The organism is Enterococcus aquimarinus (genome assembly GCF_001885765.1).
GTDB lineage: Bacteria > Bacillota > Bacilli > Lactobacillales > Enterococcaceae > Enterococcus_I > Enterococcus_I aquimarinus.
In genome coordinates this window covers 1-115,343 of record NZ_JXKD01000006.1, presented here as the reverse complement: position 1 = coordinate 115,343, position 115,343 = coordinate 1, and the positions used below count along the sequence as shown (strand labels likewise).

Genomic DNA, 115,343 nt, shown 5'->3' with positions numbered 1-115,343 from the left:
ATATGGGATTATCGGATGACGACTAGCAACAAATCAGCCGGGATTGTGTTGCAAGAGTATGATCCAATAAGCCAAACATTAATTGGGGAAGTCTACAAGATTTTTGATGGGACTGCTTTAGCTAAAACGGAAGCGCCCCATCTATATAAAAGAAATGGTTACTATTATTTAATCACGGCGGAAGGTGGGACTGGGGTGAATCATAGTGTCACCGTGTGTCGCGCGAAAAAGATTACCGGCCCTTATGAACTCGATCCAAACTATCCAATGTTGACGGCAAGCAATCTACCAGATTCACCTCTTCAATGTACCGGACATGGAAGTTTAGTCGAAGGGCTAAACGGTAAGTGGTACATGGCATATTTAACGACACGACCCCTTCAAGGGAAGGCCATTTTAGGACGCGAAACCGCGATTCAGGAAGTCATATGGACGTCCGATGGTTGGTTACGTTTAGCGAACGGCACCACAAAACCTGAAGCGGTTACATTAATCGAAACAACTAAAAAAATTGAACAACAAATTGATACTGCTTTTCACGATGATTTTAGTTCTAACATTTTGAATAAAGAATGGAATGCACGACGCATATTACCAAGTTCGAATTGGTGTGACGTAACGAGTCGCCCTGGTTATTTACGGCTTGTTTCAGGAGAATCTCCTCAATCATCTTTTGAAAATCATTTACTTGCGATTCGTCAAAAAGATTTTTCATTCGAAGCGACGACTCAACTTGAGTTTATGCCAAGAACATTTAATCAGATGGCGGGACTATTCTTGTATTTAAATGAAAGCAATTATTTATATGGCTATTTGACATTTGATGACGATCAAGGACGCGTCTTACGCATGATGCGTTGTCAAAATGGCGAACATACTTTGTTTTCGACAGTCGTCCTTCTCAGGGAGCAACCGCTCGATCTAAAAATCGTTGTCAAGGAAACAACAGGAAATTATTATTGGCGACAATCTCAAAATGAACCTTGGGCGAAATTAGGTGAAGAACAAGATTTACTCTTTTTAGCTGGAGGTTTTACGGGCAATTTTATTGGCATAGGAGTGCAAGATCTAGATTTAAAAGAAGGAATTCATGCCGACTTTGCTTTCTTTGATTATTCACCGATACATGGTTCAAACAAGGAATAAAAAGGGTCTTAAAAGCTTTAACAAATAAAAAATAAAGAGAATGAAAGGAAGAAAAAAATGAAAAACAAAAAAATCATGGGTGCATTATTGTTATCAGCGTTAGTATTAGGAGCTTGTGGAAATGGTGGGACAGACGGCTCTGCTACTGACAAAGGGGGTAATGAAGTAGCTGCATCCACGAAAGATACGATTTCATGGATGGCGATGCTTCACACAGCTGCTCCACCTTCAGGTGATGTTGAGAATAAATTGGAAGAATATACGGGCATGAACATTGATTTTAGCTGGGTACCAGATGCCTCAAAATCAGAACGAATTAATGCAGCGCTAGCATCCAATTCACTCACAGATATTGTGACGCTAGCGGATATCAAGAATACAACCGTTCGTAGCTCGCTTGCGTCAGGAATGTTCTGGGATGTGGAACCCTATTTGCAAGAATATCCGAACTTATCGAATATTTCAGAAGAACGACTCCAATCTTCTCGAATTAATGGCAAAATTTATGGCGTTCCTTTCCAAAAACCAATTGCTCGCTATGGGGTAGTGGTAAGAAAAGATTGGTTAGAAAATTTAGGGTTAGAAGTGCCTCATACAGTCGAAGACTTAGCGAAAGTAGCTCAAGCGTTCACAGAAAACGATCCTGACGGTAACGGCAAAGATGATACTGTTGGCTTTGTTGAACGTAATGAATCATTTAACGTTGGTTTCCGCTCGCTATCGGGTTATTTTGGAGCAGACAACTGGTTTACTGTAACAGAAGATGAACAAGTCCTGCCTTCCTTTATGCAAGAGGAATATAAAGAAGCGATGGAGTGGTTCCGTGACATTTATCAAAATGGTTGGATGAATTCAGATTTTGCGGTGATGGCTAAAAATGATCAAAAAGATTACATTATTCAAGGCAAAGGGGGGATTGTGATTACTGGGTTACAAGAAGCACGTAACTATGTCGATGGTGCCAAAGGAACGCCTCAAGAAGGCATGGAGTGGGAATTAATCAACGATATCACTTATGGCGATGTCGAGCGTCGGATTTTATCAGATACAAATGGCGGAATGGGTGGTTGGTTAGCCATTCCTAAAGACAAAGTGAAAACAGAAGAAGATTTGAGAGTCGTGCTTCAATTTATTAATGATTTGATGGATGAAGAACCGTATACCTTGATGACGCAAGGAATCGAAGATGTACACTATGAAATCAATGCAGATGGTGCATATGAAAAGATTGATGATACGAAATGGCAACAAGAAGTACAACCATTTTCTTCTTCTCGTCCATCTGAATTAGTGAAAACATTTAAATCGACTGACCCATTAGTCAACTTAGCGAATGAGAAAATCGCTGACAATGAAGCTTATGCGATCGTTGATCCGTCGCAACCATTAACGTCAGAAACGTACAATACCCAATGGTCAACATTAGTGGAAGGAATTAGTGATGCCTATTATAAATATATGATGGGTGAAATTGAAATGGATGGTTTTGATCAAGCGGTTGAGACATTTAAGAAAAATGGCGGACAAACGCTTATCGATGAATTCACGGCAAGTTACAAAGAAACAAAATAACGTCTTCTAATGAAGGTGAAAACAAGCAACGCGCGTTATGGGGTCGCTTGTTTTAGCTGAAATCGAGTTCACCGTTGATCGATACTCAAGTATTTTAAAAATAAAACAATCTAAAAAATCCGTTGGCCAAAAATTGGTTAACGGATTTTTAGATTATATGATGCTGAAATTAAAACAATCAGAGCTTTGCGATCAGTTCTTTGGCTACGCGGATGTCTTCATCTTTTGTTTGCTCCAAGACAATATAGCAGTAGGGTTTATACTGTTGAATAATCTTTAAAATGGCGGGATAATTAATCAGTCCTTTGCCTAATGAAGTGGGTACGATTTTTCCATCTTTAATCATAAAATCTTTTAAATGAAAAGCGCAAATTTTAGAACCATATTGTTGAAATGCTTCTTCCACGATGTCTACAATCGACTCATGAGTCTCAATCGTAATGAGGTTAGTCGGATCCAAAATAATGCCAAGATAATCTGAATCAACCGCTTCAAGTAGTTGTTTTGTTCTTTCAATAGAAGAAAGTGGATGATTCAAACCCGCTTCAATCCCAACTAAAGTTCGATGCCTTTCACCGGTTTTAACTAGTCTTTCTATAACTTTTACTAAATCAGCAAAAACCGTATCGCTGAAATTGTCTTCGGAATACCCTAAATTTGGGAGTACGGATCCAGTTTCGCTTGCCACCATCGAAGCCCCGAAAAAGTGCGCATCACGTAAATAGGTTTCAAATTTATGCAAAATTTCCTCTCGTTTAATAGGATCAGGATGAATTAAATTAGAGTAACAACTCAGTAACGCAATTTGGATATCATGTTTGGCAAATAAGTTTTTAAAGTAGGTTCCCATACCAGGATTAAGCGCGTTAGATGAAGAATCCAGTTGAGGAAAAGAAGCCCCTAAGGCAAATTGTAAGTTATGAATTCCAACGCTTTTCGTTTGTTGTGCTAAGTGCTCGGGAGTCGAAATATTCGACAAATCATGTCCGCGAATGACTAAATTATACATAATACTCTCCTTTTAGTTGATTTGATTAAATAACCGCTTACAATCAGTGTACCACAAATTCGTTGTAAGCGGTCTTATTTTAGTGAGGATGAACGAGAATTCGACTTGTTTAGTGGGGAATGATTTAAATAAAAAGGAGCAACGACTAAAAGAGATAGATTTTTCCAAAGATTTATGTTAGAATTTCCTATAAAATGATTTTGTTTTCCGAATAGGAAAGGAATAGTGAGATGGAAGATAAAAAACCATATGGCACGGTGTTGATTCGAGCCGCAAAAATTTTAGACTTTTTAGCATTACAAAGCCAAGGTGTCGGGCTTAAACGAATTGCAGAGGCGGTCGAAATGACGACGTCTACAACGTTAAAAATTTTAGATACCTTATTATTGATTGGCTATGTCAGTCGCAATGAACGCGAGAAAACGTATTTTTTAGGTCCTTCTTTAGTAAAATATAGTAGTCAATATTTTGAGCATTCGATTTTAAAAAATGTTGCCACACCCGAGTTAGAAAAGTTACAACTGAGTGTCGACGAAACCATTCATCTAGGAATCCCTAACGGTCAAGAATTAGTCTATTTGGATAAGTTAGAACCCAAAAAACAATCGATTTTCATGTCATCAAAAGTTGGGGTAAGCCGTCCACTATATAGTACAGCAATGGGGAAAATCTTTTTATCTTCTTATAATGATGAAATGCTAGACCAATATTTTTCGCGTGTTCCACTGACTGCTTATACAGAAAAAACGATTACGAACAAATTTTTACTCGAAAAAGAACTAGAAGAAATACGGCAAACAGCCGTCGCGTATGATGATGAAGAAATGGAAAAAGATTGTTTTTGTATTGCGATGCCGATTCGAGGGAAAGAAAACATTGAAGGAGCTTTTAGTGTGAGTATGCCTAAATTTCGAGGGACGCAAGAATATGTTGATCAAATAATTGAAAAAATGATTGAAGCGAAAAATCGTATCGAAGCTAAAATCCACCCTTAATAGGGTGGATTTATTTTTTTGTTAGAAAGGGCTTGCATTTTTTTTGCTACTCGTTATAATAAAAGTATAGAATTTCTTTTTTAGAAAAGATATTTCTTAATAGGAAATTAAAAGCGAGGTTATCAAAATGGAAATGGAAACAAGATATGGTAGTAGCCCATCAATGATTCGTCATTTTTCAACGGAAGAACTAAGAGAGGAATTTTTAGTTGAAGAACTATTTGTTCCGGGTAAAGTGTTATTAACATACACCCATAATGATCGCATGATTTTCGGTGGTGTCACACCAACAACGAAAAGTCTAGAGATTAAATTATCAAGTGAATTAGGTGTCGAGTATTTCTTAGAACGTCGCGAACTTGGTGTCATCAATATTGGGGGACCCGGTTCCATTGTCATTAATGGTAATGAAGAAACAATGAAGAAACAAGATGGTTATTATATTGGCAAAGAAACGAAACAAATTGAATTTAAATCGGATGATGCGAATAATCCGGCGAAGTTCTACTGTGTTTCTGTTCCAGCCCATAAAGTTTATCCAAATGTCAAAATTAGCATTGATGCCATTACGCCATTTGTGACGGGTGAGGCAAAAACGTTAAATCAACGTAAAATTTTCCAATATGTGCATCCGAATGTGTGCGAAAGTTGTCAGTTACAAATGGGGTACACTATTTTAGAAGAGGGTTCTGCTTGGAACACGATGCCTTGTCACACTCATGAACGCAGAATGGAAACATACCTTTACTTTGATATGGATCCAGATACACGCGTCTTCCACTTCATGGGTACACCAGATGAAACAAAACATTTAGTCATTGCGAATGAACAAGCCTGTATTTCACCAAGTTGGTCAATCCATACGGGTGTGGCAACATCAGACTACACGTTTATCTGGGCGATGTGTGGAGAAAATATCACCTATACAGACATGGATATGGTTGATATGAAAGATTTGAAATAGCTAAAAAGATCAACTAAAAATCTTTAAAACAGAAGAGGAGAAAGAATATGTCAAATTTTAGCATGGATTCATTTCGTTTAGACGGTAAAGTTGCGTTAGTCACGGGTGGCATTTATGGAATTGGTTTTGGAATTGCAACCGCTTTAGCAGAAGCAGGCGCAAAAATTGTTTATAACAGTTTAACGCAAGAAGCCATTGATGAAGCAAAGGCGGATTATGAAAAATTAGGCATCGATGCAAAAGGCTATGTCTTTGATATTACAGATGAAGAAGCGGTTGCTGCAGCGGTGAAACAAATCGAAGAAGAAGTTGGCGTCATTGATATTCTAGTGAATAACGCTGGTATTATCAAACGCATTCCAATGTTAGAGATGTCTGCCGAAGATTTCCGACAAGTCATTGATATTGATTTAACAGGACAATTTATCATGGCAAAAGCCGTATTACCAGGAATGATTGAAAAAGGACACGGTAAAATCATTAATATTTGTTCAATGATGAGTGAACTGGGTCGCGAAACCGTAAGTGCGTATGCAGCGGCTAAAGGTGGCTTGAAAATGTTAACGAAAAATATTTGTTCGGAGTTTGGCGAGCATAATATTCAATGTAACGGCATTGGCCCTGGCTACATCGCAACACCACAAACGGCACCTTTACGTGAAGAAGGCCATCCGTTTAATGATTTCATTATTGCCAAAACACCAGCTGCTCGTTGGGGAACAGTAGAAGATTTACAAGGCGCAGCAGTCTTCTTATCTTCAGAAGCTTCTGATTTTGTAAATGGCCATGTTTTATATGTTGATGGTGGCATTTTAGCTTACATTGGGAAACAACCATAAAAATTAGGTTGAATGAAGATTAATTTTCAGCTTTATGGAAAAAGGCTAGGATAAACGTCAATATTGAGTTTAATCCTAGACTTTTTTGATGATAGAAAACGATGGGATAGGGATAAATGAGATACAACGAATTGAACGATTCAGATAAATACATATTGTTATGTTGTTATTTTATATTTTTTGTAAACGGTTTTTATGCAATGGTTTTTGGAGCAATTATTCCGCTAATTAGCGCAGAATATCAATTAAGCGACACCGTCAGTGGCTTGCTCTTGTCGGGACATCAGTTAGGAAATTTAATTGCGGGATTAGTCGCGGGGATTTTACCTGTTTATTATGGTCGTAAACATTCGATTCTGTTTTTAAGCAGTTTTGTAATGCTTGGTTTTTTCCTCATGATTGTGACAGGTAATCCGATTTTACTGATTATGGCCTTTTTCTTCACCGGAATTAGTCGAGGGAGTATTTCTAATTTTAATAATAAAACCGTAAATGACATTTCACATAGCGATCCTGCAGCATCCAATTTATTGCACAGCACGTTTGCAATTGGGGCTTTAATCTCACCTTTTTTAGTCGTCGTAGCGACTCGAATCTTTGGTGATAGTGGTTGGAAGTGGACGGCGGGATTCATCATTGTATTAATCATGATTTCTCAAGTGTTGTTTAGCAAAATGGAAGTCAATGAACAAGTTGAAACCACTACACAAAAAATTAAAGACTATTCATTTTTTAAAGATCCATTATTTTTAAACACGATCGTCATTTTATTTTTTTACTTGTGTGCGGAATCCGTCATTACAGGATGGTTGGTAAAATATTTTATTGACTCGGATATCCTCCAAGTGACCCAAGCACAACTCATTTCATCTTTATTGTGGATAGCGATTTTACTAGGACGATTGTTCTGTGTTTTTTATGGGTACCGTTTTAAAAAAGGAAATCTGATTACAGGTATTAGCATCGGAATGACGATTTTTTATTTCTTGTTATTAATGAGTACGAATTTAAGCATGATCGTATTTTCTGTTATTGGTCTGGGGTTCACCATGGGAGGCGTTTACCCAACCGCAATGACCATTGCAGGTGTTTCGATAAAAAAATATCCAATGGCGATGGGCTGGTTATTAATCATCGGAGGTATCGGAGCGATTTTAATGCCGACAATTACAGGTGTTTTGTCGGAAAAAGTGAGCGTTTTTGCCGGATTTTCAGCAGTAATTGTAGCCATTATTGTCATGCTTATCGGGGTACTTTGGTATCGGTTAGTCAATGAAAAGAAAGAAGGAATAGTATGAAAAAAGTAAAAACATTAAACCAGTTGATAGAAAATGGTGTGGTAGCAGTGATTCGTGGACAATCGAAAGAACAAGGATTAGGGATTTGTAAAGCAAGTGTGGCGGGAGAATTAAAGGCATTAGAGGTCGCTTATACCACACCCAATGCCAGCGAACTGATTGCGGAATTAACGGAATATTATGCAGAAGATCCAACAGTTGTGATTGGAGCGGGTACCGTATTGGATCCAGTGACAGCCCGCTTGGCGATTGAAAATGGCGCGGATTTTATTGTGAGTCCGGCATTCGATGCAGAAGTTGCCACAATATGTAATTTATACCAAATTCCTTACATGCCTGGTTGTATGACGATTACTGAAATGACGACGGCTTTAAAAGCAGGGGTTGATATCATTAAAGTCTTTCCTGGAGATATTGTTGGATCTCGCTTTATCAAAGACGTTAAAGGACCACTGCCATACGTAAACTTAATGCCAACGGGTGGCGTGAATTTAGATAATATGGCTGAGTGGTTTGCGAATGGTGTGATTTCAGTAGGAATTGGGAGCGATTTAACGCGTGGTTTAACAGGAGATAATTATGAAGTCGTGACAAAAAATGCACAAACTTATATCGCAAAATTACGCGAAATTCGAGGTGAATAAATTGAGTAAAGTGTTAACCTTAGGAGAACTATTATTAAGATATTCAACGATTAAAGGGGAACAATTAAGTCATGCTGCAGCGCTAAATTTACACTATGGTGGAAGTGAAGCGAACGTAGCAATTGGTTTATCTGGTTTTGGTCATGACGTCACCTTAGTGTCAAAAATTCCTGACAATTCCTTTGGTCAAGGTTCACTTTATCAATTGAAGCGTTACGGAGTGAACACCAATCAGGTTCATTTTGGTGAAGGACGAATGGGCAGTTACTTTGTCGAAATCGGTGCTGGTCCGCGAGCGACATCGGTCGTGTATGATCGAAAGTCTTCCACTTTTTCACTTCTAGAAACCAATGAATGGGACTATAATCGTCTTTTTGAGGATGTTTCTTTGTTTCATGTTTCGGGTATCACACCGGCTCTATCACCGTTTTTAGCACAGTTGACGATTGATTTTGTCAAGGAAGCAAAAAAGCGTGGCGTTTTAGTCTCTTTTGATAGTAATTATCGTGGCAAATTATGGGGGTTACCAGAAGCTGCCAAAGTCTTTGCACAAATTTTACCGGATGTTGATTATTGTTCAATGGGAGCGCTTGACGCCGTGAATATTTTGGGGATTGAGGCTGCAAATAGAGAGCTATCTGAAGAAGAAGCACTCGCTTACTACTACCAAAAAATGCAAGAAAAATATCCGAATATTGAAGTTTTTTATTCGACACGTCGCGAGGTCGTTTCAAGTGATGAAAATTATCTCACAGGAACGTTATGGCTTAACGAAACATACTACACGTCAAAGAAATACCATATTCCTTATATCGTCGATCGAATTGGCGGAGGCGATGCCTTCTCAGCAGGGGTGTTGCACGGACTATTAGAAGGAAAAGACGCGCAAGAGATCATTGATTTTGCGACAGGAAATACAGTTTTAAAACATACAGTTGCAGGTGATGCGTTATCTTTAACTGAAAAAGAAGTGGAATTATTTGTTCAATCTGATTCCAGTAAAATTAATCGATAGGAGTAAGGACCTTGTTTTAAGAAGTGTCGTGTCTATGCCGATTTATGAACCTCAAGTAATTGAGAATGGTTCAAATAGGGAGCCTTATTAACTTTTTGTCGAAAAAAATGATTCCAACATAAATATACCTCTCCATGGGCTTCCGCAGTCCAAATCGCAGTATAGCGTGTAGAGAGGAGTAAATAAAAAGATAGTGAGCGACTCTAACAGACGGTAATATTGGTGAAGATAGCCGATAAGTGTGTTAGAGTTATTTATTTTAAAAATAACGTGAAGAGTAGCGCTTGTTAGATGGTACTAGAATGAATAGTTAGATAGAAAAAATAAGATCCACATCAATGGCTGTTATGCATCCAATCCTAAGTATGTTATCGCCAAAATTAAGCGCTTATCTCTGTCTTTTTATGGGTAGTATGATACAATAAATAAAAATTTAGAGGAGGCACTTTGTGGATAAAAAAAGAGTAGTCATTTATACGTTGTTATTTTTGGCAACATTCGCAATCGCAACACAAGGTTTTACGAAGACCGGTTTTGATGGATTGGTGGTTCCATTAATGTTCACCTATGCCTATTTTACGATAATCTTCCTTATTGCAACCGCTATTAAAAACAATTCAATTGTTGATATTGGTTGGGGGATGGGGTTCGTTGTTGGAAGTTGGCTGACGTTATTTGTCACTGAAAACCCGACGATTTTATCGTATGTCATTGTTGGTTTTATTACTGTCTGGGGTGTGAGACTCTCCGCCCGTTTATTGAGACGAAACTATGGAAAACCTGAAGATTTCAGATATGCACAGTGGCGAGAAGAGTGGGGCGATAAAGTCGTCATCATTGCTTTTTTCCGAGTGTTCATGGTGCAAGGAATTATTAACTTTGTCGTTGGGTCAGCTAGTTATACGGTCATCAAATACAACCAATTTAGTATTGGGTCAGATCATCAGTATTTGGTTTATCTCGCCTTATTGATCGCGTTTGTCGGCTTGTTTTTTGAAGTCGTTGGTGACGAACAATTAAGACGACATATCGCGAAAGGATCGCGTACGCTGTTACAAACAGGCTTGTGGTCGATTACACGTCATCCTAATTATTTTGGCGAAATCTTAATTTGGATTGGATTATACGCAAGTGGTATTACGTTGATTTTCACGAATTCTGTTAACCCGTTTTATTATCTACTGTTAATTATATCGCCTGTGTTAATGACGACGGTGTTAATAAAAGTCTCTACACCACTACTCGAGAAAAACATGGAAAAATATGCTTCATGGGAAGAATATACGAAGAGAGTTCCAATGCTTTTCCCTTGGGCTAAAAAATAAACAGTATTGTATGTTTTTTGATAATGTTGATGAAAATGTGTGTGGGGGATAAGTCATTTATCCCTCACATAATTTTAATTTCTATATTTGTACAAAAAAGTGTCGATAGGAAATTTCCTGTCGGCACTTTTTTATCTTGAGATAAGTAGAAACACCATTGCTTAAAGTACGATTATCAGCTGTTTTGGAATAACTCGTCTATTTTAAAGAGCTCAAAAATGGTTATTTATTTTTCTTAAACGGTATTTATCTATTGATTAGTTTATTGAAGAGGAACGCATCGATGATATATCGCTATTTCGTTATCAGTGAAAATGAGTAGTTTTTATCAACTTTTAACACGTTATTTGAGTCATTTTAAGGTTATGGATGCTATTTGATAAACAATCAACTATTTTAGTAAAAGATACAATAGTGATTTTTTGATAAAATTCAGTCTTCACCTTTGTCTGTTTTCGACATTGTAAGTGCTTACAGAAGAAATTAGAATAGGGATTAATAAGGGGATGAAAAAGCTGCAGTTTCTAGAAATACCTTGTTATTTAGGAATCGAAGAGGAAATAGCTACACACCATTAACCTAATTAAAGGAGGAAAGAAAATTATGGAAGTACTCGTGTTGATTCCATTGCTTGTTATATTAGTTGTGATGGTAAAGAAACACCACATGTTGATAGCTGGTTTAGCTGGTGGAGTTGTAGCGATGATTATTGGTGGAGTTGGTTTAGAAGCTGCTACTTCAATCGTATCTGCTGCTATACCTGGGATGGTAAGTATTATAACGCCTGCTATTTATTCTACTACAGCACTTGTTGTTGCAAAAGCTGGTGGATTTGAAGCTTTAATGAGATTGAGTCGGAAAATTGTGGGAGATAAAGAATATATTATTGCTGCTTTAATTGTTTTGATTCAATCCCTAGCAACCTATGCTGCTGGTTTGGGAGCAGGTAATACCATGGTAACAGGTCCATTAGCATTTGCAATTTTAGGTGCCCATCCTGCAGTTATTGCGGGTATGTCATTAGGCACTGCTGCATCTTTCATGACATCTCCATCTGGAGCCGATGCGGCTGCAATATCTGAGATTTCTGGGATACCTATTGCGGACTATAGTAGCGCGATGCTCGTTCCAACGATTATTATTTGGATTTTGGCAATGTTAATAGCTATTATCGGAGTTTATCGTAGCGGAAGTCTGTTAGCTGGAAAAGAAGAAATTGTAAAAGAAGAACTTTCTATGAAGAGATTACTGGTGCTCTCAATTCCACCGATTTATTTCTTGATTGTAGTAGTGGCTGGAAAGCAATTGAATGGTTTATTTAATGGATACAATGTATTTTCACCTATCTTTAATATGATCAGCACATTGTTCTTAACAGCATTGATAGCAAGAATAAAAATAGATGATATTGCTAAGGACTTAGTAGATAATTCAGCATTTATCCTGACCAAGCTGTTTTCTATTGGAATATTTTTAGGATTCATTAATATCTTAGCAGAGATTGGCACATTTGCATATATTGCTGGATTCATTGAATTAGCACCGTCATTTGTAGTTGTACCAGTCGCTATTTTAATTACATTCTTAGTAGCAATTCCGGCTGGAGGTTACAGCGTAGGAGTTTCTGCCTTGATTATGCCATTATTGGTGGCATCAAATTTAAGTGTTATGCAGTTAGGATTAGCGGCGATTGCGGTAGGCCTAGGAACTCAAATTAGTCCGGCTCAGATTAATGTCGCATCGTTATCTTCGTCATTCCAAGTGGATATGGAAGATATTATAAAAATAAATATTCCATATATACTGGGTGCATTAGCGTTATTATGTGTTGTAGGTTTCTTTGTATAAAAAAACAAAATTATTAGGAGGAAATAACATGCAAAAAGTAGAAGTATTTCGTATAGCAACGGGTTCACCTGATGACATCTCTGGATTGAAAGCGTTAATAGACAATCAAACCATTATTCCTGAAGAAATTATCGCGGTCCTTGGTAAAACAGAAGGAAATGGTTGTGTAAATGACTTTACACGGGGATTTGCTACTCAATCTTTAGCCTATTATCTAGCAAATGAATTACAAATTGATTTAGATGAAGTTCACAAAAAAATTGCCTTTATCATGTCTGGTGGTACAGAGGGGGTAATGTCTCCGCACTTAACTGTATTTATTCGCAAAGAAGTTGAGGCTCCTAAAGCTTCAGAAAAACGTTTAGCTGCAGGTATCGCTTTTACTCATCCATTCAAACCTGAAGAGATTGGTCGCATGGAACAAGTGCTTGAAGTAGCAGAAGCTGTTCGTCAAGCAATGAAAGATGCGAAAATTGAAAAACCAGAAGACGTGCATTTTGTTCAAATCAAATGTCCATTATTGACGGCAGATCGAATTGAAGAAGCTGCGCATAGAGGAAAAGACGTAGCCGTTCATGATACTTACAAATCAATGGGATTCTCTCGTGGAGCTTCTGCTTTAGGTGTAGCGATTGCATTAGGAGAAGTTTCTGAAGCAGATGTTACAAATGAAGCGATTTGTACAGATTGGAATCTGTATTCAACAGTTGCTTCTACATCAGCGGGTGTAGAAATCATGCACGATGAAATTATTTTGATTGGAAACTCAACGGAATCAGCAAGCGATTTAGTGATTGGACATTCAGTCATGAAAGATGCAATCGATATCGATTCTGTTAAAGATGCAATGAAGGGAGCAGGACTTCAATTTGATGAGTATCCTTCAAAAGAAGAGGTCAGCAAAGTAGTCAACGTTTTAGCTAAAGCGGAAGCTGCTACAACAGGAACGTGTCGTGGAAGACGTACAATTATGTTAGATGACTCTGATATCAACCATACACGTCACGCTCGTGCAGTGGTTAATGCTGCAATTTCTACCTTAACAAGAGATCCAATGGTTTACGTATCAGGCGGAGCAGAACACCAAGGACCAGATGGTGGAGGCCCAGTAGCCGTTATTGCAAAAGTCTAATAAAAAAGAGGTCGTTAAATTGAAAGTGAGAGCTAGTCGCTGATTGAAGAGACATCACAAAAGAAGGGGAGGATTCTGATGAGCCGAATAGTCGTGGCTTTAGGAGGAAACGTTTTGGGTACTACTCCTAATGAGCAAGTCATTAAAGCAAGGAAAGCTATTATTCCCGTAGTTGATTTGATAGAGCTAGGTCATGACGTTGTTCTGGCTCATGGCGGCGGTCCACAGATTAAAGCTATATACGATGCCCTTACTGCCTATGCAAAGTTAAATAACTGGAATGAAGAAGTATTGTTAGCTGATTGTATTGCCTTGATTCAAGGTGGGATTGGGTATCATCTTCAAAGTTGTTTAGCAAAGGAATTACAACGACGAAATATCGACAAACACGTCCTTACCGTCTTAAATCAAGTAGTCGTGGATCGCGAGGATCCAGCCTTCTTAACTAAAACAAAAACAATCGGTACTTATGAACAAAATGACGTTCAAAAAGAGAATACTATTCTTAATGAACAAGAAAACCTGATAAATGAAATGGTTGTTGCTTCCCCCAAGCCTCTGTACTTAGTTGAAAAAGAACTTATCCGTTCCTTACTAGAGAATGGGTCCGTTGTTATAGCAGGCGGAGGTGGGGGGATCCCTGTTTTTAAAGATAAGGGCTATTACGTTTCAGCTGACGCTATCATTGATAAAGACGCTGCTAGTTGCTTATTAGCTGATGCGGTCGATGCAGACTACTTGTTTATCTTGACACGTATTTCAAAAGTTGCCCTTTACTATGGGACCTCGAAACAAACAAATTTGAGTACGATGTCTATTCAAGAGGCAGAAGACTGGATGAATCAAGGTCAATTTAAAGAAGGAAGTATGTTGCCTAAGATACAAGCCTCTATTCAATTTGTTAAAGGTAAAACCGGACGCAAAGCAATTATTACGTCATTGGAAAAGTCTCGAGAAGCTATATTGGGAAAAGAAGGAACCATTATTTATGATGCATCTGTGTAATGTTATGTAAAATGATAAACTCTTTTTTGAAAAGGAGTAGATTTAAATGAAAGATAATCAAAGCGGCATAGACTTACTCTACGGACCAGAAGAACGTCCTCAATCAATAATTGATATTATTTTGTACTCCTTACAATGGGTATTTATTATGTTTTATCCAGTAGTGTGGGGATATGCCATTGTAGGAGTAAATATCGATTTTAGTGAGAATGAGCTTTCTGCTTACATGGCACGTGTGGTACTGATGATTGGAGTATCCACGCTTGTACAAGTTTTATCTGGTCACAAACTATCTATGGTTTCAGGGCCAAGTGTTATTCCATCGCTTGCAATTGTGTCTGCTTTTTCAGCTGGTGGTAAGGAGTATGCGTTGCATTCTTTTAATGCGTATATTATTGCGGGACTAATTGTAGCGATATTAGGTGCATTTGGGATAATCAGTAAAATTAGTACTGTTTGGACACCTTTAGTTCAGGGTGCAATGCTTTTAATGATCGGATTAACAACGAGTGTTACGGGTATGAATATGATAGCATCCGATGGCGCTTCTTGGCCATATTACGTGGGACTTTTTTTAGCACTGCTATGCGGATGGTTGTCTATAAAAGGGAAAGGACTGTTGAGTACAATCCCTGTAATGATCACAATCCTATTAGGTTATTTCGCTTTTATAGTAGGCGGTGAATTCAACTGGAATTTAGTAGACAGTATGCCGGTATTTTCAGTACCACAGATTTTTCCATATGGATTAACATTCCCGCCCATAGATTTAATTTTCGTGATGGTAATTATCAATTTATTTAGTGCAATTAATCTATATGGAAATATGCGTGGTTTTACTGGTCTTCTAGGTACCTCTCTTTCGAATAAAGATGAGAAACGTTCCTTAGTAGTTTTTGGGTTAATAGATGGAGTATTGACAGGAATAATGGGAGTACCTAGTTATGTAGCGTTGGGTGAAAATATGGGTTTTTTACTACTAACAAAAATAGCTTCTAAATTTTTATTAGTGATTGCAAGTATGGTGTTTATTATTTTAAGCTTTTTCGGAAAAGTCGGTGGCTTTATGGCTGCGATGCCCGAAGAAGTTGCAGGCGCAGTTTTACTAGGAGTGGCATCTACATTGATTGGGATTGGAATCAATTCGGTAAAAGAAGGCCCAACCTTTGAGGCACGGGAAATTTTTATTGTTGGATTTGCAATTTTTTTCTCATTAGGTACGCTAACGTTGCCTAATGAATTCTTTGAAGAATTCCCACGTTTAATCGCTACTTTACTAAACAATCCGGTTATCTTAGTAATTCTACTAGTCATTATTTTAGAACAAATATTATTCCGCACAGAAGCGAAGAAAGATTCTTTATAGGAGGAATATAATATGGAAAAAAATACTGAAAAAAAGAATCGTAGCTATGAATCATACTTAACAAAAAATAGAGAAAACTATTTAAATAGAATCCAGCAAGATTATGAAGTGTTTCAAGAAACAAAAACGTTCAATTATCCTTCATGGTTGTACGGAGAACCCAAAGGGAAGTTATTCAAAGTAGAAGTGGAAGATAGTCCAAGTTTTGGTGATACAGCTTATTTGGAATTTGATTCAGGTCGAACAGCCTTTCTCATTATTGATATGCAAACAGATTTTTGTGGAGAGCAAGGTTATGTTAATGTGATGGGCTATAATCTTTCATTGACTGCAGCTCCTATTAAGCCTATTAAAAAAATGTTAGATGCAGTTCGTGAGACAGATATCACGGTTATTTACACGCGTGAAGGTCATGAACCTGACTTGTCCGATGCTCCTTATAATAAAGTATTGCGATCTAAAATTATTGGAAATGGTGTTGGTATTGGAGAAGAACCAGAGGGTGGATTAGGTCGCTTACTAGTGAGAGGCGAGGAAAACTGGGACATTATCGATGAGTTATATCCAGAGCCAGGCGATTTTGTCGTGGATAAAGCAGGAAAAGGTGCCTTTGGATCTAGTAATATTCATATGGTGTTAAAAAATCTAGGAATCACACATTTGATAATTGCAGGTATAACCACAGATGTATGTGTTCACACTATTATGCGAGAAGCTAATGACTTCGGTTATTGGTGTATGATGCTGAAAGATAGCGTTGGAGCTACCGACTACGGTAATCATTTAGCGGCAATCAAGTCTGTTAAAATGCAAGGCGGGGTATTCGGGAATGTATCGGATTCTGATAAAGTGATTGAAGCTCTAAAAGATGCTCAAATAAAATAAATTATGAATAAAAAAGAGACAGAACTGAAATGAATTCAGCTCTGTCTCTTTTTTTGTTCGGAGCAGCACTAGTCCTCTGATTGGCGACTCGCTTCAATCCAGAGATAGATGTGATAAGCAACCGTTACATCAGCAATTCTTAATTCCTTGCGGATATCAATCCCCAAGTCTTTCAAACGATTCACGCGATATCGTAAGGTATTATAGTGTATAAACAACTTTACAGCAGCTTCTTTTAGATTGAATCCAGTTTGAATCAATACATAGAGCGTTTCTAATAACTGGCTGTTATGTTCTTTGTCATGTTGTATGACTTCGCCAAGAATACTATCAACAAATTTTTCTAAAATATCTTGATTTTTGATTTCTCTTAAAACGCTGTAGATTAGATTATCTTCAATATGACTAATAAAAGAATTTGTTTCTAATTTTCGTCCGATACGTAGACTAGTTTGAGCTTCTCCGTATGCTTGTGGAATGTTTTTTGTATCTAAAATTGGACTGGATATTCCGATACCCACGTCATACTCAGGGCTTAATATTTCTAAGATGAATTGCCCGATTTCTTTCATCTTTTTTTTGCTATCATCTATGAAAGCAGAATTGACAAAGATAACCAGCGAATCATCTAAGAAGGTTAGCATAATTTTATTTGGAGAAGTGAATAATTTTCTACTAATAAGTTTTTGAATAGTGCTTTGAGTAATAAGCTCTTCATAGGTAGCACGGACTAAAGAAGCATTGGAACTATAAACTTTTAGAACAAGTAAAATCTGTGGAAATTCTAATTCCCAACCGTAAAGTTTCGCTGTATGTAGGGCATCCATTTGTGAGATCTCAGTTCCTTGCAAAAGATCACGAACAAATGAATCTTGGAAGTTGCGTTCTTTTTCAGCAACTGCATAATTTTTATAAAATGCTGTAGCCAATAGCAATGATGCTTCTTCTACAACCATCATGAGATTCTTATTTGTACTTTCAGGTTGTAAAAGAATTAAATAACCAAAAATTCGCTTGCTTGCTTCAATTGAATGAACGAGTAAATCATGAGGTAAGTAACTATTTTCATCTATCTCAATCGAGACTAAGGAATTCCCATGGTAAGGAAGTTCAGTCTGAACTTCTATTTTACTTTCTTTCAGCGTTGGGGAAGTCGCGAGAATATTGTAGGTACTATCTAGTAGAATCACAGGTGCTTGAATCAATCTTGAAAACTCATTTACAAGACTATCGATATCATGTCCTTTTAAAAACAACTTCATTAATTGATAGTGAACAGAATTAAGAAAAGAAATCTGATTGATATGCTCATCCAAAGAAATACTCATAATATCCATGGCAAGTGAGGATAAGTTATCACTTCCGTGTAATTCTATCAAAGGAAAGTTTAATTCTTGCGCTTGAGTAATCATTTTTTCAGGAATCTTATCTATATACCGCCCAACTTTAATACATAAACCTGTAGCATCAGATTGTAACAGACGAGGAATCAACTCATCTATTGCTTTTTTATCGCTGTTGATAGGATACAGCGTCGTTAAAATAAAACTTTTTGCCTCAAGAAAAGGGAAAATATCTGGCACTTCCATTAGAGTCGCTTTTCTCACTTCATTGTCCAAACTCTTTTCCCCAGCTAATAATAGCGCATGTTCAAAGCCGTCCAGAGACAAAACATCTTTTATAGTGATTGCCATAGTATATCTCCTTTAAAAATACGAGTGTGTCTAGTTTGATCCAATATCTCACTCTTTTTTAACCGTTTGCAACATCATAACATATATCTTCTAGCAAAAATACCTTACTCAAATTATTGTAAAAAACAAATATAAGATGATTGAGGCTATTTTCTTCCTATCATTTATTCCGAGCGATAGACTGAATTATGGCGTCGAGATTTTAGTAATTTTATGATAAGCAAAATTATTTTTTATGTCACATTTTGACAATGATAATTTTTTTTTCGCGTGTTAATATGACATTAAATAATAAATAAAGCGCTATCAATTGCTTTTTTTCAATGAAACGTAAGAAGATAGCGTGTGTATTATGGTGCATAAGATTGTCAAATAACACTAATTGTTAGAGTGTAAATTAAAAGAGAAAATACCTGCTACTTTAACAAAATATAGACAGAATAGAGAAGTTTGGAGGTGAAAATTAGAGAACGTTATGGACATACAGATAAAGAAAATGGACCGTCAGCTATGCGAACAGTTCCGCATCCTGAAAGAGGAAAACAGTCATGGAAGAATCGTCAATAAATTTGATAAGGTCATCAACATAGAATTTTCTTGTCCGCATCAGTTGATAGCCATAGCAGTTGATAACGTGGTTTCTTCTCCCTGTATGTTAAAGACAAAGGATAGAATTTCTTTTATGCAATTACACGATTCATCGTATATAGGAGATGCTGTGTTCTTTAATCAAGAGGAATCTTTTCGAATAGGGATGTCTACAGTGTATTACGAGAACGCTTCAACATGGTATTACCCGTTGCAATTCATATATTTAAGTCTTGGTGAGATGCGTAAGAAAGATTATTTATTACTAGCTTATTTGAAAGAACATGGAAAACCTGGTGGAGTCCTAGAGGCTTATTTAAAGCATAGAAACGTTCAAGGAAATAGTTCTCCGCAATCTATTTATAATCAGCATTACATTCAATTATTCACGCAACTCGATAAGGAGTTAACCGTAGAAAATCTATTACGATTTATTGGTTTAGGTATAGGTCTGACCCCATCTGGAGATGATTTTGTAACAGGTCTATTAGCGGTACTACATTGCTACGGAATGGGAAATGAGGATATAAAAAAACTACTCACACAATTCAAAGCAGTGGAGTTTACAAATAGAACCACAGTGGTGAGTTATTTTATGATAAAAAATATGTTGGAAAGCAATATCAATCAGGCGTTATACGACTATCTGATTCGTTGTGGATCAGCTCAAGAGGTGCTCAAAATCGGATCTACGTCAGGTACTGATATGTTGTCTGGAGTAAGTTTCGGATTAAGTTATTTACTAAAAAGAAAAGAGGGAAATGTTTATGGAAATTAAAGTGATTATTGAAAAAAATGCTTACCACGATTCCGTTACACTAATGTCTTTATCGGGGAAAGTTTTGCAACAAGAGGGCGTTGTCGAGGCAGTCGTGTCGATGGCTACAGCTATGAACAAAGAATTGTTAGAAAATGTAGGAATGAGTACGGAAGAGGTACAAAATGCAACTGAAAATGATTTGATTATTGCGGTCAAATCTAAAAGTGAAGTTGAATTGGAACAAGCGCTAAACTACATTAATGAACAATTGAGTTCTAAAAAATCATCTAACAATAAACAAGGGATCCAAAGTGTGACGACCTTTAAAGGTGCCCTGAGTGCGTTACCTGAGGCGAATATGGCAGTAATTTCAGTTCCTGGAGAATACGCAGCTAGAGAAGCTAAGCAAGCGTTGAATAATGGATTGAATGTCATGTTGTTTAGTGACAACGTATCTATCGAAGATGAGAGAGAACTGAAATTACTGGGTGCTGAGAAGAAATTACTTGTTATGGGTCCAGATTGTGGAACAGCGATGATTAATCAGACGGGGCTTTGCTTTGCAAATGACGTGAGAAAAGGAGCGATTGGGCTAGTTGCTGCTTCGGGAACCGGATTGCAAGAAGTAGCAGTTCAGATTAACCGCTTAGGCTATGGAATCACACATGCAATTGGAACAGGGGGTAGAGATTTACATGAAAAAATAGGCGGAATCATGATGTTAGAGGGATTAGAACTGTTGAATGAAGATGAAGACACGAAAGTCATTACACTTATTTCGAAGCCGCCAGCGAAATCAATTCAAGAGAAAATCTTAAATAAAGTTAGAGAAATATCAAAACCAGTAGTAGTTTGTTTCTTAGATGGGGATAAAGAAGCGATCGAACAGTCAGGTGCTATTTTTGCACCGACACTGATTGAAGGCGCTCGGCAATCTATTCTAGCTCTTGATGAAAACGCTATTTTTGATGTAGGATTACGTGCGGATGAAAAAGATTGGGTTGCTCAAAAGATCAAACAATTATCTGATTCTCAAAAGTACTTAAAAGGATTATTTTGTGGAGGAACTTTAACTGCTGAAGCATTATCTTTATTGAGAGAAGAAATTGACGGTTTAAAGAGTAATGTAGCAAAATTACAACATGAAAAATTAGAAGATGTTAGTGCTAGCGATACTCATATTCTATTAGATACGGGAGATGATGTGTTTACGAAAGGCAAGCCACACCCAATGATTGAACCGAATTTGAGAAATGAACGGATTATAAAAGAAGCAAAAAATGAAAATACGGCAGTTTTATTGCTGGATTTTGAAATTGGATATGGCTCTCACGAAGATCCTGTCGGTGAGTCATTTGAAACGCTGAAGGAAGCACAAAAAATTGCTGAAGAAAATGGTCGTTCACTCCCAATCGTAGCGTACATTTGTGGTACTGATACCGATAAGCAAGGATTGACAGAGCAAGAAAATAAACTAAGAGAACTTGGTATATTTGTTGCTGAAAGTAATGAGAAGGCAAGTAAAATAGCAGGAATGATTGCAAAAAGGGAGGTTGTTTAAATGGCGAACAGTAAAAATATTTTAAATGAAAAATTACGTGTAATTAATATTGGGACATCAAAATTCAAAGATGACCTAGATTTGCAACAAGTCGAATCGGTTCAATACGATTGGAGACCACCCGCAGGAGGAAATGCTCAGGTGATTGAAGCTTTGGATTCCTTAAAAAACATCAATAAAATTGAAGCAGCAAATCAAGAAGTAATAAAAATTATCAAAGAGGCTCATCCATTCTTGATAGATATCGATCAAGCCATCAATGTGATTCCAAACATGCATAAGAAACTTATTCTACATGCGGGTCCACCAATCAATTGGGAAAGAATGGCTGGTCCGGTAAAAGGTGCAATTGCAGGAGCGCTAATGTATGAAGGATTGGCATCTAATGAGAAAGAAGCCGAAGAATTAGCATCATCAGGAGAAATTGAATTTGCCCCTGCCCACCACTATAATGCGGTAGGTCCTATGGCTGGAATCATTTCTGCATCAATGCCCGTTCATATTGTTGAAAATCGGATACACGGGAATAAAACGTTCTGTACAGTCAATGAGGGTCTAGGAAAAGTACTTCGTTTTGGAGCGAACTCCCAAGAAGTATTGGATCGCTTAAGCTGGATCGAGAAAACTTTTGCTCCTGCACTTAAGAAAGCTTTGGCTCTTACAGATGGGATAGATTTGAAATCTATTACATCTCAAGCACTCCATATGGGAGATGAATGTCACAATAGAAATAAGGCAGCTACAAGTCTATTTTATCGCGAAATTAGCGATTATTTCTTACAAACAGATTTAACGAAAGAAGAAGTCAGAGATGTTACTCGTTTCATTCGTGAAAATGATCATTACTTCTTGAACTTATCTATGCCTGCGAGTAAATCTGCATTGGATGCTGCACAAGGTGTGAAATATTCTACCGTAGTGACCACGATGGCTCGAAACGGCGTAGAATTCGGAATTCGCATAAGTGGCTTGGGTAATGAGAAATGGTTTACCGCACCTGCGAACTATATCAAAGGAATGTTTTTCCCAGGATATACTCAAGAAGATGCAGCGCCTGATCTGGGAGATAGCACGATTACAGAAACAATGGGCATTGGGGGATTTGCGATGGCTGCTTCACCTGCAATTGTTCAGTTTGTTGGTGGGGATGTAGAAGATGCGATACACTATAGTGAGCAAATGTATGAAATAACAGTAGGTGAAAATAGTAATTATTCTATTCCTAACTTGAACTTTAGAGGTGGCGCTTATGGGATTGATATTCTTAAAGTTATCGATACAAATATTTTACCCGTAATCAATACGGGAATGGCTCATAAAGAAGCAGGTATAGGACAAATCGGTGCGGGGATTGTTCATCCACCATTTGAGTGTTTTGAGAAAGCATTCATTGCGTTTATGGAAACATATAAGGAGGAAATTAGATGAGTAAGGTTATGATAGCGCTTGGCGGAAATGCTTTGGGAAACAACGCTATAGAACAAAAGGAATTAGTAAAAAATGCAGCGGTCGCTATTGTAGATATGATTGAACAAGGGCATGAAGTAGTTTTATCTCATGGAAATGGGCCGCAAGTCGGAGCAATTAACTTGGCATTTAATGAATATAGCAAAGTTAAAGGAGACGAAATTTATAGTATGCCATTTCCAGAATCTGGCGCGATGAGTCAAGGATATATCGGCTATCATTTTCAAAACGCACTAAGAACAGAATTATTGAACCGTGGCATTCTAAAATCAGTGGTTTCTTTAGTAACACAAGTAGTGGTTGATAAAGAAGATCCAGCTTTTCAAAATCCATCGAAACCAATCGGTCCATTTTATACAAAAGAAGATGCAAATAAATTAATAGAAAATTCAGGTGATACTTATATTGAAGATTCAGGAAGAGGTTATAGAAAAGTGATACCTTCACCTGAGCCGGTAAAAGTGATAGAAGCAGACTTGATGAAACAAATGGTTGATAACGGACATATTATTATTGGAGCAGGAGGTGGCGGGATACCGGTTATTGAAGAGGGAAATGAATTAGTCGGGATTGAAGCTGTGATTGACAAAGATAAAGCGAGTGAGAAGTTGGCAGAAGAGTTAGATCTCGATGTATTCTTTATCTTAACAGCCGTTGATAGAGTTGCAATCAATTTTGGAAAACCGAATCAGGTAGAATTGGAAGATATTAGCGTATCACAAGCCAAAGAATACATAGCTGAAGGTCATTTTCCACCGGGAAGTATGCTTCCTAAAGTAGAAGCAGCAATAAAATTTGTGGAATCTAAACCTGGGCGCCAGGCAATCATTTCGTCACTCGAAAAAGCGAAAGAAGCTATTTTAGGTAATACCGGTACAGTAATCCATAACTAGCATCTATACGATAGTTTAAGAAAAAATCATTAACACTTTAGATACCATCATTATCTAAACTCGACTTTCATTAACAGTAAGGGTTTGGATATGGAACTGAATATTTTTATGCTAATAGAGATTTCCTTTCTAATTGTAGTGTTAGTCAACTAACATCTTTTAGATTGGAACTCTTTTTTTGTTGCCCTTTTCCCGAAAAAATGGCTTGAAGAAACCTAAGAGGGAAGGTATGATGAAGCTGGTTCAAAAAGTATTTGAAATTAGCGATAAATCCTTGATTTGCGAGCTTAGGATGTAGAGGTGCGAAGGGATTTATCACAATCAAAGTGAGGTCACGATGGAGAAAAAGTTGCATTATCAATATGTGATGTTGCAGTGTAGTTTTTATGCGATGTCCGCCTGTTTTATTGGTTATATGGTACCTGTTTTACAAACACAAGGATTTAATCATACGCAAATTGGTTTTTTCTTGGCGCTACGAGCGTTATTTAGTGTCATTTTTCAACCGATTATTGCCAATGTGATGGACAAATTTAAGTCTGTGATTTCTTTTAATCAATTGATTGCGGTGATGATCATCATTAGTATGATGATGACTGGGATTCAAATTTTAAATCCGGGATTTTTTGGAATGACGTTCATTTTTATGATGTATGGCATTGTGACTTATGGGATGGTTTCATTTATCGATGCGATGTCGACGTTATATTTTTATAAAGGTCAGAAAATTAACTATCCGGTGGCACGGGGGGCGGGTTCATTGAGCTATGCGATTAGCGCGCTTTTGATAGGCTTGTTTGTCGCTCCGGAACGGATTTTAGTGGCGCAATTTTTCTTATTTTTTCCGTTGCTCTTTTTTATTTTGAAAATAGATCGTGTGAAAGGGGCCGATGCCACGCATCATGAATCCGAAAATCAGTCTTTTTCTTATCCTGCATTATTGCGTGCGTTTCCTTTTTTCAAATTATTTTTAATCGCGATTATTTTTTCGTTTATTGGAAAAGAATTAAGTTCGAGTTTTTTAATTGATGTGTATCGTTCGTTAGGTGGGAATAACCGTGATTACGGCTTGGGAACTTTTTTACTGGCTGCGAGTGAAATCCCTGCCGCGATTATTTTTACGCGTCTAGCGGATCGCTTAGGGATTTACCGATTAATGTTATTATCGTTTTTCTTTGCATTTTTACGGATTTTCTTGATTATGTTAGCACCGAATCTGTTGCTTTTAAATATCGCACAAATGATGCAAATGCTTGGGAATGGCTTGTTTTGGGCCGGGAATATTCAATTTATCCGGACGATTCTTCCTGCGAAAGATGCGGTGAAGGCGCAAGCCGCCGTTGGAGTTTGTTACTTAGGAATTGGTAGTGGTGTCGGTAGTTTACTGAGTGGTGTGATTTTGGAAGCGACTAATTTAACGACGCTTTTAGCGACTGCGAGTTTCTTTTCATTAATCGGCTTTTTCATTTTATTATCAGGTCAGAAATATGAACGGTCTGCAGATTCACTAGGGCAGAACCATTCGCTATAGCAAGAAGTGAGTGGACATGAAAGAGCGATGTTGTTAGCGTGAATTGTCTTTTATTTCATTAAGATTGTCTGTTAGAAGCGAACTTTTATTTGTGAGTTGACACTTTTTCATGTATGATTACGAAGGAAGATCAAGCGAATATTGTCAAGAGAAAGACAGACGAATCCTCATCCTTTTTGGAACGAAGGGCTGTAAAGTAGGGCGTGCTTTCTCATGTATAAAACAATTAATGATTCATTCTAATAATGGTAGTGTCAGTGTTACGGAATAAGAGGAGTGTATGAAATGAATCCACAAGAGAAAAAAGAAAAAATGCTCGAGTTAATTAAAAAGAAACAAAGTGGCGGCCGGTCAAAAGACATGGAAGCACCAAAAAATGATCGTAAGAATATGCGTAAGGGTCCAAAGATTTACAATAAATAAGTCATAAAAAAGACAGTTTCTCCCATCAGAGAAATTGTCTTTTTTTATGGAAACTGTGGCTGTCGCCTAACACCTCTAAATGGTTATCCACAACATTTAATGTGGATAAGTAAAGACGTTTTAGGATCGTACTTCAAAAAGAGTGTCTTTTGGTAAAGGAAAGTCTCAATCAGTTGTGTTATTTGACAAAGATTTTTATACTTGAGGAGGAAACACAAATTACATAAGTAGGAATGAGAAGGGAAGTGGCAGAGATGATTGATGAAAAAAATGAAATCCGTGAAAAACAATTGTTAATGAATAATTTTCCGGAATTAGCCAGTAATCCAGCGTTGTTAACGCCTAAATTGGAGGAAATGATGATGCTTGAAGATGCGATGAAGCGATTGATTGATTTTTGTGGGGATGATTCTGATCGAGAAGGCGTACGCGAGACTCCGTACCGTTTTTTGAAAGCGTTTTTAGAATATACTCAAGGTTATCGAGAAGATCCAAAGGCGCATTTGCACAAAATTTTTGATGTTCCATATCAAGAGTTGGTGTTAGTCAAAGAGATTGAATTTTATTCGATGTGTGAACATCATTTCGCGCCTTTTTTTGGTGTGGTGCATGTGGGGTATATCCCTAATGAAAAAGTGACGGGACTCTCGAAAATCGCCCGGATGGTAGAAGGTTATGCACGCCGTTTTCAAGTCCAAGAACGTCTGACAATGCAAATAGCGGAAGCGTTAGAGGAGATTCTTGAACCGATTGGGACAATGGTGGTCGTAGAAGCTAAACATACGTGTATGTGTAGTCGTGGGGTCAAAAACACGAGTGCCATGACGACGACGTCAGCTGTCAGAGGGATTTTTGCTGAAAAAGCGGAGGCGCGTGCAGAATTTTTAACCCTTATTAAAGGCTAAGCGTGTTTTAAATCAGGAAAAAAGGGGTTGGAATCATGAAAAATAGAGTCGCATTGGTGACGGGTAGTGCGAAAGGGTTAGGAAAGATGAGTGCAATTGAACTGGCGAAAAAAGGCATCAATCTGGTGATTAATTACGTCCACAGTCAAAAAGAAGCGGAAGAAACAGCGGCGTTTATTACTAAAACATATGGTGTTAAAGTACTTGTTCTTCAAGGCGATATGGCGAATAGGTTAGATGTACAGCGAGTCACGACCGAAAGTATCGCCAAGATGGGCAGTATCGATATTCTGGTGCATAATGCCGGTCCTTTTATTCGAGAAAAGAAAACGATCAGTGAGTATACCATCGTGGAGTGGCAACAGATGATTGATGGAAATTTGAATAGTTTTTTCTATTTATTAAAAGCCCTACTACCCGTGATGCAAGCCCAGCGCTGGGGTAGGATTGTCATGCTCGGTTTTGATCGAGTTGGTCAGACGCCTGCTTGGAAGTATCGTGGCGCTTATGCTGCGGCTAAAACGGGGAGTGCCTCATTGATTCGAACGCTTGCTTTAGAAGAGTCCGACAATGGGATCACAGTCAATATGGTTTGTCCGGGTGATATTACGAGCCAGTGGAAAGAAATGACGATAGAGGCTGCCCGAATGGTGGCTGATCCCCAGATGCGTCCGGAAGTGGGAGAAGATATTGCGCGAACAGTGGCCTTTTTATGTGAGGATAATGCCGATAAAATTTCGGGTGCAATCATTGAGGTGACCGGTGGCAAAGACGTATTAGCAAAACGAAACCAAGAATGACACGGTGGGATAAAAAGGCCGATGTTTTACTCCATAACAAATTTTGTTTTCTGCTGAAAGACTCCTCACCGGTCAAAATATCCGCTATAATAAAAAGGTATTGAGTAAAGGAGTGTTTTAATGGAGAACTTATTAGAATTAACAAAAAGCTTAACCACAATCCCTTCACCTACAGGTTACACGACTGAAATTATGTCGTTTTTAGAAGAGGAATTAGGAAAAATAGGGTATGATACGCAACAAAATCGTAAAGGCAGCTTAATTGTGACCGTTCCGGGTCAAAATACGGAACAACAACGCTTTATTACGGCGCACGTGGATACATTAGGCGCGATTGTTCGAGCGATTAAACCTGACGGACGACTTAAAATGGATTTGATTGGTGGATTTAAATACAATGCGATTGAAGGCGAATATTGTACCGTTCATACGCAAGCAGGCAAAGAAATTACTGGTACGATTTTAATGCATCAAACGAGTGTTCATGTCTATCAAGACGCAGGGACAGCGGAACGAAATCAAAGCAATATGGAGATTCGCTTGGACGAGAAAGTGACCAATGCCGAAGAAACACAAGCGTTAGGAATTGAAGTGGGCGATTTTATTAGTTTTGATCCCCGTACTGAAATCACACCGAGTGGTTTTATTAAGTCGCGTCATTTAGATGACAAAGTGAGTGCCGCAATTTTAGTCGCATTTTTACAAAAAATCAAAGAAGAAAACATTGAATTACCGTATACGACTTGCTTCTTATTTTCAAATAATGAAGAGATTGGGTATGGCGGCAATTCAAACATTGATCCGCGTGTCGTTGAATACGTAGCGGTGGATATGGGTGCGATGGGTGATGACCAACAAACCGATGAATACACGGTTTCTATTTGTGTCAAAGATGGAACGGGACCATATCATTTAGGGTTACGTAATCATTTTGTGGCGTTATGTAAAGCGCACGATATTCCTTATAAATTAGATATTTATCCGTTTTATGGCAGTGATGCTTCTGCGGCGATGCGTGCAGGAGCAGATGTGAAACATGGACTAATTGGTGCCGGAATTGAAGCAAGTCACGCTTACGAGCGGACCCATCGTGATTCGATTGAAGCGACGTATCGTTTAGTGGAGACTTATTTACTAAGTCCAATGGGATAGAAGAATAGCTCAAAAAAGGTTGTGACCCACGAGCGTCACAACCTTTTATTCTATTAAATTGTGGGTAAATAAAATAAAAAGCGGAAGGAGTTTTCCACAGTGGATAACTTTAAGGAAAAGATACTGACAATAAAAGAGCTTCAATTGAGCCAATTATTTTTATCGCATGCGAAGATTGTGAAAATAAATGAATGGTTTTCGTCTGATTTGACGAACTTTTCACCAATTACGATTCGTTCCTTTTCGTGGAGTGAAAAACCAGTCCTCATCGACGGCCATACACGAGCCTTTGTTGCGGCACAAAAGGGCGTTCGAGCTTTGCCAGTGATCATAGAGGAGGACATCATCTCTGACGAATTAGAAAATCTGTATCACCAATGCGTGGATTGGTGTCAAGTGGCACAACTACACGAGATTCTTGATTTATCTGACAAAATTGTGTCGCAAGCAGAATATGAAGATTGTTGGATTGGTCGTTGTGAGACATTTTTGGCGAAGCAAGACAAATCGCAGAAACCTCTCAGTGATCCAACTATTTGAGGGGGTAATAAGGGATAAAAGGCTGCTCTAGCCAAAATGATCCGTCATGCGAGTCATGAAAAGAGCCCCTTTTTTTAATGATTCCTCCAGTTTATCAGAATAAGATCATTTTTCATTCCACTCGCAAGTACGTTAATATCCTGAAGTCAAGTCGACCTCGTTACGGGCTAGCGTTCCTGTTTGAAGGTAGCTCGTGAGATTGGCTTCGTAAATCGTCATGATTTTTTGTTGGAAGTGCCGCACTAGTCCTGCAATATGCGGCGTAATCATCACATTTTCCATCGTCCATAACGGACTGGTTTCTTCAAGTGGTTCGGTCTCGAACACATCGAGACCGACAAAAGAAAGTTGTTTTTCTTCGAGTGCTCGAATGATTGCCGCGGTGTCGACACTTGCGCCACGCCCAACGTTAATAAACTGCGCACCAGGTTTGACCTGTGAAAAAAAGGCGTCGTTATAAAAATGATGCGTTTCATTGGTTAACGGCAAGATATTCACGACAATATCAAATTTATTGAGATGAGTGCATAAGTCGCTTTGACGATAAACGGTAGCGAAATGCTCGAGTTGTCGTCCACTACGATTGACCCCGGAAACCTCCACGCCCAGTGCAGTTGCGATACTTGCAAGTTGCTGCCCAATCTTTCCGGCACCGATAATGACCATTTTTTTCCCGTTTAATTCATCATAGGTAATTTCTGTATGCGGTAACCACTGTTTGGCTGTTTGCGCACGAATCGCTGTTTGAATCCCTCGATAACGTGCTAAAAGCATCCCGATAACCGATTCGGCAATCGGAATTGCGTGAATCCCACTCATATTACTCAGTAAAATCCCTTTTTCTCTTAACGTTACAAGGTCGAGATAATCAACGCCAGCACTATTGGCTTGGATCCATCGCAAGTGACTCTTTTCTAAAGCTAAAATGTCTTTGCCAATTTCCGGATCCCACCCTAGCATCATTTCCACAAACGGCAACTCTGACGTGGTTGGTGGATTTTCTTGTGTGCGAAATTCATAGTTCGGCGCTAGTTGGTGTAATGTTTCTTGATGACGGGCGTCTAGTTCTTGAACAAGATAAATGATTTTCGATTCCATAATAGAAGCTCCTTTACGATGTGATACTTTCAGTGTAACAAAGATTCGTAAAAGTAGAAACGAATGGAGTGTGGTAAAATACGAAATAGGCGTCATTTAGAAATTGACAACCAATCAAATCATCTTTGAAATGCGAACAGTAGCGATTGTTACGATCAATCGTTACCTCGTCAATCGAAGCGAAAGTATAAAGGAGAGAAAAGAAGCATGTCATTATTGTTGTCACCAGTTAATTTAGCGAAATTGTCTTTAAACAATCGGGTAGTCATGCCACCGATGTGTATGTATGAAGTCCATGAAAAAGATGGCGAAATCACGCCGTTTCACGTTGCGCATTATGGCGCGCGTGCGATTGGGAAAGTCGGACTGATTATCATTGAAGCAACCGCCGTAACACCCGATGGTCGCTTAACCGATCAAGATTTGGGACTATGGAACGACACTCAAGCACAAAAACTACAGGAATTAGTGGATAGTCTTCATTTTTTAGGGAGCAAGGTTGGGATTCAGTTAAATCATGGTGGACGAAAAGCCAAAGATGCGATTTATCCATTAGCCCCGAGTGCCATTACATTTAGTGCAGCGTATCAAACACCACATGTGAGATGACGCTTGATGAGATTCGGCAAGTGCAACAAGCCTTTATTGAGGCAACTAAACGTGCCGTAACAGCGGGCGTTGATATGATTGAATTACATGGGGCACATGGCTATTTAATCAATCAATTTTTATCTCCTCAAACGAATCAACGGACGGACGAATATGGTGGGAGTTTAGAAAATCGGTATCGTTTTGTGAAAGAAATCATTGCGGAGATTCGTCAGTTTTACCAAGGTTCCCTCTGGATTCGGTTGTCCTTAACGGATTATGCTCCCGATGATGAACAAAATAGTCTCGAAGAATGGCAAGTAATTGGGCGATGGTTGGAAGCAGATGGGATCGATTGTCTCGACATCTCAACCGGTGGTGTCCTTGATCGTACGCCTAATATCCCGGTTTATCCCGGTTATCAAGTACCCTATGCTGTTGCCTTGAAACAAGCCGTGACGGTTCCGGTCGTTGCCGTAGGGCTACTGGATAATCCGGGCTTGTGTGAATCATTATTACAGACTGGACAAGTTGATTTAGTCGCGATTGGGCGAGGCTTAATCCGAAATGCAAATTGGTTAGCCGACGCTGCAACGGACCTACACGATCAGGAGTTTGAAGTCTTTAATGGATCGTATGCGAGAGGGAAAAAATAATGAGTGTTAATGAAACGCGTCATTAGAGGATGATTGTCTCGTTAATCAATTAAATGAGAATACCATGATAAAAATAAGTGCTTTTTTTAAATCTAAGATCTAATCAAGTCTTTAAAATCAATCATTTGCTTTTTTTTTGATTGTATTTCATCTCCAAAGATTGTAAAATGATGAGAATTAAATGAAAAGAGCAGGTGGACAATGCGATGGCAAACGATTTAGTTTTACAAACAGATTTTGGTTTAGGGGACGGTGCGGTTAGTGCGATGTATGGCGTGGCGAGAATGGTCAGCGGGGAAATTAAAATTAGTGATTTAACGCATGAAATTCCGCCTTACGATATTTGGGTAGCGTCTTATCGTTTATACCAAACGGTTAAATATTGGCCAGCAGGGACCGTTTTTGTCTCAGTCGTTGATCCTGGTGTGGGAAGTACACGTCGGAGTATCGTCTGCAAAACAACATCCGGCCATTATATTATTACGCCGGACAACGGCACATTAACGCATATACAGCATTATGATGGGATTGAGGAGATTCGTGAAATTGATGAAATCACCAGTCGTTTACCGCATTCGGAAGAAAGCCACACGTTTCATGGACGGGATATTTACGCTTATAATGGCGCCCGTTTAGCAAGTGGTGAAATTACCTTTGAAGAATTAGGCGACGTGACAGCCTTAAATAGTGTCGAATTATTGACGATAGACGAAGCAAAAATTGAAAATAATCGCTTAACCGGTAGTATTGACGTGCTTGACGTTCGTTTTGGTTCACTATGGACGAATATTCCATTAGCATTTTTCAAACAAACGAATATTACACATGGCGATTTATTACAAGTAACGATTTATCATAAAGGGAAAAAAGTGTATCAAAATTTACTTCAATTTGCGAAGTCATTTGCGGATGTGAACATTGGAGAACCGTTGGTGTATGTCAATTCTTTAGTCAATATTGGCATTGCCGTCAACCAAGATTCGTTTTCTGATTTGTATCATATTGGCACGGGGATTGACTGGAAATTAGAATTACGCAAAGCGAAGAAAATTATTTTTGAGGAGGAAACAGAATGAAAAAAGAACTTTCAGTTAAAACAATTGTTGCCATTGGGATTGGGTCGGCAGTTTTTGTCATTTTAGGCCGTTTTGCAGTGATTCCTATTTTTACGAATACCAACCTTGAAACATCGTATCCGTTCTTGGCGTTAATGTCAGTCGTTTACGGACCGGTTGCAGGAGCTTTAATCGGTTTGATTGGTCACACGTTAAAAGACTTTACAACCTATGGGAGTGCGTGGTGGAGTTGGATTGTCTGTTCTGGGATTATAGGCTTGATTTATGGCTTCGCAGGACGTAAAATTAATTTACGACAAGGTGTTTTTGATAAAAAAGACATGATCACGTTTAATGTCTATCAAGTGATTGGCAATGCCATAGTTTGGGGATTAATTGCCCCAACGTTAGACGTATTAATCTATAGCGAACCCGTAAATAAAGTCTATACGCAAGGTCTTATTTCTGCGAGTTTAAATATTGTCGCAGTGGGAATTATTGGCACATTATTAATGAAGGCTTATGCTGCAACACAAATTAAGCAAGGTAGCTTAAAAAAAGATTAGGTAGATGAAAATAGCCGAGTGAACGGACTCGGCTTTTTGTCTGTTCTTGTGAAAGTGAGACTCAAAAATGAAGGAGAAAACGATGAGAAAAGCAATAATTAGTTTTGAAAACTTTACCTTTCAGTATCATAGTCAATCTGAACCCACGCTAAAAAATGTGAATATGACGATTTATGAAGGGGAGAAAATCTTAATCGTTGGACCTTCAGGTAGTGGGAAATCAACTTTTGCCAATTGTATCAATGGCTTAATTCCAAATCAATATGAAGGTACCATCACGGGTGAGGTCGTCATTGACGGCAAAAATCTGGCACAACACTCGCTATTTGATCTCTCCTTTAGTACGAGTACGGTCCTCCAAGATACCGACAGTCAATTTATAGGCTTAACCGTGGCAGAAGACATCGCCTTTGTGCTCGAAAATGATACGGTTGCTCAAGAAGAAATGAAGCAACAAGTCGCGCGATGGGCAGAAGTGGTGGATGTGAACCAGCATTTGGATAAACGTCCGCAAGATTTATCAGGTGGTCAAAAGCAGCGGGTATCGATGGCGGGAGTCTTGATTAATGAAGCGCCTATTCTATTATTTGATGAGCCGTTAGCCAATCTTGATCCGGCGGCGGGTAAAGAAGCGATTCATTTAATTGATCGCATTCATAATGAAGGCGATACGACGGTTGTGATTATTGAGCACCGCTTAGAAGATGTTTTAGAATGCCCCGTTGATCGGATTATCGTATTTAACGAAGGCGAAATTATTGCCGATCAACATCCTGACGTGTTACTCAAAACGAATCTTTTAACGGAAAGTGGGATTCGCGAACCGTTATATATTACCGCGATGAAAGCGGCAAATGTTGATTTAGCAACAGTTTCTGAGATTGCAAATCTCTATCACGTACAAGGTCCTGGCTTAAAAGACGTCTTGAAAAGCTGGCAAGGTATCACACAAGAGTCTAAGAAAAAAGAAAAAAAGACGCCTCTTTTAACGTTAACGGACGTGACGTATCAATATCGTAAACAAGATCCTTTTGTTCTAGACCACTTAAGTACGACGATTCATCAAGGGGAGAAAATTAGTATTGTCGGTCGCAATGGTGCAGGGAAATCGACGTTATTTAAAGCGATTTGTGGCTTTATTTCGGCACAAGGGAAGATGACGTGGCAAGGGAAGGACTTAACGAGCGATTCGATTAAAGAACGCGCAGACAAAATTGGCTACGTCTTACAAAATCCGAATCAGATGATTTCGCAAAAAATGATTTTTGATGAAGTGGCACTCGGGTTGCGACTCAGAGGCGTTGCTCCGGCAAATATTCAGACACGAGTCGAAAAAGTGTTACATGTTTGTGGCTTGTATCCATTTCGTCATTGGCCCATTTCAGCCTTAAGTTACGGGCAAAAGAAGCGTGTAACGATTGCGTCAATTTTAGTTTTAGAACCAGAGATGTTGATTCTGGATGAACCAACGGCGGGGCAAGATTATCGCCATTATACCGAAATGATGGTGTTTTTAGATGAGCTCAATCGTCTTGGAAAAACAATTGTGATGATTACCCACGATATGCACTTGATGTTAGAATATAGTGAGCGTACCTTAGTCATCAACGACGGAAAAATTTTAGCAGATGGCGCGCCGATTGACATCTTGACGTCACCTCCACTCGTCAAAGAAGCGGCGCTCAAAGAAACAACGTTGTTCACCTTTGCGACACGTCTTGGTTTAACCGATCCAATTGGTTTTACCCAACGCTTCATTGCATTTGAGGAAGGGGGAAGAGTCCGATGAAGGAGCATCAAACATTAGGGTACCATCCAGGAAAGACGAGGATTCACAATCTGAATCCAACTGCCAAATTGATTTTCTTGTTAGTGGTTTCCATCGCATGTATGACGACGTATGATACCCGTTTCTTACTATTCGTGAGTTTATTTTCCGTGGGATTATTTCCCCTAGCCCATATCAAATGGCATCAAGTTTCGTTTGTGATTAAGTTTATTGCGATTTTCTCTTTGTTGAATCTAGTCACGGTCTATCTTTTTGAACCGGAGTATGGGGTGAAACTTTATGGGACGCGGCATCTTATTTTTGAAGGTATTGGGCGTTTTACTTTAACGCAAGAGCAAGTCTTTTATTTAGTGAACTTAGTGTTAAAATATTTTTGCACGATTCCGTTAGCGCTCGTATTTCTACTGACGACAAATCCCAGTTCTTTTGCTTCTAGTTTAAACAAAATTGGTGTCAGCTATAAAATTAGTTACGCTGTATCGTTGGCCTTGCGCTACATTCCTGATATTCAAGAAGAATTTTTTACGATTTCACAAGCGCAACAAGCAAGAGGGTTTGAAATGTCGAAAAAAGGCAAGTTCTTACAACGAGTCAAAGGGACCGCGCAAATCGTTGTTCCGTTGATTTTTTCTAGTTTAGACCGGATTGAAAGTATTAGTACGGCGATGGAACTTCGTCGCTTTGGTCAAAAAAAGACGCGTACGTGGTATGTTGGACAACCATTTAAGGTAAAAGATAGTGTCTTAGTAGTCGGTGCTTTGCTGTTGTTGCTAATCACATTATGGCTCTTCCAAGTGAATGGTGGCAGATTTTACAATCCATTTCTCTAAAAGTAAAACGATAAAAGAAACCGTTTCGTCATTTGGTTTTCTTTTATCGTTTTTTGGTGAGTTCAATTTATTGACGGATAAATCAAATTGATTTATAGTATAATAGTTATCTCGAAATCGAGGGAATAAGCAAGTGTCTCGTGGGAGATAGTTGTTTATCGTCTCTTACACTAAAAAAAATGCGAGTGTTGTTTCTCATAACGCACTCAATACATATGGAGGAGTATATTTAACATGTCAGAAGCAATCAAATTATTCGAAAATCGTCGTTCAATCTATGCAATTGGAAATGAGTTACCAATCTCAGAGGAAGAAGTGACCGCATTAATTAAAGCGGCAGTCAAAGCAAGCCCTTCTTCTTTTAATTCTCAAACGTCTCGTGTCGTGATTTTAATGGACGATGCACATCAAAAATTATGGAATATCGTTGAAAAAACATTAGAACCACTAACACCGGCAGAAGCTTTCCCGAATACACAAGCGAAATTAGCGAGCTTTGCAGCAGGTAAAGGTACGATCTTATTCTTTGAAGATATGGACGTTGTTCGTTCTTTACAAGAACAATTTGCTCTTTATGCAGAAAACTTCCCAATTTGGTCTGATCAATCAACAGGAATCGCGCAACATGCTGTCTGGGTTGCTTTAGCAGAAGCCAATATTGGTGCGAACTTACAACATTACAATCCAATCATTGATGAAGAAGTTGCTGCAACTTGGAACATCCCTGCTAATTGGAAATTAACAGGTCAAATGCCGTTTGGTTCGATTGAAGCTCCAGCTGCACCAAAAGATTTCATGGACGATGCTGATCGTTTTATGGTTATTAAATAATAATTATTACAATTGAAGCTATCGGATGAGAAATGATCCGATAGCTTTTTTTATATTTAAAAAAGAAATAATGCTTGACAAGCAAAACACTTTTCGTTAAAGTATCGTTAAGTTCATATGAAACGTTGATGAGAAGAGTAGCGATGGCATTTGTTAAAAGAGACCTCCGACTGGTGAAAAAGAGGAACAAATAAAATGGTGAAGATGAACTCAGAGTTTTCGATCAGGTTAACGCTTGATTGACGGGTGTGACCGTTATCTCACCAGGTTTTATGGAATAGAACTGTAGAGGTGTTACTTGTAAAAGTAGCATAAATTTGGGTGGTAACACGGAATTCTCCGTCCCTTTGTCGATATTTATATTGGCAAAGGGGCGGTTTTTTTATTTTAAGAAAAAATGGATGATTCAAGGAGGAAGAAAAAATGGCAGAAGTAGAAAGTTTTACACTCGATCACACAAAGGTGAAAGCACCTTATGTTCGATTAATCGCACAGGAGCAAGGGGTTAAAGGCGATGTTATTGCAAATTATGATCTTCGTTTCTTACAACCGAATGAAAAAGAATTACCAACCGGTGTCGTTCATACCTTTGAACACTTACTAGCGGATTTACTCCGTGACCGAATTGAGGGCATTATTGATATTTCTCCTTTTGGTTGCCGGACAGGTTTCCACTTAATTACCTGGGGTGTGCCAAGTTCGAAGGAAGTCGCAGAAGCTTTGACCGAAGTCTTAACGATTATTGCCTATGAGACGAAATTCGAAGATATCCAAGGTGTCAGCATCGAAAGTTGTGGGAATTACCGAGATCATTCTTTATTTGGCGCCAAAGAGTATGCCAAAATTATTTTAGCAGAAGGAATTAGTGAAGATGCGTTTGAGCGTCGTGTGGTGAAATAAATGGTGTTTCCGTCATTGAACAAACAAGTGGTCCTTGTTATCGGAACAAAACAAGGGATTGGGGCAGCAGTCGTGGAGACTTTTTTGAAGGAAGAGGCAATCGTCATTGCTGCGGACATTGGTTATGTCGCACAGGAATTGACGCAACTTTCGCCCAATCACTACCAAATTCATGTCAATATCGCAAAAGAATCACAACTAATTGGTCTGGTTAACCAATTAGAAGAACAACAATTGATTCCAGATGTCTTTGTAGCAGTCGCAGGGATTTCTACGATGGCTTTTTTGACGGAAAGTGCCACGCAAGATTATGACAAAGTCCAAGAAGTCAATGCACGAGGCGTTTATCTTAGTTGTAAATATATTGTGCGACTCATGCAGAAACATCAAAAGTCAGGCCGGGTCATTTTAATTGCGTCTCAAGCGGGGAAAAATGGCTATCGTGGCATGTCGGCTTATGTGGCTTCCAAGCATGCAGTCTTAGGACTGACGAAAACGTTAGCAATTGAAGTAGCGAATCAAGGAATCTTAGTCAATGCGGTTTGTCCAGGAATTATCGAAACGCCGATGAAGCACCGAGAACGCATCGATGGTGGGTTACTACGTGGAATGACCAAAGAGGAAGTCTTGGCCGAAGATCAAAGCCAAGTGCCACTTGGTCGAACAGGAAATCCACAAGACGTCGCCAATGTGGTGTTGTTTTTGGCCAGTCCGTTGGCGAGTTATATGACAGGACAAGCGCTAAATGTCACAGGTGGCATGACGATGCACTAAGAAAAGCGTTTGACGGCATCAAGCGAAAAAAAATGTATTTGTTGGGGAGTTTGAACGAAAAAAGGAGAATGTTAAATGAATAAACGATTGGGAAGTATCTTACTATTAGCAAGTGTCTTAGCATTAAGTGCGTGTGGATCGGATTCACAAGCTGCGACACCTCAAAGTACAGAAAGTACGCAAGCAACGTCCTCAGAGCCAATTGTCGTGGGTTCGGTCGGTTCCGATGCTGAAATTTGGCAATTTATTGCCGACTCCGAAGCCGCGAAAAAAGCGGGCGTCACGATTGAAGTCAAAGAAATTACGGGCGGTCCGATTACCAATACGGCAACGGTTGATGGTGATGTGGATGCGAATGCTTTTCAATCGATTGGTTATTTAGAAAGCTTTAATGCTGAAAGCCCAGAAAAACTCGTGCCGATTGCGGCAACATATGTCGAACCATTAGGGATTTATTCTGAAAAGTTTCAATCGATTGATGACATTACCGAAGGTGCAACCGTAGCGCTAGCCGATAATCCTTCCAATACGACGCGGGGGTTACGTTTACTTGAAACAGCCGGGTTAATTAAACTAAAAGACGATTTTGATGATGGGATTGGCACACCGGATGATGTGATTGAAAATCCTAAAAATCTCCAATTCACGCTGATTGATGATTTGACCGGACCTCGTATTTTACCCGATGTCGATTTAGTCCTCATCAGTAACACCATTGCTTTAGAAGGTGGGTTGAACGTTTTGACGGATTCTATTTTCCACGAAGAAGCAGATACGGCTTTACGGGCAACAGTCAATATCATTGTGGTGAAAGAAGAGCGCGCCGAAGAGGAAGAATTACAAGTATTAGGCGAGTTATACCATGATCCAGAAGTCCAAGCCTTCATTGAAGAAAAGTTTGATGGGACAAAAGTTCAGGTTCAAATACCAATTGAAGAAATTTGGGGGAATTAATGTGAAAATCGCAATTGTTGCGGCCATGGCAGAAGAATTAGCGCCTTTTCGTGAAGTGTTTTCCAGTACAATCCTTTGGGAGAAAGGGAAAACGAAGATTGAGGCCGTCAACCCACAACTCTTTTTAGTTCAATCTGGAATCGGAAAAGCCAATGCAGCGGCTACCAGTGCTTGGCTGTGTGAGAAAGTCCAACCAGACTTAATGATTAATACGGGATCGACCGGTTCCTTTCGCAAAGATTTTGCGTTAGGCGATGTTGTTTATACGAATCAATTTATTTATAGTGATGTCGATGCGACCGGATTTGACTACGCTTTTGGGCAAGTTCCACAAATGCCAGCTGGCTATCCAGTGGCTCCGAAATGGTTACAAGTCATTGAAACTGTCCTAGCACAAGCGACAATTCCTGCTCATCAAGGATTGATTGTCACAGCCGACTCTTTCATGAGTGATCAAACGTCAGTAGCCGCAATTCGTCAAAAATTCCCAGAAATTATCGCGTCTGATATGGAAAGTGCCGCGATTGCGCAAATCGCTCACTTTTATGACATTCCAGTGATTAATTTACGGGGGATTTCTGACCATGTCGGAGAAAAGGCACCGGATACGTTTACTGATACCCTCGATTTAGCGGCTACTCAAGCTTTTAAAGCGGTAAAAGCGCTGATTGATTATTATCAAATCGCCTAATAAAAAGACCACTTCGCATTCGCTGAGTGGTCTTATCGCTTGTTTCACGTGAAACACTAAATTAGTGTGGTAAATCAGTCAGATACCGTTCATTTCCTTGGAAAACAACGAGTTGATTCACGTCAAATTTGCGTAGTAATTGGCTCATTTCTGGGAAAAGCAAACGATAATCTTGCGCGACATGGGCATCGGAACCAAGTGTAAACAGTTTTCCACCCAAACTTTGATAGAGCGGGATCGCATATTCATAAAGTGGGGCATTTCGATAACGTCCAAAACTTTTTGCATTTACTTCAAAAGCGAGTTCACGCTGAATGACGAGTTCAAAAATTTGACGTAACGTCGCTTCAAAATGTTCTTCGAGTTCTTGCGCCGAAAAATCAAAGCGTCGTAGACCATATTCAAAATGAGTCAAGATATGACCATCTGGGAACGATTTCAATACTTGCAACATTTGATCAAAATACATCGTCGCGACTTTAAATTTATCCATCGTTAACACTTGATCATCCATATAATCAAAACGACCATTTTGATGAATACTAACTAATTTTAAATCATACGGATGCGTTGCTAAATAGTCCATAATCATGCTTTCTTGGCCGGGTACAACGCCGATTTCGATGCCTTTTAAGATGGTAGTCGCTGTTTGTGGTTGTAGCTGATTGATTTTTTCACTCAACTGGTGATAGTTGGGAATATCATCTTTAAAGCCCGTTCCGGCATTCGCTAAATCAAAATGATCTGTCGCCACCAAAAAAGTTGGCCGATGCTCTAAATAATGTTCAAATGTTTCTTCGGAATCAAATGATAAAAAGGTATGCAGATGTTGATCATAATAGTTCATAGAAACCCTCCTTTACATAAGAATAGCATAATCTAAATCGAAGCCAAAGTGATAAAATTAAGATAACGGTTTCAATAAATGTGGAAATAGCCTTTTAAGTTCGTACTGGAAGGATTATACTAGAAGAAAGTCTATGAAAGAGGTGGCAGCATGTATCAAGCAAACAGTAAACGTTATGAAGAAATGTCGTACCGTTCGGTTGGGAAATCCGGCTTAAAGTTACCAAGTGTCTCGTTAGGATTGTGGCATAATTTTGGCGATGTAGACCCGTTATCGAATCAAAAAGACTTGATTTTTAAGGCGTTTGATTCAGGCATTACGCATTTTGATTTAGCCAATAACTATGGTCCTCCAGCAGGTTCTGCAGAGCGAAACTTTGGTCGGATTTTGAAAGAAGAGCTCGCGTCTTATCGTGATGAGATGATTATCTCATCAAAAGCGGGTTACTATATGTGGCCAGGACCTTATGGCGAATGGGGATCAAAGAAAAGTATTGTTGCCAGTTGCGACCAGAGTTTAACGCGCCTAGGACTTGATTATGTGGATATCTTTTACCATCATCGACCAGATCCAAATACTCCTTTAGAAGAAACTGCCCATGCGCTTGATTTATTAGTTAGACAAGGAAAAGCCCTATATATCGGCATTTCTAATTATTCAGCCGCGACGACTTTAGCGATGACGCGTCTTCTAAAAGAACAAAAAACCCCTTTTATTATTCATCAACAAAAATTTAATTTATTAGAAAGAACACCGGAAGAGGCTTTATTTATGGTACTCGAAAAAGAAGGCATTGGTGCGATTACTTTTTCACCATTAGCACAAGGACTATTAACCGATCGTTATTTAAATGGGATTCCAGAAGATTCTCGTGCGGCGAGTATCAATAGTCCCTTCTTATCTGAAGAGAAAGTGGCGGATACCTTAGCTACCGTTCGCGGATTAAATGAGCTGGCACTTGAGAGAGGCCAAACGTTAGCCGAGATGGCACTGGCGTGGAACTTACGTCATGACGTTGTAAGTAGTGTATTGATTGGGGCGTCCAAAGTTTCTCAATTAGAGAAGAATTTGAACGCGTTGAAACAGGTCACTTTTTCACCAGAAGAATTGCAAAAAATCGATCAATTAACCTTAAATTAAGAGAAAGTAGGGAAGATTATTTTTAGCATAAAATTAGTCGAAACGATTGAAGAGACACAGATTGTGGATCAATTAGTAAAAGAAATATGGCCAGAAACGTATCTTTCCATTATTGGGGAAGACCAAGTACGGTACATGTTAGCAACCTTTCAGTCGTTAAAAAATATTCAAGAAGATATCCAAAATGGCGATCGCTATTTTATTTTATATGAAAATCAAACACCGATAGGCTATACCGCCTATCGTGAAGAACCCAAAAGTTTATATATCAGCAAATTATACTTAAAACAATCCACTCGTGGAAAAGGGTATGCTTCTCAAGTCTTTCAATGGTTTGAGACATTAGCAGCTGGGAAAACATTAAGACTTAATGTCAACAAAGCCAATACACGCGCGATTGCGGTTTATGAGCATCGTGGGTTTAAACAAGTCGCTGCATGTAAAAATCCGATTGGGCAAGGGTATATAATGGATGATTATGTTTATGAAAAAGACTTGTGTTAATGAGGGTGACAGAATTTACGGGTTTGAAAAAACAGAGAAAATGTAGGTGGAAAAAATGATTGTAACGGTGACGATGAATCCCTCTTTAGACATGGCATATTCAGTCTCACATCTCGTTTTAGATGACGTTAATCGTGTGCCACAAGTTGAAAAGACTGCAGGTGGTAAAGGTTTGAATGTGACACGAGTCTTACATCAAATGAACGCGCAAGTATTAGCTACTGGATTAATCGGTGGCAATATCGGGAAGTATATTACGGATCAGCTCGATGATGCCAATATTTCCCATGCGTTTTATCCAATTGCCAGTGAAACGAGAAATTCGATTGCGATTTTACATGATGACGGTAAGCAAACCGAATTACTGGAAGCTGGACCAGAAATTACAGCGCAAGAAGCTGCATCTTTTTTAGCGCAATTCGAAAAAATCATAAAAGATGCAGATGTTTTGACGCTATCTGGAAGTTTACCTAAAGGGTTAGCCAGTGATTTTTACCAACAACTCATTCAAAAGAGTAATGGGATTCCGACACTGTTAGACACATCCGGACAAAGTCTAACTGATTGTCTTTCAGGAATGGTTAAACCATTTTTAATCAAACCTAATTTAAGTGAAATCCAGGCACTAATTGGTCGTTCACTAACGGTGTCAGATTTGAGATCGGTATTATCAGAGGAACAATTTGCTGGAATTGAATGGATTGTGGTCTCCCTAGGTAGTCAAGGAGCAATCGCTAAACATCATGATATGTTTTATCGCGTCACCATTCCTAAAATCGAAACGATTAACCCTGTTGGATCGGGCGATGCCACGATTGCAGGACTTGCGTATGGGATACAACAAAAACTCGATGACATTTCGATCTTAAAAACAGGTATGACAGCTGGGATGTTAAACGCGCAAGAACGAAAAACGGGCTGGATTAATTACGCTAATTTTAAGGAACTATTTAATCAAATCAACGTCGAAAGATATTAAATAAGAGGGAATAAGTATAGATACTGAATGTAAATCGGTGGAATAATACTTGTTCTCTTATTTTTAAACAAATAAAAAAGAAAGCGCTGTTTTTAATTAGAACAATAGTGTGATGACAGGAGGACAAAAAAATTGAAAAAAATAATTAATGAAGCGGGTAACGTGTTAGAAGAAATGCTGCAAGGTTTTACCACCGTCAATCAAATGTTAATTAAAAGGATTCCTGAAACATCGGTCATTGTCAGTCGAAAAATACCGAATCAAGTTGGACTGGTTAGTGGAGGAGGGAGTGGACATGAGCCTGCCCATGCTGGATTTGTAGGTGATGGGATGCTTCAAGCGGCAGTTTGTGGGCAAATTTTTACATCGCCAACACCTGATCAAATTTTAGAGGGAATTAAAGCAGTCGATAGCGGTCAGGGAGTCTTGTTGATTGTCAAAAATTATGCTGGCGACATTATGAATTTTGAAATGGCCAAAGAAATTGCGGAAATGGAAGAAATCGCTGTCGAAATGGTAGTCGTAGATGATGACATCGCCGTCGAAGATAGTACGTATACTCAAGGGAAACGTGGCGTGGCGGGGACAATTTTGGTTCATAAAATTCTAGGGGCTGCAGCGCGCGAAGGAAAATCACTAAGCGAGTTAGTGGTGCTAGCAGAGGAACTCATTCCAACGATTCATACGATTGGTGTGGCTTTGAGCGGTGCTACAGTTCCAGAAGTTGGGAAACCTGGCTTTTTACTTGAGGAAGATGAGTTGGAATTTGGCGTGGGTATCCACGGAGAACCGGGTTACAGCAAACAAAAAATGCTCACTTCAAACGAAATTGTTGAAGAGATGCTGACGCGATTAGAAGCGGTCACTCCTCTGACAAAAGGCAAACAATATGCAGTCTTAGTTAATGGATTAGGCAGTACGCCTTTAATGGAACAATATGTCTTCTTCAATGATGTTGCCACTCAATTAGGGGCAAAAGAAGTCGAAATAGTATTTTCAAAAGTAGGAGACTTGATGACGGCTATTGATATGGCGGGCGTTTCGTTGACGTTATTAGAAATCAAATCTGCGGACTGGTTAGACTATTTAAATCAACCCGTCACGACAGTCGCTTGGTAAGGAGGAAAAATATGTTTACAACAGAGAATCTGACAAAAAGTTTTTATCTTTTTCACGAGAAAATCGAGCAACAAAAAAATCAATTAAGTGAACTCGATCAAGCAATCGGAGATGGTGATCATGGGAATAATATGTCTCGCGGGATGACGGCAGTGATTCAAGGCATTGAAGAAAAGCAGCCAGAAACGGTTCCGGAATTGTTCAAAGTTGCGGCCATGAATTTAATTAGTAAAGTAGGCGGTGCGTCGGGTCCGTTATACGGTACGGCGATGTTACAAATGTCCAAAGCGTCACAGACAACAGAGGATACCTGTCAAATTCTCACAGAAGGTCTAGCGGGCATTAAAAATCGGGGCAAGAGTAGCGAAGACGAAAAAACGATGATTGACTTATGGTTTCCAGCAATTGAAAAAATGCAACAAGGAAAATTAACGAAGGAAGACTTAGTGGCATTTGTGGAACGAACGAAAGACATGGAAGCGAAAAAAGGCAGAGCTTCTTATTTAGGGGAGCGTTCGATTGGACATATTGATCCAGGTGCAGCTTCTAGTCAATTGTTATTTGAATCGTTTATGGAAGCGGGTGTATTTGATGAGTAGAGGGATTATGATTGTTTCCCATATCCACGAGATTGGGATTGGGGTCAAACGTCTCATGGAAGAAGCCGCGAAGGATGTTCCGATTGCCGTAGCTGCAGGATTAGAAGATGGCGAAGTCGGGACGTCGTTTGATGCGATTTTAGAAGCAATTGAAGCGTTACCTGCAGAAACAATCTATGCTTTTTATGATTTAGGAAGTGCCAAGATGAACTTAGAAATGGCCAGTGAAATGAGTGAAAAGACGATACACATTTTCGATACAGCTTTGGTGGAGAGCGCGTATACTGCCGCAACCCTCCTTCAAATAGACGCAGAAGAATCGGTTATTTTAGAACAACTAATCGCCCTTAAAATTAAATAAAAATAGGATTTTCGCAAATAAATACATCAAATAGATAGGAGAATGACGATGAGAAAAGCATTTATCGCACCGACGAAATACGTGCAAGGGGAAGATGAGTTACTAAATTTAGGTTATTTCGTTAAAACGTTTGGGAAAAAAGCACTATTAATTGCCAATCAAGAAGACGTCAATCGCGTCCGAGAAAAATTAGAAAAAACAGCTGAAACCTTTGGTATTGAATTTATTGAAACGAATTTCCACGGGGAAGCGTCACGCGTCGAAGCGAAAAGACTACAAGAGTTAGCGAAAAAAGAGCAGTGTGAATGTGTGATTGGTTTAGGTGGTGGAAAAGCGATTGATACGTCAAAAGTCGTTGCGGAAGGGAAAAATTTAATTATCGTACCAACGATTGTCGCGACAGATGCGCCAACGAGTCATTCGGCAGTCTTATATACCGAAGAGGGTGAATTTGATGATTATGCCTACTTTATGCAAAGTCCTTCGGTGGTCTTGATTGATACGACGATTATTGCGCAAGCACCTACCCGCTTTTTAGTTTCAGGAATGGGCGATGCCTTGTCGACTTATTTTGAAGCACGTGCCACAACTAGAGCGTATGCGAATGTGAATGCCGGTTTACCATGCGGCGCGCGAGAAGGCGTTTGTCCACCCGCAAAAAGTACCAATACGGCCTTAGCACTTGCAAAATTATGTTATGAAACGCTATTAGAAGATGGGTTAAAAGCCAAAGAAGCATCCGATTTAAATGTCGTAACGCCTGCCTTAGAAAATATTATTGAAGCCAATATTTTACTATCCGGTCTGGGATTTGAAAGTGGTGGCTTAGCGGCGGTGCATGCGATTCATGATGGTTTGACCGTTTTACACGAGGCGCATGGCGCAACGCATGGTGAGAAAGTAGCCTTTAGTGTGATCTGCCAATTAGTACTTGAAAATGCGCCTACACAAGAATTAGAAGAGGTCTTAACTTTTGCTAATTCGATTGGCTTACCGGTTTGTTTAGAGGATTTAGGCGTCAAACACATCACGGATGAACAATTAACGAGCGTCGCAGAAAAAGCGTGTATTCCAGAAGAGTCCATCCATTCCATGCCATTTCCAATTGATGTAGCTAGTGTGAAATCAGCTATCATGGTGGCTGATGCGATTGGTCGCAAGAGCAAAATGGCGTAAGCACAATATCAAGATGGTTCTTTTTTTCGATACAATAAAAGAGCCATGTGAATCATAAAAGCTTAGAAAGAGGTATTTATTCCTTTTTTTCTAAGCTTTTTTTGCGAGAGATCTTTTATAAAGGCAATAGGTGTCCTATACTGGAAGAAACAATTGTGAAATCGGAGGAGTCCATGAAAAAAGAAATCAATGTTGTGGGTGCGATTATTATCAAAGACGAAAAAATTTTATGTGCTCAACGAGGGAATACCAAAGCACTCGCCTCCTTATGGGAATTTCCGGGTGGGAAAATAGAAGAGGGTGAAACGCCACGCGAAGCTTTAGAGCGTGAACTCGTTGAGGAGTTACGAATCAAAGTTGCGGTCGCGAAAACGTATTTTGAACAGACGTCTTATGAATATGATTTTGGGCAAGTGAACTTAACGACATTTCTTTGTACGTTAACAAATGGCACGCCACAGTTAACAGAACATACGGCTATTCAGTGGCTAAAGCCTTCTGAACTTGCTTCGCTCGAGTGGGCACCGGCAGATATTCCGGCCGTGGAAAAGCTAATGAAACAGATGAGTCAGGATGTGAAGCGATGAATGTCATGGAAAGAGCATTACAAAAAGCATTTATGAATCGTTCTTTACGAGGCTCTAAATATGATCCCCAAATTATCATCAATCAACCTGAGAAAAAAGAATACTTCTTAAATGTGTTACAAAATGAGTTAGATACTTGTCAAGAATTTTTCTTTTCCATTGCTTTTGTGACGCAAGGGGGATTGAATGCGCTAAAAACGCATCTTGCGGATCTAGACCGTCAAGGGGTTAAAGGACGGTTAATTACCTCAACCTATTTGAATTTTAACCATCCAGATGTTTTTACGTCATTATTAGCGATTCCGAATTTAGAAGTACGGATTTCCGGGAAACCTGGTTTTCATGCAAAGGGTTACCTATTTACGCAAGAAGATTATCAGTCATTTATTATAGGCAGTTCAAACTTAACGATGAATGCCTTAAAAGTAAATTATGAGTGGAATGTCCGCCTGACTTCGTATGATCACGGGGAGATGATTCATCAAATTCGTGAAAATATGAAAAATGAGTGGGCTGAGGCTGAGCCATTAACACCAGACTGGATCATGAATTATGCTCAGACGTATCAACCGATGCTGTTTACGCATGAAGATCTGATACTTAAAAATGATTTAAGTCCCTACATCACCCCGAACAAGATGCAACAAGCGGCGTTAAAAAAATTAAGCGAGTTACGTGTTTCAGGGGAGAAAAAAGGCTTAATCATTTCAGCTACTGGAACGGGAAAAACCTATCTCGGTGCGTTTGATGTGTTACAAGCAAAACCTAAGCGCATGCTGTTTGTGGTTCATCGGGAACAAATATTGAACAGTGCGATGGCTTCTTTTCAAAAGGTAATGGGTGGTGCGGCGTCTGATTACGGGGTGTTATCTGGAAACAAAAAAGAAACAGAGGCAAAGTACCTTTTTGCGACGATCCAAACAATCTCTAAAGAAGCGCATCATGAACGATTTGCAAAAGATTATTTTGACTATATATTAGTGGATGAAGTCCATAAAGCCGGTGCACAAAGCTATTTGAAACTCTTAAACTATTTTGAACCTGCTTTTTTATTGGGAATGACAGCGACGCCTGAACGGACAGATGGGTATAATATTTTTGGTTTATTTGATTACAATATTGCTTATGAAATTCGTTTGCAAGAGGCACTGGAAGAAGATTTTTTGTGTCCTTTTCATTATTTTGGTGTCACCGATTATGAGACAGCGCAAGGTGTGATTTCAGAAACAAGTGAATTGCAGGCATTAGTGACGCACGAACGTCTCCATTTTCTACTAGAAAAAATTCGCTATTATGGCTGTTCGCATAATGAACCAAGAGGTCTTGTTTTTTGTAGTCGCAAAGAAGAAGCCAAAACACTCGCAGGCTTATTTTTACGTGAAGGCATTCCAGCAGCGTATTTAACGGGAGAACACTCGGTAGAGGAGCGAGAGCGCGTAATCGCACAGTTAGAACGAGGCGAAATCAATTACATTTTTACGGTGGATATTTTTAATGAAGGAATCGATATTCCGAAAATTAATCAAGTTATTTTATTACGCAATACAGAATCGAGTATTATTTTTATTCAACAACTCGGGCGTGGGTTACGAAAAGATCCGTCGAAAGAATTTGTAACGATTATCGATTTTATTGGCAACTATAAAAATAATTATATGATTCCAATGTCTTTGTCTGGTGACATTACGCGTAATAAAAATAATTTACGGCAAAAAACGTTTGAGACGAATTATATTAGTGGCGTCTCATCGATTAATTTCGAATCGATTGCGAAAGAACGAATCTTTCAATCGATTGATCGGGCGAAGATGGATTCGATGGTCGAACTTAGGAGGATTTATCAAGAAGTCAAAAATCGTCTCAATCGTACTCCTTATCTGTTTGATTTCCAAGAGCAAGGCGTCCTCGATCCACTTGTATTAGCCAATAAATTCGAACATTATCATGAATTTCTGACAAAGATAAAAGAAACCGAGAGTGAATTAACTAAGAATGAAGGACAATTGCTTAAGTTTTTTGGGCGGGAGTTATTGCCGGGATATCGTCAGCATGAATTACTGCTCATTCATCAAATGATTCATGGAAAAGTGAATTTTACGCACGAAGAATTAGTGGAATTATTTACGGGGTATGATTTAGCGTATGACCAGGCAACCATTGACTCGGTCTTTGCAACATTGAGTCTTAGCTTTTATGTCGGTGGACAACGTAAGAGTTATGACGGTGGTGCATTCCTAACCCAAGAAGGGGAAATCCTGACAATCACTAATGGATTGCGTCAAGCACTAAATAATCCTTACTTTGTCGAGTTACTAAAAGATAGTCTGGCAGTCGCTTTTGAAAAATCAAAAGCATATAGAACCGATATGCCGCTCACCCGGTATAAAAAATATCGTCGTCGAGATACCATTCGTCTATTAAACTGGAAAGAACAAATGGTCGATCAAAATATTGGCGGCTATACTTATAAAGATGGGCAATTCGTTGTGTTTGTAACGTTAAAAAAAGACGAAGATTTCAAAGGCGCGTTAATGGCGTATGAAGATGAACTTTTGGATGCCCAGACCTTGCATTATTTTACGAAATCACCTCGGACCATTCACTCGCCCGAAGTCAAAATTTTACAAAATCCAATCGATTGGAATATCTATGTCTTTGCACAAAAATCCAATGATGAGGGGACGGATTTTTATTATTTAGGGGAAGTACGTCCCGTGATAGAAACGATTAAACAAGTCGAAAAACCGACAAAAGATGGCAAAAAACAAAGTGTCGTCCAAATGAACTTAAGTTTTACGGAGCCAATTGATCATCGATTGTTCCAATATTTAAGCTCGACAGAAGATTAAGTAGATAGCGAGAAAAATAGGTGGTTGTCAAAAAAGACAATGACCTATTTTTTTGGAAGGAAAAGAAAAATATCGATGATTGAACGTCGATAGGATGATTAGAAGTCCCCTGATTTACAAAGACATAAAAGATGTTTCTATTCAAAAAATAAATCATTGCGTTTTTGACTCAAATTGAGTATGATTTGCAAGGAAATTCTTTTGGAAAGTAGGGATACATGAAGTGAAACGATTAGGTATTTTTTTTGGAGGCATTACACTGTTATTGGCGGTGTTATTTGGGACGCGACTGTGGATTCAACAAGCACAGGCGACGAGTAGTAGTGAAGAGGCAGCAGGAGACACAAAACAAACCCTTACGATTTTTAATTGGGGCGAATATATTGATCCGGAGTTAATTGCAAAATTTGAACAAGAATCGGGCTATCATGTCATCTATAGCACCTTTGATTCAAATGAAGGAATGGAAACGAAAATTAAACAAGGTGGCACGTCGTATGATTTGGTTTTTCCAAGTGAGTCGATTATTCCCAGAATGTTGGAAAATGAGTTATTGATTCCTTTAGATCATCAGAAGATTGAAGGGATGGAACAGCTTTCGTCGTTTTTAATGAACCAATCGTTTGATCCGAATAATCAGTATTCCTTGCCTTATTTTTGGGGAACGTTGGGACTAATGGTCAATACGGAACAAGTAGACGTAAAAGATGTTCAACGGTGGGATGATTTATGGCACCCGCGTTTTAAAAATAAACTCTTAGTGATTGATGGTTCGCGTGAAACCATGGGGATTAGTATGCAGTCGATGGGAATTTCTTTGAATGAAAAAAATCGAGAAAAAGTCGAGGCAACCATTGAGAAATTAGATACATTGCGGCCAAATGTTCAAGCGGTTTTAACAGATGAAATAAAAACCTTAATGATTCAAGGAGATGCGCCAATTGGTCTGGGTTATTCCGGGGATGCCGCTTATGTGATGGCTGAAAATCCTGCGATTAAGTATGTCGTCCCAGAAGACGGGGGTGTGATTTGGACGGATAATTTTGCGATTCCTCGAACCGTGAAAAATCTGGACGGTGCCTATGCCTTTATCAATTTTATGTTACGAACTGAAAATGCGAAGCAAAATGCGGAATACGTTGGCTATGCCACACCGCATGAAGGGGCAAAGGCCTTACTTCCGAAAGAACTCACAGAAGATGAGGTTTTTTATCCAAGTGAAACCGCGTTAGCGCAAATGGAACATTACGAATACTTAGGTCAAGAAACGCTGGAACTGTATAACGATTTATTCTTAGAATGGAAGATGGGGTTGTAGAACATGATTTTAATTTCGCAAGCGATTTTTGATACGCAAATGAAAACAACTTTTGCAGGCTATCTCCAAATCCAAGATGACAAAATTGTCGCAATCGGTCCGCTTTCAGCGCTTCCTGTTGACGAGGAAGTGCTTGATTACGGGGAGCAAATGATCATACCGAGTTTCATTGACTGTCATGTTCATTTCTTCTTATCCGCGCTTCTCGAAAGTGGAAAAATTACCCATCTCCAAGGAGACAGCGAAGAAATGTTTGCCCAGCAAGTCGTGGATTTACCAACGATTCATGGTTGGAAAATAGGGATTGGTTGGTTTGGAAGTGACTTTGGGCAGATGGTCTATCCGACGAAGGCCTCACTTGATCGTTATTGTCGTGAGACGCCGGTATTGTTAATCGCAGGAGACGCCCATAGCATTTGGTTAAATTCATCGGCGCTTGAGGCTTTAGGCATAACGCCCGATAATCTTCCACAAGGTATGAGCGGAGAAGCGATCATGGAAGACGGTCAGTTAACGGGTTGTTTTTTAGAAGCCGTGGCAATTCATTATTTGGCTCATATTTTAAACGTCTATCAAGATGAAGCACCTGAAGCTTATATTCACTATATGCATCGTCTAAATGCGCTAGGAATTACGACGGTGGGCGATGTGGCCTTAACTGGAGAAAGTTGGGATGATCTCGTCTATCCTAACATTTATCAAGAAGTCGAAGATGCAGCGACCGTTCGCGCGGTGTTTTATCCAGCGATGCGCTCCGATATTACTGCTCTGCACGAAATCGAAAAAACGTATCATTCAGAGAAAGTTCAGATGGGTGGCGTGAAGCAATTTTTTGATGGGGTCACGAGTACGCATACCGCATTTTTAAAAGAAAGCTATGAAACGCCGTATTATGAAGGCGATATTGGGGCTCCTTTGATTCCGATTGAACAGATGCGAACCTTGATACTATCAGCCAATCAACAAGGGTGGCCGATGCGCATCCATACGATTGGGGATCAGGCGATTCATCAAGCGTTAGGTTATTTTAAGGAAAGCCAGCAGCGCTACCCGTTACCACCAGGCAAATTTAATACGCTTGAGCATTTAGAAGTGATGGATTCTAAAGATCTATCCGCTATCAATCAGGAACAACTTGTTCTTTCGGTCCAACCGAGCCATTTACTTGTCGGTTACGACACCTTAGATGAAGAGGTTGGTAGCGAGCGTGCGAAAGGAATGTTCCCTTTCCGCTCATTCTTAGATTACGGTGGCAAACTTGCCTTTGGAACGGATACGCCCGTTGTTGTAGGTGTCACACCCCTAGAATCGATTTATTATGCGGTCGCCCGAAGAGAAAAAAGTGGGGTGCCAGTAGAACGCTTAATGCCAACAGAAGTGCTACCGATTGCTGAAGCATTGTATGCTCATACGAAAGGCGCGGCCCAAGCGTTGAGTCGTCAAGATATCGGAGAGCTTCGTGTTGGGCTAAAAGCCGATCTTTGCGTCTTGTCACAAAATATTTTAGAATGCTCGGAAGAAGAGATTCTTAAAACACAAGTCCGTGCCACGATGATGGACGGGGAATTTGTTTATCAGAGATAAGAAAATAACGAACCCGATTATCTGTTTCAGTAAAACAGATAACCGGGTTTTTGTATGAAAAATGAACGGTCTCACAAAATACCTTGTATCCTTTTAAGATACCCGTTATACTTTTGAAATAGTATATACCAATAAAATAAGTGTCAAAGTAATTTATAAAAATGAAAGCGATTTATATTAATGAATTTTGAACACCAATTAAATAATAAAGTGAGGGAAAACAATGCAATTTGAAATCAAAGAGGCATTTTATTTTGATGGGAAAGCGGAGAAGATTATCTCAGGAGCCATCCACTACTACCGAGTAACACCCGGAAAATGGGCGCAAAGCTTGCATAATTTAAAAGCGATGGGCGCCAATACAGTCGAAACATACGTGCCGTGGAATTTGCATGAACCAAAACCAGGCGTATTTCATTTTGAGGGGATTGCTAATTTACCAAAATTTATCGAGATGGCCAGTGAAATGGGACTAGCCGTTATCTTACGTCCATCACCTTATATTTGTGCCGAGTGGGACTTTGGGGGGCTCCCTGCGTGGTTACTGACTTCGTGTTCGCGTGTTCGAAGCCAAGATCCCGCATATCTAGCGGCAGTCGATCGTTATTACAAAGAGTTAATCCCTCGAATTGCACCATATCAATGCACACGTGGTGGGAATGTCATTATGATTCAAGTCGAAAATGAATACGGTTCTTATGCCAGTGATCAAGAGTATTTACGTCTCAACCGGGAAATCTTAATCAAGTATGGGATAGAAGTTCCGTTATTCACGTCCGATGGGGGATGGGATCCCTTATTAGAAGCAGGGTCGATGATGGCTGAGGATGTACTTCCGACGGCCAATTTTGGTTCTGGAGCGCAATCGAATTTTGCCGCGTTGGCTCGTATAATGGAAAAGTACAATCAAAAGAAACCGCTGATGTGTATGGAGTTTTGGGATGGTTGGTTTAGCAATTGGGGAGAACCGGTGATTCGTCGTGATCCGGCAGAAACAGCTACGGCTTTACGAGAAATTCTAGAACTCGGTAGTGTAAATTTCTATATGTTCCATGGAGGGACTAATTTTGCCTTTTGGAATGGGGCAAATGAATCACGAGAAGATGGCTACAAGCCGCAAGTCACTTCTTATGACTACGATGCACCGTTAAATGAATACGGGAATCCCACCGAGAAGTATTACGCCTTTCGTGAAGTCATTCAGGATTTCTATCCAGACAAAATCTTCCCCGAACCAATTATTTCCAAAACGACCTCTTATGGCGCAATTGATTGTCAACGTAAAGTATCGTTATTTGAAACAGTAGCGACCGTGGCGACTTCGGAAGTGCATGATGTCACGAAACCGATGGAAGCACTCGGGCAAAATCATGGTTATATTCTCTATGAAACGACGCAACCATTGATTGCAGGGGATTATCACTTTGAAATTGTCGAGGCCAATGATCGCGTCCAAGTCTTTCATAACAACCAGCTTATCACGACTCAGATGAACGAGGAAATTGGCGAGCGCTTTATGATTCCAAATCTTGCTACTACAGACCAAATTCGCGTGCTGGTGGAAAATCAAGGACGGACGAACTACGGGTTGTATTTAACCTCTGCGCGCCAATCAAAAGGGATTCGTGGTGGGATTCGACAAGAAAACTTCTTTTTACCACAAATCAACCATTACTCCCTGCCGCTAGAAACGGATACAGGCATTGATTTTTCAAAAGAATGGCACGAGAAGACGCCGGCGTTTTATCAATTTGAATGGGAAATAACAGAAGAACCGCAAGATACATTTTTAGATATGCGTGACTTAGGTAAGGGCTGTATCTTTGTAAATGGCTTCAATGTTGGACGATACTGGGAGATTGGCCCGTATTATACGTTATACATTCCTTACGATTTATTACAAAAAGGAAAAAATGTCATCACTGTTTTTGAAACAGAAGGGGGCGAAGTAACATCCTTAACCTTTGTGGCAGAACCGAAAATCATGGGGGAGTTATAACGAATACGTATTTATTTTTCAACTAAGATAAGGTATGATGACAAAAATAAGGTTAGGAAGGAGTACGCGATGATTATTAATCCAACAAAGAAAACACAACCACTTTTTTCAGCGATTCCAAAGGTTCAAGATACTCGTCAGGCTAAAGCCTTTTCGTTAACGAATCCCTTCTTTTCTTGGCATGCGAACTACTTTAATGTCAATCGAAAAAAAATCTTAGTCTTAGTCAATGATTTGACGCTTACACCCGTCGTCATATATGATGTGAATGCGAAAAATAAAGCGATGTTAGCCGAAGCGATTGTTGCAGGTATTCAAGCGGCATTCAAACTTGGAGGGATCTCGGAGGATGAGATTCAGCGTTATCTGGCACTTGCAGGCGAAATAGAAGTTAATGGTGGATTCAACCGGCAAGTAACCAGTGTCACGACGATGTTTGTCCAAATGGCTACGGTAGTGCCGATTGATGTCAGCCAACGGATTCAAAAACCACTGATGAAATGGTTGGCAGAGATCCCTGTCCAAAGTTTACCACTCCGTTTTTCAGATTTAGCCTTAAAAGAAGCTTTTAGCCAACCATTAGTATGTTTGCCAGTGGATGAAAGTCTCTTACCTGAGCCTAAGAAAAAAGAAGAAATTCAAGTGGAGGTGACTTGGCAGCCTTTTTCTACTTGGAAGAAATATGAAAAAGAAGAAGACTGGTTTACTGGATATGAAGATATTAGCCAGCAAGTTATCGAAAATAATGAACAAGTGCTAGAAGCTTTTAGTCACTATTTGAGCGACGGTCTAGGGCTAAGTAAAAAGGTTGTTCAGCGCCATCGCTCGAATGCGGCCTTTTATATGAACGGATTTCTTGTCTATTCCAGCATTCGCACGGTGGTGACGGATTTAAGAGATGCGAATGCGTTTATCAGTGATTTTTGTCCGCTTAAAATTTTAGGCGTCAGTGAAGCAGAAATCAAACGGATGGGCGCCTCGCTTAAGAAGTTATATGAATTTTTAGCAGTAGCGAAGGTCATCAGTCCAAAAGAGTTAAAAGAAGTAAAAGAAGAAATCACGCATGGCGTAGAATTTGGTGTCTTTAGTTTAGAATTAAAAGAAGATTTTTCGGATTTTTGGTAACATCACAAAAAATCGTATTCGTTCCTAGAAAGTCTCTGGGTAAACGAGTACGATTTTTTCATCAAAAGGAATGGTCGGATGTGTCAGATGCATTAGGATTAAACTAAAAGAAAGTGAGTGAACAAGATGAAGGAGAGTGTTTTGCTAGTCTTTGGTGTTGTGATCACGATGATTGGGTTGTGGTTTGCTTGGTGGAAGGATGAGTGACGAATGCAAGAATTTTTATGAAAACGTTGACAAAAAGAAAGAGATGCCCTATATTATATGTACGTACAACTTGGAGGTTTAATAAAAATGAAACCAAAATACATACAACTAGCAGACAAGTTGCGGTTGGAAATTGAAGAGATGACCTATAAGGAAGGGGAGTTAATCCCTTCGGAAAATACATTACAAGAAACCTATGGATTTAGTCGACATACGGTTCGACAAGCGATTGGTGTCTTAGTGAATGAAGGACTGCTTCGAACGGAAAAAGGTTCTGGAACGTATGTTGCGAAAAAAGAAATAGCGGTACCTGCTCGCAAAAAAACAATCGGTGTCATTATGACGTATTTATCTGATTATATTTTCCCGTCGATTATTCGGGGGATTGAAAAAGAGCTGAGTGCACAAGGTTATGCGTTATTGCTCGGAACGACAAATAACAATCATGAAAAGGAACGAGAATGCCTCCAACAAATGATGGAGCAAGAAGTAGATGGTTTAATCATTGAACCAACAAAAAGTAATCAATATAATCCGAATCTATCCTACTATGTTGACTTAAAAGAAAAAGGGATTCCTTATCTCATGATTAATGCTTTATACGAGGAACTTGACGTCCAACATATTTGTGTCGATGATACCCAATCAGGTTATTTAGCAACCAATCATTTGATTGAAAAAGGACATCAGCAATTACTGTTAGTTACTAAAATTGATGATTTACAAGGTAAGTACCGAATGAAAGGATTTATCCGTGCAATTGAAGAGGCGAAATTACAATTTCGTCCAGCAGATATTGTGACGTATACGACTGAAACGAAGGAGAGTGTTATCGAAGGACTACTCGTTTGTTTAGCACAAGGAAATACGGATATAACGGGTATCGTTGCGTACAATGATGAAATTGCGAGTCATTTAATCAAAGGACTTTCCGAAAAAGGTTTGTCCATTCCGAATGATATTTCGATTATCGGAAATGATGATTCCAATCTTCGGATTACAGGAAACATCACACTAACGACACTCTCACACCCGAAAGAGGCAATGGGTGAGTTGGCAGCAACATACATTCTGAAGGATATTCAACATGAAGCTATCACCAATTATTATTTCAAACCAGTCTTAATAGAAGGACAATCTGTTCGTGCATTATAAAAAGGAGGAATCATCATAGTGATTGAAATGAAGCAGGCTATTCAAGATGGAAAGACGAGTTTAGGGATTGAGTTAGGATCGACACGCATTAAAGCTGTATTGATTGATCCGTATTTTCAAACAATTGCAACAGGTAGTTTTGAATGGGAAAACCAATTGATTGAGGGTATTTGGACGTATTCATTAGAGACGGTTTGGGAAGGACTACAAGCAAGTTATCGCCAGATGTCACAGGAAGTCATGCAAAAATTTGGGATTCCATTAGAGAAAATTGGCTCAATTGGAATTTCAGCGATGATGCATGGTTATTTAGCTTTCGATGAGGAAGATGAATTACTGGTTCCTTTTCGAACATGGCGCAATGCGATTACAGGTGAGGCGGAAGAAAAATTAACGGACTTGTTTGCTTATAATATTCCGCAACGCTGGAGTATCGCCCATTTATATCAGGCAATTTTAAATCAAGAAGAACACGTGGCAAGGATTTCCTTTTTTACAACCTTAGCGGGCTACATTCATTGGAAATTAACGGGTGAAAAAGTCTTAGGTGTTGGGGATGCCTCAGGGATGTTCCCAATTGATATTACGAAGAAAATATATGATGAAACCATGATTACTCAGTTCAATCAGATTATTCAAAAGAATCAGTTCTCTTGGAAACTGCAAGATCTTTTACCGAACATATTACTTGCAGGAGAAAATGCGGGATGCTTAACGGAAGAAGGCGTCAAATTACTCGACCCTTCTGGAACTTTGAAAGCAGGCGTCCCGTTATGCCCTCCTGAAGGCGATGCCGGAACGGGAATGGTCGCAACTAATAGTGTCGCACCTCAGACAGGGAACGTTTCTGCGGGAACCTCTGCTTTTGCCATGATTGTTTTAGAAAAAGAGTTAAGCCAAGTGTATCCCGAAATTGATTTAGTGACGACGCCTTCAGGTGATTTAGTCGCGATGGTTCATACGAATAACTGTACGTCAGAGATTAATTCTTGGATGAAGCTTTTTAAAGAAGTGGCGGATCTAACGGGATCATCGATGACGATGGATGAATTATTTAGTCAATTATTTAACCATTCATTGAAAGCGGATACTGATGGAGGTGGATTATTATCTTACGGATACCACTCTGGAGAGAATATTACAAAAATGTCAGAAGGACGGCCGCTGTTTGTCCGTTCACCAGAGAGTTCGTTTACGCTTGCGAACTTCATCAGAATGCACTTGTACAGTGCATTTGGCGCGATGAAAATTGGCATGGAAATCTTAGAAAAAGAAGCGGTACAGATTAATCGGATTGTGGGCCATGGTGGTATCTTTAAAACACCGGAAGTCGGTCAAACAATCTTATCGGCAGTGATGGATGCGCCGGTAACTGTAATGGAAACAGCGGGTGAGGGAGGTGCTTGGGGAATTGCCATTTTAGCAAGTTACCTCATTCGAGAAGCTCAGGATGAAACACTCGATTCGTTTTTAGAAAACCATGTATTTGTCGCAACAAAAGGCGTGACGTTAACAGCGAAAGAAGAAGAGGTGCTTGGTTTCAAGAAATTCATGGCACGTTATGAAGCTGGTTTAGCGATTGAAGCTGCCGCAATTGAGTATTTTAACTAATTAGAAAGAAGGAGATCATTTGTTAGAAAAACTAAAAGAAGAAGTGTTTCAAGCAAATTTGGAATTGCCACGCCAAGGATTAATTAAGTATACATGGGGAAATGTCTCCGCGATTGATCGGGAGTCAAATCTATTTGTCATCAAGCCTAGTGGGGTAGATTATCAAGTTATGCGCGCCCAAGATATGGTCGTCTGTGATCTAGATGGAAATGTCGTAGAAGGCGAATTGAATCCCTCATCGGATATGCCCACTCATGCTGTTTTGTATAAAAACTTCTTAACGATTGGCGGTATTGTCCATACTCATTCGACTTGGGCGACCATTTGGGCTCAAGCAGGACTAGATGTACCAGCGATGGGAACAACCCATGCGGATACTTTTTATGGTGCCGTTCCTTGTACACGCTTTTTGAAGCAAGAAGAAATTGATCGTGGCTACGAAGAAGAAACAGGTAAATTGATTGTCGCAACTTTTGAAGAGAGAGGGCTAAAACCGTTAGAAGTACCAGGCGTCTTATTGCACGGACACGCACCCTTTACCTGGGGAAAAGATGCTGATTCAGCGGTAATGAATGCTGTTGTACTGGAAGAAGTCGCAAAAATGAACTTATTTACCCGCCAACTAAATAGTTTTGCTGAAGAATTACCTCAAGCGATTTTAGATAAACATTATTTACGTAAACATGGTGAAAATGCCTATTATGGCCAAAAATAAATGTGATAGAGGAGAAAAAATATGTTAGAAATCGGTAAAAAAGAATTTTGGTTTGTTGTTGGGTCACAACATTTGTATGGAGAAGAAGCGTTGGCTGAAGTAAAAAACCACGCGCAAGAAATGGTCGATAGCTTGAATGGTAGTGGGAAGTTATCCTACCCAATTGTGTTACAAGAAGAACTGGCTGTTTCGGCAGATAAGATTACGCAGATTATGAAAGAAGCCAATTACCGCGATGAAGTAGCGGGAGTGATTACTTGGATGCATACTTTCTCACCAGCAAAAATGTGGATTCGTGGAACGAAATTACTACAAAAACCATTATTGCATTTAGCGACACAATACAATGAAAAAATTCCATGGGCAACGATTGATATGGATTTCATGAATTTGAATCAGGCAGCACACGGAGACCGAGAATATGGCTTTATTAACGCTCGCTTGAATAAGCAAAATAAAGTCGTCGTTGGGTATTGGGAAAATGAGGCTGTTCAAACACAAATCTCTGCTTGGATGGATGTAGCAGTGGGGTATACAGAAAGTTTTAACATCAAAGTCGCTCGTTTAGGAGATAATATGCGCCACGTCGCAGTTACTGAAGGCGACAAAGTGGAAGCACAAATTCAATTTGGTTGGGTAGTTGATTATTACGGGATTGGGGATTTAGTAAAAGTCATTGACGCCGTAGATGAGGACGAAGTAAACGCACTATTTGAGGAGTATCAAACGTTATACGATTTTGATTATGGAGATTATGAACAAGCAAGTTGGGAAAAACACGTGAAAGTGCAAGCGCGTCAAGAAATTGGGATTCGTCGTTTCTTAGAAGCAGGCGGTTACACAGCCTTTACGTCGAATTTTGAAGATTTATATGGTATGGACCAACTTCCAGGACTCGCGGTGCAACGTTTAATGGCAGAAGGGTACGGTTTTGCTGGGGAAGGTGATTGGAAAACAGCTGCGATTGATCGCATGATGAAAATTATGGCGAAAAATCAAAATACTGGTTTTATGGAAGACTACACGTATGAATTAACGCCAGGGAAAGAAGCGATTTTACAGTCACATATGTTAGAAGTTGATCCAAGTTTAGCCGCGAATAAACCTAAAATTGTTGTTTCACCACTTTCCATTGGGGACAAAGCAGATCCAGCTCGTTTAGTATTTGATGGCAAAGCAGGGACTGGCGTTGTTGTATCGATGGCTGATTTTGGAACCAATTATAAATTATTAATTAATGAAGTGGAGGCATTTGAACCAGAGGAAGAAGCTCCGAAATTACCAGTTGCGCGTGTCATGTGGACGCCAAAACCAGATTTCCATCAAGGCGTGAAGTCTTGGATTGAAACAGGCGGTGGACATCATACTGTTCTATCCTTGAATTTAACAGTAGATCAAATTGAAACATGGGCAAAATTAGTTAATTTAGAATATGTAACTATTAAGTAAACAGCTAAACAGCCGAGCGAAAGGATGCTTGGCTGTTTTTTTAAAAAAGCGGGAGGTTTTTGTAATGAAGAAAGAACTATTTGGTGTCACGACCGGTGGAAAAACGGTCTATCTGTATACGTTTGAAAATAAAAATGGCATGAAAATGACCGTTAGTGATTTTGGTGCAGTCCTAACCCACTTATGGGTACCTGGTAAAGATGGTCAATTAGTAGACGTCGTATTAGGTTATGATCAATTAGCACAGTATGAGAATAATAACAATGTTTACTTTGGTGCGACGATTGGACGAAATGCCAACCGTATCGATCAAGGGAAGTTTGAAATCGATGGACAAGTCTATCAGGTCGATCAAAATGAAGGAGAGAATCAATTGCATGGGGGCTTTTCAGGCTATCATACTCGTCCTTGGTTAGTGAAAGAAGTCGATGAATTGAATCAGAAAATCGTCTTTTTACTCTTTAGTCCGGACGGCGATCAAGGATTTCCTGGAAACTTATCTCTGGAAGTCAGTTATCAGTTGACGGATTTAAACGAACTAATTATTTCTTATACAGGAGAATCTGATAAGAAAACAGTCTTTAATCCGACCAACCATACTTATTTTAATTTGAATGGCCATGCGAATGGGACAATTTTAGAGCATTTGCTACAATTAGATTGTTCTTATTACACGCCAGTAAAAGACTCAAAATCAATTCCAACAGGAGAAGTTCTTCCTGTGGCAAATACGCCAATGGATTTCAAACAATCCAAGAAAATTGGAAGAGATATCAATCAAATAGCTGAGCAATTACAATTGACGGGCGGTTATGATCACAATTACGTCCTTGATGAGACGAAACAGGAAACAGAAGCCTTCGTTCATTTAATCGGCGATCAAACGGGAATTTCACTAAAAGGGTATACGAACCTTCCGGGAGTACAATTATATACAGGTAATTTTATTGAGCAAGAAGCGGGCAAAAATGGTGTGAACTATCAAAAATATAGTGGTCTTTGCTTAGAAACACAATTTTTTCCTGATGCAGTTAATCAAGTCAATTTTAAATCACCTTATATAGAAGAAAATGTGCAAACTGTTTATGAGACAAGCTATTGCTTTGACGCTTAAATAAATAAAAAGTAGCGCTAAAGACTCTCTCTTCTAGCGCTACTTTTTTGTTGATGTTAACTATAGTAAGATTTGATTTTGATATCTTGATCGTAGTTTCCAAACTGTCTACCAAAAAGGGTACATCCACCAATGTTTTCGGCATCGTCTTTTACTTCGATTTTCAGCGTCCATAAATCCGCATTTGTTTTATTTAAATCATCGATTGTAAATTCGGACATCGGTTCCCCGTCCATATATGTCCCATGATGCATAATACGAATCGTTTTTAATAGACCGTATTGATTTTGATTATCCGGATACCAATCCGGTGTGAATTTCCCTCTTATATCCGCGAAATCTCCAGGACTTGTCCAGGTACCAACTTCTAATCCGTTCAGATAAAAAGAAATATCAGAGGGCCAATTATCATTCGCGAATGGAAACTCAGATGAAATCTCTAAAGAAATTTCCATCATTTCTAATGTTTCCGATTCCGTTAAAAAGTTTGGTGTTTGATATTCGACAAAACCTTTAGTGAACCAGAGAATCTGAGCGTTCATACGATCTGAATCCATGAAATACTTTGGTTCATCAACTTTTCCAATGAAATTTTGGGCAGTAGCCAGTCCACAAGTGGGTTCCACTGAAAATTTAGTATAGTGACCAATCGGGATCGTACTCTCTTTCGTGTCAAAAGCATTAAATATTTTTTCAGGGAAGTTGATTTCGATTTTATCTACTCTAAGACTCGAAATTCTTTGTTGACCAACTTTTTCAGTTTTAATAATATTCGCTTTTTCTAGTTTAGAAATATGCATCGTTGTAATAGGACTACTCAAACCTAATGCAGCCGCCAGTTCTTTTACATTCATTTTATTTTTAGAAAGGAGTTGAATAATTTTAATTCTAACGGAACTAGCTAGTGCTTCATACACAGGAAGTGCTTCATCGTTAATATGTAATTGCATATAATCACCTTCTTATTCATTTGATAAATCAATATTAACATAAACATTAATGTTGTGCTAGTAAAATTTATCAAGTTACCAAAGATTAACCATATTGCTAATATATTCTATATTAAATTCAAAAATAATTAACCATAGTATTATTGACAACGCTTCCTAAAGGTAATATAATTAACACATAAACATAAGGAGGTCGCTATGAAATCTAAGTTGATTATTGAAAATGTTAGTCGAATTTCGGAAGTTGATCCAAGGTTGTATGGTTCTTTTGTTGAACACATGGGAAGAGCGGTTTATGGTGGGATTTATCAACCTAATCACCCTACGGCTAATGAAGCAGGATTTCGTCAAGATGTGATGAAACTTGTAAAAGAGCTAAATGTACCACTTGTTCGCTATCCTGGAGGGAACTTTTTATCGGGCTATAATTGGGAAGATGGCATTGGACCAGTAGAGAAACGTCCCAAAAAACTTGATTTAGCTTGGCGGACAATTGAACCAAACGAAGTTGGCCTACACGAATTTGCCAAGTGGGCGGAAGAAACACAAACCGAAATCAACATGGCTGTGAATCTAGGAACGAGAGGAATTGATGCAGCGAGGAATTTAGTGGAGTATTGTAACTTTGAAGGTGGGACTTATTGGAGTGACTTGCGGAAAGAAAATGGACAAGAAAAGCCTTTTGAGATTAAAACATGGTGTTTAGGCAATGAAATGGATGGTCCATGGCAAATTGGTCATAAAACAGCGGATGAATATGGTCGTTTAGCAGAAGAAACAGCCAAAGCGATGAAACTAGTCGATGAATCGATTGAATTAGTTCTATGTGGAAGTTCTCATAGTCATATGCCGACGTTTGGTGATTGGGAATTAACGGTACTGGATCATGCCTATGAACAAATTGATTACTTATCGTTACATCAATATTATGGCAATCATAAGAACGATTTAAAATACTATTTAGCACGATCCCTTGATATGGACGAATTTATTAATGGTGTTGTGGCGATATGTGACGCAATTAAAGCAAAAAAACATAGTAAAAAAACCATCAATTTGTCTTTTGATGAATGGAATATTTGGTACCACTCCAATGAACAAGATCAAAAAATAAAGCCATGGCAAATTGCGCCACCTTTATTGGAAGATGTGTATAATTTTGAAGATGCACTTTTGCTAGGTTGTTTATTAATTACCTTACTAAAACATGCTGACCGTGTGAAAATCGCTTGTTTAGCCCAATTAGTAAATGTGATTGCTCCGATCATGACGGATGAAAAAGGGGAAGCGTGGAAGCAGACGATTTTTTATCCCTTTGCTCAAGTATCCAATTATGGTAGAGGACAAGTTCTTCGACCTATTATTGAATCCGAAACATATGCAACAGAAGATTTTGAACAGGTTCCATACTTAGAAAGTATCTCTGTCATTAACGAAGAAGCGAGCGAATTAGTTATCTTTGCTGTTAATCGTGGAGAAGAAGAAATGGATTTTACTATTCAAACAAATGGGATAGACATCACAGGAATTACGGAGTTTTCTGAACTTTCAGGTTTTGATATTAAGCAAGAAAATACTCAAGGGAATCAATCTGTCTCACCAAAACAGTCAAATGCCTATGAACTAAATGGACAACAATTACTCGTTAAATTGACACCGCTATCATGGAATATGATCCGATGTACGATAAAAAATTAGGAGTGTGTAAAAAATGAAATTAAGAAAAATAGTTGGTTTAAGTACAGTAGCGCTATTTGCAAGTCTAACATTAGCTGGTTGTGGTGAGAAAGAAGATCCAAATACGATTGTTTTTTGGAATCCTCTAACGGGGGATGATGGCGCATATATGGATAATATGGTAAAGGAATATAATGCAACAGAACCAGAATATCCAGTAAAATCAGTCATTACTTCTGATATGTACACTAAAATTTATACGGTAATGAGTTCGAAAAAAGATGTACCTGACTTGACACTCATCCATGCCGACCGTGTACCTGGCTTTGTGAAATCAGATATGTTAGAACCGATTGAAGAAGTGATTTCAGCAAAACCTGAAATTAATGCCGATAATTACTTGCCTCAAGCATGGTCAGCAGGAACAGTTGATGGAACGCAATACACGGTTCCTCTAGATATCCATTCTAGCGCAATGTATTATAACATCGATTTATTAGAAAAATACGATGCGATGAGTATGTTAGACGATGATGTTGTTACTTTTGATGAGATGTTATCTTTAAAAGGAAAGCTAGATGAAGGAGACTTCGTAGTAAATAATGCGTTACTTTCGTGGACGATTCTAGCTCAAATTATTAATTTGGGTGGCGATATTCAATCTAATGGTGAACCAACTGTCAATACACCTGAGATGAAACAAGCCTTAAGCTCACTGAAGGAAGTGGCAGATCAAGGATTAATGACACCAAATGGAGAAGATGGTTATTTAATGTTCCAATCGGGTAATGTATTGTTCTCAACTGATGGTACTTGGTCTTCTACAGCGCATGCTGGTGTAGACGGATTAAATTTTGGTGTAACAAATATTTATTCAAATACACCAGATGTTTTTACGAATCGTGCATCTTCTCATTTATTCTCTATGTTAAATAACGAAGAACGAACAGATGAAAAAGAAGCGGGTATTGCTGATTTCTTAGAATATATTCGTCAAAATTCAATTGAGTGGGCAAAAGCTGGACAAATTGTTGCAAGTACAGAGGTTGTTGAGAGTCCGGAATTCCAAGAGTTTAAACAATCATTCTTTACATCAAGTGAAGAACAAATCGAATCTTTACATATCTTTACATACGAGTATTACCCATATGTCGAAGAAGCAATCAACACCTATTGTTTTGATATCGTATATGGTGAATTAGATATGGATGAAGGATTAGCAACAATGCAAAAATTTGTCGAAGATAAGATTGCTGAAAATCAATAAGAGTGACTAAATAACCAGATAAGTGCCGCATATTATGATTCGTGCGGCACTATAGGGGGGGAAAACATGACAAAAAAATTGAAATTAGGTCCATTAATGTATATAGGTCCACATCTACTGCTGTTTATGACATTTATCACTGTACCAACTATCTATGGGATTTATGCTTCATTTACAAAATGGAATCTTGTGAATGAACCCCAATGGGTAGGATTAGATAATTACAAAACATTATTGTTTGATAAATCATCGACATTTTATTTTCAATTTCATAATGGCCTAAAGAATACGCTGATCTATGTCTTAATTGTTGTTCCACTAATTATTATTATTCCGCTATTAATCGCAGTTGCGCTTGAAAATAAGAAAGTCCGCTTTAAAAACGTCTTTCAAGGAATTTTATATGTCCCAGGTTTGATTTCTATTTCAGCAGCAGCGTTGATTTGGTCTTTACTATTTCATTCGAAGTTAGGAATACCGAATAATCTATTTGGTCTAGATATATCGTGGGCTGCGCAACAACCCTATGCATGGATGCTGATTGTGATCATTAGTATCTGGGGTGGTGTTGGTGGGAATATGATTATTTATCGTGCGGCAATTGCTGGTATTTCAGCTGACCTCTATGAATCTGCTGAAATAGACGGTGCAAGTTCGTCAAAAAAATTCTTTTATATTACGCTCCCGTCGATTCGCTTTCCTTTAATTTATACTTTAGTGATGTCAACAGCAGGTGCATTTAATGTATTCGCTCAACCACTCATGATGACCAAAGGTGGTCCAAAACAAAGCACGCATGTTTTAATGATGTATATTAGAACCTTAGCTTTCGGAAGTGGGGAATCTATTGCCGGTATGGCTTCAGCGATGGCCGTATTATTAGGTTTAGTTATATTGGTCATTTCTGCAGCACAGTATTATTTAATGAACAAAAATGCAAATTAGGAGGAAAATATATGTCTAAAGAAAGTACGATCTCTAAATGGATTGCATATGTTTTTCTAATAATTTTATGCCTCATATGGACAATCCCGCTATTTTTTGGTTTTATGACCTCGTTTCGTTCTCAGACAGAAATCGTTTCTGCAGGATTTCGAATGCTACCAGTTGATTGGATATTAGAAAATTATATTGCTATTTTGAATAATACTTCGACAGCTCCAATAATGAGATGGTTATGGAATTCTCTATTTATTGCAACTACGCACACATTTTTAGTCGTCATTGTTGTATCTGTCACAGCATATGGTTATTCTAGAATGAAATTTAAACACCGTGATACACTGTTTTTTATCTTAATGGGAATTTCAATGTTTCCAGGGGTTGTGAATTTAATCCCATCTTACAAAATTATTGAGTCTTTTGGTTGGGTAAATTCACCACTTGCAATGATTATTCCTGGCTTAGCAGGTATGGGAAACATCTTTTTAGTTCGACAATTTATGAAAGGAATCCCAAAAGAGTTTGACGAGTCAGCTCGTATTGATGGGGCAAGTGATTTTGTCATTTATTCAAGAATTATTGTACCGATGATTAAGCCTGTCTTGATTGTAGCAGCACTCTTTTCCTTTACAGGATCATGGAATGATTTTTTATGGCCTGTAATTGTGTACAGTGATGTCGAAAAAATGCCTATCACGGCAGGATTGTTATTATTACAAGATATTTACGGTAACTATCGTATGATTGGTCAATTAATGGGATCTGCCTTTCTTGCAATTATTCCAACGATGCTACTCTTTTTATTTGCTCAAAAGTATTTTGTGCAATCGATGAATTTAAACTCGGGTGTGAAAGGATAAATTGATATGAAACGTAGAATCGAACGCATCACCTTATTTTTGGCTGCACTGTGGAATATCATTACAGCTACATTAACGATTGTTGGCTATTCTAATTGGTTTAAAAATGAAGGGATTACTGCTTTCGAAGAAGCCAATCAAGTCAATTATATTTCGACAAGTTTACTCGATAGTTTGATAAACATTATTATGGTTTATGGCCTATTAATTTTAACGATGGGTATTATAAATTTATTTATTACGAAACAACTAGAAAGAGAAAGGTATAATAAAAAAACATTTATTTGGTTGTTGATTTGTTTGTTGATCCAATTTTTATCGTTTGATGTAATTGGAGTATTACTTTATATTGTAACAATTACTTTATATAGCGCCCGTAATCGAGCTTACAAAGTAGCAACAAATTAAGAAAAGAGGATATGGAACATGAAATATAATAATCCAATTATGACAGAAAGAGCAGATCCTTGGATCTATAAGCATACAGATGGATACTATTACTTTACAGCTTCGGTACCTGGCTATCAAAGTATCGAGCTTAGACGTGCAAAAACTATTAATGAATTAAAAGACGGAGAACTACTAACAGTTTGGCAAGCACATGATAAAGGTGAATTGAGTAGTTTAATTTGGGCACCAGAAATTCATTATATTCGCGGGAAATGGTATATTTATTTTTCGGCGAGTAATCATGAAAATGAACGGAATCAAAGGAATCATCACCGTATGTTCGTTCTCGAGAATAGTCATGAAAATCCAATGAATGATGATTGGGTAGAAAAAGGTCAAGTCAAAACTTTATTTGAAAGTTTTAGTTTAGATGCAACGGTTTTTGAACACAAAGGAGAACTTTTTTATGTTTGGGCGCAACAAGATCCGCGAATCCAAGGGAACTCTAATTTATATCTTGCTAGAATGAAAAATCCTTGGACGTTGGAAAATAAACAAATCCTATTATCTATTCCTGAGTATGATTGGGAAAAAATTGGATTTGAAGTGAATGAAGCGCCGGCTGTCATTATTCGCAATAACAAAGTCTTTATTACGTATTCCGGCAGTGCGACCGACGAAAACTATGCGATTGGGTTGCTTTGGGCTGATGCAGACGCAGACTTATTAAATGGCTTCTCATGGCACAAGTCAAAAGAGCCGGTCTTTGTGAGTTCAGAAAAAAATCAACAATACGGTCCAGGACATAATTCGTTTACTGTGAGTGAAGATGGCACAACAGATTTAATTGTCTATCATGCGCGCCCTGAAAAAAATAAAGTGGGCGATCCACTTGATAATCCTAATCGTCATGCACGTATTCAAGCATTTGAATGGGATGAGAATGGGTTTCCAGTATTCGGTGAACCAGTAGCAAACTAAGCGACTCATGAATAGGAGAGATCAATGATAAAATTTCGTATCATGTTTCTTTTACCCGTATTATTGTTGTTATCTAGCTGTCAAGAAACAATAGAATCCAAAGATTGGGATACCATTGAAATGCCTCGCGTTTCTGTTCACGATCCTTCTATTACTTCGGTGACAGAAGATGGGGAAGAAGTATTTTATATTTTTGGAAGTCATTTAGCTCAAGCGAAATCAAAAGATTTGGTGAATTGGGAAGTTCCCTTTCAAACAGAATATGAAGATCTCGATAATAATATTATTTTGGGGGACATTGATAAAAATTTAAGAGAAGCTTTTGAATGGGCGGGTAAAGATGATGCTGATTCCGCTGGCGGTTATTCTATCTGGGCGCCAGATGTAATCTGGAATCCCAATTATAAATGGAAAAATGGTGATAAGGGCGCCTATATGTATTATTACAGTGCTACTTCGACTTGGCGCCGTTCTAATATTGGGTTTGCCGTATCTAAAACAATTGAAGGACCTTATACGTATCAAGATACCGTTGTCTATTCTGGTTTTACGCAAGTAGATTCCACAGATGGTAGTGATCGGAATACACATTATAAAAATACCCATTTAAAAAAATTAATTTCAACGGGTGTGATTGATGAATTCAGTTCTAATTGGGTTTTAAATAGTGGGACCGAATACAATACGGATTATGCACCCAATGCAATTGATCCGACGTTGTTTTATGATGAAAATGAGAAACTTTGGATGGTTTACGGTTCTTGGTCAGGTGGGATGTATATCTTACCGATTGATGAAAAGACGGGTATCCCAATGTATCCAGGTGTCGATAGTGAAAATCAAGGATTGATTGTCGACCGTTATTTTGGTACAAAATTAATTGGTGGCTATCACCAATCTGGAGAAGGCCCTTATATTGTATACGACAAAGAAACACAATCTTATTATTTATTCGTTACTTATGGTCAACTACATTCCAGTGGTGGCTATAACATGCGCTTATTCAAATCAGATAACCCAGATGGTCCGTATGTCGATATGAAAAATCAGGTCCCGGTATTTAGTAGTACGGATCAAAACAGTCAATATGGTGTCAAAATAATGGGGAATTATCAATTTTCAAATATGAATAAAGCATATAAATCGAGTGGTCACAACTCCGCAATCATCACGGAAGATGGGCAATGGATGTTAGTTTATCATACGCGATTTACCGGTGGAGAGTCCCATGAAGTACGCGTGCATCCAATGATGATGAATCGTAATGGATGGCCGACTACTTTACCTTTTGAGTATGTAAATAATGAGTATTTCGTCAGTGAGGTAGGAGATAAAGATATCATTGGAAGTTACGAATTTATCAATCACGGGACCACAAATGATCCGAAAGTACTCCCGTTATCGACTGTTGAATTAAGAGCAGATAAAACCATTACGGGAGATGTCAGTGGAACGTGGGATAAAGAGGCACAATCTTCCTTTATTTCATTCGTGATAGAAGATGTTCATTACGAAGGGATAATCGTCATGCAACAAGATGAAACGAAAGAACAAACGAAAAAAATTGTCTTCTCAGCGATTGGTGATAATAATCAAACGATTTGGGGAGTAAAGAAATGAGGAAAAAAATGAATATTCAAGTGTTAAATAACAAAAATGGTCCCACAATTAGTAAATACATTTACGGGCATTTTGCCGAGCATTTGGGACGTTGTATCTATGAAGGTTTATACGTCGGGGAAGAATCGAGTATTCCGAATGTAAATGGGATGCGAATCGATGTCGTAGAAGCGCTAAAAAATATTGATATCCCTGTTTTACGTTGGCCAGGAGGATGCTTCGCTGATGAATATCATTGGAAAGATGGCATTGGTCCAAAAGAAAATCGTAAAAAAATTGTAAATACTCACTGGGGTGGTGTCACAGAGAACAATCACTTTGGGACGCATGAATTTTTCGAGCTTACGAAACAATTAGGTTGTGAAGCCTATATTAATGGAAATGTTGGAAGTGGTACGGTTCAGGAGATGCAAGAATGGGTCGAGTATATGACAATGGATGGCGAATCCCCGATGTCTGCGTTACGAAAAGCTAACGGCCGTGAAGACTCTTGGAAAGTGAAATTTTTTGGTGTCGGCAATGAATCATGGGGTTGTGGAGGAAACATGCGTCCTGAGTACTATGCAGACTTATATCGTCGTTATCAGACATATGTCCGTCAATATGGCTCGGATAGAATCTATAAAATTGCGTGTGGTCCTAACATCGATGATTACCATTGGATGGAGGAAGTGATGAAGATTGCCGGTCCATGGATGGATGGAATCAGCTTGCATCATTATGCCTTAACAGGTGCCTGGGAAGATAAGGGCCCTGCATTGAACTTTAAAGAAGAACATTGGTGGAGTTTAATTTCGAGTGCTTATAAAATGGACGAACTGATTGCTAAACATTCAACGATTATGGATAAATACGATCCTGAGAAGCGAGTAGGTTTAATCGTAGATGAGTGGGGATCTTGGTTAGCAGTTGAGCCGGGAACAAATCCAGGATTTTTATATCAACAAAATACGATTCGTGATGCGATGGTAGCAGCGATTACGCTGAATATCTTCCATAAACATGCCGAACGCGTTTATATGGCGAATATTGCACAAACAGTAAATGTACTCCAATCAATGATACTGACAGAAGGCGAAAAAATGGTGAAAACGCCGAGTTATTACGTTTTTGAATTATACAAAAAACATCAAGACGGTGAATTGATTGATAGTTATGGAGATAAGAATGATACGGTTTCGTATACTGTTTCTAAAAAAGAGAATCAATTAACCATCTCGATTTGTAATTATTCGTTGACTTCTTCAGAAGATTTGACCTTTACTTTAGATGCTGTACCTCAATTTCAAGAAGCAAATTATATTGCGGGTGAGAAAATGGATGATCATAATGATTTTGATCAAGCAGAAAGAATTCGCTTACTTGCATTCACAAATTATGAAATCAAAGAAAATAAAGTGAACATGACAGTGCCAGCGATGTCTGTGACAACATTAACTTTAGAAATCTAAATTTTAATACTTCTCAATGGAGATTCAATTGATACATGAGTCAATTGAATCTCCATTTTTATTTGTGCTTTGTCAAATCAAGTGCTATCGTTACTATCCGCAAATTTTATTTTGACACTGATCTAGGTTATTTAACTATTATGAAAGATCATTTTCTTTTGAATAAAATGATGAATAGATAGTGTTCATACTTGCTAATGTCAATTTACTACGATAAAAATAGGCGCTTTTTATCCAAGTCACGCTCTAGTTATCAGGAAGATATATGCCAGAAGATAAATCTATATTAATGATTGGAGACAGTCTATATACTTTTAACGATAATATTTTTGTGTATAGGATTATTATAGAAGTATTGCTAAGAAGCATTAATTTCTCAAACTTTTAATATTAACATTTATGTTAATATTAAAAGTTATAGTGCCTTATAAATTAGCAATAATATTGTTGACAGCGCTTTATTTAAAGTGTAATATTTATTTAAAGAGAATAGTTAAGCGTTTTTATTTATTATTAATTAACAACACGATAAATGATGTAGGGGGATTATTTATGAAAAATAGCAAAGAAGAAAAACTTCTGCAATTTTTATGTATGTTTTTTTTAACATTCTGTTTATTTTACTATGGAAATGTAAATGGTTATGCGGATGATACGCAAGTAGAGAATTATAAATCTTTTAGCGAGAAGAATAAAGAAGCCAACTATTTCGATGGAGAGAAATTGACCATTAAAAGTGAGATGGTGATCACCCCAGGAACCAAAAAATTAATTTCAGTGAATGTTCCCTCAGCAGGATTGTATTTTTTAGGCTTTCATTACTCGATTCAAACAGAAAGTATACTACCGACTCAAGTAGAGCTAAAAATAAACGGGAAATCACAGTACCAAGAAATGAAGAACTTACAATTTAAGAATACATGGATTCCTGAAGAAATATTGAGTACCGATAGATATGGAAATGAAATGTCTCCTGAGGTAGATCCATTAAATGAAACTCAATTTACTTATTTATCAGACATCAATGGCTATAGCGATTTCCCTTTAGCAGTTTGGTTTGAACAGGGCAGTAATGAATTGGAATTATCAAGTATTGAAGGTGAGCTGAGCTTAGAGTCGATTGAATTAAGTGCAAAAAATGATATCAACCGATTGAATTTATCAAAAGATCTTACAGAAGACCCCACTGGAAACCATCAAATTACGGTAGAAGGCGAAAAAAATGTAACGCAAAATTCATCTTCCATACGACCAAATGGTGCATTCGATGATTATCTAACACCGTATGATTCTCGTAAAAGAGTAATGAATTTTTTGGATGGTATGTCATTTTCGAATATCGGCGATCAAGTAACATATGAGGTAGACATTCCAGAAGATGGGTATTATTATATCGCTTTGAATTATCGGCAAGATACAAAAATCGATTTCCCAGTATTTTTAAATATTGAAGTAAACGATGAAATTCCATCTGAAAGCTTTTTATCACAACCTATTCCGTATACCTCTTCTTTTTCATCCTATACATTCAAAAAGAAAGAAACAGATCAAAATGTTGCAATTTATTTAGAAAAAGGGACACAGAAATTAAGTTTAGAAATCACTACAAGTCCAACAGGTGAAATATTAAGTAGAATTGCAGAAATAATTAAAGAACTACAGTCATTATCCTTGAGTATTGATAATTTACTAGGAAGTAGCGTGGACAAGAATAGAGATATTAATCTAGAAGAATATCTTCCAGGAACAATGAGTCAATTAGAATCCTGGATAATCGAATTAGAGGATTTTGAAAAACAAATCCAAGCACTTGCTCAAGTTGATAAAACGCCAGGTGCATTTACACAAATCGTAACGGTCAGAAAGCAACTAGAATCGCTATTAAATGATCCACGGAGACTAGCGAATAGAACAAATGAATTGTCAAAAGATAGTGGATCAGCAGCAGCGAATTTAGCTACACTCTTACAAGAGTCAAATCGAAATAATTTATCAATCGATCAAATCATATTTTATCAAGATAGTCTGACACTTAAGAAACCTAATGTTTTTTTGAAAGCGATTAATTCTGTTAGAAGATTTACAAATTCTTTTAACGAGCAAGCATATGCTGTTAACGTTGAAAAGGAAGATGAGAGCGTTCAAGTTTGGGTGAACCGACCTCGCCAATATGTCGAGTTAATGCAGAGAATGATTGATCAAGATTTTACAGAAAAAACAGGCATAAAAGTAGATTTATCGATTATGCCGGATGCGAATAAGTTAATTTTATCAAATGCCTCAGGTAATGCGCCAGATGTTGCACTAGGTGTGAATTATGCGATGCCATTTGACATGGGAATACGAGATGCACTAGTTGATTTATCTGATTTTGAAGGATTCGATGAATTAATTGAACAATATCCTTCGAAATTATTAACACCTTCAACCATTGGTGAGAAAGTTTATGCAATTCCAGAAACAATGAATTTTTATGTCCTGTTTTATCGATCGGATATTTTAGAATCGCTCAATTTAGAAGTTCCAGACACGATGAATGAATTAATTGAAATGTTACCTGCTTTGAACCAACGAGGAATGAGTGCCTTTTATCCTACTGCTACATTAGGAACATCATTTAAAATATTCCCTTGGACGATGCCGATTGTTTATCAAAATGATGGTGAATTCTATACAGATGATATTCTCAAATCAGGAGTGAATCAGGATAATACAGTTGAGGGATTACGACAATTAACGAATCTATTTACAATATATAATATGCCAAAAGATGTTCCTAGTTTTTATCAACAATTCAGAGATGGCTCGACCCCAATTGGAATTGCCGATTTTGGGAATTATAATTTAATTTTAAATGCAGCACCTGAAATAAGTAATGTTTGGGATATTGCTTTGATGCCAGGATATGAAAATCAAGAGGGTACAGTTGAAAGATGGTCATCCGGAGGTGCAGAGAGTTCGATTATGTTTGAAAGCTCAGAGAATAAAGAAAATTCATGGGAATTTATGAATTGGTGGCTTCAAAGTGATACTCAAAAAGATTTTGGAACGGGACTACAGACTGTTTATGGCAAGGAATATATGTGGAATACAGCTAACTTAGAAGCGTTTCAAGATCTACCGTGGCCGACAACAGATAAGGATGTTATTTTACAGCAATCACAATGGATTAACGAGGTTCCTAGAGTTTTAGGAACATACATGGTAGAACGCGAAATAAGCAATGTCTATAATTCTGTTGTAGTAGATGGCAAAAATTTGAGAAAAGCAATCGACTTATCTACCAAACGGATTAATCGTGAAACACTCAGAAAATTAGAAGAATTTGGATATTATTACGATGGTGAATTAATTCAGCAATATCCAATGCCTGTAGAAAGAAAGGAACAGGAGTAATTTGAAAAATAACAGTAAACGAACACCTTATTTATTTTTATTACCCTATGCTTTGATTTTCTTAGTATTTATCATTATTCCTGTAGTAATTGCGATTGGTTTATCATTTACAAACTTCAATACAATCCAACGACCGGAATTTGTAGGGTTCTTAAACTATATTAACTTGTTGACGCAAGATGAAATATTTATGCAGTATGTCTTGCCGAATACGATTGCTTTCGCAGTTATTGTGGGTCCAGGGGGATATATCTTAGGATTCCTCTTAGCTTGGGTATTAGCACAGTTACCAAAAATTCCACGAACTATTTTAGCACTGATTTTCTATTCCCCGTCAATGACATCGGGAGTTGCTATGACAGTTGTTTGGAGAATATTATTTAGTGGAAATTCGTCCGGATATATTAATAGTATCTTGATGCGATGGGGGATTATCGATACACCCATTATTTGGACAGTTGACTCGAATCTAATATTGCCAATTATGATTTTAATTGGTCTATGGGGAAGTATGGGAGTTGGATTTTTAGCAATGATGGCAGGTGTTTTAAATGGCGATGAAGAACTTTATGAAGCAGCAGCAATTGATGGTGTAACAAATCGATTTCAAGAATTAATTTACATTACGATTCCATCGATGAAACCTCAAATGTTATTTGGTGCTGTTATGGCGATTGTAAACGCTTTTTCTAACGGGTTAATCGGTACACAATTAACAGGTGCAAATCCCGTTACTAGTTCCTATGCCGGACAGTTAATTGTTAACCATATTGATGATTACGGATTTTTAAGGTATGAAATGGGCTATGCCGCAGCGATATCAGTTGTTTTATTATTGATGATTTATGTGTTTTCAATATTTGCTAAAAAATTATTTGCATAGAAAGGAGCACTATAGTGTCTGTTAGAAGAAGTGGAATCAATCCAAAAAAATTTGAAAAGAGTCAAATTAAATTTTATATTATTTTAGCTCCTTTTATTGCATTTATGTTATTGCCTATTATTTTTATTTTTAATCATGCTTTTAAACCAATGGAAGAATTATTTGCCTTTCCTCCTAGATTCTTTGTTCAGCGTCCAAGTTTGGAAAACTTTAATAACTTGTTCAAAGCAGCGGAACTATCCAATATTCCGCTTTCTAGATATATATTCAATTCCGTTATAGTGACGGCTGTTGTGGTAGTTGTGTCCGTGTTTATCTCAGCGTTAGCTGCTTTTGCCCTTTCTAAAATGGATTTTAAAGGGAAATATGTAGGAATGGAAATTAACAATGCGGCATTAATGTTTGTTCCGACAGCTGTGATGATTCCTCGTTATTTAGTTATTAACTTTATGAACTTAGAAAATAATTATTTAGGACATATGTTACCACTTATTGCGATGCCAGTCGGATTATTCTTAATTAAACAATTTATTGATCAAATTCCAACAGAACTGATTGAAGCAGCAGTGGTGGATGGGGCCTCCCAATTTACGATTTTTATAAAAATAATTTTACCTTTGACAAAGCCTGCAATCGCAACGGCAGCATTACTTATTTTTCAGGCAGTCTGGAATAATATTGAAACGTCACAATTATTTATGACGACTGATTCCCTGAGAACATTAGCGTTTTATTTAAACACATTTGCCTCTCAAACCAATAACGTAGTCGGGCAGGGAATTGCCGCAGCAGCTTCTCTCATTATGTTTTTACCAAATCTAATTTTATTTATTATTTTACAAAGTAGTGTAATGAATACAATGTCTCATTCAGGTCTGAAATAGGGGGGATAAAGTGAAAGTTCATAAAATATACCAACAAATTATTCCATCACTCGTATTATTCTTCTTCTTACTTGGAAATACCGTCGAGACTGTCGCTGATGATGTGTTTAAAACGTTTACTGAAAATGGTTATAGCGAGATGGTACAAACACAAGATGCCTATTTAGCTAAGAATACAATCTCTGTTTTTGATGGACAAACTTTTAATAAGCCGATGGATATGAAGTTTGGTATCCACGATGAAATCTATGTCGCAGATTCTGGGAATAACAGGATCGTTGTTTTGACAAAAGAGGGAGAGTTAATTCGTATTATAAAAAATGAATTATTTGCTCACCCAACAGGTATTTATATTAACGATCAGGGACATTTATATGTTGCAGATGATGCTGCGAATAAAGTTTTTGTTTTAGATGAAAAGGATGAAGTTATTCATATATTTGAGAAACCTAATGTCCTCTCTTTTGGGGAGAAAGCACCATTTTCTCCGACGAAAGTAACCGTTGATAGCAGAGGAAATGCGTATGTGTTATCTAGAGGAAACAACAACGGATTAATTATTTTGAATAAGGATGTAGAAGGTGAATTTCTTGGTTATTTTGCACCTAATGCAACTTCTAACAGTCTTCTGACGACATTTCGAAAAATGATTTTTTCAGAAGAACAATTAGATAAGATGTTAGGAACGACTCCTGATAGTGCAACAAATTTGAATATCGATAGTCAAGGACTTATCTATACAATTACGCCTAATGAAAAATCCAAAAATGTTATTAAAAAGCTAAATATGGGTGGAATCAATCTTTTAAAAGGAAACTATGTTTATTTTCCAAGTAGTCTAGCAATTGGCGAAATTGATAATATTTTTACAATTGGAGAAGATGGTTATATTTATGAATACACCAGTGAAGGCGAATTTCTTTTCATGTTTGGTGGTAAGGATGACGGGAAGCAAAGAAGAGGATTGATTGGAAAAGGATCGGGAATTCTAGTTGATAGTGATGGTTCAGTCTATACATTAGACGAAAAGAAGAATGAAATTCAAACTTTCATTCCTACTCAATTTTCTCAAACATTACATGAAGCATTGGCTTTATATCAAAAAGGTCGTTATGAGGAAAGTAAAGAACCATGGTCAGAAGTGTTAAGAATGAATTCCCAATTTGATTTTGCAAGTTTAGGATTAGGACAAGCCTATTTTAAAGAAGAGAATTACTCACAAGCGATGGTTACTTTTAGAGATGCTAAAGACAAGGTGGGTTATTCAGACTCTTTTTGGGAAATTCGAAATATTTGGATTCGAAACAATGTAATTAAAATTCTTGCCATAGTACTTATTCTTGTAATGATAGTATATTTATTTAAAATATTTGGCCATCGATTTAAATGGACACGTATAGTCTCTAACCAATGGAATAAGTTATTATCCTTTCGTTTGGTCCAGCAAATTCGATTTTTAAAATACTATATGTTACATCCTCTCGATGGCGCTTATGGTATTAAAAAAGAATTTAAAACGAGTAATTTATCAACGGCTATCACTGCCATTATTGCGCTATTCATCTTGATTATGAATAAATATTTTACAGGTTTTATTTTTAGTACGGTGCGAGAGGGTACCTATACTTTATTTGCAGATATCATCTTTGCAGTTGTGATTTTTTCTGCAGTAATCATCTCAACGTATCTCATTTGTACAATAACAGATGGTTCTGCATCATTCAAATTTCTCTTTCATGGCTTTATCTACAGTTTGGCACCATATTTGTTAATCAAGCCTTTTGTAATCTTTGCAAGTAATATTTTAACTTTAAATGAAGTGTTTTTATTAACATTTACGAATGCAATTATCTATGTATGGATGGCGGTATTGTTCTTTTTAACAATTAAAGAGTTAAATGAATTTACTGTTTTCCAAACAATGAGGACCATTTTCTTAAGTGTGTTTGCCTTATTTATTGCATCTTTAGCGTTATTTATTTTGTACTCATTATTCCAACAATTGTTCTCATTCTCAACATCACTATACGGAGAGGTGGTACATCGCATTGAAAATCAATAAATTTATACGCAAAAACTTCCGCTTACTAGTGTATGTGTTGTTAGTCACTTCTGTTACTATTTATTTGTTTTTTTCAACAAGTGGAAGTAGTCAAAAAAATATAACAAAACCAAATAGTAATATGATAACTGAAGAATTGGTGGATCCAGGTGAGGAGACAGAAGAAACAGACAATACGTTAGAAAATCCAGAAGAAATTGTAGAAGCGCCTGTATATGACGTGACAGCTGATCAAGATGAAACTGAAAATCGAATGGCCATAATCGCAGGAAATCCAACTGAAATTGAGGATCATTCAATAGTTGCTGAAAATTCAGATTATCAACTTTTCTTGAAAGAAAGTAATTTATCAATCATTATTCGAGAAAAAAAAACAGGAGCAGTGATGTATTCTACTGTTAAAAATCCAATTAAGAGTAACGAGAAATGGCGTAATTTTGTAACTTCAGGAGTAGTGGTGGAATACTTAGTCGGAACGAATATTGTTTATAGTCAAGCCGACATGAATAGTCCTCAAGTTAGTAAGAAAATCACGCCACAACCAGATGGTTTTGATGCGGCGATTTCTTTTGACGAACTAGGAATTCAATTGCTTTTAAAAGTGAAAATAAATGAACACGGTTTGCAAGTCGAAGTTCCAGCCGAATCAATTAAAGAAGACAATGCTCAGTTTAAAATTGGAAACATGTACTTGTATCCTTTCTTAGGATACTCAAAAGTAGATGAAGAAGAAGGATATATGCTGATTCCTGATGGATCGGGAGCATTGATTTCGTTAGAAGATCACCACGGACAGTTTAACCAACCTTATTCCGAACCTGTCTATGGCACGAATTATGGTATTGACGATCCTTATGTTTTATCGTTAAAAAATGAGCAGGTAACAACGAGTCAGCCCAATATGGTCACAGCTCCTATATTTGGAATGATCCATTCAGAAAAGAAATTCGGCTTTATCGGGATTATTCAAGATGGTGATTATAATGCTCGTATTGAAGCCTATCCTAATGGCGCGATTTTACCGTATAACTGGATTACCTCTAAGTTTACATATCGTCAATTTTTTAATCAGTCTACAAGTAAGGATAGCGGCACGATGGTTGTCCAACAAAAAGAGAGAAATCAATTTGATGCAAAGATTCAATATAATTTTGTAACAGGAGAGGACGCTGATTACGTAGGATTAGCCAAACGCTATCGAGATTATTTGCTAGAGAATAAAATGATCACGAAAAGTGTCAATGATCAAGAATTTAAAATCAAGCTCGATTTTCTAGGTGCAGAAGTTAAGCAAGGAATGATTTCAGATGAAACGATTGCAATGACCCCATTTGATGATGTTGACTATATTCTAGAAGAATTAACAAGGAATGATGTCGAGAATATTAATGCTGTGTTAAAAGGTTGGCAATCAAAGGGAATATACGGCGGATATGCTCAAAATCAATACAATGCAGAAAAATCATTGGGTGGTAATGAACGTCTCAATCAATTGCTTGAAAAATATCATTCGAAGATACCAATTTATTTATACGATGATGCCTTACGATTTAATCCTGCTACGCAAAATGGAACGTGGTTTAATATCGTAACAAAATTAAATAAAAGAACACTAGTAGAAGAAGTTTATGGGAGTCATTTTGCTAATTTTAACTTCTTACAGCCTCAAGAATCATCTGATTTATTAATGAAACGACTCAGTAGTCAATCGATTAGTGGTTATCCGGGTATTTTACTAGATGGTATAACCAATCATTTATTTTCTTATTATGCAAAGGGGATTGAATACGGTAGAGCATCTACGTTGAACGACTATGAAAAATTAATAGAGGGAATCTCTGAAGACAACAAGTTAATGATGAGTACTCCGATCCAACCTCTATGGCAATATGCGACTAGTTTTGTTGATACGCCAATGTCATCATCTAGTTACGTTTTTGAAAAAGAGGCAGTACCGTTCTTCTCAATTGCATTACGAGGAATTGTAACTAGATACTCCGAATATGGTAATTTTAGTGCGAATAAATCTGATTTTAAGCTTCAATTAATAGAGCAAGGAGTAAATCCAGCCTTTTTATTAACGATGCAAAATCCAAGTGAGTTAAAAAATACGAATTCATCCAACGTTTATAGTTCTCAATTTGACGATTATAAAGAAGAAATCATTGCTTTATATCAAGAGTTATCACAAGTAAACCAAGAGATTGGCGATACAGTCATTGAAGAATATTCAAAAATGAATAATCAAGTCTCCGTTTATTTTGAAAATGGGAAAAAATTGTTATTGAATTATGGTGATGAAATGGAAACTGTGGAGAACGTAGCAATACCTCCTCATTCTTATAAGGTGGTGCAAGAATGAAAAGAAGAAAAAATTTAAAAAATCGTAAGGCGAAATATGGGCTGTTTTTCATCCTTCCATGGCTCATTGGATTTATTATTTTCGTTATATGGCCATTAATTCAATCTTTTTACTTCAGTATGAACGTCATTCGAATGAGACCAACAGGCCGAGTGTTTAATTTTGTTGGTTTTAGTAATTATCAAAATGTTTGGTTGAAAGATATGTTGTTTGTACAAGAGCTCATTTCATTTTTAGTTAGTACATTATTAAGAATACCAGTTATTGTGGTGTTCTCACTGATGATTGCCCTTTTATTAAATCAAAAAATCCAATTTAAAGGGACATTTCGAACAATTTTCTTTTTACCAGTAGTTGTTGCGAGTGGTCCGATTATGAATCAATTGATCACGCAAGGTGCCACAAGTATCCCGATGATTAATCAAGGAGCGATTAATACGATTTTGAATACGTTTTTACCAATCTGGTTAGTGAATCCTATTTCTGATTTATTTTCTCAGATTATAGTCGTGTTATGGTACTCAGGTGTTCAGATTTTAATATTCATCGCAGGCTTGCAAAAAGTTGATCGAAGTCTATACGAGGCAGCAAAAATTGATGGTGGGTCTGCGTGGGAATGTTTTTGGAAGATTACACTCCCAATTCTAAAGCCAATGATTTTTCTAAACGCCATCTATACGTTAATCACCTTAGCAAATAGCGGACAAAATAATATTATCAACTTAATTTACAGTAATATGTTTTCAGCAACAAGAGGATACGGCTTTGCTTCTGCAATGGCATGGATGTACGCAATTGTAGTATTAACAATTCTAGGGATAATTGGCTTGTTGCTAAAAGATTCACCGAATTCTACCTATGTATCAAAGAAAAATAAACCGCAACAATCATTCTTTCAAAAATTGAAGCTGAAAAGAGGTGTAAGCGATGCAAGAAAGTCGTAAGAGGAAGGAGATGCTGAATGCTCCAGTTTCTAAGCAGCAAATTAAAGAGAAGTGGTTAAAAATTAAAAATCGATTACTAGGAACAAATTCTAAGCAAGGATTTCTGATTCAACTACTGATTTACTCATTACTACTCACAATCGGCTTTATTTATTTGTACCCGCTAATCTATATGCTATCGACGAGCTTTAAATCGTTGAACGATTTATTAGATACGTCGATTAAATGGATACCCTCTAGTTTTTACTTAAAAAACTACCAACAAGCCTTTTCGGTAATGAACATTAAAGAATCGCTCTTGGGAAGTATTGTCCTTTCTTTCGTTCCAACTTTTTTTCAAGTGATTAGCACAGGATTAGTTGGATATGGATTTGCCAAATATAATTTCCCTTTCAAGAAAACATTGTTTTTTTTAATGATCTTTAGTTTTATCGTCCCACCACAAATTCTAATGATGCCTACGTATGTTTTATATAATGATTTGGGATTGTTAGGTTCATTAAAGGCATTTGTGTTGCCTGCAATGTTGGGCCAAGGGATAAAAAGTCCGATTTTTGTGTTGATCTTTTATCAATTTTTTAAACAAACGCCAATTTCTCTATATGAAGCAGCAGAAGTAGATGGCGCTAGTGAGTGGACAATATTTTTTAAAATTGCGATCCCGATGGCAGTACCTGCGATTATCATTGTTTTTTTATTCTCATTCGTCTGGTATTGGAATGAAACATATTTAGTTAATTTGTATCTCGGAAACGGAAGTGGATCTCGTAGTTGGACAACAATGTTAACCCAACTTCAGAATTTTAAAAGTAATTATGAAGCACTATATCCTGTCACTGAAAGTGGATCGAATAAACTCAATGAGGGTGTTACGATGGCAGGAACGATGATCACGCTTATTCCTCTGCTACTGACTTATTTCGTTCTACAAGATTATTTTGTCGAAAGTGTGGATCGATCTGGTATAACAGGAGAATAATTTTCTTAAGGGTTTATGTATTCGTTTAACTATAAATGATTATGGAGGAATGGAAATGAAATTCGATAAATATTTAAAATTGGGAATTGGTTTAGCTTTAAGTGCTACAGTACTAGCCGCTTGTGGAAACTCAGATGCAGAAGAAATAGGGGAAAAATCGAGTTCCGGAGTTGAGGCAACGGGTGAATTGGCTTCGATGACGGAAGAAGAAATTACGTTACGTTTTGCTTCGTGGGAAAATCCAGAGTTACAACAACATCTAGCAAAAGATTTCATGGAAAAATATCCTAATATTACGGTAGAACTTGTGACAGTTGACCAAGAAAACTGGAATGATGGTTTAACAAACTTAGCCAATACTGGAAGCCTACCCGATGTATTTTGGTATCAAGGAAATGTCGATGTTCCAATTGTGAATGGTTGGCTAGGTGATATGACAGAGCAATGGGAAGCGGATCCTGAGTCTGCTGAAGTCTTAACAACCTTGCAAGAAACAGGATATATCGATAATGAAAGAAAAATGGCCGCTGCCGTATTTTATCAGCCTTTTACTGTTTTCTTAGATGAAAATGTATTTAATAAACTAAATGTTGAGATGCCTAGTCAAGACTGGAAGTATTCAGAAATGATTGACTTAATGAAGAAAATGACGGTTCCTGAACAAGAGATTTTTGGATACAATGATTATACGAAGTTAGTGACAATGGGACCAATTGTTCAAGCAGACGCGATCGGTGAGTTCGGTTGGAATGGCGAAAAATTCGATATGACAACTTACTGGGCAGAATCAATGACACAACAAGCAGAATTAGTTCGTACAGGAGTTCATGCACCATTTTTTGATACAGATGAAGCAGAAGCTGCTTTTGGCGATCGTTTGTTATGGGCGGCTAGTACTGGACGTATTGCAACGCAACTAGACGCGTGGTGGACGAAAGATTTGTTTGCAACAGATGAATTTGTTGATAAAGGAATTAAGTGGGTACCATATCCAGTTCCACAAGGAGACAATGCTACGACTAGTAATAAACCAGGCTTTGTTGATTTTGGAAGCGTATCCTCGGCTACGGAATATCCAAGAGAAGCATATGAATTACTCAAATTTATGGGTTGGGGTAAAGATGGATGGAATTCTCGACTAGAAGCCTATAAAACGTTGACAAATGATGATGGTTCCAAATTATTTACTTACCCATCAGGATTACCTTTAACCCAGGATCAAGCCATCTGGGATGCTGTTGCGGCAGAATTGCCTGATAATGACTATTACAAAAATTATTTGGAGTATGTTAAAGAACCAATCCCATTAGGTGGAGCTGTGATTCCAGGATTCCAAACATTTTTAGAAGAAGTTTATTTTGGTGGCGAATATGGCGATGTTGAAGCAGCCATTATTGCTGGAACAGTTAATGCTTCCGATATTGCAGCGGAGTTAACGGAGAAACTAAATCAATATTACGAAGAGGCGATGGCAGAAATATTTTAGTCGATTAGTTTTACCCATATGGTAAACCTCTTACTTGTAGTTTAAAAATTAGGTGACTAATCTAACGGAATATCGCTAGGTTAGTCATTTTTATGAAGGAATCTATGAAAGGTGGATAGCCATGAAATCAAAAAAGTCTGTTTTAAATTTTTTGATTCTAATACTCATTTTTTTGACAGCTTGTGACACGAATCAACCATCAGAATCATTGATTACGCCACCTGAATTTAAGAATGTAGCAGTTCATGATCCATCGATTATTGAAGTAGAAGAGTCATTTTATATCATCGGGTCACATTTACAAGCTGCAAAAAGTGAAGATTTATTGAAGTGGGATTTAATTTCGAAAAGTGTAAAAGAAAATTCTTTTTTTGAAGATATTCAGGCTGAATTTAAAGAGGAGTTTGAATACGCCCAAACGGATACTTTCTGGGCATCGGATATTATCCAACTAAAAGACGGAAGATATTACATGTATTATTGCTTATGTCGAGGAGACTCTCCTTTAGCGGTGTTAGGTGTCGCAATAGCAGAGAATATTGAAGGGCCTTATAAAAAAGAGGAGTCATTTTTATACTCCGGTACTTCTCCACAATTTGGAGAGGTATACGATGCCACAAAACATCCGAATGTGATTGACCCACATGTTTTTTATGATAATTCTGGAAAACTTTGGATGGTGTATGGTTCTTATTCGGGTGGAATTTATATTCTAGAAATGGATGATACCACAGGATTACCATTAGATCGGCAATCATATGGCAAGAAGTTGATGGGAGGAAATCATAGTCGAATTGAAGGACCATACATTATTTATAATCCGACAACAGAATATTATTACTTATTTGTCTCGTTTGGTGGTTTAGATTCTACGGGGGGATATAACATGCGTGTCTCTCGTTCAAAAAATCCAGATGGACCTTATGAGGATATCGAAAAACAATCGATGGAGAAAGTTAAAGGCGGATTTAATACTTTTTTTGATGATGTAAGCATTGCACCATACGGTAATAAAATTATGGGGAATTTTACATATGAACAAAATAATGGGATGACGCATGAAGGGTACGTTTCGGCTGGCCACAATTCAGTTTATTATGATGAGATAACAGGACAATATTATTTAATTTTTCATACACGATTTCCCAACCGTGGTGAGAATTATGGTGTCCGTGTGCATCAGCTCTATTTCACTGATGATGGATGGCCAATTGTAAATCCGCTTCGATATTCTGGTGAAGAAAATGAAAATATATCAAAAAAACAAGTTAAAGGATTCTATAACGTGCTTGCAACGACTAAAGAGATTACTGAATCAATTTCGGAACCTTCACTTGTAGAATTTAAATCAAATGGGAAGATTAAAGGCGATTATGATGGTGAGTGGCAATTTAAAGAGAAAGGTGAAAGTTCCTATATTACTATTGAAGATACGAAATACAAGGGTAAATTTGTAGAAAGTTGGGATGAAACACAAGAAAAAATAGTTCTGACATTTACAGGAGTATCAGAGACTGGACTGCCTGCTTTTATAATTGAAACAGATCATAATAAAGAGGAGTAACATTGAATGTTACTTTCATAGATAGAACGCTTAAAAATCAGCTCTAAAAAGGATCAAATCTATTTATTAAGAAGAATTTTGTATAGATAGGATTCAATTAGATTAAGGATGTCAGTACATTAGATAGGAAATTGAATGATTCAACTCAAAGTAATAAAAGTAAGGAACCATTCAGTTGTTTATTATGACGTGTTTCTGCTTTTAGGATAGATGTCGTGATTGTTTTAAAACAGTATAGAGATCAATAACAATAAGCCAATTATTAGTCAGAATATTTACGAACATTGAATGTTTTAAAATTAATACTATTGACTGAGGGTGGGAAAATGACAAAAACGTCTAGTTATTTTGTTTTTGAGCAACATGAAAAGCATCGAAATGGTAAATTGATAGATTGTTATAGAGATAAAAATGATACGATTTCGTATACGGTATCAAAAAAAAAGACAGAATTAACGATCTCAATTTGTAATGATTCGTTAACCTCGTCAGAAGAATTAACATTTTCTCTAGAAGGGGTACCGCGTTTAAAAGAAGCAAATTATATTGTAGATGAGGACTTTGAGCGACACAATCATGTTGATTATCCTAAAACAATGTCTAAACTGGATTTTACAAATTACGAAATCACAGGTAATCGAATTTACATTACCGTTCCGGCAATGTCGATCATAATATTAAGGTTGGAGGTGTAAACATGAGTTGCAAAGGATGTGACATTAAGGAGGAGGCTGCATCATTTGATGTCGAAGCGTTGATCGCTGAGCAATTAAGTGTTGAAGTGGATCTAGTATCAGAAGAAATACTCGTACAGCGACTTCAAAAATGTGAACAGTGCCCCTTTAAATCTAACCATACTTGTACAAAATGTGGTTGTTTTTATAAATTCCGAGCAAATTTAGCCATAAAAAATTGTCCGAATGGTCAATGGTAAGTAAATAAACGAGGTGAATAAGTTGATAAATGCTAAAAATGGTGTACATGATCCTACGATTATACAAGTAGAGGATAAGTACTATCTTGTATCCACGGATACGCAACAACCACTGACACAAGGTGTTCCTATCCGTAGTTCTAATGATCTGATTAATTGGACATTTGAGAAGACAGCTTTAAATGGAGTACCTGAAGGAGCCAGTATATGGTCTTCAGCAGAAGGATTATGGGCACCAGAAATAATATACGTTAATAAAGAATATCGCATGTATTATTCTGCTTCCACTTTTGGAAGTACGACATCCATGATTGGTCTAGCTTGCTCTGATCATCCTCTAGGTGAGTGGCATGATAGAGGAGAAGTGATCAAAACAAATGCTGAAATAGCAAATCATAACGCGATCGATGCGAATATTTGTTATGACGAAGAAGGTCACTCTTGGATGGTTTATGGTTCGTTTTTTGGTGGTATTTACCTTGTTCAACTAGATCACGAGACGGGAAAGTGTTTAAGGGAAAATGACTACGGAAAGTGTCTTGCGCTTCGGCCACAATCAGTCGAAGGCGCGATAGAGGGCCCTTATATTATTTATAATAAGAAAAGTAACTATTACTATTTATTCGTCTCGTTTGATTCATTAAATGACAGTTATAATATTCGAGTAGCGCGCTCTCGTAAAATTGATGGCCCTTATATTGATAGAAACGGCCGTTCTATGCTCGATATCCAAAGTGATCCTACCGAAATTGGAACGAAACTATTAGGTAGTTATCAGTGGATAGATGAAAACCCATTATATGGACCTGGTCATAATTCTATTTTTACGGATAAAAAAAATCAACAAGAATTTATAGTGCATCATATTCGGCGAACTCCTAGTACCGCAGATTTTTTCATGCAAATCCGATCACTGTTTTGGTTGGAGGATGGTTGGCCAGTTGTGGGGGCCACAGAATTTGACGGATCCGTTCAACGGATAGATGACAAAAGTGAACAGATTAGTGGACAATGGCAAATAATTCTGTTTAACAACCAATCGGAAGTGGTAAAAGCAAAACGGATGGTTATTGAAAATGGAAAGTTATATGATGAAATATGCAAAGAGGTATCTGATTTACATAGAAATATGATTTTTTATGAAACGTCACAAGGTGAAACATGCTTGACAGGAAGAACATTGAATGGTGCTGCAATAATAGGAAGGAAGATGAGTCAATGACCCTCGCAATGACACCACCCAAAGGCTGGAATAGTTGGGATGCTTATGGCGCTTCGGTAAATGAAGAGGAGGTACTCCGTAATGCTCGAATAATGGCTGATAAATTACAAAAATATGGCTGGGAATATATTGTGGTGGATATTCAGTGGTATGAGCCGCAAGCGAATTCATCAAGATATCATGATTTTTATCCGTTAGTCATGGATCAGTATAGTCGCTTATTACCCGCAGAAAATCGATTTCCAAGTGCTCAAAAAAATCTTGGTTTTAAGCCCTTAGCAGATGAAATCCATCGATTAGGGTTAAAGTTTGGGATTCACATCATGAGAGGAATTCCAAGAGAAGCTGTTCACAAAAATATGGCAATTAAAGGGACCAAAAAAACAGCACGAGACATCGCGTTAAATAATATTTGTCCCTGGAATTCAGACATGTATGGTGTCAATGTTGATTTGCCAGAAGGACAACTGTATTATGACTCCTTATTAGAATTATATGCCAGTTGGGGTGTTGATTTTATTAAGGTGGATGATATTGCAGACTCAAAAATTTATGGGTGTTCACATCGCAAAGAAATTCAAGCGATTCAAAAAGCGATTCAAAAAACAAATCGCGAAATTGTATTATCACTATCACCAGGTCCAGCCCATATCGAAGAAGGTCCTTTTTTACAAGATCAAGCCAACATGTGGCGTTTAACAGATGACTTTTGGGATCAATGGCCGCAACTATATCAGATGTTTGATAAATGCAGGGAATGGTCAGCGTTTATTCAGCCAGGTAGCTGGCCGGACTGCGACATGTTACCACTTGGTCATATTGGCATACGATCAGTTGATGGTGGCGCAAGTGACCGATATACGCGTTTTACAAAAAGTGAGCAGCGGACGATGATGACGCTGTGGTCGATTTTTCAGTCTCCTTTAATGTACGGAGGAGAATTAGCTGATTTAGATCCCTGGACTGAATCGCTACTAACAAATCCTGCAGTCAATCAGATGCATGGAACTTTAACATATCAGACAGAAATCTTTCGTGATCAAAAATGGATTGTATGGTGCGGTAAATCATCCGATAAAATATACTATGCCATTTTCAATGTTAGCGAAGAAGAAAGAAATGTCCCCTTACAGATAATTGATAAAGTATTAACTAAGAGAAGGTACCTGGACTTATGGGAAAATCAATTCATAGAAAAAGAAGTGATTTTGATTGAATCCCATGATTGTATCTTATTAGAAGAGGTGATTTAACGTGCAAGAGTTACCATTAAAACAAGTCGTGCTTACAGATTATTTTTGGCGCTATTATCAAGAATTAATTAAAGAAACGATTATTCCGTATCAGTATGATGTGCTAAATGATGCACTTGATATTGAAGTGGAAGCGGAAAGAAAAGATGACTATTTACCAAAAGGCAAAAGTCATGCGTTAGAAAATTTCCGGATTACAGCTGGTAAAACGCAAGGGGAGCACTTTGGTTGGTTTTTCCAAGATAGTGATGTCTATAAATGGATTGAGGCAACGTCCTATGTTCTTGTCAAACAAAGGGATACCGTGCTTGAAGGACTTGTAGATGAAGTGATTAACTTAATTGGAAGTGCTCAAGAAGAGGATGGTTACTTAAATACGTATTTTCAATTAAAATATCCAGAGTTAAAATATCGTCAACTATATTTTAGCCATGAACTTTATTGTGCGGGACATCTCATCGAGGCAGCCATTGCTTATGATCAGGCCACTGGTAAAAAAGAATTACTTGCGATTGCGTTAAAGTTGGTCGGAAATATCGAACAGTATTTTGGTGAAGAAGAAGGAAAAATTCAAGGAGCAGATGGTCATCAAGAGATAGAACTCGCCTTAGGTCGACTCTATGAACATACCGGAGAAGAAAAATATTTAACATTAGCAGCCTTTTTTATTGAGGTTCGAGGAAAAGATCCGTTGTTTTATGAAAAAGAGATTACCCAAAATATCGCGGATGGATTAACGACAGATAATCCGAATGTTGATTTACTCTATTTACAAGCCTATGATCAGCCTAAAAATCAACAAACTGCACAAGGGCACGCTGTCCGAATGTTGTATATGGCTGCTAGTATGGCAAAAATTGCCAATTTCCAACAAGACGAAAAGCTACTTCAAGCATGCCTAGCTATCTGGGAAAATATTACAACAAAGAAAATGTACGTAACGGGTGGTGTTGGTTCAACTGTTCATGGAGAAGCGTTTACGAGTGATTACGATTTACCAAATGATACTATGTACTGTGAGACTTGTGCGTCGATTGCGTTGGTTTATTTTGCTTATGAACTATACAAGATAGAACCTAAGACAGAATATTTTGAAGTCATAGAGCGAGCGATATATAACGGTATTTTATCGGGTGCTTCAGTCGATGGCACTCATTTTTTCTATGTCAATCCTTTAGAAGTTCAACCAGAAAGCTGCCACCATAATCCTGGAAAAGGACATGTGAAAACACAGCGGCCAGACTGGCTAGGATGCGCTTGTTGCCCACCGAACTTCGCCCGCTTAATTGGTTCCATTGGGAAATATATTTATAATCAATCTGAAAAAGGATTGTGGGTGAATTTATTTATTGGTAGTCAATTAAAGGGAGAATATTTTTCAATTGTTCAACAAACGAATTTCCCTTATGAAAATCAAGTGAAAATTTATTATGAAGGTGTCAAACAAAACGTCCATATTCGTATTCCTAAATGGTTACAAAATTTAACGGTGACAGGAATTGATGATTACGACTTAAACGAAGGATACTTACGTTTTGAAGCCTATCCTCAAATGGCGCTCGTTCTAACATTTGATCAACCCATCTTATCGATTAGCAGTAATCCTAAAGTCTCAGGTAATATGAATAAAATCAGTATACAAAGAGGACCTTTTATTTATTGTGCGGAAAGCATTGATAATGAAATAGATTTACATCAATATTTTATTAAAACCAAAAACATCTCCAAAGGAGTCGTTTCTCAAACGTCTGAGATATTGAATCAAACACTCACAATAGAAGTTCAGGCTAAAAAACAACAATCATGGACAGAAAACGTATTGTATCAATATAATCAAGACGTCATTTTCGAATCAAAAAGTTTAAAACTCATTCCATATCACTTATGGGGAAATCGAGGAGAAACCGAAATGCGAGTTTGGTTGAATTGTTAGAAGTAAAGTGACTATCGATCATAGCATAGTATGAACACACCAAAAAAGGATGTTTCATCTCCTTTTTTGGTGTGTTTTAGTTGTGTAGCCAATGTCTTAGTACTAATTTGTTTTTTGTCGATATTCAGAGGGAGACATACCCTGTTTTTTTTTGAATAAAAAACTAAAGTAGTTAGGATCATTGTAGCCAATTCGCATAGTAATCTCTGTTAATCGCAAATTTGTTTCGGTTAAAAGCCGTTTAGCATGATTAATTCGTTGCTCTGTCAAGTAATCAATGAATGTTTTCCCCATTGATTGAGAAAAGATAGTACTGAAGTGTGATGGACTAAGAGCAACCTCTTCTGCGACCATGTTTAACGAAATATCAGGATTTGTAAAATTCTTATCAATAAATTGTATTGCGTGGTCGATGAGTTTATTGTGTCTATTTATTGAAGGAGAGATTTTAAGTTGAATAAAATAATGAATAAATCTTTCTAATGTTTCTTGATAAAGTTGATAGTCATTGGCCAATAGAACTAGATGTCTTAAATCACTTAAATTTTGAATGACTTCTTCAGGGAACTCTTCTTTTTTTTGAGCAATATTTTTTAATTCGACTAAAATGAAAAAACGATACATCACTGTCTGCTCGGGTGTTTCTTGTATGGTAAGTAACTTATTAACGAGTTCTGTTTGATTTTCGATTGTTAATTCGACTAATTCTTTTTGAATATCAATGTCTATAGGGGGACCAATAAGTTTATCTTTGGTATTTTGACGGTCTTCATAGCTAATCACTTTTTGGTGCTGCGAAAATGGAGAAGAAGTCAGTTGGGTTTTAGCAATTTCGAAACTGAGAGGGATTTCACTCATTCGATCAACTACAGAACCGATAGAAACGGTCATACTACCAGTTTCTTCATTTTTGAATTCATGAATTAAAATTTGACTTACTTGATAAGCAGTAGATAATACTTCTTTTTTGGTATCGGATAATATTAAGAATTTGATGAAACGTGAAGAGCTACTAGAATATAATAAGCGACTATCATTTTGAAAGAAAATATTTAATTCTTTGCCGAATTGTGTATAGTCGTCAAAATTATGTTTATATTTACTACGTGCAAGAAGTACAGCGATTTTCTTTCCAATAAAAGAACAACCAATTTCTTCTGTTTTTTTAAGAGCATCTGCCAGTGCTAATTCTCCTTTAAAAAGACCATTTAGTAAGTGATTTCTTTTCAGATCTAAAATGATGTCCATTTTAGGCGTTTGCTCTTCTAAGACTTCTTTTTGTTTGTCCAACATAGAGACAATTTTTTCTAGTGATTCTTTTAAATCATGCGGTTTAATTGGTTTTAACAAGTAATCATCTATTTGAACTTGTATTCCTGCTTTGGCATATTCAAATTCATCAAAACCACTAATATAAATGATTCGAACGTTAGGTAATATTTTTCGTGCTTCCTTTGAAAAAGCCACGCCATCCATAAAAGGCATTTTAATGTCGGTTAAAATAATATCGGGTTTTAAATCAATAATCGACGCTAAAGCCATTTCGCCATCACCCGCTTCTCCACAATAAGTGATAGATAACTGATTACTTATCATTAAAATATGATTGCGAAGCGTATCGCGAATACGAGGCTCATCTTCAACGATAAATACTTTATACATAATATGGTATACCTTCTTTCTTTTTTGGTACGGTTAAAATCGTAATGGTACCTTGGTTATGGGTGCTTTTTATTTTAATCGAAGCTTCCTTCCCATAGTAAAGTAAAAGTCTTTTATTAACATTATAGAGGCCATAACCAGTACTAAAATCAGAGTCAATCCCTTTATTTAATTCCTGTTGAACTTCTGAAAGTCGTTCTGGTGTCATGCCGATGCCATTATCTTCAATCATAAAAGTCATGTTTGTAGGGTTATTTTGACTAGTTACTTGAATATGTCCGATACGACGAACGAGTTTTGTACCATGGTAAACAGCGTTCTCAATCAAAGGTTGTAGAATCATTTTAAGGATAGGTTCGTTTAATATTTCTTGGTTGATATCAATTGAGAACGTTAACATCTCTCCATATCTTATTTTTAAAATGGTTAAATAATCTGAAATATGTTTGAGTTCCCGTTCGACAAAAATCCAATCTTTTCCTTTACTCAATGAAATCCTAAAAAAATCAGATAGAGCGTAGGTCATATCAGAAGCAAGAGGGTATTGCTTTTGATCAATTAAAGAAATAATCGTGTCTAAACTATTATATATAAAATGAGGAGTTATTTGTGCTTGGAGAACCCTTACTTCACTTTGTGCCAAATAATATTGTTTTAATGCATTTTCTTCTAGTAAGTGATGAAGGTCTTCAGCCATCTGATTAAGACTCTTGGTTAACATATCAAGTTCAACGGTATCTGGAATATCTGCACGAAATGATAAATTGCCATGTGCTAACTCTTCCGCCATTGTAATTAGTTGATAGATGGGTTGTTCTATTTTCTCATGGATAGTCTGTTTGTTTTTTTTAACCGAATAAATAATTAGTAAAATAATTAGAAATTCAAGAGCTGTTAATAAGATGAGTGACCGAATCATTTCTCTATGACGAATACTTGCAACATTGATTTCAACGCTTACAAAATCCTTTAATCGATCAATAAGGAGTCGGGTAAGAGAGTCAACATCGTTCATAATCTCTTCATTAGCTGTAACAGAATCGCCAGCTTCAATATTATCTAATATTTTTTTTTCGTAATCTTTAATCGTATCAATAATACTAATAGCAACATTCAGTGCCCCTATTTCTGTCGGAGAACTTGTATTCGATTTGATCTGATTAATATCGAATTGAACGTCAGATAGCACATTACCAATTTGATAACTTTTTACTGATCGTATGCCAAATACGACGTCCCACATCTCTTCTAAAACCTCTTGATCAACTTTACCCACAATCATATTCGCTTCTTCGATGTTCGTAAATGTCCGTTGATAAACGTAGATTTGTCTTGAATAAAGGATAATACTAGAAAGTAAAGGGATGATTGCTAGTATTAGCATCAATTTATTGGATTTAGCGATAATTTGTTTAATACTAAGATTTGCTTTCATCTGTTCTCCTTAATAGTTTCTGGTAGGAATATTTTCTATATTTTGTTCTGTGAACACCGTTTCGTAAATATAGATATCTTTTGGAATCACTTTGCCATCATAAAAATTTGAAAAGTATCGATTAACAATGTTAGCAACGTCAAAGCCAACTTCGGGGTTACACTCGACAACACTATTGACGATGCCTTTTTTTAATTTTTCAATCATATCAGCTTGTGCGTCAATGGTTACAATAATGATATCTTTGCCAGGGATTAAATCGGTCTGCTCAATTGCTTCGAGGGCCCCATGTGTCATTTCATCATTGTGGCTGAAAATAACGTCAATGTCTTCTAGTGAATGATTATTGATATAATCATCCAGTTGATCTTTTCCTTTCATACGAATGAAGTCACCAAATAACACATCTGTTACTTTCATTCGTTCATCACGAGCAATCCATTCTCTAAACCCCTCTGAGCGTAAAATAGTAGGAGAAGTTTCTTTTAAACCCGATAATTCTAAAATATTGATGGTATCAGTCTCGACATTTGAAAAGTAATTATGGACAAAAATACCGGCGCGATGACCTTCAGCTTTAAAACTTGGTCCGATATGAGTTAAGTATAAATCTTGATCGGCCACTTTTATATGGCGATCGACGATGATAACCGGGATATTTGCTTGTTTTGCTTCAGTTAAGACAGTTTCCCATCCGGTTTCTGTTAACGGCGTAAAGATAATTAAATCGACTTTATAAGATATAAACGTTCGAATATCTTGTATTTGTCGTTCTTGATTCATGAATCCATTACGATACAGAACTTGATAGTTGTTTTTTTCTAGTTCATTAACAATCGAATTAGTATGTGCTTTTCTCCAGTTGCTTTCTGTCCCTGATTGAGAAAAACCAATAATCAGTGGTTGTTCAGTTTCTTGATTTTGAGTTGAACAACTTGTTAGCATCAAAAACAGTCCACATAAAAAAAGTATTTTAAGCGTTTTCAATTCAAAGCACCTCCGTTCTAATAAAACGATACTTTTATTGTACCAAATTATTTAATGAAAGCGCATGTTATATCGCGTTATTTTTTTTAAATCCTTGAATTCCTCGTTTTTTGTTGTATCTAGCTTTAAAAATTCCTCCTCTAAATGACTCCTAAAAAAATTAAAGCTTACAATCAGAAAAAAATTATAGTTATTCGTAAAAAAATCAAGATAACTGAACCAATATTTTTTTCCAAATAAATTCAAAGGAATTAGAATAAAACAATCAATGTTAACGCTTTCTTTAAAAGGTATACTGTAGTTGTCAACATAACTAAAACAAATGGAGGAATTCAAATGAAACTTCAAATGAAGAAAATGGTATTAGTTGCAACGACACTATTAGCCGGTGTTGCTTTAGCTGCTTGTAGTAGTGCGGAAGGAAGTAGTAGTGGCGGATCTGGTGATAAAGGATATATTGGAATTGCGATGCCAACAAAATCTGCTGAGCGTTGGATTGGCGATGGAAATAACATGGTGGAAGAATTAGAAAAATTAGGTTACAAAACTGATTTACAATATGGAGAAGATAAAGTAGAGAATCAAGTGGCACAAATTGAAAATATGATTACTAAAGGGGTAGATACACTCGTAATTGCCTCAATCGATGGCTCAGCATTGACGGATGTCTTACAAAAAGCCAAAGATGAAGAAATTAAAGTGATTGCCTACGACCGTTTACTGATGAATTCTGAAAATGTCGATTATTATGCTACATTTGATAACTTTGGTGTAGGGGTGTTACAAGCTTCATATATTGAAGAAAAATTAAAATTAAAAGAAGGCGAAGGGCCATTTACGATTGAACTATTTGGTGGTTCACCGGACGATAACAACGCATTAATTAACTATAATGGTGTAATGTCAGTTCTACAACCTTATTTTGATAACGGTCAATTGGTTGTTCCTTCTGGACAGACTAGTTTCAATCAAATTGCTACTCTACGTTGGGATGGTTCTACTGCGCAAGCTCGTATGGATAATTTGTTGAGTGCGAACTATACAGATAAAACGTTGGACGCAGTTTTATCACCATACGACCCGATTAGTTTAGGAATTATTTCTTCATTAAAAGGAGTAGGATATGGCTCTTCTGATAAACCTTTACCTGTTATTACAGGCCAAGATGCAACAGTAGCAGGAGTGAAATCAATTATTGCGGGTGAACAAACGCAGACTATCTTTAAAGATACAAGAGTATTGGCAAAAAATACGATTGATATGATTGAAGCCATCTACAATGAGGAAGAAGTTCCTGTAAATGATACTGAAACGTATGACAATAGTGTCAAGGTAATTCCTACATACCTTGCGAATCCTGTTTCTGTTGACTTAGAAAACTATAAAGTTGAATTAATCGATACTGATTATTATACGGAAGATGATTTGAAATAAGGCATAGCACAGTAGGTAGAAATCAATTGATTTCTACCTACTGTGCCTATCAAAAGAGAATGATATAGGTACTTCCGGGAAATGCGGGAATTTATGGAAGAAAGGATGTTCAAGTATGACTGATATTATATTAGAAATGAAAAATATTGGAAAGCAATTCTCCGGTGTTAAGGCATTAGATAAAGTAAATTTAAGGATAAATCGTGGTGAAATACATGCTCTATGTGGGGAAAACGGGGCTGGAAAGTCAACGTTAATGAATGTATTAAGTGGCCTTTACCCTTATGGAAGCTATACTGGTGATATTATTTACGACGGAGAAATTTGTCAGTACAAAGATTTAAGAGATAGTGAACGTGAAGGTATTGTTATTATTCATCAAGAATTAGCACTTAGCCCTTATTTATCTATTAAAGAAAATATTTTTCTAGGAAATGAACAAAGTAAGTATGGCGTGATTGATTGGGATTTAACAGAGAAAAAAACGGAAAGTCTATTAAAAAAAGTAGGCTTACATATTGATCCGAATCTTTTGATTTCACAAATTGGAGTTGGTCAACAACAACTCGTTGAAATCGCTAAGGCATTTGCGAAATCGGTAAAGTTATTAATACTTGATGAACCGACTGCAGCGTTGAACGAAGAAGAAAGTGCGAACTTACTGGAATTAATAAAGGAATTCAGAGAACAAGGGATAACCTCTATCATTATTTCTCATAAACTAAATGAAATTGTGAGTGTTGCCGATCGTATTACAATTTTACGAGATGGTCAAACGATTGAAACCCTAGAAAACGATGATATCAGCGAAGAAAGAATTATCCGTGGTATGGTTGGACGCGATCTAACGAACCGCTATCCTGACAGATATCCAAATATTGGAGAAATTTATTTTGAAGTGAAGGATTGGACCGTGTATCATCCAACGAATGCCACGCGTTTGATGAGCAAAAATATCAACCTTAACATAAGACGGGGTGAAATCGTCGGAATCGCAGGGCTAATGGGTGCTGGGAGAACAGAATTTGCAATGAGCGTTTTTGGTCACTCATATGGTAGTAAAATTACTGGAACGGTATATAAAGATGGAAAAGAAATTTCAGTGAGAAATGTTCCAACTGCTGTAGAAAATGGTCTCGCCTATGTCTCAGAAGACCGAAAAGCTTTAGGATTAAACCTTTTAATGGATATTCGTGAAAATACAACGATTGCTAGCTTGAATCGGATTAGCAAAAGCGGGATTCTAGATAAAGAAAAAGAAATAAATAAGGCAGAAGAATATCGTAAAAAAATGAGAACCAAGACAAGTTCGATTTTTCAAAATGTGGGTAGTCTCAGCGGAGGGAACCAACAAAAAGTTGTCCTTTCCAAATGGCTTATGACAGAACCTGACGTATTATTTTTAGATGAACCTACAAGAGGAATTGATGTGGGGGCTAAATACGAAATTTATACAATTATTGAAGAAATGGCTGCCAGTGGGAAAGCTATTTGTATCATCTCTTCAGAACTACCGGAAATTATTGGAATGTGTGATCGTATTTATACCATGAATGATGGGCAAATCACAGGAGAAGTCCTTCGAGAAGATGCTACACAAGAATTGTTAATGAATCTAATGACTTTGGAAAAAAAGGAGATGGCGTAAGATGGAAAACACAACAAAATTAGCTGAGGAAAAAAAGAAATTTTCATTTAAAGATAAAATAAATGATCTTTTTAGACGCTATAGTATGGTGATTATTTTAGTAGCATTGTTAATCGCATTTCAATTGATGACGGATGGGATCTTTTGGAGACCATTAAATATTACAAACTTAGTGTTACAAAACAGTCATATTTTAGTCTTAGCGGCTGGAATGTTACTCGTTGTGTTACTTGGACATGTTGATTTATCAGTTGGTTCAGTAATGGCTTTTGTCGGAGCACTGGCCGGGTTATTAATGGTTAATTATAATATGAGTCCATGGCTAGCCGTTCCATTATGTATTTTAATGGGTGCTTTAATTGGTGCATGGCAAGGTTTTTGGGTAGCATACGTGGAAATACCTGCGTTTATTGTGACTCTAGCGGGTTTATTAATGTTTAGAGGATTGACGCAAGTCTTATTAGGAGGTCAGTCATTAGCACCTTTCCCAGAAATCTTCCAAAAAATTTCTACAGGTTATTTACCTGATATTACTGAAGGTAGTTCATTACATCTTGTATCGATGATGATAGGGATTATTATCGCTCTTACTTTAATATTCAGTCAATGGAAATCCAGAGAACGCCGCAAGAAAAATTTATTTGAAATCGAATCGATGAATGCCTTTTTATTTAAGTCATTATTTATTAGTGTCGTGACGATTGGTGTGACTTATATTTTTGCATCTTACAAAGGTTATCCAATTATTTTGATTATTTTAGGAGTGATTGTTGCTGTTTATAGTTTCTTGACAAACAAAACAGTAGCGGGACGTCAAATATATGCTACGGGAGGTAATAAAAAAGCTGCGCAACTCTCTGGTATTAAAACGAAAAAAATAACCTTTTGGGTATTTGTTAACATGGGAGCGATGGCTGCTTTGGCAGGTTTAATTTTGGCAGCACGCTTAAATGCAGCAACACCACAGGCAGGAACATCAATGGAACTTGATGCCATGGCTGCAGTTTATTTTGGAGGCGCATCTACCTCAGGTGGAATTGGAACTATTATGGGAGCAATCATTGGTGGTTTAGTAATGGGTGTTTTAAATAATGGAATGTCTATATTGGGAATTGGGGTCGATTGGCAACAAGCTATTAAAGGATTGATCCTCTTATTAGCAGTTGTCCTTGATATTTATAATAAGAAGAAAAAAGTAGCATAAATTATTTTTTAGTTTGACAGAAAGTATTAATAAATATTTCTGTTATACAATAATAATTCGTAAAATATCCCATCTTCATTTGAGTAAGTATCTTCTCAAATGAAGGTGGGAATTCTATTTAAAAGGATTATTTATCTATTCTTATTGCGATAATAAAATGAGGTTCTGCGATGATATTCATTTTTTATTTTCTACAAAATACGAAATAGGTGTTGGTTATATTTGATAATCTGTTTAACCATAGAAATTAAGATTGTTTTTTGCTTTTACACTTTCACTTTGAAGCATTTCTCCATTCGCAGAAGAAATAGTTGATGGGAGGTTTAATGTTAAATGCTGGTGCTGATTTCCTGTGTTTATAGCTTTCAAGTAGTAAACCTTGTTATCTTCATTTGATAGATAAATAAGCATTTTTTGTAAGCGTCATCTTTCTTATAACTATCTTATAATTTCCCTGTTATACTAATCTTATCAAACAAAAAGGTGAGGTGGCGAAGGTGACAAGCAATTTATTAGTGATACATGGTGGTGGACCAACAGCTGTATTAAATGCTTCGTTGTATGGGGTGATTACCAAAGCGAGTCAATCGGAAAAGATTCATAAGATATATGGTGCAAAAAATGGAACGGGTGGTTTGTTAAGAGAAGAATTACTTGATTTGACGAACCGAACACCAGAAATGCTGAATACACTGTTAACCTCACCTGGAACCGCGATTGGGACGTCCAGAGATGCGCTCGAAGAAAAAGATTATCGGAAAATGATTGCTATTTTAAAGAAATTTGAGATTAAGTACGTATTATTCAATGGTGGTAATGGTACGATGGATACTTGTGGGAAATTATTTCAATTATGTCAGAAAGAAGCAGTCGATATTCAAGTCATCGGGATTCCGAAAACAATGGATAATGATATTGGCGTGACGGATCATTGTCCGGGATATGCGAGTGCGGCCCGCTATATAGCCCAAAGTGTCAAAGAGGTTTGCTGCGATGTGAAAAGTTTAGCGACTCGAATTGTCATCATTGAAGCCTCTGGAAGAAATGCTGGTTGGGTTGCTGCAGCGAGTGCGCTGGCCGATGAATCGGGTGTCTATGCACCAGAACTCATTTATTTACCGGAAGTTCCTTTTGATGAAAATCGATTTTTAGCGGATGTGAAACAGAAGCTTCAAGTAAAAAAAGGGTTTGTGATTGTCGTGAGTGAAGGCTTGCGGGATGCTACTGGAAAACCAATTGGACAATCGGGTGAGCATTCTACCGGACGAGCTGCCCAATTTGGCGGTGTGAGTTTTTATTTAGCGGATTTAATTACACAAAAAGTTGGCTATCGAGCGCGGGCAGAAAAACCAGGACTTTTAGGTCGCGCATCGATTGCTTTACAAAGCGAAGTTGATGTAAAAGAAGCCATTCTAGTTGGAGTAGAAGCCGTGCAAGCCATTACGCAAGGGCAAACAGGGAAAATGGTTGCCTTGCAAAGACAAGCTGTACCGACGTACCAAATCGAAACCGTTCTAGTGCCACTTGAAGAGGTCATGTTAATTGAAAAGAAATTACCGGCATTGTTTATTAATGAAACAAATAATGGTGTGACTCCGGCCTTTATTCAGTGGTGTAAACCATTAATCGGATCGGATTTACCAGCGATGACTTCGTGGAATTGAGCAAGCTAAAAAAAGCGCAACGTTTTATAGTGCCCCCAAAAAAATTAGACCTAAAAATCTAATTTTTTGGGGGCATTATCGTTATCGTTGCGCTTTTTTGATTAAATTATTTCGATCGTTTCATGGTCAATCGAACGCTGAGCGGCAAGTGCTAACTTTCCTGCTAAGACACTGGATTCCAAATTTGATACGGGTGTTTTACCTGTATGAATCGCATCGAGAAAATCCTGTAGCTGTTCCTCGTCGCCGGGTTCCATATTTGTTTCTTGATGATTATTTTGGTAGGTTAAGGTTTCTGATTTTAGACGATCGGTGACGACGATGGTATTACTGACATCATCGAAATAGAGTTCTCCTTTCGTACCAAAAAAGTGGAATTCTCGCTTGTAAAAGGCAGCAAATTGGCAGAGTTGATAAGTTGCTTTTGCTTTATTTGCATAGTAAATCATGACAGTTTGGTGATCATCAACGTCGACTTCACTGTTAAAAACACAATTATCTGGCCAATGTTCCGACCAAGCGATGTTTTTTTCTTTGGCTAAATTTTGAATACTCTCCTCACACGTATCACTAATTGGACAATTTCCGCAGTGTAAATCATCAGGAACGGGTTTGCCGAATTTTTCAATGGCACCGACTTCACCAAAGACCATTAAATCACCAAATGCGACCACTTTTTCAGGACGACTATTGACATACCAGTTGATTAGATCGAGTGAGTGGGTCGCTTTTTGGAGCAAAAGAGACGTCGATTTTTGACGCGTTCGATGCCAATCATGGAAATAGGCATATCCTCCATACTGAACGTGATCGATGACGTTAGCCATAATAACTTGTCCAATGATTCCACTAGTAATAAGTTCTTTGACTTTACTATAAGTACGAGCGTATCGTAAGACATAACCCACTTCGAAAGCTTTATCATAATTTTCCAGGGCCGTTTCGATTTTAGTGACTTTTTCATCACTAATTTCTAACGGTTTTTCACATAAAATATGTTTGTTTGCTTTGATGGCAGCCAAAATAATTTCCGCGTGGGTATCATCTGGGGTCGCAATAAAGATCGCATCAACTTCTGGGTGGTCGAGTACTTCTTGATAATCGTTCGTCGTTAATGCTTGTGGGAAATGATGAAAATGATGACCAAAAGTATCGCAGACCATGAAGATTTCTGCTCCTTGATGTTTTTGAATGGTACGCAAAGCATATTTATACCCCCGGTTTCCCAAACCAATAATCCCAAAACGTACTGTCATATTACGATTCCTCCTATGGTGTTTTTGAATGATTTTGAGTGAGCAGAATCATTTTTTTTTGATTAGCAGATAAATAAGCAAGTTCAGCAATTTCTACTGGATACAGTCCGTCACTACCCGAAATCGTAACGGGTAAATCCTCGTCGATACACCGTTGAAAGTCTTCTAACATCGAAAGTTCCATTGGTTTTTCGTAAAAATGATTGACCATGGGCGCTTCTTTTGTGTAAAGATCAGAACGTCGACCAAAACCGTCAATATCAATTGTTCCTTTATCTGTGATGATTTTCATCGTGGCATCTCCCCAAACGGGATAGTTCTTTGGCCGATTCCAAGAAGTATCAAGACTCATAAAAACACCATTCGTAAACTGTAGATGCAACAAAGCAGAGTCTTCAATTTCTTTCTCATGTTGACTATTTGTGCGGGCATAAATAGTGTGAATCTCAAATTTAAAAATCCACTTTGAAAGATCAATAATATGGACCATATGATCAAGTAGTGCACCACCGCCCGATAGCTCTTTATCAATAAACCAGCCGCCAGGATTTTTCCCGTGGTTTGTCCCCACGATTGCGAGGATTTTTCCGAGTTCATTCGCTTCGTATCTTTTTTTTAATTCAATGACTGTTTGTGCGTAACGGACAGGATGGGCAACAAATAGTTTCACGTTATTTTCTGAACAAGCAACGATCATCCGCTTGGCATCTTCTTTCTTTAATGCTAACGGTTTTTCGACTATAACATGCATTTTATGATAGGCACAGGCTAATGTGTAGTCGTAGTGTAGCGTATTCTCAGAGCAAATCAGTGCAGTATCCATTGGCGTTTTCAGAATTTTTTCTAAGCTTGGAAAGAACGGAATACTAAGTTCTTTGGCAAAAGTCGTTCCACGAATCGGATTGCGATCAAAGACACCGGTTATTTCTACGCCCATTTTCTTTAATGCACGGCAATAGGTTTTGGCTTGCATATGAGCGCAGCCAATAATTCCAACTTTCATGTGCCTGTCCCTCCCAAGTAAATAATTTGATTTTTAGTGATACTATCTTGAATTTGATAAAGGATATTCGATAGCCAAATATTTTCAAGCGAGGCTTCGTCGTACTCTGGCTGATAGTTTCCTGGTTGAATAAATGTTGAAGAAAAGCCACGAGGATCCGCGGAATTAAATTGATAAAGACCATTAGTACTCACCAGTTCAATTTGTTTTTTAAAGTGTTGATTATTGCTAGGTGAACCATCAATCAAAAGATTCGATAAACTTTGGTTTTGAAATTGCATCGTAATTAAATAAACTTGATGGTCTGGTTCACAAGAGGCAAATAATGTTTCTAGATTTGATTGATGGCATTGAAGCAAAAATTGGAGTGCCTCTTTTAAAATCAACTCTAAATGTCGTTCATGCGCAATGCCAGTCGCGACATCGTATCTTGAAAAAGTTAATTTTCCAATCGTCCCTTTTTCCATTTCTTTTAAAATCGCATGATGTTCTATTTTCAATTTGAGTGAACCTCCTTAAGTTAAATCTTCTAATTTTGATTCGATAGTATGAATCGAATGTTTGTATGCAGTTGGACTGAGTCCGGTGTATTTTTTAAAACTATTCGAAAAATGATGCAAGGTATCATAGCCGAGGCGACACGCAACCTCCGTAAAATTCATTTGATTTTCTCGGATCCACTGTTTCGCTCGTTCCATTTTTAACACACGATAAAAATGAATGACACTATAGCCCGTTTCTTTTTTAAAGTTTTTCTTTAAATAGGAAGGGCTTACAAACAAGTACTCAGAAAGTTCAGCAATCGAAAAGTTTTTATCAAGATTTTCTTCCATATAGCCAATGATGTCATCAATTTCTTTTTTTTCAAAGTGCTTTTTGATAAGGCTAATTGAAGTGGAAGATTGTAAGGGTTCATTATCCAACGACTGCTGGGTGCGGGCCATAAAAACAATTAACTGTGCTAAGTAAGTATAAATCAGTGTTTCTGCGCCAATTGGACTATCTTTCATTCGATTGCGTTCGGTCGTTTGAAAGACATTTGTTGCGACCTGTGGAAAGGTGCTTTTGGCTTCGGTCATGATATGTGCAAATAAGTTTCGGTGACTAACGGCTAATGCAATCGTTTGGTTGATAAGTAACGTCAATAAGGCGCTGTTATCTGAAACAAAACGAATAAGTAGAACGTTAACGGCGCTCTCTTTTGTTTCAAAAGTATATTCCGTTTGTGGAGGGATTAAGAACACGTGCCCTTCTTTTAAATGGAATGTTTCCCCCTGCATGCAAACGGATAATTTACCATAATCGATAAATAATAGACTATAGGAGTCGACAGGATGGATGGTATAAGATTGGAGCGAAATAAACTCATAAAAAGCGATATTGGTAATCATTTGAACGACATTATTTGCACAAAAATTAAAAGAACTCGCCATATTTTTCGCCATCTTTCTCCTCCATTTTTTCGTCATTCTTTCTCTTATCCGATTATCCCATATTATGAGCTAATTTGTAACGGTTATTTCAGACGAACCTTTTTTTGTAAGGAATGGACCCTTTTTTCTAACGATGGAGGGGTTATTCTTAGGTATGCTAAAAACAATTAAAGAAAGCGTATACAAAAGAGAGGAAAAAAAGAGGTGTTAATGAAACATGTTTGAGAATGTAGAACAGATTTTAGCAACAAAAAATATCGGGGATCTTTCATTTATTCGAATGTCTTTTTATGATAATCGTTTTGCGAATGAAGAGAAGGAGAACGCGATTAAGTCAATTATTCAATTGGTTTTGGCCTTGAAACAGGATAAACCAACAAGCTATACCATTTTAAAAAATGATGCAAGTTTGCTGGTGACATTTGACTTTAATCAACAATGTTTCGTGAATTTAGCATTTGCGAGTTGGCACGATATGGTAACGCCTGTTTTAAAAATGGAATTCGTGGGGGAAAATGGCATGATTCAATTTGACACGCAAGCAGACAACGCCTATGCAGGTACGTATTATCAATCTGCCTTTCAACTAGTAGTACCGCCTGTTTCAACCGAATTGACCACCTATATTAATGAATTGATCGAAAAAATTCATGCCACACAAGAAATGGAGGTTATTGTCGGATGAAAGTTGCAATGATTGGTGTCGCTCACATGCATGCTCATAGTTATGTTCAAGAATTCCAAGCGAGAGGGATTGAGGTTGTGGGAGTTTACGATCGCAATGAAGCACTTAGTCAAGCCTTTGCTGATAAATATCAAATTCCCGTTTTCAATAAATTGGATACTCTTCTTGCTGTACCATCCGATTCAGTCAATATTTGCTCGGAAAATGTCTTCCATAAAGAGTATGCTTTAAAAGCTTTTGAATATAAAAAACACGTGATTGTTGAAAAACCAATGGCTCTTTCTACCGCCGATGCACAGGAGATGGTCGCAGCAGGAAAAGCGGCCGAACGCTTATTAATTGTCGCGCACCCAGTTCGTTTTTCGGAGCCAATTCAAAACTTAAAACGTGTAGTAGACAGTGGAAAGTTAGGGAAATTAAAATTGATTAACGCTTCGAATCACGGAAAAAATCCTGGTGGTTGGTTTATTGATCCAGCGCTTTCAGGTGGTGGAGCATTAATTGATCATACGGTCCACATTTGTGACTTAGTGAATTACTTGTTTCGTATTGACCCACAAACTATTTTTGCTTACGCAGGAAAAAGTCAGCCAGAGATGCCCGTTGAAGATATCGGTTTAATTCAATTAACCTTGACTGATAATGTCATTATGTCTTTAGATACCTCATGGAACCGTCCACAAACGTATCCGGTTTGGGGAGATGCCATTTTAGAACTTGTTTTTGAAAAAGGTCAAATGACCGTTGATGGTTTTGGTCGTAAGTTGAAAGTTTTTGATGATATGACCAATACCGTGGAAGAATTTTTCTTTGAAGAAAGTATGGATTCCCGTATGATTGATTGCTTTATTACGGCAATTGAACAAGGATTACCGTCGCCTGTGTCAGGTGAAGATGGTTTATATACCGTTAAAATTACCGAAGCCGCATTCCAGTCTGCAACAGATAAAAAAATCATGAGCATTTAAAGGAGAATTGAAATGACATTATTAAAAGGAATGAATGTTTGGTCGCTTCCAGCAGGTTTAACGATGGAAGAACAATTCAAAATAACCAAAGAAGCAGGATTTGATACGATTGAGCTGAATTTATCAGAAGCTCAAGCCGCAGATAATATCGTCACGAAAGAGTTAGCTTTAAATGATAGTCCAACCTTAACAATGGATGTAACAGCCGAAGAACTGGAAAATATTAAAGGACTCAGTGAGAAGTATGAATTACCGATTACGAGTCTTTCGACTGCATTACATTGGAATTATCCATTGACAGCAGCGGATGCGGTGACTCGTCAAAAAGGAATGGATGTAGTGAAAAAAATGATCGATATTTGTTTGGCTTTAGGCGGGGATACCGTTTTAGTGGTACCTGGTTTAGTGACAGCAGATGCGGCATATGATGTGTGTTACGATCGTTCGTTAGCAGCATTCAAGGAGCTAGCTCCTTATGCGCAAGAGAAAGGGATTCATATCGGGATTGAAAATGTTTGGAACAAATTCTTATTAAGTCCTTTAGAAACGCGTGATTTCATTGATAAAATTGCCAGTAGTCATGTAGGAATGTATTTTGATGCCGGGAACGTCTTGCAGTTTGGCTTCCCAGAGCAATGGGTACGTATCTTAGGTAATCGTATTAAAAAAGTGCATGTGAAAGATTTTAATACATCAATCGGGAATATTACCGGTTTTACAACATTACTCAACGGTAGCTTAAATTGGAAGCATCTCGTTACGGCACTACATGAAATTGGTTACGAAGGGCCACTGACTTGTGAGCTTAGTGCGTACCAAGAAAATGGGCAGCAGTTAGCCTATGATACCAGTCATGCACTGGATTATATTGTAAATTTATAAAATGGAGGGAATAGAAGAATGTTAAAAGTCGGATTAGTAGGATTAGGATTTATGGGAAGTTCTCACTTATCAATGTATCTACGTCTAATGAAAGAAGGCTTTCCAATTAAGCTCGTGGCCATTTGTGATGTGAATGAAGAAAAACGTGAAGGGAAATTAACCGCTGGAAATATCGATATTAGTGACAAGAGTATTGATTTTTCACAATTTAATTTCTATACCGATATGGAAGAGATGATCGAAAGCGAAGCGCTTGATTATGTGGACTTATGTTTACCAACTTTTTTACATGCCCCTTATGCCGTCAAAGCGATGGAAAAAGGGTTGCATGTATTTTGTGAAAAACCAATGGCCATTTCAACGCAAGCTTGCCAAGAAATGATTGATGCTTCAAAAAAATACGAAAAATTCTTAATGATTGGCCAAACATTACGATTCTTCCCGTCCTATTGCTATATTAAGGAGACGCTAGACAGTGGTCGCTACGGTAAATTAACCGAAGCTAATTTATTCCGTGGAGGAACCACGCCATTATGGTCATGGGAAAATTGGTTATTAACGAATGAACGTTCTGGTGGCTGTTTGTTAGATCAACATATTCATGACGTCGATACCTTAAACTGGTTACTTGGCACACCTTATTCTGTCAATACTTCAGGCCGTGTTGTCTTTGAAGGTAGTGGTTATGACGTCGTTTCTACCAACTATCATTATGAGGGCATCGTGGCGAATGCGTCTGATAACTGGACAATTAATAATGATGATTTTGGATTTGAAATGCGTTACCGCTTTGCGTTTGAAGAAGGAACGATTATTTTAGAAAAAGGAAAACTGGTTGATTACCCGAATAATAAACCAAGTTTTGAACCAGAGATTAGCCAAGAAAGTGGTTATTACCTTGAAATCAAACACTTTGCGCAATCAATTTTAGATAATGTTGATCCCGCGATTGCTTGTCCTTTAGAAAGTACAATGGAAACAATCCGAATTGCGGAAGCCGAAGTAAAATCCGCAAACGAGAAACAAAGTATTGCTTTGTAGTTAACAGTCAAAAAAACGCTTCAATAAAAGGAAATTGGAGGGAAAAAAATGAAGAAGAAATTAGTTCGTACTTTTAGTTTACTTGGATTATCAACAATGTTATTGGCAGCTTGTGGTGGTGGCACAGCGAGCAGTGGTGATGAAGGTAGTATGAGTGATAAAAAAGATGTGGTTACCTATGCTTTGTGGGACAAAGAATATGCCGCAGCTATTCAAGGAATCGCAGATAGCTTTAAAGAAGAAACTGGAATTGAAGTTAAATTTGAGATTACTCCTTGGGCGCAATATTGGACGAAACTTGAGACAGCGGTAACTGGGAATAATGCTTCTGATGTCTTCAACGTTAATATTCCTCGAGCAATTGACTACATTGAGAATGGCATTTTAGAACCATTGGATGGTATCAATGTTGAATTAGACAAAATTCCTAGTCAATACCTAGAATCTTATACCGGAGCAGATGGTAAATTGTATGGCATACCGAAAGACTTTGATACCAATGCATTGTTCTATAATAAAACAATGTTTGACGAAGCGGGTATTGCCTATCCTGATGATACTTGGACTTGGGATACGTGGCGTGATGTGGCCAAACAATTAACAAATACTGATGAAGGAATCTATGGCATGGCAATTCCTCCTACTTGGCAAGGTGGGTATTATGAAACAATTTATCAAAATGGAGGATCACCTTTTATTGAGAATGGAACAAAATCAGGTTTTGATCAGCCAGAAGTAATTGAAGGAATTGAATATTGGTACGGATTTGTTGAAGATGGTTCAGGTACACCGATTGAGTTAATTACAAATACAAACTCAAACGAATTACTATTATCTGGTAAAGTTGCCATGGCGGTCGATGGTTCGTATCAAGTTCCCGTCTTATTTAAAGAAGACTTCGGTAACGAGCATATTGATGTTGCGCCACTACCAAAAGGAAAAGAGCGTGCGACGACATCAAATTCTTTAGCAAATGTCATTTTCTCAGGTTCTAAAAATAAAGAATCGGCTAAAAAATGGATTGAATATTTATCCTCTGAAGAATCGATGAAACATGTTGCTGAGGCGGGAGGGATTATTCCTGTACTAGAAGGTACTCAAGAAGCTTGGGTAGCAGCGCATCCAGATAAAAATATCCAGGTATTTATCGATGCTGTCGATTATGCAGTGCCATTACCAGGTTATAAAAACTCATCTGCGGCAATTGCAATCGAGCAAGATTTGATTAACCAAGCATGGACAGGTGAAATAACTGTTGAAGAAGCTAGCAAGTTAATTGCTGAAAAAGCAAATGCGTTGTTACAAAAATAAAATGATTCATTGCTAGTATAAAAAATCGAAAAAAGGTTTTTTATGCTAGCTTTTTTATTTAGGAGGAGCGAGGAATGAGTAGACAGGAATACGATACGAATCAATTGATTGAAAAAAAATCTATGAAAAAGCAGCGTTCATTTAAAAAGTACAAGAAAGATCAAGTAGTAACGGCTGCACTTTTTATTTCACCGTTATACCTAGGTATTATCATTTTTTATTTAGTTCCAATGTTTCAAAGTATTTTCTATTCTTTTACCGAGTGGGGAATGTTCGGAGGGTATACTGTAGTCGGTTTGGATAACTACAAACGTTTATTTAAAGATCCGGAGTTAATCAGAGCCTTAAAAAATACGTTTACTTATGCACTTTTTACCGTACCCGTCGCAATGTTTATTGCTATTTTTATTGCAGTATTGTTAAATGCTAAAATTAAAGGAAAAAGTTTTTATCGAGTAATTTATTTTTTACCAGCTGTCACGATGACTTCAGCCATTGCGATGATTTGGAAATGGATTTTCAACTCAGAGTTTGGAATTTTGAACCAATTTCTAGGTATTTTTGGTATTAATGGTCCAAGTTGGTTAACTGATTCGAACTGGGCGATGATTTCTTTAGTGGTTGTTGGTATCTGGAGTTCTCTAGGAACTGCCATTGTCATTTATTTAGCAGGTCTACAAGGTATTTCTGCTTCCTTTTATGAAGCAGCGGAGATGGATGGTGCTGGCCCGATTCGTAAGTTCTTCAGTGTCACGTTGCCACTCTTAACGCCAACGATATTTTTCAACTTAATTACTTCATTAATTGGTGCTTTACAAGTTTATGATTTAATTTATTTAATGTTTTCAGAGACTAACCCTGCATTAAAAAGTGTTCAGTCGATTTCATTCTTGTTCTATCGCTATTCGTTTGTCTTTAATGAGAAAGGTTACGGAGCAGCAATTGTTGTGATGTTATTAGTGATTACGTTAGTGATTACTGCTATTAACTTTAGTTTACAGAAAAAATGGGTTCATTACATGAAATAGGAGGACTAGATATGAATCGTGAAAAAACAGCTAATAAATTTTTTGTTCACTTGTTATTAATTTTAGGATCAGTAATGATGGTCTTTCCCTTTATCTGGATGATTATTACGGCTTTAAAAACGAAAACAGAAGCAATCCAAGTGCCACCCTCACTTTTTCCAGAAAATCCTCAGTGGAGTAACTTTTCACGCATTTTTGAAGTATTTCCTTTCGGGAATTTTTATGTGAATACGATAGTCTCAACAGTAGTGATTACGGTAGGCCAAGTCTTCTTTTGTGCTTTAGCGGCCTATGCCTTTGCACGCTTAGACTTTCCTTTTAAAAACTTTTTGTTTTTATTATTACTATCGATTTTAATGGTACCAGGTCAAACATTTTTAATTCCTCAATATTTAATCGTTCAACGTTTAGGCTTGCTAGATTCAATTCCAGCGCTCTTTATGCCAGGCTTATTCTCTGCTTTTGGAACTTTCTTACTGCGACAATTCTTTATGTCAATCCCAGAAGAAGTAGAAGAGGCCGCAATTATTGATGGTGCTTCAAGAATTAAAATTTTCTTTACGATTATCTTACCACTGTCTAAATCGGCATTAGTTTCACTTTCTATTTTTAGTTTGCTATATGGTTGGAATTCACTCCTGTGGCCTTTAATTGTCAATACATCAACTGAAAAAATGACTCTTTCAGCTGGATTGGCTTCGTTAAGTGGACAATATGGGACGGACTTCCCTTTGGTTATGGCTGGTTCCTTCTTAGCATGTATTCCACTAATTATTGTCTTTCTTGTATTTCAAAAACAATTTATCGAAGGAATTGCTCTTTCAGGTGGGAAATAACATGATTACAGAAAAAGTATCTTTGTTCGATCAAATTTTTGAAGCAAAAAAGCGTTTAGAGACAGTCGTTATTCATACTCCTCTTGTTCCAAGTAATATTTTATCAGAGAGGAAAAGAGGTGAAATATTTTTTAAATTAGAAAATTTACAAAGAACGGGATCCTTTAAAATTCGGGGGGCCTATAATAAGCTTACTCAACTGAAAGCGGGGGAAATCCAAAGAGGGGTGATTGCGGCCTCGGCAGGTAACCATGCTCAAGGTGTGGCTATTTCAGCTAAAATGTTAGGTATTCAAGCACGAATTTTTATGCCCGTGACGGCACCATTGACTAAAATTGAGGCTACTCGAAAATATGGTGCATTGGTAAAATTAATTGGTGAAACATTTGATGCTACGAAGCAAGCAGCGATTGATGAAAGTTTTCGCACCGGTGAAGTGTTTATTCCGCCGTATGATGATTATCAAGTAATTGCAGGTCAAGGCACCATAGGTTTAGAGATTTTAGAGGAAATGCCTAACGTGGACCAGTTGATTTTACCCATTGGCGGAGGTGGGTTGATTGCAGGAGTGGCAGTAGCCGCTAAAACAATCAATCCTCAGATTAAGATTATTGGGGTTCAATCTTATAATGTACATGGAATGCTACGTTCGATTTGGAATCATCAGATTACAGCGAATCGCTCAGAACGGACACTAGCAGATGGTTGTGATGTCGCAATTCCAGGTGAATTGACGTATGAGGTTTTAGAATCCTTAATTGATGAAACGGTTTTAGTTGAGGAATCAGATATCAAAAAGGCGATTGAGTATTTAGCCTATAAAGAAAAAATTATTTCTGAAGGGGCAGGAGCCCTAACGACAGCCGCAATGATGAGTGGGGCATTAGATCATTTGTTAGTTCATAAGAAAACTGTTGCACTGGTGTCAGGAGGTAACATCGATTCGGGATCGTTGAAGGAGATTATATAGTATTATTTTGAGACGTATAATTTGGAAGGAAAGATAAAATGAATGAGATTATCCCCCCAATAATGGGCTGGTCTTCATGGAATTATTTTAGACAATCGATTGATGAAGACAAAATTTTAGCAATTGCGCAAGCGATGAAACAATCTGGGTTAAGTAAAGTAGGCTACGAGTATATTAACTTAGATGATTGTTGGCATTCTTCAAAACGAAGTTAACAAGGGGAATTACAGTTTGATTTAACGAATTTTCCTAATGGATCTCGAGTGATTGATGAGATTCATCAACTAGGATTAAAAGTAGGATTATATAGTTCTTGTGGCGTGATGACTTGTGAAGATCTACCAGGGAGTTTTGGGAATGAAGTGGTAGACGCTAACACTTTTTCTCAGTGGAATGTTGATTTTTTAAAATATGATTATTGCCATGTAGTTGATTTAAAAAGTGATGAGAAATGGCTAATCGATAGTCCATATGTTGTCAGTCTGGAATTTTATAATAAAAAGACAAAAGTCCGCACCCACTTTGGAGTTGAAACAGGTCAATTGAGTGGCAAGGCACAGTTAAATCAAGAAGAAATTTCTTTTGTTTCAGGTTTAGAAAAAAATCAAGGGCGTGTAGGATTTAATGCTTGCTTATCAGAAGGAGACTACGTCGTCACTGTCGAATATAAAAAGCGTGCAACAGAAAAAAGACAACTACTCTTACTTAAACTCAATCAACAAGAAATAGTCATGTATTTCCCAACTTCCAGTGGGTGGAGTTTAACTGGAAGAGAACAAGTAGAGATTTCTCTTGATACGAACGTGACGTCGGTCGAAATATTCAATCCTGTGAAAGATCAAAAAAGTGATGCGATTTTACGTTATAAAACGATGAGTATGGCTTTAGAAAAAGCATACGCAGCGCAAATTCCAATTGTATTTGCAATATGTGAACACGGACGGAATGAACCTTGGAGGTGGGCACAATCGTTTGCACATCAATATCGGATTGATCATGATATTTCAAATACTTGGCAGTCAGTAGTGGCGTGTTATGAAAAAGCAGTGACCGTTTCTTCTTATGCTGTAGAAGGTTCATACGGCGATCCAGATATGTTAGAAGTGGGAAATGGCGTTTTAACCGAAATTGAGAATCAAAGTCATTTTTCTTTGTGGTCTTTTCTATCTGCACCTTTAATTTTAGGGAACGACTTAAGAGATTTTGTCAATAACGGTGAGAAGGATATGAAAATCTCAAATAAAGCTTTAGAAATATTAACAAATGAAGCCATTATTCAATTCAATCAAACTCGTCCCTATTTACCGGCTTATCATCAATCGTTTGGTT

General features: G+C 37.6%; 99 protein-coding genes, 2 pseudogenes and 1 other annotated feature (1 of these 102 running past the window's edge). Of the genes and pseudogenes, 88 read left to right on the top strand and 13 right to left on the bottom strand.

Translation table 11 applies throughout. From position 1 onward, the window contains the following. Both RU93_RS06040 and RU93_RS06035 read left to right on the top strand, forming a co-directional pair. A protein-coding gene (locus tag RU93_RS06040; protein WP_071874714.1) for a glycoside hydrolase family 43 protein crosses the window boundary here: on the top strand, positions 1–1,146 show its 3' portion. Its footprint begins 432 nt before the window's first position; 1,146 of the gene's 1,578 nt are visible here — the last part of the coding sequence; the start codon falls outside the window, past its left edge; its stop codon occupies positions 1,144–1,146. 57 nt (positions 1,147–1,203) lie between these two features. Then, positions 1,204–2,718 carry an extracellular solute-binding protein gene (locus RU93_RS06035; RefSeq protein ID WP_071874713.1) on the top strand — a complete coding sequence of 505 codons (1,515 nt, stop codon included), beginning with the start codon at positions 1,204–1,206 and terminating at the stop codon, positions 2,716–2,718. A 178-nt stretch (positions 2,719–2,896) separates the two neighbouring features. On the opposite strand, the gene RU93_RS06030 is transcribed toward RU93_RS06035, so the two are convergent. Further along, on the bottom strand, positions 2,897–3,727 hold the full coding sequence (locus tag RU93_RS06030; RefSeq protein ID WP_071874712.1) for a sugar phosphate isomerase/epimerase family protein: 831 nt from the start codon (positions 3,725–3,727) through the stop codon (positions 2,897–2,899). Positions 3,728–3,957: 230 nt separating this feature from the next. Between RU93_RS06030 and RU93_RS06025 the strand changes: the two genes are divergently transcribed. The 12 genes from RU93_RS06025 to RU93_RS05970 all read left to right on the top strand — a co-directional run bounded on the left by RU93_RS06025 (position 3,958) and on the right by RU93_RS05970 (position 17,043). Further along, entirely contained in the window at positions 3,958–4,722 is a 765-nt protein-coding gene (locus RU93_RS06025) for an IclR family transcriptional regulator (protein WP_071874711.1), read from the top strand. Between the two features lie 127 nt (positions 4,723–4,849). Then, positions 4,850–5,686, top strand: coding sequence for a 5-dehydro-4-deoxy-D-glucuronate isomerase (gene kduI / locus RU93_RS06020; protein ID WP_071874710.1), 837 nt, complete (start codon positions 4,850–4,852; stop codon positions 5,684–5,686). Positions 5,687–5,733: 47 nt separating this feature from the next. Further along, positions 5,734–6,525 (top strand): gluconate 5-dehydrogenase, encoded by a 792-nt coding sequence (locus RU93_RS06015; protein ID WP_071874709.1) that lies wholly within the window; start codon positions 5,734–5,736, stop codon positions 6,523–6,525. 116 nt (positions 6,526–6,641) lie between these two features. Next, positions 6,642–7,823 carry an MFS transporter gene (locus tag RU93_RS06010; RefSeq protein WP_084131223.1) on the top strand — a complete coding sequence of 394 codons (1,182 nt, stop codon included), beginning with the start codon at positions 6,642–6,644 and terminating at the stop codon, positions 7,821–7,823. Beyond that, complete coding sequence (locus tag RU93_RS06005; RefSeq protein ID WP_071874707.1) at positions 7,820–8,467, top strand: bifunctional 4-hydroxy-2-oxoglutarate aldolase/2-dehydro-3-deoxy-phosphogluconate aldolase; 648 nt, start codon at positions 7,820–7,822, stop codon at positions 8,465–8,467. The genes RU93_RS06010 and RU93_RS06005 overlap by 4 nt, the downstream gene beginning before the upstream one ends. 1 nt (position 8,468) lies before the next feature. Beyond that, positions 8,469–9,482 (top strand): sugar kinase, encoded by a 1,014-nt coding sequence (locus RU93_RS06000; protein ID WP_071874706.1) that lies wholly within the window; start codon positions 8,469–8,471, stop codon positions 9,480–9,482. Between the two features lie 449 nt (positions 9,483–9,931). Then, the gene (locus RU93_RS05995; RefSeq protein ID WP_071874705.1) at positions 9,932–10,807 is read left to right on the top strand and encodes a DUF1295 domain-containing protein; all 876 of its coding nucleotides are present in this window, start codon (positions 9,932–9,934) and stop codon (positions 10,805–10,807) included. A gap of 603 nt (positions 10,808–11,410) precedes the next feature. Further along, entirely contained in the window at positions 11,411–12,655 is a 1,245-nt protein-coding gene (locus tag RU93_RS05990) for a hypothetical protein (RefSeq protein WP_071874704.1), read from the top strand. Between the two features lie 28 nt (positions 12,656–12,683). Continuing rightward, positions 12,684–13,787, top strand: a complete 1,104-nt coding sequence (gene atzD / locus RU93_RS05985) for a cyanuric acid amidohydrolase (protein ID WP_071874703.1) — start codon at positions 12,684–12,686, stop codon at positions 13,785–13,787. Positions 13,788–13,865: 78 nt separating this feature from the next. Then, positions 13,866–14,792 carry an amino acid kinase family protein gene (locus RU93_RS05980; RefSeq protein WP_071874702.1) on the top strand — a complete coding sequence of 309 codons (927 nt, stop codon included), beginning with the start codon at positions 13,866–13,868 and terminating at the stop codon, positions 14,790–14,792. Positions 14,793–14,838: 46 nt separating this feature from the next. Continuing rightward, on the top strand, positions 14,839–16,158 hold the full coding sequence (locus tag RU93_RS05975; RefSeq protein WP_071874701.1) for a uracil-xanthine permease family protein: 1,320 nt from the start codon (positions 14,839–14,841) through the stop codon (positions 16,156–16,158). A gap of 12 nt (positions 16,159–16,170) precedes the next feature. Next, positions 16,171–17,043 (top strand): cysteine hydrolase family protein, encoded by an 873-nt coding sequence (locus RU93_RS05970; RefSeq protein ID WP_084131220.1) that lies wholly within the window; start codon positions 16,171–16,173, stop codon positions 17,041–17,043. 68 nt (positions 17,044–17,111) lie between these two features. Here the strand turns inward: RU93_RS05970 and RU93_RS05965 are convergent, their stop codons facing one another. Next, the gene (locus RU93_RS05965) at positions 17,112–18,737 is read right to left on the bottom strand and encodes a PucR family transcriptional regulator (RefSeq protein ID WP_071874700.1); all 1,626 of its coding nucleotides are present in this window, start codon (positions 18,735–18,737) and stop codon (positions 17,112–17,114) included. Positions 18,738–19,212: 475 nt separating this feature from the next. Between RU93_RS05965 and RU93_RS05960 the strand changes: the two genes are divergently transcribed. The 10 genes from RU93_RS05960 to RU93_RS05915 all read left to right on the top strand — a co-directional run bounded on the left by RU93_RS05960 (position 19,213) and on the right by RU93_RS05915 (position 29,357). Then, positions 19,213–20,103: an oxamate carbamoyltransferase subunit AllH family protein gene (locus tag RU93_RS05960; protein ID WP_071874699.1), complete on the top strand. Its 891-nt coding sequence runs from the start codon at positions 19,213–19,215 to the stop codon at positions 20,101–20,103. Then, entirely contained in the window at positions 20,093–21,646 is a 1,554-nt protein-coding gene (gene fdrA, locus RU93_RS05955) for an acyl-CoA synthetase FdrA (RefSeq protein WP_071874698.1), read from the top strand. The genes RU93_RS05960 and fdrA overlap by 11 nt, the downstream gene beginning before the upstream one ends. After that, entirely contained in the window at positions 21,647–23,074 is a 1,428-nt protein-coding gene (locus RU93_RS05950) for a YlbE family protein (RefSeq protein ID WP_071874697.1), read from the top strand. After that, a complete protein-coding gene (gene arcC, locus RU93_RS05945) occupies positions 23,071–24,006 on the top strand; it encodes a carbamate kinase (protein WP_071874696.1) in 936 nt (311 codons plus the stop codon). The genes RU93_RS05950 and arcC overlap by 4 nt, the downstream gene beginning before the upstream one ends. Positions 24,007–24,343: 337 nt before the next feature. Further along, on the top strand, positions 24,344–25,537 hold the full coding sequence (locus RU93_RS05940) for an MFS transporter (RefSeq protein WP_071874695.1): 1,194 nt from the start codon (positions 24,344–24,346) through the stop codon (positions 25,535–25,537). A 285-nt stretch (positions 25,538–25,822) separates the two neighbouring features. After that, entirely contained in the window at positions 25,823–25,960 is a 138-nt protein-coding gene (locus RU93_RS12070) for a hypothetical protein (protein ID WP_071874694.1), read from the top strand. A 254-nt stretch (positions 25,961–26,214) separates the two neighbouring features. After that, positions 26,215–26,865, top strand: coding sequence for a GTP cyclohydrolase I FolE (gene folE / locus RU93_RS05930; protein WP_071874748.1), 651 nt, complete (start codon positions 26,215–26,217; stop codon positions 26,863–26,865). A 35-nt stretch (positions 26,866–26,900) separates the two neighbouring features. Further along, the gene (locus RU93_RS05925; protein ID WP_071874693.1) at positions 26,901–27,665 is read left to right on the top strand and encodes an SDR family oxidoreductase; all 765 of its coding nucleotides are present in this window, start codon (positions 26,901–26,903) and stop codon (positions 27,663–27,665) included. A 120-nt stretch (positions 27,666–27,785) separates the two neighbouring features. Continuing rightward, the gene (locus tag RU93_RS05920) at positions 27,786–28,817 is read left to right on the top strand and encodes a M42 family metallopeptidase (RefSeq protein ID WP_071874692.1); all 1,032 of its coding nucleotides are present in this window, start codon (positions 27,786–27,788) and stop codon (positions 28,815–28,817) included. 99 nt (positions 28,818–28,916) lie between these two features. Further along, a complete protein-coding gene (locus RU93_RS05915) occupies positions 28,917–29,357 on the top strand; it encodes a hypothetical protein (protein ID WP_084131217.1) in 441 nt (146 codons plus the stop codon). Positions 29,358–29,489: 132 nt separating this feature from the next. Here the strand turns inward: RU93_RS05915 and RU93_RS05910 are convergent, their stop codons facing one another. Next, a complete protein-coding gene (locus RU93_RS05910; RefSeq protein ID WP_071874691.1) occupies positions 29,490–30,455 on the bottom strand; it encodes a phosphoglycerate dehydrogenase in 966 nt (321 codons plus the stop codon). 207 nt (positions 30,456–30,662) lie between these two features. Here RU93_RS05910 and RU93_RS05905 point away from each other — a divergent pair. The 10 genes and pseudogenes from RU93_RS05905 (at position 30,663) to RU93_RS05860 (ending at position 40,089) form a co-directional block, all read left to right on the top strand. Beyond that, a pseudogene (locus RU93_RS05905) lies at positions 30,663–31,699 on the top strand (oxidoreductase). Between the two features lie 206 nt (positions 31,700–31,905). Continuing rightward, positions 31,906–32,775, top strand: coding sequence for an SAM hydrolase/SAM-dependent halogenase family protein (locus RU93_RS05900; RefSeq protein ID WP_071874690.1), 870 nt, complete (start codon positions 31,906–31,908; stop codon positions 32,773–32,775). Continuing rightward, positions 32,772–33,320 (top strand): ECF-type riboflavin transporter substrate-binding protein, encoded by a 549-nt coding sequence (locus tag RU93_RS05895; RefSeq protein ID WP_071874689.1) that lies wholly within the window; start codon positions 32,772–32,774, stop codon positions 33,318–33,320. Before RU93_RS05900 ends, RU93_RS05895 begins: the two co-directional genes overlap by 4 nt. Positions 33,321–33,402: 82 nt before the next feature. Then, the gene (locus RU93_RS05890) at positions 33,403–35,109 is read left to right on the top strand and encodes an ABC transporter ATP-binding protein (protein WP_071874688.1); all 1,707 of its coding nucleotides are present in this window, start codon (positions 33,403–33,405) and stop codon (positions 35,107–35,109) included. After that, positions 35,106–35,939: an energy-coupling factor transporter transmembrane component T family protein gene (locus RU93_RS05885; RefSeq protein ID WP_071874687.1), complete on the top strand. Its 834-nt coding sequence runs from the start codon at positions 35,106–35,108 to the stop codon at positions 35,937–35,939. The genes RU93_RS05890 and RU93_RS05885 overlap by 4 nt, the downstream gene beginning before the upstream one ends. A gap of 234 nt (positions 35,940–36,173) precedes the next feature. Next, complete coding sequence (locus RU93_RS05880) at positions 36,174–36,770, top strand: nitroreductase family protein (protein WP_071874686.1); 597 nt, start codon at positions 36,174–36,176, stop codon at positions 36,768–36,770. Between the two features lie 116 nt (positions 36,771–36,886). Then, positions 36,887–37,120, top strand: a binding site (T-box leader). A gap of 73 nt (positions 37,121–37,193) precedes the next feature. Continuing rightward, positions 37,194–37,670, top strand: coding sequence for an S-ribosylhomocysteine lyase (locus RU93_RS05875; protein WP_071874685.1), 477 nt, complete (start codon positions 37,194–37,196; stop codon positions 37,668–37,670). Further along, positions 37,671–38,444, top strand: coding sequence for an SDR family NAD(P)-dependent oxidoreductase (locus RU93_RS05870; RefSeq protein ID WP_071874684.1), 774 nt, complete (start codon positions 37,671–37,673; stop codon positions 38,442–38,444). A gap of 75 nt (positions 38,445–38,519) precedes the next feature. Then, positions 38,520–39,398, top strand: coding sequence for a MetQ/NlpA family ABC transporter substrate-binding protein (locus RU93_RS05865; protein WP_071874683.1), 879 nt, complete (start codon positions 38,520–38,522; stop codon positions 39,396–39,398). 1 nt (position 39,399) lies between these two features. Beyond that, positions 39,400–40,089, top strand: a complete 690-nt coding sequence (locus tag RU93_RS05860) for a 5'-methylthioadenosine/adenosylhomocysteine nucleosidase (RefSeq protein WP_071874682.1) — start codon at positions 39,400–39,402, stop codon at positions 40,087–40,089. Positions 40,090–40,150: 61 nt separating this feature from the next. On the opposite strand, the gene RU93_RS05855 is transcribed toward RU93_RS05860, so the two are convergent. Then, positions 40,151–40,936, bottom strand: coding sequence for a PHP domain-containing protein (locus RU93_RS05855; RefSeq protein ID WP_071874681.1), 786 nt, complete (start codon positions 40,934–40,936; stop codon positions 40,151–40,153). 150 nt (positions 40,937–41,086) lie between these two features. Here RU93_RS05855 and RU93_RS05850 point away from each other — a divergent pair, with 150 nt between their 5' ends. From RU93_RS05850 to RU93_RS05765, 18 genes are all read left to right on the top strand, one after another. Further along, positions 41,087–42,076: an aldo/keto reductase gene (locus tag RU93_RS05850; RefSeq protein WP_071874680.1), complete on the top strand. Its 990-nt coding sequence runs from the start codon at positions 41,087–41,089 to the stop codon at positions 42,074–42,076. Between the two features lie 15 nt (positions 42,077–42,091). Continuing rightward, positions 42,092–42,580 (top strand): GNAT family N-acetyltransferase, encoded by a 489-nt coding sequence (locus RU93_RS05845; RefSeq protein WP_211272567.1) that lies wholly within the window; start codon positions 42,092–42,094, stop codon positions 42,578–42,580. A gap of 55 nt (positions 42,581–42,635) precedes the next feature. Then, the gene (locus RU93_RS05840; RefSeq protein ID WP_071874678.1) at positions 42,636–43,559 is read left to right on the top strand and encodes a hexose kinase; all 924 of its coding nucleotides are present in this window, start codon (positions 42,636–42,638) and stop codon (positions 43,557–43,559) included. Between the two features lie 132 nt (positions 43,560–43,691). Further along, entirely contained in the window at positions 43,692–44,678 is a 987-nt protein-coding gene (gene dhaK, locus RU93_RS05835; RefSeq protein WP_071874677.1) for a dihydroxyacetone kinase subunit DhaK, read from the top strand. An 11-nt stretch (positions 44,679–44,689) separates the two neighbouring features. Then, entirely contained in the window at positions 44,690–45,277 is a 588-nt protein-coding gene (dhaL, locus tag RU93_RS05830) for a dihydroxyacetone kinase subunit DhaL (RefSeq protein WP_071874676.1), read from the top strand. Beyond that, positions 45,270–45,638 carry a dihydroxyacetone kinase phosphoryl donor subunit DhaM gene (gene dhaM / locus RU93_RS05825; RefSeq protein WP_071874675.1) on the top strand — a complete coding sequence of 123 codons (369 nt, stop codon included), beginning with the start codon at positions 45,270–45,272 and terminating at the stop codon, positions 45,636–45,638. The genes dhaL and dhaM overlap by 8 nt, the downstream gene beginning before the upstream one ends. Positions 45,639–45,686: 48 nt before the next feature. Further along, positions 45,687–46,814, top strand: coding sequence for a glycerol dehydrogenase (locus tag RU93_RS05820; protein ID WP_071874674.1), 1,128 nt, complete (start codon positions 45,687–45,689; stop codon positions 46,812–46,814). Between the two features lie 173 nt (positions 46,815–46,987). Further along, positions 46,988–47,401, top strand: a complete 414-nt coding sequence (locus RU93_RS05815) for a (deoxy)nucleoside triphosphate pyrophosphohydrolase (RefSeq protein ID WP_071874673.1) — start codon at positions 46,988–46,990, stop codon at positions 47,399–47,401. Continuing rightward, positions 47,398–50,250, top strand: a complete 2,853-nt coding sequence (locus tag RU93_RS05810) for a DEAD/DEAH box helicase (RefSeq protein WP_071874672.1) — start codon at positions 47,398–47,400, stop codon at positions 50,248–50,250. The genes RU93_RS05815 and RU93_RS05810 overlap by 4 nt, the downstream gene beginning before the upstream one ends. Positions 50,251–50,473: 223 nt before the next feature. Continuing rightward, complete coding sequence (locus tag RU93_RS05805; protein WP_071874671.1) at positions 50,474–51,568, top strand: ABC transporter substrate-binding protein; 1,095 nt, start codon at positions 50,474–50,476, stop codon at positions 51,566–51,568. Between the two features lie 3 nt (positions 51,569–51,571). Further along, complete coding sequence (locus RU93_RS05800; RefSeq protein WP_071874670.1) at positions 51,572–53,152, top strand: amidohydrolase; 1,581 nt, start codon at positions 51,572–51,574, stop codon at positions 53,150–53,152. Between the two features lie 223 nt (positions 53,153–53,375). Next, on the top strand, positions 53,376–55,151 hold the full coding sequence (locus RU93_RS05795; protein ID WP_071874669.1) for a glycoside hydrolase family 35 protein: 1,776 nt from the start codon (positions 53,376–53,378) through the stop codon (positions 55,149–55,151). Between the two features lie 69 nt (positions 55,152–55,220). Beyond that, entirely contained in the window at positions 55,221–56,276 is a 1,056-nt protein-coding gene (locus tag RU93_RS05790) for a DUF6933 domain-containing protein (RefSeq protein WP_071874668.1), read from the top strand. 294 nt (positions 56,277–56,570) lie between these two features. Then, complete coding sequence (locus tag RU93_RS05785; protein ID WP_245785374.1) at positions 56,571–57,638, top strand: GntR family transcriptional regulator; 1,068 nt, start codon at positions 56,571–56,573, stop codon at positions 57,636–57,638. A gap of 27 nt (positions 57,639–57,665) precedes the next feature. After that, a complete protein-coding gene (locus RU93_RS05780; protein ID WP_071874746.1) occupies positions 57,666–59,249 on the top strand; it encodes a xylulokinase in 1,584 nt (527 codons plus the stop codon). 19 nt (positions 59,250–59,268) lie between these two features. Beyond that, positions 59,269–59,964: an L-ribulose-5-phosphate 4-epimerase gene (locus tag RU93_RS05775; RefSeq protein ID WP_071874666.1), complete on the top strand. Its 696-nt coding sequence runs from the start codon at positions 59,269–59,271 to the stop codon at positions 59,962–59,964. A 21-nt stretch (positions 59,965–59,985) separates the two neighbouring features. Further along, entirely contained in the window at positions 59,986–61,413 is a 1,428-nt protein-coding gene (gene araA / locus RU93_RS05770) for an L-arabinose isomerase (protein ID WP_071874665.1), read from the top strand. Between the two features lie 64 nt (positions 61,414–61,477). Next, on the top strand, positions 61,478–62,527 hold the full coding sequence (locus RU93_RS05765; RefSeq protein WP_071874664.1) for an aldose epimerase family protein: 1,050 nt from the start codon (positions 61,478–61,480) through the stop codon (positions 62,525–62,527). 56 nt (positions 62,528–62,583) lie between these two features. On the opposite strand, the gene RU93_RS05760 is transcribed toward RU93_RS05765, so the two are convergent. Then, entirely contained in the window at positions 62,584–63,477 is an 894-nt protein-coding gene (locus RU93_RS05760) for an ArsR/SmtB family transcription factor (protein ID WP_071874663.1), read from the bottom strand. Positions 63,478–63,675: 198 nt separating this feature from the next. On the opposite strand from RU93_RS05760, the gene arfA reads away from it, so the two are divergent. The 22 genes from arfA (at position 63,676) to RU93_RS05650 (ending at position 92,567) form a co-directional block, all read left to right on the top strand. After that, positions 63,676–65,175 carry an arabinosylfuranosidase ArfA gene (gene arfA, locus RU93_RS05755; protein ID WP_071874662.1) on the top strand — a complete coding sequence of 500 codons (1,500 nt, stop codon included), beginning with the start codon at positions 63,676–63,678 and terminating at the stop codon, positions 65,173–65,175. A gap of 13 nt (positions 65,176–65,188) precedes the next feature. Continuing rightward, positions 65,189–66,421 (top strand): extracellular solute-binding protein, encoded by a 1,233-nt coding sequence (locus RU93_RS05750; RefSeq protein WP_071874661.1) that lies wholly within the window; start codon positions 65,189–65,191, stop codon positions 66,419–66,421. 66 nt (positions 66,422–66,487) lie between these two features. After that, complete coding sequence (locus RU93_RS05745; RefSeq protein ID WP_071874660.1) at positions 66,488–67,366, top strand: carbohydrate ABC transporter permease; 879 nt, start codon at positions 66,488–66,490, stop codon at positions 67,364–67,366. An 11-nt stretch (positions 67,367–67,377) separates the two neighbouring features. After that, complete coding sequence (locus RU93_RS05740; RefSeq protein ID WP_071874659.1) at positions 67,378–68,223, top strand: carbohydrate ABC transporter permease; 846 nt, start codon at positions 67,378–67,380, stop codon at positions 68,221–68,223. Between the two features lie 6 nt (positions 68,224–68,229). After that, positions 68,230–68,631, top strand: coding sequence for a hypothetical protein (locus RU93_RS05735; protein WP_071874658.1), 402 nt, complete (start codon positions 68,230–68,232; stop codon positions 68,629–68,631). Positions 68,632–68,649: 18 nt separating this feature from the next. Continuing rightward, the gene (locus tag RU93_RS05730) at positions 68,650–69,594 is read left to right on the top strand and encodes a glycoside hydrolase family 43 protein (protein WP_071874657.1); all 945 of its coding nucleotides are present in this window, start codon (positions 68,650–68,652) and stop codon (positions 69,592–69,594) included. 24 nt (positions 69,595–69,618) lie between these two features. After that, on the top strand, positions 69,619–71,214 hold the full coding sequence (locus RU93_RS05725) for a glycoside hydrolase family 43 protein (protein WP_071874656.1): 1,596 nt from the start codon (positions 69,619–69,621) through the stop codon (positions 71,212–71,214). Positions 71,215–71,222: 8 nt separating this feature from the next. Continuing rightward, complete coding sequence (locus RU93_RS05720; protein ID WP_071874745.1) at positions 71,223–72,665, top strand: alpha-N-arabinofuranosidase; 1,443 nt, start codon at positions 71,223–71,225, stop codon at positions 72,663–72,665. A 399-nt stretch (positions 72,666–73,064) separates the two neighbouring features. Beyond that, positions 73,065–76,061: an extracellular solute-binding protein gene (locus RU93_RS05715; protein WP_084131208.1), complete on the top strand. Its 2,997-nt coding sequence runs from the start codon at positions 73,065–73,067 to the stop codon at positions 76,059–76,061. Position 76,062: 1 nt separating this feature from the next. After that, positions 76,063–76,944, top strand: coding sequence for a carbohydrate ABC transporter permease (locus RU93_RS05710; RefSeq protein ID WP_071874654.1), 882 nt, complete (start codon positions 76,063–76,065; stop codon positions 76,942–76,944). 14 nt (positions 76,945–76,958) lie between these two features. Further along, positions 76,959–77,828, top strand: a complete 870-nt coding sequence (locus tag RU93_RS05705) for a carbohydrate ABC transporter permease (protein ID WP_245785373.1) — start codon at positions 76,959–76,961, stop codon at positions 77,826–77,828. Positions 77,829–77,838: 10 nt separating this feature from the next. Next, entirely contained in the window at positions 77,839–79,890 is a 2,052-nt protein-coding gene (locus RU93_RS05700; protein WP_071874652.1) for a hypothetical protein, read from the top strand. Next, the gene (locus tag RU93_RS05695) at positions 79,877–82,252 is read left to right on the top strand and encodes a DUF5696 domain-containing protein (RefSeq protein WP_071874651.1); all 2,376 of its coding nucleotides are present in this window, start codon (positions 79,877–79,879) and stop codon (positions 82,250–82,252) included. The genes RU93_RS05700 and RU93_RS05695 overlap by 14 nt, the downstream gene beginning before the upstream one ends. After that, positions 82,249–83,196, top strand: a complete 948-nt coding sequence (locus RU93_RS05690; RefSeq protein ID WP_071874650.1) for a carbohydrate ABC transporter permease — start codon at positions 82,249–82,251, stop codon at positions 83,194–83,196. The genes RU93_RS05695 and RU93_RS05690 overlap by 4 nt, the downstream gene beginning before the upstream one ends. A 10-nt stretch (positions 83,197–83,206) precedes the next feature. Next, positions 83,207–84,175: a carbohydrate ABC transporter permease gene (locus RU93_RS05685; protein WP_071874744.1), complete on the top strand. Its 969-nt coding sequence runs from the start codon at positions 83,207–83,209 to the stop codon at positions 84,173–84,175. 55 nt (positions 84,176–84,230) lie between these two features. Continuing rightward, positions 84,231–85,661 (top strand): ABC transporter substrate-binding protein, encoded by a 1,431-nt coding sequence (locus tag RU93_RS05680; RefSeq protein ID WP_211272564.1) that lies wholly within the window; start codon positions 84,231–84,233, stop codon positions 85,659–85,661. 121 nt (positions 85,662–85,782) lie between these two features. Further along, complete coding sequence (locus RU93_RS05675) at positions 85,783–87,225, top strand: glycoside hydrolase family 43 protein (protein ID WP_071874648.1); 1,443 nt, start codon at positions 85,783–85,785, stop codon at positions 87,223–87,225. Between the two features lie 284 nt (positions 87,226–87,509). Continuing rightward, positions 87,510–87,920 carry an alpha-L-arabinofuranosidase C-terminal domain-containing protein gene (locus RU93_RS05670; RefSeq protein ID WP_071874647.1) on the top strand — a complete coding sequence of 137 codons (411 nt, stop codon included), beginning with the start codon at positions 87,510–87,512 and terminating at the stop codon, positions 87,918–87,920. A 2-nt stretch (positions 87,921–87,922) separates the two neighbouring features. Next, entirely contained in the window at positions 87,923–88,159 is a 237-nt protein-coding gene (locus RU93_RS05665) for a DUF6171 family protein (RefSeq protein WP_071874646.1), read from the top strand. Between the two features lie 13 nt (positions 88,160–88,172). Further along, the gene (locus RU93_RS05660) at positions 88,173–89,381 is read left to right on the top strand and encodes an arabinan endo-1,5-alpha-L-arabinosidase (RefSeq protein ID WP_245785372.1); all 1,209 of its coding nucleotides are present in this window, start codon (positions 88,173–88,175) and stop codon (positions 89,379–89,381) included. A gap of 8 nt (positions 89,382–89,389) precedes the next feature. Then, the gene (locus RU93_RS05655) at positions 89,390–90,634 is read left to right on the top strand and encodes an alpha-galactosidase (RefSeq protein ID WP_245785371.1); all 1,245 of its coding nucleotides are present in this window, start codon (positions 89,390–89,392) and stop codon (positions 90,632–90,634) included. Position 90,635: 1 nt separating this feature from the next. Further along, positions 90,636–92,567, top strand: a complete 1,932-nt coding sequence (locus RU93_RS05650) for a glycoside hydrolase family 127 protein (RefSeq protein WP_071874644.1) — start codon at positions 90,636–90,638, stop codon at positions 92,565–92,567. A 102-nt stretch (positions 92,568–92,669) separates the two neighbouring features. On the opposite strand, the gene RU93_RS05645 is transcribed toward RU93_RS05650, so the two are convergent. The 3 genes from RU93_RS05645 to RU93_RS05635 are packed head-to-tail and all read right to left on the bottom strand — an operon-like array spanning position 92,670 to position 96,609. After that, a complete protein-coding gene (locus RU93_RS05645) occupies positions 92,670–94,229 on the bottom strand; it encodes a response regulator transcription factor (RefSeq protein WP_071874643.1) in 1,560 nt (519 codons plus the stop codon). After that, complete coding sequence (locus RU93_RS05640; protein ID WP_071874642.1) at positions 94,222–95,664, bottom strand: sensor histidine kinase; 1,443 nt, start codon at positions 95,662–95,664, stop codon at positions 94,222–94,224. Before RU93_RS05640 ends, RU93_RS05645 begins: the two co-directional genes overlap by 8 nt. Positions 95,665–95,673: 9 nt before the next feature. After that, on the bottom strand, positions 95,674–96,609 hold the full coding sequence (locus RU93_RS05635; RefSeq protein WP_071874742.1) for an ABC transporter substrate-binding protein: 936 nt from the start codon (positions 96,607–96,609) through the stop codon (positions 95,674–95,676). Positions 96,610–96,987: 378 nt separating this feature from the next. On the opposite strand from RU93_RS05635, the gene chvE reads away from it, so the two are divergent. The 3 genes from chvE to mmsB all read left to right on the top strand — a co-directional run bounded on the left by chvE (position 96,988) and on the right by mmsB (position 100,937). Continuing rightward, positions 96,988–98,085, top strand: coding sequence for a multiple monosaccharide ABC transporter substrate-binding protein (chvE, locus tag RU93_RS05630; RefSeq protein ID WP_071874641.1), 1,098 nt, complete (start codon positions 96,988–96,990; stop codon positions 98,083–98,085). A 115-nt stretch (positions 98,086–98,200) separates the two neighbouring features. Beyond that, a complete protein-coding gene (gene mmsA, locus RU93_RS05625) occupies positions 98,201–99,733 on the top strand; it encodes a multiple monosaccharide ABC transporter ATP-binding protein (protein WP_071874640.1) in 1,533 nt (510 codons plus the stop codon). 1 nt (position 99,734) lies between these two features. Next, the gene (gene mmsB / locus RU93_RS05620) at positions 99,735–100,937 is read left to right on the top strand and encodes a multiple monosaccharide ABC transporter permease (RefSeq protein WP_071874639.1); all 1,203 of its coding nucleotides are present in this window, start codon (positions 99,735–99,737) and stop codon (positions 100,935–100,937) included. Between the two features lie 234 nt (positions 100,938–101,171). On the opposite strand, the gene RU93_RS12160 is transcribed toward mmsB, so the two are convergent. Beyond that, entirely contained in the window at positions 101,172–101,348 is a 177-nt protein-coding gene (locus tag RU93_RS12160; RefSeq protein ID WP_211272563.1) for a hypothetical protein, read from the bottom strand. Between the two features lie 86 nt (positions 101,349–101,434). Between RU93_RS12160 and RU93_RS05615 the strand changes: the two genes are divergently transcribed. Beyond that, positions 101,435–102,601: a diphosphate--fructose-6-phosphate 1-phosphotransferase gene (locus RU93_RS05615; RefSeq protein WP_071874638.1), complete on the top strand. Its 1,167-nt coding sequence runs from the start codon at positions 101,435–101,437 to the stop codon at positions 102,599–102,601. Positions 102,602–102,702: 101 nt separating this feature from the next. On the opposite strand, the gene RU93_RS05610 is transcribed toward RU93_RS05615, so the two are convergent. From RU93_RS05610 to RU93_RS05595, 4 genes are read right to left on the bottom strand one after another with little or no spacing between them, the layout of a single operon-like run. After that, entirely contained in the window at positions 102,703–103,857 is a 1,155-nt protein-coding gene (locus tag RU93_RS05610) for a Gfo/Idh/MocA family protein (protein WP_071874637.1), read from the bottom strand. A gap of 13 nt (positions 103,858–103,870) precedes the next feature. Further along, positions 103,871–104,860 carry a Gfo/Idh/MocA family protein gene (locus RU93_RS05605; RefSeq protein WP_071874636.1) on the bottom strand — a complete coding sequence of 330 codons (990 nt, stop codon included), beginning with the start codon at positions 104,858–104,860 and terminating at the stop codon, positions 103,871–103,873. After that, complete coding sequence (locus RU93_RS05600; protein ID WP_071874635.1) at positions 104,857–105,360, bottom strand: hypothetical protein; 504 nt, start codon at positions 105,358–105,360, stop codon at positions 104,857–104,859. Before RU93_RS05600 ends, RU93_RS05605 begins: the two co-directional genes overlap by 4 nt. Positions 105,361–105,375: 15 nt before the next feature. Further along, a complete protein-coding gene (locus tag RU93_RS05595; protein ID WP_071874634.1) occupies positions 105,376–106,305 on the bottom strand; it encodes an AraC family transcriptional regulator in 930 nt (309 codons plus the stop codon). Positions 106,306–106,510: 205 nt separating this feature from the next. Here RU93_RS05595 and RU93_RS05590 point away from each other — a divergent pair, with 205 nt between their 5' ends. The 10 genes and pseudogenes from RU93_RS05590 to RU93_RS12245 all read left to right on the top strand — a co-directional run. Continuing rightward, on the top strand, positions 106,511–106,978 hold the full coding sequence (locus RU93_RS05590; protein WP_071874633.1) for a hypothetical protein: 468 nt from the start codon (positions 106,511–106,513) through the stop codon (positions 106,976–106,978). Next, positions 106,975–107,946, top strand: coding sequence for a Gfo/Idh/MocA family protein (locus RU93_RS05585; protein WP_071874632.1), 972 nt, complete (start codon positions 106,975–106,977; stop codon positions 107,944–107,946). The genes RU93_RS05590 and RU93_RS05585 overlap by 4 nt, the downstream gene beginning before the upstream one ends. Positions 107,947–107,958: 12 nt before the next feature. After that, positions 107,959–108,828, top strand: coding sequence for a sugar phosphate isomerase/epimerase family protein (locus RU93_RS05580; RefSeq protein WP_071874631.1), 870 nt, complete (start codon positions 107,959–107,961; stop codon positions 108,826–108,828). 18 nt (positions 108,829–108,846) lie between these two features. Then, complete coding sequence (locus tag RU93_RS05575; protein WP_071874630.1) at positions 108,847–109,869, top strand: Gfo/Idh/MocA family protein; 1,023 nt, start codon at positions 108,847–108,849, stop codon at positions 109,867–109,869. Between the two features lie 48 nt (positions 109,870–109,917). After that, entirely contained in the window at positions 109,918–111,180 is a 1,263-nt protein-coding gene (locus RU93_RS05570; protein WP_071874629.1) for an ABC transporter substrate-binding protein, read from the top strand. 74 nt (positions 111,181–111,254) lie between these two features. Further along, the gene (locus RU93_RS05565) at positions 111,255–112,208 is read left to right on the top strand and encodes a carbohydrate ABC transporter permease (protein WP_071874628.1); all 954 of its coding nucleotides are present in this window, start codon (positions 111,255–111,257) and stop codon (positions 112,206–112,208) included. An 11-nt stretch (positions 112,209–112,219) separates the two neighbouring features. Then, complete coding sequence (locus RU93_RS05560) at positions 112,220–113,044, top strand: carbohydrate ABC transporter permease (RefSeq protein WP_071874627.1); 825 nt, start codon at positions 112,220–112,222, stop codon at positions 113,042–113,044. A gap of 1 nt (position 113,045) precedes the next feature. Beyond that, positions 113,046–114,014, top strand: coding sequence for a pyridoxal-phosphate dependent enzyme (locus tag RU93_RS05555; RefSeq protein ID WP_071874626.1), 969 nt, complete (start codon positions 113,046–113,048; stop codon positions 114,012–114,014). Positions 114,015–114,052: 38 nt separating this feature from the next. After that, positions 114,053–114,400 (top strand): annotated as a pseudogene (locus RU93_RS12250) (alpha-amylase family protein); the annotation flags it as partial. Positions 114,401–114,745: 345 nt separating this feature from the next. Further along, on the top strand, positions 114,746–115,343 hold a 598-nt coding region (locus RU93_RS12245), incomplete at its 3' end, for an alpha-amylase family protein (protein WP_483863759.1).

Bases quoted from the DNA above. Each gene is read 5' to 3' on its own strand.
- RU93_RS05610 (WP_071874637.1), bottom strand. From the start codon at position 103,857: ATGACAGTACGTTTTGGGATTATTGGTTTGGGAAACCGGGGGTATAAA.
- RU93_RS05780 (WP_071874746.1), top strand. From the start codon at position 57,666: ATGAAGCAGGCTATTCAAGATGGAAAGACGAGTTTAGGGATTGAGTTA.
- RU93_RS05925 (WP_071874693.1), top strand. From the start codon at position 26,901: ATGAAAAATAGAGTCGCATTGGTGACGGGTAGTGCGAAAGGGTTAGGA.
- RU93_RS12070 (WP_071874694.1), top strand. From the start codon at position 25,823: ATGAATCCACAAGAGAAAAAAGAAAAAATGCTCGAGTTAATTAAAAAG.
- RU93_RS06030 (WP_071874712.1), bottom strand. From the start codon at position 3,727: ATGTATAATTTAGTCATTCGCGGACATGATTTGTCGAATATTTCGACT.
- RU93_RS06035 (WP_071874713.1), top strand. From the start codon at position 1,204: ATGAAAAACAAAAAAATCATGGGTGCATTATTGTTATCAGCGTTAGTA.
- RU93_RS05760 (WP_071874663.1), bottom strand. From the start codon at position 63,477: ATGCAATTACATATTAACGATGAAGCACTTCCTGTGTATGAAGCACTA.
- RU93_RS05865 (WP_071874683.1), top strand. From the start codon at position 38,520: ATGAATAAACGATTGGGAAGTATCTTACTATTAGCAAGTGTCTTAGCA.
- arfA (WP_071874662.1), top strand. From the start codon at position 63,676: ATGAAATCTAAGTTGATTATTGAAAATGTTAGTCGAATTTCGGAAGTT.
- RU93_RS05855 (WP_071874681.1), bottom strand. From the start codon at position 40,936: ATGAACTATTATGATCAACATCTGCATACCTTTTTATCATTTGATTCC.
- RU93_RS05635 (WP_071874742.1), bottom strand. From the start codon at position 96,609: ATGCTAACAAGTTGTTCAACTCAAAATCAAGAAACTGAACAACCACTG.
- RU93_RS05605 (WP_071874636.1), bottom strand. From the start codon at position 104,860: ATGAAAGTTGGAATTATTGGCTGCGCTCATATGCAAGCCAAAACCTAT.
- RU93_RS05735 (WP_071874658.1), top strand. From the start codon at position 68,230: ATGAAACGTAGAATCGAACGCATCACCTTATTTTTGGCTGCACTGTGG.
- RU93_RS05725 (WP_071874656.1), top strand. From the start codon at position 69,619: ATGATAAAATTTCGTATCATGTTTCTTTTACCCGTATTATTGTTGTTA.
- RU93_RS05810 (WP_071874672.1), top strand. From the start codon at position 47,398: ATGAATGTCATGGAAAGAGCATTACAAAAAGCATTTATGAATCGTTCT.
- arcC (WP_071874696.1), top strand. From the start codon at position 23,071: ATGAGTAAGGTTATGATAGCGCTTGGCGGAAATGCTTTGGGAAACAAC.
- araA (WP_071874665.1), top strand. From the start codon at position 59,986: ATGTTAGAAATCGGTAAAAAAGAATTTTGGTTTGTTGTTGGGTCACAA.
- RU93_RS05560 (WP_071874627.1), top strand. From the start codon at position 112,220: ATGAATCGTGAAAAAACAGCTAATAAATTTTTTGTTCACTTGTTATTA.
- chvE (WP_071874641.1), top strand. From the start codon at position 96,988: ATGAAACTTCAAATGAAGAAAATGGTATTAGTTGCAACGACACTATTA.
- RU93_RS05840 (WP_071874678.1), top strand. From the start codon at position 42,636: ATGATTGTAACGGTGACGATGAATCCCTCTTTAGACATGGCATATTCA.
- fdrA (WP_071874698.1), top strand. From the start codon at position 20,093: ATGGAAATTAAAGTGATTATTGAAAAAAATGCTTACCACGATTCCGTT.
- RU93_RS05920 (WP_071874692.1), top strand. From the start codon at position 27,786: ATGGAGAACTTATTAGAATTAACAAAAAGCTTAACCACAATCCCTTCA.
- RU93_RS05960 (WP_071874699.1), top strand. From the start codon at position 19,213: ATGGACATACAGATAAAGAAAATGGACCGTCAGCTATGCGAACAGTTC.
- RU93_RS06005 (WP_071874707.1), top strand. From the start codon at position 7,820: ATGAAAAAAGTAAAAACATTAAACCAGTTGATAGAAAATGGTGTGGTA.
- RU93_RS05730 (WP_071874657.1), top strand. From the start codon at position 68,650: ATGAAATATAATAATCCAATTATGACAGAAAGAGCAGATCCTTGGATC.
- RU93_RS05850 (WP_071874680.1), top strand. From the start codon at position 41,087: ATGTATCAAGCAAACAGTAAACGTTATGAAGAAATGTCGTACCGTTCG.
- RU93_RS05675 (WP_071874648.1), top strand. From the start codon at position 85,783: ATGAAATCAAAAAAGTCTGTTTTAAATTTTTTGATTCTAATACTCATT.
- RU93_RS05975 (WP_071874701.1), top strand. From the start codon at position 14,839: ATGAAAGATAATCAAAGCGGCATAGACTTACTCTACGGACCAGAAGAA.
- RU93_RS05680 (WP_211272564.1), top strand. From the start codon at position 84,231: ATGAAATTCGATAAATATTTAAAATTGGGAATTGGTTTAGCTTTAAGT.
- RU93_RS06015 (WP_071874709.1), top strand. From the start codon at position 5,734: ATGTCAAATTTTAGCATGGATTCATTTCGTTTAGACGGTAAAGTTGCG.
- RU93_RS05685 (WP_071874744.1), top strand. From the start codon at position 83,207: ATGCTGAATGCTCCAGTTTCTAAGCAGCAAATTAAAGAGAAGTGGTTA.
- mmsA (WP_071874640.1), top strand. From the start codon at position 98,201: ATGACTGATATTATATTAGAAATGAAAAATATTGGAAAGCAATTCTCC.
- RU93_RS05875 (WP_071874685.1), top strand. From the start codon at position 37,194: ATGGCAGAAGTAGAAAGTTTTACACTCGATCACACAAAGGTGAAAGCA.
- RU93_RS05720 (WP_071874745.1), top strand. From the start codon at position 71,223: ATGAATATTCAAGTGTTAAATAACAAAAATGGTCCCACAATTAGTAAA.
- RU93_RS05555 (WP_071874626.1), top strand. From the start codon at position 113,046: ATGATTACAGAAAAAGTATCTTTGTTCGATCAAATTTTTGAAGCAAAA.
- RU93_RS05570 (WP_071874629.1), top strand. From the start codon at position 109,918: ATGAAGAAGAAATTAGTTCGTACTTTTAGTTTACTTGGATTATCAACA.
- RU93_RS05950 (WP_071874697.1), top strand. From the start codon at position 21,647: ATGGCGAACAGTAAAAATATTTTAAATGAAAAATTACGTGTAATTAAT.
- RU93_RS06025 (WP_071874711.1), top strand. From the start codon at position 3,958: ATGGAAGATAAAAAACCATATGGCACGGTGTTGATTCGAGCCGCAAAA.
- RU93_RS05940 (WP_071874695.1), top strand. From the start codon at position 24,344: ATGGAGAAAAAGTTGCATTATCAATATGTGATGTTGCAGTGTAGTTTT.
- RU93_RS05815 (WP_071874673.1), top strand. From the start codon at position 46,988: ATGAAAAAAGAAATCAATGTTGTGGGTGCGATTATTATCAAAGACGAA.
- kduI (WP_071874710.1), top strand. From the start codon at position 4,850: ATGGAAATGGAAACAAGATATGGTAGTAGCCCATCAATGATTCGTCAT.
- RU93_RS12160 (WP_211272563.1), bottom strand. From the start codon at position 101,348: ATGCTTATTTATCTATCAAATGAAGATAACAAGGTTTACTACTTGAAA.
- RU93_RS05565 (WP_071874628.1), top strand. From the start codon at position 111,255: ATGAGTAGACAGGAATACGATACGAATCAATTGATTGAAAAAAAATCT.
- RU93_RS06010 (WP_084131223.1), top strand. From the start codon at position 6,642: ATGAGATACAACGAATTGAACGATTCAGATAAATACATATTGTTATGT.
- folE (WP_071874748.1), top strand. From the start codon at position 26,215: ATGATTGATGAAAAAAATGAAATCCGTGAAAAACAATTGTTAATGAAT.
- RU93_RS05990 (WP_071874704.1), top strand. From the start codon at position 11,411: ATGGAAGTACTCGTGTTGATTCCATTGCTTGTTATATTAGTTGTGATG.
- RU93_RS05595 (WP_071874634.1), bottom strand. From the start codon at position 106,305: ATGGCGAAAAATATGGCGAGTTCTTTTAATTTTTGTGCAAATAATGTC.
- RU93_RS05785 (WP_245785374.1), top strand. From the start codon at position 56,571: ATGAAACCAAAATACATACAACTAGCAGACAAGTTGCGGTTGGAAATT.
- RU93_RS05580 (WP_071874631.1), top strand. From the start codon at position 107,959: ATGACATTATTAAAAGGAATGAATGTTTGGTCGCTTCCAGCAGGTTTA.
- RU93_RS05870 (WP_071874684.1), top strand. From the start codon at position 37,671: ATGGTGTTTCCGTCATTGAACAAACAAGTGGTCCTTGTTATCGGAACA.
- RU93_RS05980 (WP_071874702.1), top strand. From the start codon at position 13,866: ATGAGCCGAATAGTCGTGGCTTTAGGAGGAAACGTTTTGGGTACTACT.
- dhaL (WP_071874676.1), top strand. From the start codon at position 44,690: ATGTTTACAACAGAGAATCTGACAAAAAGTTTTTATCTTTTTCACGAG.
- RU93_RS05880 (WP_071874686.1), top strand. From the start codon at position 36,174: ATGTCAGAAGCAATCAAATTATTCGAAAATCGTCGTTCAATCTATGCA.
- RU93_RS05790 (WP_071874668.1), top strand. From the start codon at position 55,221: ATGATTATTAATCCAACAAAGAAAACACAACCACTTTTTTCAGCGATT.
- RU93_RS05585 (WP_071874632.1), top strand. From the start codon at position 106,975: ATGAAAGTTGCAATGATTGGTGTCGCTCACATGCATGCTCATAGTTAT.
- RU93_RS05740 (WP_071874659.1), top strand. From the start codon at position 67,378: ATGTCTAAAGAAAGTACGATCTCTAAATGGATTGCATATGTTTTTCTA.
- RU93_RS05890 (WP_071874688.1), top strand. From the start codon at position 33,403: ATGAGAAAAGCAATAATTAGTTTTGAAAACTTTACCTTTCAGTATCAT.
- RU93_RS05745 (WP_071874660.1), top strand. From the start codon at position 66,488: ATGACAAAAAAATTGAAATTAGGTCCATTAATGTATATAGGTCCACAT.
- RU93_RS05910 (WP_071874691.1), bottom strand. From the start codon at position 30,455: ATGGAATCGAAAATCATTTATCTTGTTCAAGAACTAGACGCCCGTCAT.
- RU93_RS05965 (WP_071874700.1), bottom strand. From the start codon at position 18,737: ATGGCAATCACTATAAAAGATGTTTTGTCTCTGGACGGCTTTGAACAT.
- RU93_RS05795 (WP_071874669.1), top strand. From the start codon at position 53,376: ATGCAATTTGAAATCAAAGAGGCATTTTATTTTGATGGGAAAGCGGAG.
- atzD (WP_071874703.1), top strand. From the start codon at position 12,684: ATGCAAAAAGTAGAAGTATTTCGTATAGCAACGGGTTCACCTGATGAC.
- RU93_RS05690 (WP_071874650.1), top strand. From the start codon at position 82,249: ATGAAAAGAAGAAAAAATTTAAAAAATCGTAAGGCGAAATATGGGCTG.
- RU93_RS05655 (WP_245785371.1), top strand. From the start codon at position 89,390: ATGACACCACCCAAAGGCTGGAATAGTTGGGATGCTTATGGCGCTTCG.
- RU93_RS05970 (WP_084131220.1), top strand. From the start codon at position 16,171: ATGGAAAAAAATACTGAAAAAAAGAATCGTAGCTATGAATCATACTTA.
- RU93_RS05765 (WP_071874664.1), top strand. From the start codon at position 61,478: ATGAAGAAAGAACTATTTGGTGTCACGACCGGTGGAAAAACGGTCTAT.
- RU93_RS05895 (WP_071874689.1), top strand. From the start codon at position 32,772: ATGAAAAAAGAACTTTCAGTTAAAACAATTGTTGCCATTGGGATTGGG.
- RU93_RS05665 (WP_071874646.1), top strand. From the start codon at position 87,923: ATGAGTTGCAAAGGATGTGACATTAAGGAGGAGGCTGCATCATTTGAT.
- RU93_RS05640 (WP_071874642.1), bottom strand. From the start codon at position 95,664: ATGAAAGCAAATCTTAGTATTAAACAAATTATCGCTAAATCCAATAAA.
- RU93_RS05575 (WP_071874630.1), top strand. From the start codon at position 108,847: ATGTTAAAAGTCGGATTAGTAGGATTAGGATTTATGGGAAGTTCTCAC.
- RU93_RS05820 (WP_071874674.1), top strand. From the start codon at position 45,687: ATGAGAAAAGCATTTATCGCACCGACGAAATACGTGCAAGGGGAAGAT.
- RU93_RS05590 (WP_071874633.1), top strand. From the start codon at position 106,511: ATGTTTGAGAATGTAGAACAGATTTTAGCAACAAAAAATATCGGGGAT.
- RU93_RS05750 (WP_071874661.1), top strand. From the start codon at position 65,189: ATGAAATTAAGAAAAATAGTTGGTTTAAGTACAGTAGCGCTATTTGCA.
- mmsB (WP_071874639.1), top strand. From the start codon at position 99,735: ATGGAAAACACAACAAAATTAGCTGAGGAAAAAAAGAAATTTTCATTT.
- RU93_RS05715 (WP_084131208.1), top strand. From the start codon at position 73,065: ATGTTAATATTAAAAGTTATAGTGCCTTATAAATTAGCAATAATATTG.
- dhaM (WP_071874675.1), top strand. From the start codon at position 45,270: ATGAGTAGAGGGATTATGATTGTTTCCCATATCCACGAGATTGGGATT.
- RU93_RS05800 (WP_071874670.1), top strand. From the start codon at position 51,572: ATGATTTTAATTTCGCAAGCGATTTTTGATACGCAAATGAAAACAACT.
- RU93_RS05645 (WP_071874643.1), bottom strand. From the start codon at position 94,229: ATGTATAAAGTATTTATCGTTGAAGATGAGCCTCGTATTCGCGATACG.
- RU93_RS05885 (WP_071874687.1), top strand. From the start codon at position 35,106: ATGAAGGAGCATCAAACATTAGGGTACCATCCAGGAAAGACGAGGATT.
- RU93_RS05900 (WP_071874690.1), top strand. From the start codon at position 31,906: ATGGCAAACGATTTAGTTTTACAAACAGATTTTGGTTTAGGGGACGGT.